Source organism: Anabaena azotica SJ-1 (assembly GCF_047275885.1).
Lineage (GTDB): Bacteria > Cyanobacteriota > Cyanobacteriia > Cyanobacteriales > Nostocaceae > Trichormus_B > Trichormus_B azotica_A.
The window spans coordinates 2,997,228-3,112,570 of sequence record NZ_CP178454.1 but is presented as its reverse complement, the minus strand read 5'-3'; the positions used below and the strand labels follow the sequence as shown (position 1 = coordinate 3,112,570).

Here is a 115,343-nt window from a genome sequence, read left to right as displayed (position 1 = left end):
CCGAGAAGAGAATTAGGGTAAAGCGAGCATTGCCAAACAAACCACCTATAAAAAGAGATAACCAGCGTGAAATCAGCAGGAAAATGTTAAAAAACAATTCAATTTCTTGTCTTTCTAATACCTCAATCAGAGTTTGGACAGGAGAGCCAATAAATACTAAGAAAATCCATAAAGCAAGTATCTGTGCGTAGACACCAGCCTCTGTCCAGTTTTTCCCCAAAAAAACAGTAAATATGTCATCACCAACTAACATGAGCGCAAGAAAAGGAAAAATCCCCAAAATTAAGAGATATTGAAGACTTACCTCAAATACTTCAACCAGATTGCCTTCTGATTTTGCTTTGGCTGCACGCTGAAAAAAAACTTGAGAAAAGGTTGCACCGATTATGCTCATTGGCAAGCCAAGCAATCGATGACTTAGGGCATAATAACCCACAACAGTAGAGGGGAAAAAATTAGACAACATTAATACTGGTAGTTGGACGGAAATAGTATTAAATAAGGCAGACCAAATACCATAAATCGGAAACTTAGAATATCGTCTAAGTCCAGCGAGCATTCTGTTCCAGTTAATACTGGTTCTCAGAAATTTCCCATCATCATGCCAGATTTGTCCTCCTAGTATGAGTGTAGACATAGCCGAACCCACCACACTAGCAACAATTAGAGTTCCTCCAGTCGCATAACCTATATAGCCAGATCCCAATTGTGTCCCTGTTGTAGTAACTGACTGGCATACTCGTGCTACAGATAAACGACCAAAGTACTTGGTTCTAGAGTTCCAATAATTGAGAGCCTGAGCCATTCCACTGAAGAATACCATCGCTGGAACCAACCAAAGGAAACGACTTAATTTAGGGGCTTTCAACAGTTCTAGTATGACTGATTGTCCAAGCCAAACAATTGGAATGGTTAAGACACTAATTAAAACGACAAATACTAAACTCAGCCCCAGTAGATTAGCAGCCTCCTCATCAGTCTCCGGTAACATGATTGCCAATTCATAACGGAAACAAATAATCACACCAATGATACTGGTGACAGACAAAAAGAGAGCAAGTATACCAAATGCCTCAGGTCCGTATAAACGAGTCAGAAATGGTGAAGCAATAATGGTCAGGACTTGTGCAAATAATGTTCCTGAAACTAGTTTTAAAACATCATCAGCAAAGCTAGTTTTCTTGGCACTTCTAGAGGATGAGTTTGCATTATTCATCTGGAAAGTGCCTGTTTAATAATTTTTACTACTTGCTCAACTGTTGATTGATGCAACTCTACCCAAATTGGTAAACTCAATACCTCTTGTGCCAACTTGTCGCTCACTGGGTTTACCGGATATTTACCTTGATAAACTGGCAATTGGTCTTGCGGTATTGGATAATAAATCATCGTGCTAATATCCTGCGAGGCCAGATATTGCTGTACTTGCTCGCGTTTCCCATCAGTCACGCGAATCGTATACTGGTGGAATACATGACCATCAGCCAATTTAGGCGTAATTATCCCTGGCACATCTACCAGTAATTCGTTATAAATTTCTGCTACTTTGCGCCTACCATCATTCCAAGCATCAATATGAGGTAATTTCACCCTTAAAATTGCCGCTTGCAGGGTATCTAGACGAGAGTTATAACCAAGCATTTCGTTGTGATACTTTTTCTTGGCTCCATGCACCCGTAAAGCTTTAGCTAACTCTGCCACTTGGTCATTGTTGGTAGCAATCAAACCGCCATCACCATAAGCTCCCAAGTTTTTGGATGGGAAAAATGAAAAAGCACCAACATCACCTATTGTACCAGTAAATTTACTGTTAATATCAGAGCTTTTTTCATAAAAACGCGCACCAAAAGATTGGGCGCAGTCTTCAATCACCTTTAGTCCATACTCCTGGGCAATATCCATAATTTGCCCCATAGCCGCCGGACAACCATAAAGGTGAACGGGCATAATTGCCTTAGTACGTGGTGTAATTTTGGCTTTAATTTCTTCTGGATTAATGTTAAAGCTTTTTGGATTAATATCAGCAAATACTGGCTTTGCCCCCACATTCCCAATTGATTCTGCGGTAGCGAAAAAAGAAAAGGGAGTAGTAATTACCTCATCTCCTTCACCAATACCCAAGGCTTTCAAACCAATTACTAAGGCATCAGTTCCAGAGTTGACACCAATGGCGTGTTTAACTCCTAGATATTGGGCTACTTCTTGCTCAAATAGCTTCACATCTGGTCCCATGATAAATGCACCTGATTCCAGCACACGATTTATGGCTACTTGAATATCTGCCCTGATGCTTTCATATTGGGGTTTTAAATCTAGTACAGGAATTTTCATAGAGTTCTACATAGCTCCTAAGACTGCTTTGGTACAATAGAGTGTTGTTAGTTTTCTGGCTTGATTACTCAACACATCAAAAATTGAAATTCTTACGCAACTAGCTTTCCGATATTTACAGCAGTTTGGTTTGCTCTTATACCTTCAACATATTTTTGATATGGTTTACAGTTGCTCGCTATATGCTGTTGAAAAAGCTCTATGCGGTAATCCACAAATTCAGTGAGTATATTGATAGAATTTGTCTGATTAGTTACCCACCAAATAGGATGAATTAGTAATTGAATGGAGCGACTTTCTAAAAATTCTTGAGAATCTAGCGGATGACCATATCGGAATTCGCCATGAGAATCTGAAAAATACTTAATGTCTTGGAAATATATGGGCTGGTAAGTATGCCTGATTCCGTCTATGAAGTCATTATTTCCTAGAAAATATTCGATGGGTCTGTGGATACTAATACAATTAACCTTGACGTTGAACAACTGCTCAAAAATATTACGCTCCCACTGAAAACCCTGAAAAAAGTCTTCATAAATAGTCGGATCAAAATGAATACTTATTTGATGACCTCGTTCTTTCAAAGATTGAATAATTTCTACATTCTCAGGAAGTAGTAAATTATACGATTTTGACCTGATCATGAAAAAATAAGTTGCCTTAACACCTAAACTGTCCTCTAAACAAGACATTTCGTGAGCCAGGGAAATGTCAAAGTCGATATCATGCCGCAGTAATAGTTGTTTTTTTGTAGTTATGGATTCAGAAAATTTACTAAAATTGTACCCCTTTTCAATAAACCTCTGTAATAGCTGTTCATATTTTTTTAATTTTTCAAACATTGTTGCTCCTTTATGTATGAAATATTAGTTGAAAAATGCAGCCATCGTTATATTTCCGTTGATTCATTAACATGATTAAGAAATTTAAAAATGTAGATTTTCTTTTTTATAAATCCGCTATTTGTTCAACTATTTATAGCTTAAAAACTACTGATTTTATCTGATAAAATTGGTGTTCTAGTTCAAATGAGTTTTATTACTTCTTGATCAGAGACTTGCTGATACTTCGCACCGATGGAGTCGATCGCATAACCATGTTCATCAAATTCCAGAACATCGCCATAGGCACTCATCCAACCAATGATTTGTGCAGGAACTCCTGCAACCATTGCATAAGCTGGAACATCCTTGATCACAACAGCACCAGCAGCAACAAATGCACATTCATACAACGTCACGCCACACACAATAGTTGCATTTGCCCCAATACTTGCGCCTCGCTTGACCAATGTTTTTTGATAATGGTCGCTGGTATTGCGGGGATACTCACAACGCGGGGTTTTGATGTTGGTAAACACCATACTGGGTCCGCAGAAGACGTAATCTTCCAGAATTACCCCCTCATAAAGAGAAACATTATTCTGAATTTTGCAACTATCCCCAATGACCACATTGTTGGCAACAAAGACATTTTGTCCAAAGGAGCATTTGCGTCCTATCTTCGCTTTCCCACAGACGTGGGAAAAGTGCCAAATCTTTGTATCTTCACCAATTTCAGCCCCTTCATCCACGTAAGCTGATTCGTGAATAAAATAGTTAACCATGTAGTGCCTCCTGAGCCTTCTCTAAAATCTCCACCACCGCTACACCATTCCAGCCATCGGAACGGGGTGTTTCACGAGTTTGCAAACATTGCAGAAAATGTTGACACTCTATTTTTAGGGGTTCTGATGCAGCTATATCGACAACTGAACTGCCCTGGTCTCGATTATTTAGCTGCTCATCAACTCCCTTGTCATACACTGTGACTTGTTGAGCTATTTCGTCATATACCAGCATTTGTCGCTCAGTAATGACTGTTGTACTACGTTGCAACAGAGGCCAATACCAGGAAGTGTGTAGATGAGCAGTTTGACCACCCTGAAATCTGATGTCTGCATGGACATTATCCTCAATTTTTGGCTGTAACATTGCCTGTCCATGAGCTTGTACTCGTTCCACTTGAGGATTGCCCAACAAATCTAGCACTATGGAAACATCGTGGGGTGCAAATGACCACCAGACATTTTCTTCTTGCCTCACTTTACCCAATTTGGCTCTTTGGGTAGCTACATGGAGTACCTTGCCGGCTTTACCACTGGCTAAATAGTCTCGCATCCAAGTAATTGCAGGTTGATAAAGCAATAAATGCCCCACCATTAATATCTGGGAATGCTTATCGGCATACTCTGCAAGCTTTCGAGCTTCTTCTGTTTGCAGAGTCATGGGTTTTTCGATAAATACGTCTTTCCCTGCTTCCAAAGCCGCCATTGCAAATTGATAATGGGTCGGGGCTGGAGTAGCAAAGACAATTGCTGGTATATCACTTGCCAATGCTTGTTGTAAATCTGCATAGATAACAACATCAGGATATCTAGCTTGTGCTTTGCTTCTGAGGTCAGGGTTAATCTCTGCAATTCCTGCTAAAGCTTCTAAGGCATAGAAGTTCTGAATCAGGTTCTGACCCCAATTGCCTGCACCAACTACAATAACTTGTTTCATAGTAGTGTCACCTTTTCTTGGGCGCAATTTAAGTGTCGAGTTACTCCCCGTGTATCCAGGACAGTCTGAGCTTTCTGCACCAAGTGAATGTAATCAATTTGGCTATGGTCGGTGATGATAATAACTAATTCAGGAATAGCCAGGGTATCCTCAGTTAATGGTATCGAGAAAAGTTTCTGACCATTTATTGTAATTTCCGGTACAAAAGGATCGTGATAACCAATATCCACCCCGTCTTGTAATAATTTGTTAATTATGGTGATAGCTGGGGATTCTCGCCAGTCTCCTAAATCCTTCTTGTAAGCAACGCCAATTACTAGTACCTTTGCTTTTGTTGGTGCTATACCCAAGCTATTCAAAATGCGCCAGGTTTTTTCCCGGACAAATTCCGGCATCCGGCGATTAATTTCTCCTGCTAAAGCAATAAAGTGGGTTTCAAAGTTAAATTCCTTGGCTTTCCATTCCAAATAATGTGGGTCTATGGGAATGCAATGTCCGCCCACACCTGGGCCTGGGTAAAAAGGCATGATGCCAAAAGGTTTAGTATTAGCTGCATCTAACACTTCCCAGACATTTAAACTCATGCGATCGCATAACAAGGTTAATTCATTCACCAAAGCAATATTCACGGCTCTAAATGTATTTTCAAAAACCTTTACTAGTTCAGCAGCTTTAGCACTATTGACTGTGACAACTTTCTCTATGGTTTGCTCATAAAATAACCTCGCAACAGCTAGAGAATTTGGGTCAGAAGCACCCACTATTTTATTAGTATTTTTAGTGGTATATCGCTGATTACCAGGGTCTACTCTTTCGGGAGAATGAGCTAGAAAAAAGTCTTCTCCTTGCTTTAAACCAGTTTGCTCTAAGACTGGACGGATGACATCATCTGTAGTGCCTGGATAAGTAGTTGATTCTAAGGTGATCAACTGCCCTTTTCTTAATCCTTTGGCAATTCCCTGAGTAACAGTTTCTACATAACTTAAATCAGGAGTAAGATTTTTGCTTAATGGTGTGGGGACACAAATTACCAATACATCCATTTCTGATACTTGGTCAAAATTAGTAGTAGCTTGTAATTTTCCATCAGTTACTACTTTCTTGAGATCATCATCGTTAATATCACTAATGTAATTATCCGCACGATTGACTTTTTCTGCTCTGACAGGATTTTGTTCTATACCAATTACTTGAAATCCTACCTTGGCTTTTTCTACTGCAAAAGGTAAACCAACATAACCTAAGCCAATCACCCCGACAATGGCAGTACGGTTAATAATCTTTTCTTCAAGAGTAATTAAAGCTGTTGAGATATTAGACATAATTAATCAATCCATCCATTAATAAACTTCATGACACCCGAATATTCGGCAATTTTTTCTCTGTTTTTTTATTAGGTGATTTGTGAGAAGATTGTTGATAAGAGTAGTAGCCATAGTCAATGTCATTAGCTACCCCATTCATCACCATGCCCAAAACTTGCTGCCCTGACTGCTCCACCAGCGACTTGGCGGCGATCGCTGTACGCGAATCAACCATTCCAGGACGTACAACTAGCAACATTCCATCCACCAATTTGCCGAGAATTTGTGTCTCCGCAGCTATGCTTAGTGGTGCAGTATCAATAATAATGAAGTCATACTCTTTAGCATATTCTTTAATTAACAAATCCATCCGCTGGGAATTAATCAGCGCCACAGGATTAGGCGGAATTGTTCCTGATGTTAATAGTTCTAAACCAACCATTACTTGTGCCGTTTTTGTCAATTCACCCTGACCTACCAGCACATTACTCAACCCCATGACATTAGGTAGTTCCCAAATTTCATGTTGCCGAGGCCGACGCATATCTGCATCCACCAACAGCACTCGGCATCCCATCTGGGCTTTTGCTACTGCCAAGTTAGCAGCAACAAAAGATTTACCTTCATTCGGCATGGAACTAGTCACTAAAATTAGCCGTAATTCCTTGTCAGAAAGGGTGAAATTTAAGTTAGTCATCAGCATCTCAAAGGCAGCACTAGCTGATGAATAGGGATTGTCTCTGACGGGCAGTTCTGATCCAATTCCTTCTTTATGACTTAGGCTAGGAATACTACCCAATAAGGGATAACCCAACAACTGTTTAGCTTCTTCAACGGTCTTCAGTGATTTATCCATAGCTTCTAACAGTAGTGCTATACCAATCCCCAATAGCACTCCTAAAAATCCACCTAGAGCCAAATTGAGGCTAATCTTGGGAGAAATAGCTTTGTCAGAAATTAAAGCCTCTGAAACTATCCGCACATTACCAACTTTTTGCTTCTCTGCCACCTCCATTTCTTGTGATTGCCTCAAGGCTTGTTTATAAGTCTCTTGCGCTACTTGCAAGTGTCGTTCTAGCGATCGCTGTTGTTGTTCCAGTTGGGGTAACATTCTTAATCGTTCTTGGCTGCTCAAGAATGCATTTTGCAAGACGCTGATTTGGGTTGCTAATGCCAACTGATTTACTTGTGATTGCACCAATTCTGCTGTCAGTGTTTGCTTCAGTTGTCCAATCTGCAAATTTTTTTCTGGTATAGATTCTTGACTATATACAATGTCTCCTACTCGCTTTTCTAGTTGCTGTTTCAACGCTTTTTCTTTGCTGATCAAATTCTTGACTGTTGGATGTTCATTGGTCAAGCGAGTTTTTGTTACAACCAAATCATCTTGAACTTTTTGATATTCTGTTAGCACCTGTTGCACACCAGGAGACTGACTTATAGTAGAAAGATTTAATGCTTTTTGGGTACTCCAATTTAACTGATTCTGCAAACCTATAGAACGACTTTTTTCAGCCTTAAATTGTGCATTATTTTTAATAATATCACTTAATAAATTCTTGATTGCTTGCACCCCTAAATTTGCTTCTGCTTCTAAGGAAACTATTTGATTCTTCTCTTTAAAGTAGCGTAAATCTGCTTCTGCTTGTGCCACTCTGTTTTCAATTTCAGGCAATTGCTTACTTAAGAATTCCTTGGCAGATGTCGTCTCTGTTCGGTTAATCAGTATATTATTTTCCCAGTAAATTTTCATCAAAGTATTAACAACTGCCGCAGCTTCTGTTGCATTATTACTTTGGTAAGTTAACTCCATCACATCTGTACCACGAATCCCGGTGACTTTTAGTTTTTTGATAAATTCCTCAATTGTTAGAGCGTTACCCTGTTTATCTTTTAATTTAAGTCTGTCAATAGTTGTCTGAACGATGGGATTAGAACGAATTATTTGTACTTCTGTATCTACAGGATTACTTGTGTTACTCAGACCTGTTAATCCTCCCACTTTTTGAGTCAAACCCGCCAAAGAAGAAGCGTCACTTTGCTTTAAAAGTAGTTGACCTTTGGCTTCGTAAATCGGTTTTTTTGTGAAAGTTAATAACCCTGTTAATCCAAAGACAAAGGCAATCACAGTTACTATCACTAACCAATGCTTTTTTAAAACCAGAGAGTAATTTTGAATTTCCAATAAATTTTGGTCTTCTTGTTTAGATTCCATATTAAACCGTTATTGCTACTTGATATTTAATTTTAATTGTTAAAAATAAAAAGTTCAGGTTGCTTGCCATAACAAAGATTCGGCATATTTGTTTTGGCAAAAAACACCTGATCTTTAACTATACTGAACTAGTCAAAATCTTACTCAAATATCACTGTCGCAACTGTAGTTTATGAGCTTGAAGTTTACTGCAAATAACTTCATTTACAGGTTTAAACAGGAAAGAGTATTCCACATTTATGCGAATCTCTAATTTGTTTATAACATCTATTGGCTTAGGCTTAGAGGATGTACCTAAAATACACATACTATAATTCATTTGTCTAGTCCTTATGCAACATGAACTTAAAGTTCACAATTACTTGATGCTAATCTTGCTAAAAACTTGATATAGGTTTAATTATTGGCTTTAATCAGTAAATTAATAGAAACATTATGAAGTAAATTTTATTGGCTCTTATTGAGATATCTAATGGGGCAATTTGGCATAAGTTCTACAACGCTAATTTTTCCAAAATATCGTTGCATAAAGCTAGACACATAAGCCGTGATGTGTGTACTTTAAGTACATCCTCAAGAAAAACTCATTCTATCAATGTATGAGTTGTAAGTGTAAGCTATACCAGATTTATCAGGACAAATCAGATCACCGAAACTTCCAGTAGTTTGTCTTGACAATATACGATATAAATTATTGGAAGAATTTAGAGATCTATCGATCATTTTATGGAATCGAATCATTAATAGCACTTCATTCTAGTACAGTTGGCGTAAATAAAACTACCATTAAAGGTGCTAAAAAATTAGTGCTTTGAAACAGTTTTCTAAAATAGGCGTATTTACCCCTCTTCCATAAATCGCCCAAAGGAATGCTGTTGAATCAATATAAACTGCTATCTATCGTAGCAATTAGAAGTAATCATGCAGTGTGGATACCTCAACTGTGTGGTAGTTGGCTCTTGAACTTCTGCTGCTAATTTAGATATTTTCTACCTTGTTAATGTGTAAGTCCAAGCGAAATTTCAAACCTGTACAAAAATGAGCAAAACACAAGCTAATAAAATATATGACTCTTACCAGTTACATTAGTTCTCCTCATAATACTAAGCTGCCAAACATACCACGTACTCTGCCTATAATGCTTTTTTTAGGTGATATTTTTGGCTTGTATGTTTGTTTATTATTTGCTTTTTGGTTACGGTTAGGCCAACCAATTAACGGATTTGATCCATTGATTTACTGTTTTGTCTTGTTAATGCTAGTGGGACTCTATTTGGCTGATACTTACCATCCAGACAGGCAGATTGCGGGATTAAGGACACCCGCTCGCACCCTGATCGGCATTTTTGCAAGTGGTTTTTTCATTTTTGCGCTCATGGCTTGGGTGGATTATACATTAATTAAACGGGGCGTTTTGTTATCAAGCTTAGGAATCTTTAGCATCTGGGCAGTGATGTTAAGATTATTGGCAGCGAGATGGGTGCGATCGCGTACTGAGCAAAGTCGTTGGTTGATGCTGGGTGCAGGTGAAAGCACAATCAAATTTACACAAAATCTATTACAGCTAAATCTATTGGGGAAGTTAGTTGTACTAACTCCTGAAGCTGATCAAAAGCCTACTCGTTCAGAACTGGATAATCTCAATTATGTAGGAAACTTCAACGATTTATCCAAATGGATTCAAGAATCTTGGTCTGCCGTAATCATAGCCACTAATATTCAGTTTTCTGATACACAGGTACAACAATTGATGCAAATCCGGCTGCGAGGTATTCCCATTTACAGGCTTCCAGATTTTTATGAAACCTTATGGTATAAACTCCCTTCCTATCTACTACAAGATAAGTGGTTCGCGTTTAGTCCTGGGTTTCACTTGATGCCTGGTTACTTCACTATGAAGCTCAAGCGGTTTGTAGATTTGATTTTTGTCATGGTTTTACTCGTAATTTTATCCCCATTAATATTACTCGTGATACTGGCAATTAAATTAGATAGTCCAGGCCCAGTATTCTACAGCCAGTTAAGAACAGGTTTGTATGGCAAGCCTTTTAGAGTTTATAAATTCCGCTCCATGCATCAAGATGCTGAAAAACGCGGGGTACAGTGGGCAGATAAACATGACCCTCGTGTGACTAGAGTAGGACGTTGGCTACGCCTGTTGCGAATCGACGAACTACCGCAGATTTGGAATGTGCTGAGGGGAGAAATGAGCTTGATTGGCCCACGTCCAGAACGTCCAGAGTTTGATGCCAAGCTGAAAGAAGCGATTCCTTACTATGAACTGCGTTATTTGGTGAAACCGGGGATAACAGGCTGGGCTCAGGTACTCTATCCCTACGGTGCATCAATTGAAGATGCCTATGAAAAGCTTGCTTACGACCTCTATTACATCAAGAACTATTCCATTTGGTTAGATTTGGCGATCGCTTTCAAAACTATACGAGTAGTTTTTTTAGGGCAAGGTAGATGAGAAAAAAAGTTTTAGTAACTGGTGGAGCAGGCTATATAGGCTCTCATGTTGTCCGCCAACTTGGTACAGCAGGTTACGACATTATAGTCTATGACAATTGCTCTACAGGTTCACCAAAATCAGTGCTTTACGGCGATTTGATTATCGGCGATTTAGCAGACATAGACCATCTTTATCTAGTGTTTGCCAAGCATCAATTTAGTGCCGTGTTGCACTTTGCCGCTAGTCTGATTGTCCCAGAATCAATCATTCATCCGCTTAACTACTACGCTAACAATACACGCAATACTTTAAATTTACTCCGCTGTTGTCATGTGATGGGTGTTAATCAAATCATCTTTTCCAGTACAGCCGCAGTTTATGGAGAGGTAGGGAAAAATCCAGTTAGTGAGTGTACTCCTACCATGCCTATTAACCCCTATGGGCGCTCAAAGCTGATGAGCGAATGGCTGATTAAGGACTATGCAATTACTTCTTCTCTGCGTTACGTAATTCTACGTTATTTTAATGTAGCAGGAGCCGATTCTAGTGGAAAGCTGGGGCAGATATCACCTCAGACAAATCATTTGATTAGATCTGCCTGTGATGCAGCACTTAAACGTAAGCCACAAATGCAAATTTTTGGTACTGATTTTCCCACACCAGATGGTACGGGAATTCGGGACTATATCCATGTAGAAGACTTGGCTACAGCCCACTTGGAGGCTTTACTCTATCTGGAGATGGGTGGAGAAAGCCAAATTCTCAATTGCGGTTATGGGCAAGGCTACAGTGTGCGCCAAGTCATAGAACGAGTGAAGGCTATTTCTGAGGTGGATTTCCCTGTGATTGAAACTGACCGTCGTGATGGTGATCCAGCCTGCGTCACAGCTTGTGCTGATAAAATTCACAAGGTGCTGGGCTGGCAACCCAAATATAATGATCTGGATCTAATCGTGTCTACTACTTTGGCTTGGGAAAGACAGCGAGAAATGAACGGGACGAAATGAGTATTTATCTCATCACTTACCACTTCGCAGTAAGTGATGAGATGAATTGCTGTCTCAGCTAAACCTTCGCTTCCAAAGACTTGAGTAACTCAGTGTTGACACCAGATTCACGAGTGAGGGAAATTTTGCCTGTACGAGCGATTTCCCTCAGACCAAATTTTTGTAGAACTTGGACGATCGCTACCATTTTACCTGGATCTCCAACAACTTCCAATGTCAGAGAATCTTCAGCCACATCCACAACTCGCGCCCGGAAAATCTGGGATATTTCGATTACTTCTGAACGATTGCTACTAGTAGCATTTACTTTCAAAAGCATCAATTCTCTCTCTACACAAGGAATTTCCGTAATGTCCTGTACTTTGAGGACATTAACTAACTTGTATAATTGCTTAGTGAGTTGTTCAATCACGCGATCGTCTCCAGGTACAACCATCGTAATTCGGGAAACACCTCCCTGTTCAGCAGGGCCAACAGCAAGGCTTTCAATATTAAAGCCACGACGAGCAAATAAACTGGAGATGCGGGAGAGAACCCCCGCTTCATCTTCTACGAGTACAGAAAGAGTATGTTTCATCTTCGCCAACAGAGGCTAGGGGAGCAGGAGGTTAACGCAGACCTGAACTCATGGCTGCGCTAGACTTACTACCACACTGAATTTTTGGTCTAAATCTCTATTTTAATACACTTGTTGCATCATATCAGAATCAGGATTTAAGGATGAACAGGATGAAGATGAAAATTTTGTATTGGGTTTGAATAACAAAAATATAGTCAAATATTGGCTCAAATAAATGTGGCATAGCCAACGTAGCTATGCCCCAGAGAAGTCTATAATGTTTCTATGCTAGTAGAATTTACTGCTTATCGGGTAGCCTTTTGTCCAGCAGTGTTAATTCTGCGGATATCTCAGTGCCTGTCTGAAGACTAAGATTTTAGTTGGCGTTTACTTGTTTCCTCTTGAGGTTTGTGAGTGGTTAATGATCAATGACGAATTCAGAGAACAATTTCTGAATTTTTTTTAGAGATATTTTTTTGTGACTTGACACACCCAGCAAATAAGCTGCAAAAATATCAAGCATATTGGGCGATGAATTAATAGATGTGACTAAATTAGGGCTTGCTATTCGTGTAGTCTCTTATAGAGAAAGCGGGCGTTTGACGATCGCACATCCTTCCCAAACTCTACCAACTGCGATCGCTAAAAAATTTATTGCGAATTTCTTGGTATAATGTGCTACAAAGCGGTTAATAACTGCCAAACTGGGAAATAAAATATTACCTATATTTAATTTTCAACCAAAGAATAATAAAATTAAAAAATAAAGTTATACCATTAGCCATAATAATCGGTAACGCACCAAGAATAATTCCATAGATTAACCATAGCAACAACCCACACATAAAAGTAATCAGCATCACAAAAGAAACATCTCTTGCTGATTTGGTTTTCCAGGTTTGGAACATCTGGGGTAAAAAGGCGATAGTAGTTAACGTTCCTGCTACTAATCCTAATGTGTTAGTAAAGTCCATCTGTAAAAGTTAATGGTAAATCATATTATTATAATATAAAAATATTTTACTGCCGTGAATATGTGATTTTTAATTTAATATAGTCATACCTTTATTTAAGTAGGGGCAATTAATGAATTTCCCCTACAAAAGATATGAACTTAAATTGTCAACATTCAGCTACAGCCATCAACAAATCCTAATTAACCAATTTTTCAAACACTCTGATTCCTGACTCCTGAAATTATTCCCTTAACTTTACACTAATGTAAAATTATTAATGTTCATTGCTCCGGTCAGTCCCGTGATTTCAATAATAGCATCAGTAGCTGCATTGAACCCAGCAATACTATCATTAATAGCCACAAAAGTTCTAGCTCCAAAAGTAAATTGCGCTGCAAAATTAACACCAAAATTAGTGTTATTTAATTGAGAACTTATTCCCGTAGCATCCAAAGAAGCGACAACTCCAGCATTACTAAATCCCTCCCTTGCGGTGGAAACGAGAAGTAAATCATTGCCCGTATTAGCATTAAAATCAGTAATCAAATCAAAGTTATTGAGAAGAGAATCTGCTAAGTTTGTGTAGTTGAATTTATCAATTCCCACACCACCTGTTAAAGAATCTTTTCCTAGTCCTCCAGTCAGGTTATCATTACCGTCTAAACCAGAGAGGGAATTGTTGCCACTATTGCCTATAATGATATTATTACCAGTGTTACCTGTACCATTAACCGCACCTGTTCCCGTTAAGGTCAGGTTTTCGACATCAGCAGACAGAATAGTAGTGGTGCTAGCTTTGAGAGTATCAGAAATTGTAACTTTAGCCGTTGCCTTACTTAATATGGCATTAGTTGGACTAGTAAGGGTAACATTTACGATTTCATCAACTTCATTAATGGAGTCATTGAGAATAGAAAGATTGAGAGTTTTTGACGTTTCTCCAGCATTAAAAGTTAGAGTACCGCTGATAGGAGTATAATCTGAATTTGCTGTAGTTGTTCCAGGAGTCGTACTGTAATTTACAGTCACATTTTGACTGTAGGGGGCATTGAGACTAACAGTTAAAGCTGCTTTAATATCTTTCCCCTCAACTACCAACTTATCAGTAATAGAAATTGCTGGGAGATCATCACTGATAATTATTCCCACACCTTGACTATCACCAATGAAAGAATTGGTAGGATTAGATAGATTCAGTAAAAAGGTTTCATCAGCTTCGGAAGTTGTATCTCCTTTCACTGCCACATTGATAATTTTTTCTATTTCACCTGGGTTGAAAGTGAGAATGCCACTAGTGCTGATATAGTCATTAGTTGAGCTTGCAGTTTTATTTGCAGTGGCATAATTTACTGTTACTACTTGGCTGCTAACATTGGAAAGAGTGACTGTAAAAGCTGCATTGGTACTGCCACTATTGCCTTCTGCCCAGAGAACATCATTAACGAAAATAAAGGGATTGGTTGTATTATTGATGTCTTGATTTCCAAAATTGACTTGGGAAATAGTTTGATTAGCTTTAACTGTGATTGTTTGGGATGAGGCTCCTGATGTGTTAGCCCGCAGTAACCAATTATTCCCAGTCACAGAAAAAGCTGAAAAGCTAGATGGGTTGAAACTATTGGCGTTGCTGACCGCTACCCATGATTTACCAGCTGGGCTATCGGTATCTCTGGGTACCCAGGTATTTGTAGAACCGTTGCCTTGATATAAGGCTGCAACAAAGAAAGTCCCACTGACGGTTGTTGGTGTAATTGGTATATTGCCAAATCCACTGCTACCTGTAAAATTCGTGGCTAATTCGAGGATTTTTTCGTTGCCATCGGGTGTATTATTCCCGTTTAAATCTTTATAAAGGTAAACGGCTTTGGGATTACCATTACTGGATAAAGCAACGGAGATGGAGTTGATGATCTCGTTTGCAGATTTGGCTGTAAAGGCATTAAAAACCATCATGTCCCCTATTGAATAGGACAGCGATCCATTAGCAGCACCATCATCTAATTTATAGGTTTCATAACCTACAGGATTACTGGGATTTGGTAAGGTTTGTTTCCAGCCTGGGGGTAAAACTTCTGCGACTTGATAAGTTCCTGGAGCGAGGTTATTAAAGGTATACTCGCCGTTAATATCTGTGATGACAGAAACTTCTCCAATATCTAATTGTTTGTTGCTATTGTTATCAAGAAATACTTTCCAACCGCTTTGAACAGGTTCCCATTTATCCCAGACACCGTTACTATTTAAATCATTAAATAGTGTACCAACTATTTTTCCTTTACCAGAGGTTGGAACAGGTGCAACATCTATTTTTAGATCAATTTTAACGTTGCTGGCATTGGTGGCGTTGATAGTTGTGGTTTGACTTTTTATTAAGCTACCATTGCGGAAATAACGAACGAGATATTTTCCTGGGTCTAATAGGGTTTGATAGCCTCCTGCATCCATTGTTCCTAGATTTTGGCTGAAGACGCTAGTCCCATTGAGTCGGGTGACATTGATTAAAACATCTCGTAGTCCTTCTCCGGCATCATAGAAGTTATCGCGATCGAAATCTCGATAAGCAACTCCTAATATATAACCTTTATTATTTAAAGCTTGGCGATTACCAAAATCTTGTGTGACTACTAATGGACCGACTGAGGTTGAAGAATTATTTTCTGATGTGATGGATAATCCCACTTCACGGAAATTATTATTCATCATGTTGTTGCGGTGTCCAGCGGGGGTTTGGATACCTGTGGGTGTATTTCCCCAGTCAACAGCAAAGCCAGCATGGGCATGAAAGACCGATGTGGCAAAGGCATAGACGTTTTCGCCATAGGTAGTCCAGCTTGTATATCCGGCACTATTGAGGCGATCGCCTAAACTAGCTTCTCCAGGTAAACCGTGGGATTGTAGATCATTACTGATCATTAAACTATTATGAACAGCTGCTACATCATTAATTGCGCTCGACCAAGCCAGGGGTTGGGCTGCAACTAGGGTAGACCACTGATTTGCTAGTTCTGTTTTGTTGACATTGAAATAGCTGATAGCAGAATTAACATCAGGGTCTGAGGAGTTGATCAGCAGGGAAAGTTCTTGTGCAGGATTGAGCCGAAACCGATTCAACAGTTCCAGTAATTCTTGTTCCCGTGCGGTGGGTTGTGCCATGGTAGTTCTCTTATTTGTATAGTATACTTTTTTATTCAGTATAAAATATTTATATACCTGTTAAGCAATAGTAAATCTACGGTGGTTCTATTAACTGGTTATTTTGAGGTGGGTAAGTAGGGCTTAGGAAGTAAGACTTGTACATGAAAGGAATATCGCGTGACTCAAGAATGCGATCGCTTAATCCAAGCTTTGAAAATTGAGCAAGACAATCACGCCCAAACCCGCAACAGCCTAACCACAGCTTTAGGTGATGCTATTGACAGTTTAACCAAAGCACGCGCAGGAAGTCAGAAACCAGAAACAACACAGGAAACGAGCTAACTTTTATTGGCAGCCCAAAAAATAGTAGTCTCTTTATATTCTTTGAACATTGGATCAGCACTAAGAAGTGTCATCTCCTCCATTTGTGCTTGAGCAATTAGCATTCGATCAAAAGGATCTCGATGATGTAAGGGTAAAGTAGCTGTTCTTAGTGCATGAGAAGCCGTAATTTCCAGATATCTCGCACCTAACCGCACCATGCGGCTAGAAATGTAGCTGTCTAATGGTTCTGGTAATGGTAACTTACCAATTGCAACTTTTATCCCCATTTCCCAGACACTAGCAACAGAAAGCCATAGTTCGTTGTTTTCATCAGCTATTTGTTTAATAGCCTCTTCATTTAAACGCTCTGGTTGGGCAAACCACCATAACCAACATTGAGTATCCAATAAAAGTTTCACTCTTCATTGCCCTCAAATGCTCCCAAAATGTCATCTGGTAAAGGTGCATTAAAGTCTTCTGGCACTACAAACAGTCCTCTATCTTGCCCTAAACTATCCCGTCTATTAGATGAGACACTAAAAGGAACTAGCTTGGCCACAGGAACACCCCGGTTAGAGATGATAATCTCTTCACCAAGTTCTACACGAGATAAGAGACGTGAGAGATTTGTTTTAGCTTGATGGATATTGACAGTTTCCACAGTTTTATAGCTAAGTCTATAAACTAAGTTTAGTTTAATTCTCAGACCAGTGCAAGAACCTCACCCCAACCCCTCTCCGACGCAGAGAGGGGCATCTTAATCCCTCATTAGCAGTAAAAAAAAGGTTTTTAAGCCTCTCCCCTAAAAGGACGGGGCTTTAAACCCAGTTTTTTGGTAAAGGGGGGATCTAGATCAAACTTGATAGTTTTCAAACATCCTCTAACTAATCACACTAATCACAAAATTATTCACATTCAATGTTCCTGTTAATCCTGTAACTTCAATAATGGCATCGGTGGCAGCATTAAACCCTGCTGTTGCATCATTAATTGAGACAAAGGTTTTTTGTCCAAAGCTGAATTGGGCTGCAAAGTTGGATTTAAAAGCTGTAGCTGTTAATTTTGCACCTATATCTGCTGCATTTAGGGTATTTACTGCTCCGACTTTGACAAATCCGGCTCTTGCAGTGGAAACACGGAATAAATCATTACCAGTAGTGGCGTTGAAGTCTTTGATTATATCAAACCCACTTAATAGAGAATCGGTTAATTTGCAGTAATCAAAACGGTCAATTCCTAAACCACCAGTTAGAGTATCTTTGCCGATTCCACCGATGAGGATATCATTACCTTCACCACCATCTAGGTTATCATTACCCGCATAGCCAAAAACTGTGTCGTTACCTGCTAATCCTTTTAAAGTTTCATTTTGATTAGTACCGACTATTAAATCTGCACTTGCAGTACCCTGTGAAACTCCTATGACTAGCTTTGTTAAATCCCAAACTGTACCATTAGCAAATGCGACCTTTTCAACTCGGTAAACAGAGTTAGAGAACCAACTCTGTACAGTGATATTATCTGTAGTGCCATTAAGGGAGATGTAGAGATTGTTTGCATCTCGATTCAGAGTAATATCAGTAGGCAGAATTCCCGCCCCAAAGCGAATAGTGTCAATGTTACCTGTAGTGCTGTCGTAATCACTGATGGTATCTTGTCCAAATCCTTTGTTGAATAGGTAGATATCATTACCATTGTTTGAGTCATAGTAGCTACCACTATAGAGAGCATCGTTACCTGCACCACCCTCTATAGTGTCATTGCCGTTACCAGCATCAATAGTGTCATTTCCTTCCGCACCATAGATGATATCATTGCCACTTGAGGCATTAATGGTGTCATCTCCTGCTAATCCGTAAAAGGTTTCATTTTGCTCTGAACCAGATAAATTATCGGCATTAGCAGTGCCAGTATAAGCTGTACTTGCAAGTTTGGCTGTATCCCAAACTGTACCATTAGCAAATGCGACCTTTTCAACTCGGTAAACAGAGTTAGAGAACCAACTCTGTACAGTAATCTTATCTGTAGTGCCATTGAGAGAGATATAGAGATTGTTTGCATCTCGATTCAGAGTAATATCAGTAGGCAGAATTCCCGCCCCAAAGCGAATAGTGTCAATGTTACCTGTAGTGCTGTCGTAATCACTTATGGTATCTTGTCCAAATCCTTTGTTGAATAGGTAGATATCATTACCATTGTTTGAGTCATAGTAGCTACCACTATAGAGAGCATCGTTACCTGCACCACCCTCTATAGTATCATTGCCGTTACCAGCATCAATAGTGTCATTTCCTTCCGCACCATAGATGATATCATTGCCACTTGAGGCATTAATGGTGTCATCTCCTGCATTACCAATTAGGTAACAGTCTTGTCCATTGATGCTGTTGAGGGTGTCGTTGTTTGCTGTACCGATGATGATATTGTCGTATCCCATCATAGCTAGAGAGAAAGCAAAGCCCTGTCCTGTGATATCGCCTTGTTTTGCTAAGGCAGCTAATACCTCTTGTCCAAACTCCCCAGCAGTGTTTTTCAGGCTGTTGGCAAAATCTAGTATCAACGTAGTACCAGCAGTTGCGTCTTCTGTGTACTTGGTTTCCAGAATTTTGACAGTGGCACTAACATCAATATCAAACTGATTTGTGGTGCTGTTCCAACTCAGATTGATGCTGTCGTATAGGCTTTTGAAATGGGTTTGCGCCAGCAGCTGATTTTCCATAAATTGCGCCAGTTTACCAAACATGGCTTCCAAAATGGGCGCTGACTGAGCATGAGGATTGGGGTCTAAAGTACCCCAGCACCAAGTCCCTAAAAACCCTTGTCCCATAAACGCTTCAAGCACTTCGACCTTGCGAGCATCGATCAGATGTCCATACACTTGTGTCGGGTCGCGTTCATCAGGGTTGTTGCCTTCAACACCAACCCAGGCATACAACAAGGTTGTCATGATGGTATCTCTGGCGGACGGGTCAGTTTCTTGAGTGAAGTTTTGTACCAATGTTTGCAGTCTTCCGCTAGTATCTCGCGCGATCGCTTGGTGTAGGCTGTGGACATTGCCAAAGCCTTGCAATTCAGGTAGAGCAGCAATAGTAGCATTGATAGTAACGAGGTCTTGGTCAATTGTGCGGGCGGTGTCAGTTGTAAACCAGACATCGTTCATGGCGCGGGTGCTGCCATCTGTGCGGGTGTAGCTGCCAGCTTGTAAGTGCTGGTTGCCTTGGGCATCCGTTTGCGTCTGTTCGGTAAACCCAGTGTTCAGGCTTTTGACACCAGCTTGAGTCAGAGTAAGCAGTTCACCCGTATCCACTACACCATTGCTGTTGCTATCTTTCCATACACGCACTTTGGTATAGGCGCTGTCGGAGGCATTTATCTTGCCATCCTTATTAATGTCCAATTCTGACAGGGCAGCAAAACCATGGGCGGCTTTACTACCATTCTTGAGGATGGTGTTATTGCCGAACAGTTCAGTACCATCGTCTATTTTTCCATTGCCGTTTTTGTCCAACACCAGCAGTCCATCATTTTTGCCAACCCAGCCGGTGGTTTCGGCAAATTTGTTGCCATCTAGATCAAAATGGATTCCCGCAGATTTGCTGATTGTCTCAACGCCGTTGCTGCCATCTAAATCTAGAATAATGGGGCTGGTGATAGTTTCGGCTTGGTTGAATAATTCTTGTAGGTATTTGATGAGGTTATATGTGTAAGGTCTTTCCCAACCTGCTTTTTCAAGGCGAATTCCACGCAATTCATTCAGTTGCTTTGTGGTAATTTCATCGGCAAATATCAGTGTATCGACTTTTTTAAACCATTTTTTATTAGCTTTATCAAAAAACCAACCATTAATTTTATCGGTGTCACCAGTGTAATTTCCAAATAGTGAACGTCTGAAAATTTCAAGTTGAATATCCACGGGAGTTTGAGCTTTGTATGCAGTCGAAAACTTTTCCCAAAGCCCTGATTTGGAAGACGCATCATCAAGAGCTTTTGCATTAACAGTCAAGAATTTTTCATATTCACGTGGATTACTTAAAATATATTCTCCAACAGTTTTTCCATCTTTATAATTCGCGTTCCAATAATAAAATGATCCACCCCAACCACCAATGGTTAGTCCGCCGTATTCAAGTGCTGCGCTAATATCCCTCGAAAGCATAGTATCTAATTGAGGAATACCTTTCATATTAACAATATCAGTCAATACATTCGGAGCGATTTGATCAGATATATCTTGAATCTCCTTTGGAGTTTTATAAATGCGATCGTAGAGTAACCCATTATTTGTTACTGAACGAATAAAGAAATTTGCTGAACTGTTTGGATCGTTAGCATTTATTTCTGATGCTTTATTAAACCATAATTTTGTATCATCATTAACGTTAGGGTTGTTATTAATAATTCCAGAGATATAACGATAACCATCTGGAAAGTTTGTTGTTCGATTATTTGTGATACGGTTTAATTCTGTGATTTGAGAATCTGTTAGAGTAATTTGAGTGCCTGACATTTTAAAACTCCTTTCAATTATTAATATTTTTTCAATTACAAACCCAGGTTACTTACACAGACGATCTCCGGAATTACCAAAAATGGGGTATGTAATGTGATCTCTAGAACATGAGTAAAATCGCTCTTGCTTTATAAAAACTTTACAAATCAGGAGCGATCGCACAATGAAAATAGCGAATACAGATTATTGACCATAGAATGTCACTAATTACGACACGCTATATCCATAAGTGACTACACAAATGTGACATAAATATTTGTCACTGTCAATTCAATTTCATGAATTCCAGTAACTGAATATAGTGATTTTTCATAGGAAGCGTGCGATCGCCCCTTCACTCTTATATATGTATCAGTATGGAGGCTTGATTTTATACGAGTTATATCTGCTTCATAAAGATTTTATAAAAACTTTTACATCAGGAGCGACCCTTAGCCGTAGTTTAGTATCGGCTTCGCAAACACTGATAACTACATTACTAATTTCGTGATAGTTAAAATTACTTTTATCAGAATATACCAGAAATAATTCAAGGTGTAGTGATCAATCTCATATAAAACAGTATCTAACGTAAGTTGCTAGTTACAAATATTCAGGTTTATTTTTTGACTATATCCCCCCTAACCCCCTTAGTAGGAGGGAAAATCAATTTAAGTCCCCCTTTTTAAGGGGGATTTAGGGGGATTGCCTACGGCACGCTACGCGAACGAAAAGACTTATAGTTATAACTAGCAACTTGGGTTATCTATGATCACAAGTCAGACAAGAAGTTTATGATGTATGTAGTGGTTGTTGATATGGTGAGGTACATTAATTCAAAAAATCTTGTCCTCATCTTTGCATAACATTCCATAGGAAAAGCGAAGATCAGAAACCAGGTTTTTTACCTCATGATCTGTTGATGATCGATTCGCTATCGCTTGGCTAAAATATAGTTTAGTAAGGAGAAATAGTTATGCTGCAAACAACAATTTTTCAAGATATTGAAGAGAGCCTCAAGAAACTTCCTGAATCTTTACAAGTTGAGGTGTTTCACTACATAGAGTATCTGAGAAATAATTACGCAAAGCAAAGTAATGAAAATATTACTGATTTGCCTGTAAAGGATACTGTAGAAGATTTAGAAGAGAAGCAACCTAAAAAGCGCGATGGTTTTGGCATTTGGAAAAGCAAAATTTCGATATCAGAAGATTTTGATGCACCAATGGAAGAGTTTGAGGAGTATAAGTAAATATGGATGTGCTTTTAGATACTCATACATTTATTTGGTACATAGAAGGAAACGCAAAGTTAACAAACAAAGCTAGAAGCACTATTGAATTGTCAGAAGACAAAGTATATCTAAGTATTGTTAGTCTTTGGGAGATGGCAATTAAGACTGGCAAGAAACAACTTGATCTCCAAAATCCGTTTGAAGATTTATTGGAAGTTCTAAATTTGTTGAAGATTGAAATTTTATCAATGACATTCGCAGATATACAAGTCTATAAAAATCTGCCCTTATATCATAGCGATCCTTTTGATCGGATGCTAATTTCTCAGGCAATCAATAATAATTTAACTATTATTGGCTGTGATCAATTTTTTAACAATTATCCAGTGAAGATGTTATGGAAATAACTATTGCCTTACAGCTTTAATTACTACTAATAAAACTTTACAAATCAGGAGCAATAGGCAATGTGATAGAAAATTTGTCTATAATAAGAACAAAAGAGGTATGATTGTGCAATTTGTTTCAGACATGGAATTATATTTATGGTTCAAACTCCTCAAACACCAGTCAATTATTTTTCTTTTGAAGATTACTATGCCTATGATGATGGCACTGAAAATCGCTATGAATTAGTGGATGGAGAATTAGTTTTAATGCCACCAGAATCAATTTTTAATTCTGATATATCAATGCGATTATTGTTGGAATTAGCTAAAATAGTCCCTCTTCATTTATTAAAATATAAAGAAATTATGATTGAGGTAAGTGGACGTAGGGCTAAGGTAAGAATCCCTGATTTATTAATCTTGGGTGAAGAATGTCGCGCTGCTTTAGAAACTACAAAAAGAGGAACAATTACCCATGAGATGCCACCACCATTAATAGCGATAGAGGTGGTATCGACTGGTACTGAAAATGAAGTCCGAGACTATCGTTTCAAGCGTTCTGAGTATGCAGCTAGGGGAATTGCTGAATATTGGATTGTCGATCCTGTACAGAACAAAATTACGGTTTTATCTTTAGTAGAAGGCTTTTATGAAGAATTTATCTATACAGGTGATGATTTGATTAAAAGTGAAGTATTTCCAGAAATTAAGATTAAGGTAAGTGATATTCTCGGTTAATAGATAGCAATTAAAAGTATTATGATTTAGCGATCGCATGATTTACATACAAACTGCGATCACAGTTTTATCGTCTATGTAAAATTCGTCTATTTTGACTATAATTAAAACAAAAGAGGTACAATTATGCAATTTGTTTCAGATACAGAAGCCCAGCAAGCTTTATCTACAATCATTGATAAAGCGCAACGTGAACCTGTAACTATCCGTCAGCAAAATCGTGATATTGCGGTTATTATGTCTATTGAAGATTATCAACGAATAACTCGTATTAATATTCAAGAATTTCAACAATTTAGACAAAATATCGGACATAAAGCTCAAGAACGTGGTTTAACTGAAGACAAGTTAAATGAGCTTTTAATTAACGATCAATAGTTTTATGCGTCAAATTCTGTCTTACAGTCAAACTTTTATAAATTCATTATGGTGAGATCAAAAATTTACATTGAAACCAGTATTCCTAGCTTTTATTATGAAATTCGGACTGAGCCTGATATGATAGCACGTAAGGAATGGACTCGTTTTTGGTGGAATAAAGTAAAAGAGCAATATGAAGTGGTTACAAGTATTGCAGTATTAGATGAACTTAATCAAGGCAATTTTCCTAATAAACAAGAAGTCATTGAACTTCTGAGTAATATCCCTTTGATAGATATTGAACCAGAAATTGCTGAAATTGTGCAAACCTATATTCAAAATCAGGTGATGCCAAATGATCCTTTAGGTGATGCTCTCCATCTTGCAATAGCATCCTATCATAAATGTGATTTCCTACTAACTTGGAATTGTCGTCACTTAGCTAATGCTAATAAGTTTGGGCATATTAGGCGAGTTAATGTTATGCTAGGCCTGTATGTTCCTGCACTGGTAACACCTTTAGAATTAATGGATGATGAACAATGATTACTATTGATGATTCCGTACTTCAACAAATTAGAGAAATTCGTCATCAAATTTCTCAAAATAATCAGCATGATCCACAGAAATTAATTAATTATTATATAGAATTACAACAACAATATAAACAAAGAAAATATAAATTACCATCCTCAACTAAATAATTGATGGCTTGCCATGATGGAATGCGACTTATCAATTCGCATGGGGTTTGAATTTTGCGATCGCCCTTGATTTCTTAAAACAGAGTCAGCGATCGCTTATTTCAGCAATTAAAATCCTAAAATTTATTCAAATCCCATTGCTTCAGCCACGGCTTTCAAGTCTGCGGAAATGCCCTGTTTAAATTGAGCATGACTGTGTTTAATGGCTGTATCTGGGTCTTTCAAACCATTACCAGTTAAAACACAAACTACAGTTGCACCTGTGGGAACTTGGTCTTTTACCTTTAACAACCCAGCTACAGAAGCCGCGCTGGCAGGTTCACAGAAAATACCTTCCGATGAAGCTAAAAGTCGGTAAGCGTCGAGAATTTCTTCATCTGTGACAGCGTTAAAACTGCCTTGACTGGCAGTTTGGGCAGCGATCGCTTTATCCCAACTTGCCGGATTACCAATTCTAATTGCAGTCGCTAAAGTGTCAGGATGTGCCACTGGTTGACCATTTACCAAAGGTGCAGCCCCAGCAGCTTGAAAACCCATCATTTTCGGTAAGCGATCGCACTTACCATCTTGATGGTATTGACAAAAACCCATCCAATATGCTGTGATATTCCCCGCATTTCCCACCGGAATACATAACCAATCGGGGGCATTACCCAAAGCATCCACCACTTCAAACGCGCCCGTTTTTTGCCCTTCCAAGCGGTAAGGATTGACAGAATTTACCAAAGTGATGGGGTAATGATCTGCCATTTCCCGGACGATTTCTAAAGCCCGGTCAAAATTTCCCTTAATAGCTAGTACCTCAGCCCCATACAGTAAAGCTTGTGCCAACTTACCCAAAGCCACATAACCATCGGGAATCAACACAAAAGCATTCATCCCCCCACGCCGTGCATAAGCAGCGGCAGCAGCGGAAGTATTGCCTGTACTAGCACAAATCACCGCCTTAGCCCCGGCTTCCTTAGCCTTGGTAATGGCCATAGTCATACCCCGGTCTTTGAAACTACCGGTGGGGTTTAGTCCGTCATATTTAACAAATACCTTGACTTGTCTGCCAATGCGTTCTGCGATCGCTGGCACTGGAATTAAAGGTGTGTTACCTTCCAGGAGAGTAACAACTGGAGTGCTTTCGCTGACAGGCAAGTATTCACGATAGGCTTCTATCAGCCCGGGCCAAGGTTGGCGATGAGATTTAGCAACAGACAAGCTCAAAGTCACGGGATTCAAAACTTCTTAACTAGAGATTTGAGATGAGAAAATGGGATTTTGTTTATAGTGTCAATCACTTTACCACGCTCAGGGCGATGTGATCTCAGGAACACAGTCACTCTCATCGTAGTCTCTTATGATTAAACGGCAAACCTATCAGAGTATGTGATTAAAAGTATACAATGTTTTAAGAAAGATTAATATGACATTATTATAATATCTCAAATGGTGTGAGCTAAATTTGCAAATGAGTATAACCATGTCCACTTTGTCTTCCAGTGTTGCCAGTTGCGAATCCCATAGCGAAATGGTCAAGAAGCTAACCAAAGCTTATTATCGGGACGACCAGCAAGAAAAATTTATGGATTTGCAAGCAGAAGTAGATTCTTTACTACAACAGTTACAGAACATCAAAAGTCAAAGACTAGAATCTTCTAGCCACGAAGAATAAATCAAAAAATTCAGATACTATTCAAGGCGCTGATTAGTTTCTGACCAGCGCCTCAATCTATATGTATCAGCATTTTCCACCAGTAAAGCCAGAGATTGATTACTATTGAGTTTAGCGATCGCAGTCAGCGTTTGCCCAGATTTAGCCGCAAAATCACTATAAATCACCTTCCCATTCAGCAACAAAATCACAGTCCGGGGGCGGATCTTATCTTTTCCCACAATAGAACTTGCATTCACTGGCTGAGTTAAAGCAGCTATAGCTGAATCAGAAATAGTTAAAACCACATCAACCATACCGTCATTAGTAACATCAATCATCTGCACAGGCCAATCATCCATTTTTGCTTTCATCACCTCAAAACCAGGAACTTCCCCACCGGACACATCACCAGACTGCTGCAAAGAACGCCACACAGACGGTAAAATCGCTTTTACAGCTTGAGGATTTTGTTGATACAGTTCTTGAATAGACACAGGAGATGGTTGTACCCATTCCAATGCTGCGGAAGTTAAAGCTAAAGGTTTAGGTTGACTAGAATTATTGTCATGTTTAGGAAGAGGTTCACCAGCAGCTAAAAGTCGCAAAACTCCGTCCTGCATTTTTACGGCTTTAATAGTAGCAGTTTTAATTTGCTGATCTCCATTAGGTAGCCAAACAACTATTTGCATAGTAGGATCATCTGCAATTCCCAAAATTTTTCGCCAAAATTGACCAGTTTGAAATTTCGGTAATAGAAAATTACTAAAAGGGTGACTTAACCAATTAGTTCCATCATTAAATGCACTCACATTTACTTGAAACCATACTTGATCAGCCGGGATTTTTAAATCTGATTGAGGATCTATAGATACCCAATCAGCCTTATTAATCTGACTAATTTGTTGCACACCACCAATAATTTGACTTTCATGATCATTAGTCACCTCATTATTGAGTTGTGCTAACAAATCTTGCAGATAAGATAACGTTTCCTCATTAATATTTGGTTGTTCCTGCAACCAAGAATTAGCACGTTGTTCTCCCCTCTGCACCACTAACATTAAATAAGCCCAAGCTAACACAGCACGTCTACTACGGTTAAGCCGTAATGCTACCGTTGTCCGATTCCATAACCTACCTCTATCTGCTTTGAGTAAATTAGAAATTTCTTGACCATTATAGGGCGAAGCTGTTAAAACCTGTAAAGCTTGTTCCCAGCGACCATCAATTAAATATGTCATCACTTGTTGACTGGGATTAGCCCAAGTTTTATCAGCTTGAATTTTGGTAAATTGGGAATGGAGACGAATTAAATCAATTTGCACCTGGACTGATTGTGGAAAAGGCGTTTTTCGCTGTTTTTGCAGAGATGTCAACCAAGCATAAGCAGGAGTCCAAAGTCCATTTCTAGCCAATGTTAAAGATTTTTGATATCCAAAATCATCAAATTCTGACTTGAGATCAATTGGTACTAATATCAGTGAATTACTAATTAATTCACTATATTTTAGTTGATATACTTGAAATGTTGGTTCTAAATTTGCTGTTTGGTCTATAACCAATTCTTTTGCATCACTACCTGTTACTTGTTGCCATTTAGGTAGTTGATTGTTAGAATTTTTCCAAGCTAAAATTTGCTGTAACTTACGAATTTGGGGATTGTAGTAAATTATTTGACCATAGGTAATTTGGCTATCTCCTTGCTTGTGTTCGCCGCGCAAATAAAACCAAAATTCTGGTGATAATGGCGCATCTTCAAAAGCTTTAATCTCAGTTAAAGGTAAATTGATTTTTTCTCCTTGCTTCTCTAACTCTAAATAATTTTTATCCAAGGGAAACTCCACAAAAGATTTTGTCACCCCAGTGATAGGAATTTGTGTTACTAGATGGTAGTATATTTCTGGTTGAAATTGAAACTCTAAATCTTTTGTCCGTTGATAAACCCTTAATTCACTTAATTCTTGACAATCAGACTGACAATTATTGCGTTTTTGAAAAACTGGTAATAAAAAAGAATTTCGTTGCTGATTATCGTCTTTATTAACAGCCTCTAAAGATAAACTTTCCCCAGCAATCCGATTTTGCTTATTTAAAGCGAGTTGAATTTCTGCCAGGGTTTGGGGGATATCTTTTTTATTGACAGGGATTTGCGCCCAAGTAGGTAAATATTCATTCAACCAGCTTACCTGTTCTGGATTAAAGATGAAGAGAATGCTAATCCAGCCAGCGGCGATAATTACACCAGCACTGCTAAACAAAGTTGTCAGCATCAAGGTTGACAACAACCAACTGCGCCATCGAGATTGTTTTTGAATTTTTTTAGCTATCTTTTTTTTTGCATCAGCACCAGGCTGATTTATGCGAGTCGCTTTTTGCTTTAGCTTGCGCGAGTGCTTGGTCATTTTAGGTTTCAGTCCATGCGGAAAGTCTCTAGGGCTGAGTATTGTCAATTTTATACTCCTGCTTTGAGATGCACCACAATATAAAGTTTCAATTTTTACATTTTACAAAAAATGCACAATTTATCCGGTCTGCGTTAAGTAATTTAGCAAAAATTCTTTCGGGGTAAGGTTTAGGGAACGGAATCATCAATCATGATCCATACCAGCGATTAACCAATGCTTACACACAAAAAAGGTTTGGTGGTTAACCAAACCTCGCTATAAATCCAGTGCATAACAACATCCCAAACCAATTTAGCCTGTCTGGTTTTCCGGTAGCATCTTCCTAGAGGATGTATGCAAATATCCTAAAAACTGATAAGAGTTGACACTGCGAGTAAAAATATGTTGGGAAAAATATGTTGGGGTTGCAATGCAAAATTTCTCCATAGCTGAATGTTTACGCAAAAATAAAGGACGGGGGGTTATCCCGTCCGCACTAATAGCTTGAAAGTGGCAATACACCTTGGAATATGAAAAAAAATAGTAGAAATAACATTCAATAGGTTGCCAGGATAGCAAATGAAGTCAACAACAAGAGTAGGGATTTAGCCCTTACTTATTGTTTTATTCATTATTAATTCCCGCAATTTTGATTAACATAACATAATTTTTTTGTCATTCTCTGCCAAAATGGCAAATTTTAAAAAACGTAAAAATCTGAGATTTAGGAGTTATTAATCAGGTGTTGTAATACTTGATATATCAGGCATTTTCACGCAAAAAATAACAAAAAAGACGGATTTTAACCCGTCTTCCGTATAACAATTAAAAACATCTTGGTAATTTCTGCAATATATCAAGTTACTCTGCCATACGAGTGCCAAAATGCCAAATACCAATTAAAAATTTGGCAAGCGGTCGTCTAATTGACAACTGATCAGTAGTCATGCAAAATAAATTGTATATTTGGGAGAGTCAACTCTTAACTCTAAGAGGATGTTTGAAAACTTTTTGGTGTGGTATCCAATACCTCTAGATACCCCTAAATCCCCCTTCAAAAGGGGGACTTTGATAGATTCATTCCCCTCTTATCAAGGGGGTTTAGGGGGGAACTGAGAGTGTTTGATACACTATGAGGGACTTTTCAAACACTTTCTTAACAGGGAACTGTAATTACGAATTATGAGGTTGCTTTTAAGGTAAAAATTCTCTCAATGATATCTTCTACAACTTTATCGGGAGTGGAAGCACCGGAGGTGATGCCTACAACAATTTCTCCTGGTGGAAGCCAGTTTTCTGTTGTTGTTAGTTCTCCTGTTAATTGTCGATGTTCGATGGCATTACCAGATTTAATGCGTTCAACAGCATCAATGTGATAGGAAGGAATATTTTTGTCAAATGCAATCTGTTGTAATTGAGTTGTATTTGATGAATTAAAACCACCAATTACTACCATGAAATCTAGATTATGTTCGACTAATTCCAACATTGCATCTTGACGTTCTTGGGTAGCATCACAGATGGTGTTAAAACTTTGGAAATGCTGATTTAATTCTACTGGTCCATATTTCTGCATCATGGTTCGCTCAAAGAGTTTACCAATTTTCTCGGTGTCATCTTTCAGCATGGTGGTTTGGTTAGCAATACCAACTCTTTCTAAATCTTTGTCTGGATCAAATCCAGCCGAACAAGCTTTTGCAAAGCTAGCTAAAAATTCTTCACGGTTGCCACCATTGAGAATGTAGTTAATTACATATTCTGCTTCTTGTAAGTTCAATACTATTAGATATTTACCTGCAAAGGAACTGGTGGCGACTGTTTCTTCGTGTTTGTATTTGCCGTGAATAATGGAAGTATATTCACCTTTTTTATGTTTTTCAACTGTGTTCCAAACTTTGGAAACCCAAGGACAAGTTGTGTCAACTATTTGACAACCTTTATCATTTAAAATCTGCATTTCTTGGACGCTGGCACCAAAGGCGGGTAGGATGACTACATCTCCTTGATCAACTACGGAGAAGTCTTTTTTATAAGCTTCTACAGGGATAAATTGGACTTGCATTTCTTGCATTCTTTGATTCACAGAGGGATTGTGAATAATTTCGTTGGTAATCCAGATGCGTTCTTTGGGGAAGTGCTGACGGGTTTCATAAGCCATTGCTACTGCGCGTTCTACACCCCAGCAAAATCCAAATGCTTGTGCTAGTCGGATGGTAACATTGCCTCTTTGGAGTGTGTAGTTGCGATCGCGTATTTCTTGAATTAAGTTACTTTGATACTCAGACTGCAATTGAGTAGCAACTTCTGCTTTGTGTCCAAACCCTTTACGGTTGTAGTTTTCTGAATGTTGTAGCTCGCGTTTAAAAGCTTTGGTATCCATTTCTGTCAGGCTGCTAAAATCACTATTTCTTATTTTCTCCTGCTAAGACACAATTCAGTTAACAGTTGTTATTAGTCATTGGGCATTGGGCATTGGGCATTCATTGGGTTATTAATCTTCTTCCCCTATCTCCCCTATCTCCCCTACCTCCCCTACCTCCCCTGCACTCTACTCCCTATAACCTATTACCCCCTATTCCCTGTTCCCTGTTAAGAGTTCCCTGTTCCCTATTACTATAAATCTGCAATGCAGTCCGCCAAATCAGATACCCTTGGGGATTGAGGTGTAAACCATCAGTGGTAAATTCCCGGCGTAGATCACCTTGTTTGTTGGTGAAGAGGGGATGTAAGTTGATATATTGGACATCTTGTTGAGTAGCGATCCTTTGTAGTTCCTCGTTCAATTTGCGAATACGACGGTTAGGGATTGCTAGGAGTTTTTCCCGTCCTTCCCATGTTGCTTCTTCTCCCCCATGAGGCAAAATCGACTGGACTATAATTTTTGTTTGGGGATGATTTCTGCGTAGATAGCGGATAATTCGTCTTTGATTGGTTAAAATTTCCTCATCACCTACACCGCGAATGAGGTCATTAATGCCAATCATGACTAAAATGATCTCTGGCTGGGTGCGGTCAAATAAATCTAATCTTTTTAATAGTCCATCGCTGGTTTCGCCGGATATTCCCTGATTTAGCCAATTTCTGTCTTCTGGTAATAAATCAGGTGGAAACCACAAACTCAAAGAATCTCCAGCCAAGATAGTTAATTTTTCAGGGGATTTTTGGGCGGCTGCTTTGGCTTCTTGTTTGAGGATGTCTAGCCATTGCTGGTAACTGAGTTTATGTCTGGGTCCTAATTCCGGTGCGAAAGAAGGGGTTTGAGGATTGAAATTAACTGGTTCTGGGGGGGTGCTGGTTGCATAAGCAGTGGTTAGTTTCTGCTGTCGCCAAATTAGTAAGATGATGGCTAACATCAGGATACCGTTGGTGACTAGCAAGAAAAATCCCCAGATAGGAAATGGTTTTGCAGAAGTGGACACGACTAAAAAATTAAAAGTTTAAAATTAAAAATTCGCAATGAGTTCTGTGGTCAGGTAGATGCAGAGTAAGTTATGGTGGTTGCCAGGTAGGTTAGGACATCAACTGATAATTAAGTCCAGATACCAAAAGATTTTTAAACCTATTGCCTGTTCCCTGCTATAAATGTACATCAAGTTAACAGAAAATTAGCAATTTTGTAGTGATTGTGAATAATAATATCCCCGACTTCTTAAAGAAATCGGGGATCTAAGACATCAGGTAAACCTATCACCTGTTACCTGTTATTTGTCATTATAAACGTTAATGCGATCGCCAAACTCGGAGTTATACCCTTCTTCTCCGTGTTCGTTGATATCCAAACCTTGATTTTCTGCTTCCTCTTTCACACGCAAACCAATGGTAGCATCAATAACTTTGAGAATTATCCATGTTCCCGCACCGGCGATGATATAAGCGATCGCGATCGCTGCTAGTTCTATGAATAATTCCCCAAAATTACCACGTAATACCCCTTCTTTCCCTCCTGAGTTGACTTCGGTGGTGGCAAAAATGGCGGTTAAAATTGCCCCTAATGTTCCACCAACACCATGAACAGGATAGGTGTCTAAGGCATCATCAACGTTCAATTTGTGCTTGAAACTGACAGCATAGAAGCAAACGACGGCGGTCATGAAACCGATTAAAATCGCTGCTAAGGGTGTGACAAATCCTGCGGCTGGAGTAATACCTACTAAACCAGCTACTGCACCCGTGGCTGCACCCACTGCGGTGGGTTTACCTCTGAGAGTGGCTTCTAAAATTAGCCACATTAAGGCACCAGCAGCAGCGGCTGTATTAGTGGCAACAAAGGCTACTGTGGCAATGCTACCAGCGGATAAGGCACTACCAGCGTTAAATCCAAACCAGCCAAACCAGAGTAAACCAGCACCCAATAAGATGAAAGGGACGTTGTGGGGTGGACTGAGGCGATCAGGGTGGCTTTTCCTTGGTCCAAGGACGATCGCTGCTACGAGTGCAGAAACCCCAGAACTAATATGTACGACTGTGCCACCGGCAAAGTCCAAAGCACCTAAACCGCCGTATAAACCCAAAAATCCACCTTTTGCCCAAACCATGTGCGCTAGGGGTGTGTAGATAAAGGTTGACCACAATAGCACAAATAGACAATAAGCGCGGAAACTCATCCGTTCGGCGATCGCCCCGGAAATTAAAGCTGGGGTGATGATTGCAAACATGGCTTGATAGATCATGAATGCTTGATGAGGTATGGTTCCTGCATAGGAAACTACTTCCGCAGGGTCTGAACCTTCTAAATAACCGGTTGTTTCTAAACCGACTCCATTTAAGCCTAACCACTCCAAGCCACCGATAAAGGGTAAACCAGGGGCGAATGATAGGCTATAACCCCACAAAACCCAGGTTACTCCCACAATGGCCATCAACACAAAACTCATCATTAAGGTGTTGAGGATGTTGCGCGATCGCACAAACCCGCCATAAAAGAAAGCCAATCCCGGTGTCATCAGCAATACGAGTGCTGACGAAATCAGCATAAATGCTGTATCTCCAGTATCAGGATCGGGAGGTGTAGATGTTCCTTGGGCTAAGGCATTACCCATTAGTGGGAATGTTAACAAAAACAGGGTCAAAACCCCAATCATCAAAACTTTCTTCAGCACTTTTTTTCTTCCTATGCACCAGTTAATTCACATTACTTATTTAAATAACGTAAATTTTGATACTATTTATGTTCTTAAAGTTACTCAATGATCACTTTTTGGAAAACTTTAACAAAAAAATAATCCTCATTATAATTGCTTATGGTAAAAATAATAATTTCCTTATGTGTAATTTGCATGATTTCATGCGAAAAATTACATCATGTTTTGTATAAACGTGCTTATTAGTAAAAACGGGTCAGTTATTCAGTTGTTCTTCCCTGTTCCCTATTCCTTAACTAATGACTTTAAATCTTGAAGAACAGCAGTAGCAGATTGATAGCGATCGCTAAAGTTGTAACAAACCATCTGATCTAAAATTGCCGCTAATTCATTACTGACATTAGTTATTTGTCTCCACATAATGTTACAAGTTTCTGGATGCAGCGGGAATTCCTGGGGTGGTGTCCCAGTGATGGCTTGAATACCAATCATACCTAAAGCGTAAATATCACTCGATAAACGGGGATGTCCAGCAAACTGTTCTGGTGGTGAATAGCCTCTTGTACCGATAGCAACGGTAGCTAATTCCGTTTCTTCATCTATCTGTGGTTGAATTAATTTAACTGCACCAAAATCTATTAATACGAGTTTATTATTTTCACTACATCTGATAATATTGCTTGGTTTAATATCCCGATGAATTACACGCTGTTGATGTATAAATACTAAAATTTCTAAAATTTCTTTAAGAATATTAACAACATAAGCTTCAGTTTTAGCACCTTTTTCTGGTGTTAATTCTTCACTCAAAGTATTACCAAGAATATACTCTTGAACTAAATAAAACTCTTGATTTTCTTCAAAAGAAGCAAACAGTTCAGGAATTTGCGGATGTTTACCCAAAATTGCTAAGATTTCAGCTTCAGTATTAAATAACCTGCGCGCAACTTGCAAAAACTTCGGATCTCGACGGGCTGGCATTAACTGTTTCACTACACAGATAGGATTACCTTGTCGTTGAGTATCTTCTGCTAAATAAGTACACCCAAAGCCACCAGCAGCAAGAGATTTAGAGATTTTGAAACGTCCAGCCAAAAGTAAATCATCGGTTTTGAATATTGATGTTTCTTTAAACTTAAAGTCATTAAAATCAGATGGAAGTTCAGTTGTTTGCTCTAATAGTAAACTTAATTGTGCGATCGCATCTTCTTGTTCTTCTACCTTCAACAGAATTGTCTGGTTTTGCTTTTGAGTTTGGTAATTAGTATAACCCATGACAGCGAAACCGCTAAATACTAAACCCAAAGCAGGTGCAAATAGAGGTATCCATATTGCTTGTAGATAAAAACCAGCAGTAATTCCCACCACACCTGCAAAAATCAAACCTTCTACCAACAGCAACATCAAAGGATGTCGCCATTGCCATGCTAAAACAGCACCCACTAATGAACAACTCCAAATCCACAACAACTCAGCCCAGTCTGGCCAATAATACATTAGAGGTTTTCCATCCAGAACCGTCGTCAAAATTTGACTAGCTATTTGGGCATGAATAAAAATACGAGGTATTCTGGCAGGTTGGTCTGATAAACTGCTGTAAGGCGTATAAAAACCAGGATGTACACTAGTTGCAGTTGTCCCAATAATTACCAAGCGATCTTGTACCCAATTGGGATTTACTTGATCTGTAAGCACCTCTGTTAAAGTAACTTGTCTAGCTAGGTGATTGGGGTGACGATAATTTAATAAAATTTGATAACCATCTGCATCTATATCTTGATAACCTCCGGCATTTTTATCTAAGCGGGGAAATAAAATTTTACCTATTTGCAATTCTTGATTTTTAGTAAAATTATAGCTTATCCCTTGTTTTTCCAAATAATTAATAGCTAACAAAGCAGCAAAGGAAAATTGGGTTTTACATTGACTATCTTTATCTGTAGAGTCAGAAAATAATAAACCACGACGAATAGCTTGATCTGTGTAATTGTCCGTCACTACATCATCAAATCCGATATTTTCTAGAGGAAAATCAGATGATGGAGGAACTTCCAACCTACCAATATTACTTAACAAACAAGTGCCAATAATTTGATTTTGCAGATTAGCAGCTAAATTTTGTTGTTGATGACTATAAACATTTAATCCAATCACACGCGGGTGATAAGAAGCTAATTTTTGTACTAACTTATTAATAGTTTGGTCTGACAAAGGCCATTTTTCCCGTGTCAAATCCTCTTGAGTAATTGTTACTAATAAAATGCGTGCATCCACTGGTTCTTGAGGACGCGATAGCAACATCTGGTCATAAATTCTTAACTCCGAAGCTTCTAACCATTTCAATTCCTTTATTCCCCAGACTAAAGCAGTTGCTCCCACACTACTCAGCAACAGGATAGACAGGCAATTATGAAAGCTAAAAGTTAGACGTGACCCTCGATCTTGAAGAAAGAATGCACCGAATTTAGCGAAAAGTCCATTAATCACGGTATGGCAGTAGCCTGGGGTTGTAGATATTGGAGTATTTGGTACACTGTAGCATTTTTTAATTCAGCAATTTATTCTTGCAGAGATTTTTTTCCCTCTTCCACAGGATTTAACATTGATAAAGGCATTGGTGTGGATGATATGGGTGTTGATTGAGTTGAAGCATCTAACTGGGGTGGTTGGGGTAATATTTCTGCTTGTACCTCACTGAAATAACCACCAACAATTTTATCGTAGTTGGACGCAACCGCTAAAAATGCTCCTCCTAAAATATAGATAGGTAATGGGAGAGAAACTTCTTTTACCCAATCAAAAAATTGTGCTAAAGCAAATAATACGAAAACACAAACAAGCCAAATTCTCATTTTTTCTTTCCCTAAATAAAAACCATACTATATATAGTTTAAACAGCTTGCATGATACTAGATGTAAGCCAAAATCACAAACTTTTTTTTCAAAACTCTATCACGTTGTGATGAAAGTAAATAATTCTTTTTTGTAAAACATCAGGCACAATACAATACAAGTAGTTGACTCTTCTCCAACCTCAAGGTACAAAAATTCTTAAATAGCCAAAAAACCCACTCTTAAAGGTGTAGTTATCACACCTCTAGTAACTCCATCGAGATTTAATCCCCCACCCAGGCTAAACAGATAAGTTTGTGATTTACTGAATATAAGTGAATATGATTTTACCTTATGAGTTATTGTCTTAATCCCCATTGTTCCAAGCCGGAAAACCCTAACGATGTCAAGTTTTGCCTAACTTGTGGTACTAAATTACTTCTCAAAGAACGTTACCGTGCGATCAAACCCATCGGACAAGGTGGTTTTGGTAGAACTTTTTTAGCAGTGGATGAGGATAAACCCTCCAAACCTCCCTGTGTAATTAAACAATTCTATCCCCAAGCCCAAGGTACAAATACCGTACAGAAAGCCGTAGAGTTATTTAATCAAGAAGCTATACAGTTGGATGATTTGGGACAACATCCACAAATTCCTACACTTTTATCATATTGTACTCAAGATGATAGACAGTATTTAGTCCAAGAATTTATTAATGGCTTAAATTTAGCTCAGGAATTAGCACAAAATGGCGCATTTAATGACAGCAAAATTCGGCAATTATTAATTGATTTATTGCCAGTGTTGCAATTTTGCCATAGCAAAGAAGTAATTCACCGAGATATTAAACCCGAAAATATTATTCGTCGTGGTAGTGATAACAGGTTAGTAATTGTAGATTTTGGTGCAGCTAAATCGGCTACAGCTACAGCTTTGAATCATACAGGTACAAGTATTGGTAGTCCTGAATATGTGGCACCAGAACAAATGCGAGGTCGGGCGATTTTTGCCAGTGATATTTATAGTTTAGGGGTAACTTGTATTAATCTTTTAACTGCGCGATCGCCCTTTGACAGTTATGATACCCATAACGCTGCTTGGATTTGGCGACAACATCTGAAAAGTTCGGTTAGTAACGAATTGGGTAAGATAATCGACAAAATGGTGGAAAGTATCCCTAACAAGCGTTATCAAACAACTGATGAAGTTCTTAAAGATTTGAATTTTCAATCTAATATTCAATCTCCCGCAGTTATCCCACCCACAATTATTAGTCAACCAGTTAATCAAACATCACAAACTTCTCCACCGACTTTTGTTTCGCAAACTCCTAGTCAAATTGAAAAGGAATTACTAGAAATTAAAACACAGTTTACAGGTGGTAAAGTGCAACCGCAAAATGTTCCCCAACAACCATCTGTTTCTACAAATAATCCTACCAAGCAGGATGCTGTAGATAAAGAATTGCAAGAAATGAGGGATAAGTTTTTGGGTAATGGGTGATTTTAACCTTTGATAAAAATTAATATCTGTGATCTAAAAAGATTGTAGAAACTTTTTTAAACCTCCCTGTATCCTATATTTTTTCACCAGATGTCTATTACCACCATATTAATTAGGTAACTTTTATGCAGATTAAAACCAAAACTTTCCAAGCCACTCCTAAACAATTAAAACAACTGCTTATATCTCACTTTTTTCGACAAAGAAAAAAACTATTAATTATGTGTTTTATAGGTATGGTAGTAACAGCAATTTTAAGCATTTTTAATATAACTTTGCTGGCCTGGACTGTGTATTTTGCGTGTCTCTTCCTAGTCTTGAGTTTGCCTCCTTTTCTAATGAATATGAAAAAAACTCAACCATCAGCAAACTTTTTACCCAGGTATTGGGAAATAGATTCAGAATTTATAACTATTTACTTTGAAGACGGTAGTCTGTCTAAATTTAGGTTTGAACATTTATGTAAAGCTGACAAAGTTGCTGAATACTATCTACTTTATTTAACTCCTGCTGGATATTTTCATTATCTCCCCATAGCTGCTTTTGAGAATGAGCAAGATATCAATCGCTTTGAGTTATTTTTAGAAAGTAAACAGTTAATGAAACTTTGGTAGTTTGAGGTAATAGTCATAGGAAAGAGAAATAAACCATAAAAACAACTTCTATGGTTTACTTTTTGAAAAATTTTTTACTTTGCTAATTAATATTGAGTCAAAATTTAAACAGTTAGTAAACCAGGGATCAAATTAGTTGGAAAATCAACAAGATCAGGAACAAGTGGATTCATTAGTAGATCATCAGTGATAATATTTTGTGGAATATTTTCTGGTAGCTCTAAATTATAACCTGGCAAAATTCCACCACTAATCAAAGCAGCTTGATTATCGCTTATTTGTTGAAAAATTTCAGTATTTTTGTCAATTCCAGAATTAATTATTCTCAGCATTTTTGAATGTGCCTAATGACAGAAACTATATCCAATTAAAGATAGAATATGTTTACTTTTTCTCTACCTTTTGACGTATTTTCAAAATGCTACTTTATGCTGTCTTTGACTACTGCTGTAAAATCATGAAAATTTATACACTGAGTTCATACTTATTCATACAATTTCTTGGGCTTCACGTCCACCAAAAACTGTTTTTTTAATATCTTCAATCTCACAATCTTCAACTGCCCACACTCACCTGTTCGCGCAAGCGTGCCGCAAGGCATAAGGGATTGCGTGGAGTACGTCACAAGAAGCGTAAAGTTATGACCTTGGAGTGCCGATTTTAAGAGTTGCTCTACCTTGGTGATTGGCACTCCCAAAAGCTGCCTAGAAATATTTTTTGTGATTCGTGGCGATCGCTCTTTGGTAAAGTAACTTTGATGATAGATTTGCGATCGCTCTCTGGGATAAGTAGGGCGATAGCCGAAGGTTTAAGCTTTGCTTATCATTCTTTGGTTAAAATTCAGCTAAAATAATGAAACAGCACAAAGCAGGTGTCATGATAATGCAGGCTATTTTTTGGACTGTAGAAGAAGTTGCCCAAAGAGCTAAACAATTTTACGAAAATGGCATTCGTCAACAAGTGGAATGTGATGATAACATTGGCAAAATGATTGTAATTGATGCGGAAACCGGCGAATACGGAATTGATAAAACTGGTGTAGAAACAGCAATAAAGTTAAAGCAGAAAAAACCAAATGCCAGATTATTTACGATGCGGATTGGTTATGATGTTGCTGTCAGCTTTGGGGGAGCGATTGAGCGTACTGTCAAATGATTTACGGGAGATTGATTGACGGGAAAGCCGTAGTGCCAGTAATTTTTCGTTTACCGACACAACCAGATTTTTCTATTGATTTTATTATTGATACTGGATTCAACGACCATCTTACCTTACCACCACAAGCAGTCAGTGCGATGAATCTGCCGTTATATTCCACTACCCTTGCCAGATTAGCCGATGGTAGAGAGGCGTTGTTATCTATACATTTAGCAACAATTGTTTGGGACAATCGAGAAAAAGTAGTCCCTATTTTAGCATCTGGTTTTAAACCTTTATTGGGAACAGCTTTGATGGCAGGATATCATCTGGAGATTGATTTTGAAGACAATGGTTTAGTTTTGTTAGAACAAATCCCACCCTCAATTTCATAGATTGAAGATGAGGAGCGATGGCGCAGAGCGCCCAGCGTAGCTGATCGCTTGATAGACTAAGCAGTGCGATCACACATTGGTTAAAATAGACTTGATGCGACGTGAGTTCGGGATAAGCTGAAACCCTTAATATTTCGTAGACTGAAAAGCCTATTCTCTCGTTGAGTAACTTCAAAGATACTATTAACCCGAACTGAGGTGAACTCAGGTATTTGTTTATAAATTCGGCGAAGTTTTACAATACGATTAAGGGCGGGAAAACCCCGCCCCTACAGCCAACCTTGCCCAAATTAACAGCAAGGACTGAATTTTAAAGCTTAACCAGAAGTATCTTACTTCTTAGCTTCAGCGATGGGAACCCACTCAGTGTGGAAAGTTCCTTCTTTATCGGTACGCTTGTAGGTGTGAGCGCCGAAATAGTCGCGTTGTGCTTGAGTCAAGTTTTGAGGTAAGCGATCGCGACGGTAACTATCGAAGTAATCTAAAGAAGCACTGAAAGCTGGAACAGGAATACCCAACTTAGCAGCAGTAATAATTACTTCCCGCCAAGCAGCTTGTCTATCCAGAATTGTTTGCTTAAATTCAGGAGCTAACAACAAGTTAGGTAATGCTGGATTTTGATCAAATGCCTTCTTAATCTTATTCAAGAAACCAGCGCGAATAATACAGCCACCCTTCCAAATCCGAGCCATTTCACCCAGATTTAGACCCCAATTATAGGTTGTAGAAGCTGTAGATAACAACGCCATACCTTGAGCATAAGAACAGATTTTGGAACAATAGAGCGCATCACGCACCATGTTTACAAAAGCCTTGATATCTCCGGTATACTTACCACTTGGGCCAGTAATTTGCTTAGATGCAGCAATCCGTTCATCTCTAATCGAAGAGAGAATCCGAGAATTAACAGCAGCTGTAATTGTAGGAATAGCAACGCCTAATTCCAAAGCAGTTTGTACAGTCCAACGACCAGTTCCTTTTTGTCCCGCAGCGTCAACAATCAAATCAACCAAAGGTTTCTTGGTTTCTGGGTCAACGTAGGGGAAAATATTCGCTGTAATCTCAATCAAAAATGAATTGAGTTCATCGGTTTTATTCCACTCAGCAAACACTTCATGTAGCTGTGCAGCACTTAAACCAGCCACATTTTTCAGCAAATCGTAAGCTTCTGCAATTAACTGCATATCGCCATACTCAATACCGTTGTGAACCATTTTTACATAGTGGCCAGAACCACCAGGACCAATATAGGTTACACAAGGGCCATCATCAACTTGAGCAGCGATTTTGTTGAAAATGGGGGATAGATACTCATAGGAACTTTTTGTACCACCAGGCATAAGAGAAGGGCCATTGAGTGCGCCTTCTTCACCACCACTCACACCCATACCGATATAACGTAAACCAGTTGGTTCTAATTCCTGAGTACGTCTTTCGGTATCTTCAAACCAAGAGTTACCACCGTCAATAATGATATCGCCTTCTTGCAACAAGGGCTTAAGCTGGGCAATTACCGCATCAACAGGCTTACCAGCTTGTACCATCACTAGGATTTTGCGGGGGCGTTCTAGTGCAGCAACGAATTCTTCGAGGGTAAAGGCTGCAACAACATTCCGTCCTCCAGCGCGTTGCGCCATGAAGGCATCGGTTTTTTCACGAGAACGGTTGTAAACTGCAATTGGGAAGCCATTACGCTCAACGTTTAGGGCTATGTTTTCGCCCATTACGGCTAATCCAATCACACCAAAGCTTTGTAGGGTCATATTTCAAATCTTCTTTTGGGTTTGGCTAACTCTTGCAGATCCTTTCACCTTTAAGGGTAAACCGAGATTTTGGCTTCACTCCTAAAGAAGACATTAAGAGTTGATATTAAGGACAAAAAACCCAAGTCATACAGATAATTAGTTTTAATTTGTATCTAAGTCAACAATTTAGTGACAAAATTTGCAAAATAGAAATACTGGCACATAAGAAACATTAAGGAGTATGAAAAAATGCTTGCCTATCTCCTAGCCTTAGTGGTCGCACTGGGAAGTTTAGCTATTTATCTATCAGCTTTCTTTTTTCCAGAAATCCATCGCAAGAATGACTTTATTTGGAGTGGAGTTGGTTTATTTTATGCCTTAGTATTATGGATTTTTGCACCCCGGATTACAGGAGGTTTGTTACTGGGTCATGTAGCTAGTGTGGCGCTTTTGGTTTGGTTTGGTTGGCAAACTCTATCATTACGTCGTCAACTGACTCCAGAGGTTCAACAAACGCCTATTCCCAGTCCAGAGTTAATTAAGGTCAGTGTACAAGAGCAGGTATCAAAGTTTTCTGTGCAGGAAAAATTTTCACAATTACCAGCATTAATTGGTAATGTTTTCAGTAGTGTGAAGGGGAAGGTACAGCAAACTGTGAGTAAAACCCCTTCTGTACCCACAAATAAACCTGCTGTAGTGATTATTGATAAAACTACTCCGATTCCAGCCGCAGTACCAGCGGAGGAAACCTCAACTGAAGCGGAAAGTGTTACCAGTGCAGAACCAACAGCAGAATTTGTAAGTGAAACTGAAGTCACCCAACCCGCAAACTTGGCAGAAAATGAAGTCATCACAGAAGCGGTAACTGTTCCCTCTCCTGAACAACCAACGGAAAGTGTTACCAGTGCAGAACCACCAGCAGAATCTGTGAGTGAAACTGAAGTCACCCAACCTGCAAACTTGGCAGAAAATGAAGTCATCACAGAAGCGGTAACTGTTCCCTCTCCTGAACAACCAACGGAAAGTGTTACCAGTACAGAACCAACAGCAGAATCTGTAAGTGAAACGGAAGTTACCCAACCTGCAAACTTGGCAGAAAATGAAGTCATCACAGAAGCGGTAACTGTTCCCTCTCCTGAACAACCAACGGAGTCTGTCTCCACAACTGAAAGCGAAGAATCTCAATCTGCAACTCTGTCAACAACAGCCGTGAGTGAGGAAGTTGTCTCAGATGCTTCTTCTGTTTCCCCTGGGGAAGCAACACCGGAAAAAACTCCGCCAACTGAAGGAAATGGTGATTAGGATTTAGTGCTGGGAATTGGTAAAATGTTCCGATTCCCAGACTGTTTGTTAATTTATCAGTGGAGTTAAGGGGAATCGAACCCCTGACCTCTTGAATGCCATTCAAGCGCTCTACCAACTGAGCTATAACCCCTTGAACTCTATAGAATCGGTTTTTTATTGATTTCTATAAGGTTTTTTTAGCTTTATTATTATCCAGGTTTCCGCCAATTAAGTCAAGAGATTTAGGTTAAAAAATATTAACTCTAAATTTTAAGCTTAGACGCTATGCAAAAAGCAACAGCTTAAGCGTTATTTGCTAAGATGTGATTCATTTGTATATTCTCTGGGTAGGAAAAAATGTTATTGGGAAATGGTGTAGCTGTAATTGTCTGGACTAAAAGACGCGGTAATTTAATTAGAATTATTTCGGCACGAAGGACAAATCATTATGAACGAAAAAGATTTGAAGAACATCTCACGTACTAATTGGCAAGCTTTAGATTCAATGTCAGATGAGGATATTGATTATTCTGATATTCCTCCATTAACTGATGAGTTTTTTGCTAAAGCAACTCTGCGAATTCCCGCATCACAAGCGAAAAATGTTATTCAGTTAGATCCTGATGTAATAGCTTGGTTTAAAGCTGATAATCTTGATTATCAAACAGCTATTAATGATATTTTACGTCGTCATATTGAAAGTAGTGGTAATCAAAAATCAGCTTAATCTCGTTCAATGGTGATTTTATCTGATAGCAAAGCGTGGCGCAAGCTATATCAGCAGGATGTCCAAGATTTAAGGATTTACAGAATGAGAAATATGATAAAATAAATGATTAATCAACTAATTAGCATTTGTCAAAGTTGATGCTGTGTGATGAATTATGGTCTATCAAAAAATGACTACTAGAGAAAAACTCATTCAAGAAATTAATCAATCTCCAGATTCTGTAATCGAGGAATTATTAGACTTTTTGTTATTTATCAAATCTCGTAGAAATCGAGTTGAGGATGAGGTAATATCTGAATCTGCTGCTGAAAGCTTTCGTCAAGGTTGGTATGATGTTGTTAATGGTAATACTTTGCCTGTTTCTGAACTTTGGGAAGGAATAGATGCAGAATGATTCACCTTTAGTTCAGGTTGAGGTAACAGCTAAATTTAAACGCAATTTGAGTATTTTAGCAAAAAAGTACCGCAGTATTCGTAAAGATATCCAGCCAATTATTGAACAGCTTCAATCAGGAAATTTACCAGGAGATCAGGTTTCAGGGATTGGTTATACAATTTTTAAGATACGGGTAAAAAACAGTGATATTCAAAAGGGAAAAAGTGGTGGATATCGGTTGATATATTATTTAAAAACTTCTACAAGGATTATTTTAGTTACTATCTATTCTAAATCTGATCAGGAAGATATTGCAGCCGAAGAGATTCAACAAATATTGGCTGAGTGTGAGCAGAATAAGATTGATGAATGAGCAAATTTTATATGATTGTCTGAATCAGGATTTCCAGGATTTTAGGATTTTCAGGATAAGGAAATGATTGATTAAGTTTGGCACAAATACACAAAGTAACAAAACAGCAATACTAGACATACGATAATAAATTATTTTATACTTAAGCAGTTAGTTATTACAACCTAACTATTTTTTATATAGCCTTGTGATGTAGGCTAGGAAAACTGATACATGAATGTTATAAGAACCTGGATTAAGAAAACACTTGATAAGTGGATTCAGCAAGGACAAGAAAATAAGCAAATCCTATTGTTCATTGGAAATTTCATTTTGGGTATGCTGATTGGATATGGATTTGGGTTACTGAGGATTCATGAGAGTATTTCTCATTATTGGGGGTTTGCTGCACTTAAAAACTGGTTGATGCAGACCTTCTCATTCTTTATGAGTTTCTCACCCAGTCTTGGCTTTGCGTCTGATGTGATTGCTTATCAAGCGGCGATTATTGCCATTGCAATACCTCTTAGTCTAGAAATCATTTCTCGAATCTCTGAACGCTACCAGTCAGGGGTGATTACTAAAGAGTTTAATCGACAGTGGCAAATCAAAGTGCTGCCATTTTTGGTAATTGCTAATGCGCTGTTAGGGGTTACATTGAAGTTTTTTGTAGACTCGAAAGTAGATACAGGCTGGCAGAAAATCCTTGCTTGGCTTATCTTCCTGCTTTTTATCGCAACCAATTTTTTACTCTTCTCTTTCTTTAAAAAACTCGGTCAATATGCAACTAAGACTAAGTTTTTATTGGATAGGCTATTCGATGATCTAACTCAAGTTTTACGTAGTGTAACTAGCAACGGACAAATGAGTGATAAGAGATTGCAAAAATCTCAAGAGGAATTCATTAGCGCCCTAGAAGGGATTGGTGATATTTTAGTATTTGAGACTAAAAATCGTAAAAATAACCAGTACCTTATTGAAGGTTTAAAACGAATTCAGGATATAGCAGAACAGTTTTTTGCTCTGCAAAATAGCCAACCTGAAAAATTTTTGAAATTGCTGTATTCTCATGAAATACTTCAGTTGTATAAGCCAAATAAGCTGGAAGTATCATGGAGGCTAGAATTTTCCCCAGAAAAATATTTAGTTGCGCTTATGGCCATAGTAAACCAATTCCTCCGCATACATGAAGCCGCACTGGAGTTTAAAAACCGTGAAATTGCTCGTTTATCACTGAACAACTTAATTTGGCTTTTGAGGGATTTATCTCAAGATATAAATCATAACCACTCTATAAAAACATTACTGCGTGTTCTAGCTGACCTACGCTACACTAACCAGCAAATTCAGGACGAATTTTCTCGTATACTATCTATTACTTGGTACACCAGTGTTGTATTTAAAGACTCATTCAACGTTAAATATCTAAGCGAATTTGATAGTTATTTTGTCTCTGGTATTAGTAAAATTATTTCTAGTCGTCAAACTCAACTATTTGATCAATTAGTTTATACACTGCATGATTCTGGAGATATCAAACTCAAACATAGCTACCAATCTATAGTTACAGGACTTCAAAGCTTGTTAAGACAGTTAGAATACCAGGTCTACAAAGAAGCAAATCAAACTGAGCAGCTTGGTAAAAAACTTAATAACCTAAATTTTTTAGCAAGTCAATTGCAGACACAAGAGCAAGTAAATCAGTGTTTAGAGTTATTTAAAGAAGTAAAAGATATCATTTTGCACTACTTTAAATCTGCTAATCAGGAAGAAATTCAGAAGCACTTAGAAGAAATTCATAATAACCTAGTATTTCGCTTCAAATTCAATAACTTAATTTATTTAATGTTTGACATTGGTGCTTACTGTATTTTCAAGAATCGCTATGACTATATTTATAAATTGTGGACATTTAGGCAACCAAATGATGCAGATGCAACTTGGTTAGGACATGACATAGTACCAGGTTCTTTACTTGGTCTGTTCAATTTCTATTTTCAAAAACCTTTTGGTTCTCCAATATCATGGGATAATCATCACGGAAGTAGTTGGTATTTTGACCAATATTTCTTAATTTTGTTATTGCGTGAATTTTTAAACTCACAAATTACAACTAATCAAGATAGACAAAATCTTGTTAGCACCTTTCAAATACCAGATGATATTAATTCTCGTGTTTTAAGTAATATTCGATACGAGGTAAATCGCCTTATTCCTATTGCGAGAGAACTTATTAACCTGTCAGACTCACTTCAAATTCTAGGTTTCAATACAAATCAACTGAATGATGCTATTGAGGATGGACTGATTATTTTTCTTGAAAGTTTAAAACCTAAAGCTGATAAACAGTTAGAGAAACAATTACGTAGCCAAAAGATTAGTAAGACAAAAGTAGAACAGTTTAAGTCGTAATTCTTTAAAGGCTATAATGAACAAACGTCAGTGAGATATCTATTTAAGCATTTTAGCTTATATGAGGACAGTACCCATGACATAGGAGATGTAAATCTAACACTCGGTTTAAATGAAATTGCTCCCAAACCAATATTTTTTGAGGAATGGTATGTAGATTACGGCAATAGAGGATTCTTTTATGGTCAAGACTTAGCAAACCTGGAAAATGCAGAATTAATAGTTAAAATTTTGAAGGCTTGTCACCTCAGTGAGAATATTACTTTAGACAATATTATTAATATTGCTAGTAATGGTAATGATATAAATAATCTCATCATCATTGGAGTTAATGCTAGATTTCATGACTTTTTATATGATTATCATCGCTTCAAGGCAGCAGGAATTGATGGAGAGCTAGAGCTAAATATTCCTGAATTTCGGGGTTCATATATTCATGGAGCTTCTAAAATTCCAGTTTTTAATTACTCTTGTAATCGCATACCAACAGAAGAAGGTATTCCAAATCAAGCTACTCTTGTTATTGACAAAAATCACTTAGGCAAACTGATTCAATATACACCAGCTACAGCAGATGAACCCTATCAGATAGAACAGCATTTTGCTTTTCGTATAAGCGCATTTGCTGAAGATGAAATGCTGATGAATGAATTACTGCAACAGCCTCCTGATTTTGTTGTAGCCAAAGGTGATGAAGCCGATCAAAGAGCTTACTTAGAAACTCAGGTTTTAATAAAGATTTATGAAAAACTAAATCTGGAAATCGATCAAACATTTGTAGGATATCTTATTCCAGAAGCAGATTTTGAATTTGATTAGAACAAAGTCATCAATAACAGTAAATCCGATAATTAATCAAAAAACAAACTTGCATCAACATGAAAAAATTTTCCTAACATTTCAGCTTGTTCTCGCTTCACTCCCACCTCACCATTAATCACCTGAGAAACTAACTCACTCGCACCAAAAATAGGAACTAAATCATCTGTTGCTAAATCCCGCGCTTCCAATAAATGTAAAATTCTCGAACGAGGTGTAGAAACATTTAGCTGATAATGCTGATTTTCAAAATCTTCAATTAGCCTTACCAATAATTCTAATAACGCATCTTCTTCTGGTGTCAAATCAGAGCGAGAAATTAACTCTTCCACAACTGCCAAAAGCCGATCATTTTCTTCCTCAGTTTTAATAACTCGTGGTTGAGACTGAGAAAGTAATTTGCTGTAGACTTCTGAATCAAAAGTAACGGTCATTTTTCCAGTAGTCTTTGTCATATTCTGCATGAGTTAAGACATATTTAATATAGATGACCTGGCTCTCATAGTTAATACTAGCAATTAAACGGTATTTATTGCCTTTAATATTAAAAACTGTCAAATTACCAACAGATTCAGCCTTGGGATAAACAGACTGTACCTCTACTAAATTACCCCAATTAGCTTTACTAACAGTAAAATATCTATCAGGAATAATTTTTTCCATAAAACTTTTTCCCCCAAGGGGTTTAATTTCACATTTAGGCAAAATTTGTCTCAGAAGTCTTATATCATAACTACCAGAGTTTCCTTCACAATAAAGAACACTTACAGACACAAGACTCCTCCTGATAGCCGATATATGTCATTTTCACTAATGACATTACTTACCGCTTCGGAATGGGTTGTGATAATGAATTGACAAGTTGGTGCAATTCTCATTAATTGACCTGTAAGAAATTGAGATGATGAGGGATGTAAATTTAAGTCTATTTCATCAATTAAGACTACTGAATATGCAATTTGCTGTCTAACAAACTCGTATAGTATAGGAAAAATTGATTGCTCACCAGCAGACATCTCAGCAACGTCATAAGTTCGATTTCCATCATTGAGTAAGAAGTATGTAGTTTCTTCTGTGGGAGAATCTATGCTAGGCAGTTCTTCTAAATTTTCTGCAAAATAACGATCAGGGAATACCTTTTTATATAATTTTTCTAGCTGTTGGAGGTAATCATTTTCAGGATTAATACCTGCTTCTTGTCGGCGTTTCCAACGAATTAGATATTGCCGTAAACGACCAACACCTAATTCAAAAGAAGTTTCACTTCGGGAGCATCCACTTTTGGAAGAAACACCCAATCAAACAGCAAGTAAGCCATTGAGATAAGCGCAACGAACAGAGAGGATGTGATTGACACTTTCAACATTCCACTGTGCGCCAGAAATTTTTATCCTTAAACCAATTTGTTTAATTGCAGATTCAACTGCACCGGAACCAATAGAACATAATTGTTCAGCTTGATAATAGCTGTAGTTGACAATGCGAGAAAAGTGTTTTTCCAGATAAGCAATGAAATTTTTAGCTTGTTTACCTCGGCAATGATTAAATAAAGTCTTAGCTGCTTCTACTTGACCTTGCCATAATAAAGTTTCAGCAGCCTTAAGTCGCTTTAAAGACCCACCAACTTTATAAAGATTTTCTTTGAGGTGATACCAATCCAAAATTTCACAGCGAGAAAACTGGTCTTGACCAAATTCCCTCACCAGATTCCACACACCATCGTGACCATCTCCTAAGCAAACGAGAGGGTTCACCAACTGTTGGCTATTGACATAATCAATTAATGATTGGTTGTCATCAAAAAATGCACCATAGTAAATCCCTTGCAGACGCACAGTTTTATAGTCTCGCCAGTGACAACCGGCTAGTGGTTTACCTCGCAGTCGAACTTTTCCTCCATCTACACTTACTTCCGAAACGGCTTGTTTTGCAAGTGGTAGTTGAAAATCTTGTGACAGCACTAATTTTTGTTGCGTTGAGTGACCAACTTTTATTCCTGTTAATGCCTCTACCTCGATTTCTGCATTTTGATATGAAACATTCGCTGATAGTCTCAAACAACATTTTTGAAGTAATGGACTTAATCTAATTCTTGGCTTTACACCCAGTTTCTGTAACTGTTTAGTTTTTAATTTCAGTTCTCCAACTAGGCTTTTAATTTTCCTAGTTTTACCTACTTTTGTACCTGTTTTTTGTTCAACAAAAAAAGGGCTATTTCTGGACTTACACTTTCTAGTATTTGGCTACGAACTTTTTTTTCTATACTTTCTAGGTCTGTTAACTGACTCTTATCTGCTTGTTCATACAGTAATGTTGCCAGTTCTCTTACACAGGCTTTGATTCTTTCTTCTATATCTTGGCTCATAGTCTTTGATACGCTTTTTTATCTCTTCTTACATTCTCCCATATTTTGTATATCTTCCAAAAGTGGATGCTCCCTTTCACTTCTCAGTTCTTTATTACCTTCTCCTGTTTCTTGACTGGGAGTTCCTAAATTCCGAAACTGATCAAACCAAAAAATTCCCGGTAATCTAGAAAAGTAATTTCTAACTGATTGATCACCACGATTAATAAAACTTTGTGTGTAATAGCGTCCTCGAAACTGGGCGCGTTCCTCTGGAGTGTTACCAGCCTTCCAATGTTCTCCATTTAAAATAACTTTAACTACACGACTATTTCCCGGTGTAATAAATGAATCGGGACGAAAATCAGGTGGTAGAGAATAATACCATCTTTTTGCAATTTCACGAGTTACTTCTAGTTCTTCTTCTTCAAAAGATACTTCTAATTCAATTCTTGGTGTTCCCCATCGCCAATAACGTCCAGGTAAAAAGCCAATCCAATCAAAATCAGAAACTTTTTGAATGCGTCCAGTTGCTAATGCTAATGGTAAAGCGATCGCTTGTAATAATGTTGTTTTGCCAGAACCATTATCACTTAGAATCAGAAAGCGATCGCTCACTTCATCAAGGATTTTGTTTTTAAAAGAAATCCTCAAATCTTGAAATTTTTTGAAGTTTTGAATATACAGTGATTCTACCTTCATTTGCTAGTCGCTTTTTTTGGTTGAATTACCCTGATCATATCTTCATAATCATGATTTTAGCTTGCGCCCATACAATAATAAATCTGACACATCCCCCCAACTACCCAACAAGCGGTAAAATTAACATCCAACCCCAAATTGCACCCCTTGATATGTATTGCGACTACCTGGTACAAATCCTCACCGCCCGCGTATATGATGTAGCCCAGGAAACACCACTGGAATATGCTCCCAACCTCTCGAACCGCATCAACAACAAACTGCTGCTGAAGCGGGAAGATATGCAGTCTGTCTTCTCCTTCAAGCTGCGGGGTGCATATAACAAAATGGTCAACTTGCCTCCAGATTTACTGAAACAAGGTGTGATTGCGGCTTCTGCGGGAAATCATGCCCAAGGTGTGGCCTTGGCTGCCCGTCGCTTGGGTACAAAAGCAATTATTGTCATGCCGGTGATTACGCCCCAGGTAAAAATCAATGCGGTCAAAGCACGGGGAGGAGAAGTTGTCCTACATGGCAATAACTATGATGATGCTTATGCCCACGCCCGGCAATTGGAAGCGGAAAAAGGGTTAACTTTTATACATCCTTTTGATGATCCTGATGTGATTGCGGGACAGGGAACTATTGGCATGGAAATACTGCGACAATATCAACAACCTATCCATGCAATTTTTGTGGCTATTGGTGGGGGGGGTTTAATTTCCGGGATTGCAGCTTATGTGAAACGGTTGCGTCCCGAAATCAAAATTATCGGTGTGGAACCTGTAGATGCTGATGCTATGTCTCAATCTCTCAAAGCCGGTCATCGGGTGCGGTTGTCTCAGGTGGGGTTATTTGCTGATGGGGTAGCGGTGCGGGAAGTGGGGGAAGAAACCTTCCGGCTGTGTCAGCAATATGTGGATGAAATTATTTTGGTGGATACGGATGCTACCTGTGCAGCGATAAAAGATGTGTTTGAGGATACACGATCTATTTTAGAACCTGCTGGAGCATTGGCGATCGCAGCTGCTAAAGCCTACGCAGAACGAGAACAAATCCAAGGACAAACCCTCATCGCCGTGGCTTGCGGTGCTAACATGAACTTTGACCGCTTGCGGTTTGTGGCAGAAAGAGCAGAATTTGGGGAACGTCGAGAAGCGATTTTTGCGGTGAATATTCCCGAAAAACCAGGAAGTCTGCGTCAGTTTTGTGAATGTATTGGTAACAGGAATTTGACTGAATTTAATTATCGCATTGCTGATAATAAAGAAGCTCATATTTTTGTCGGAATGCAAATAGAAAATCGCGCCGACGCAGCTAAAATAGTTGATAAATTTGAAGCCAGTGGTTTAAAAACAATTGATTTAACCGATGATGAATTAACAAAATTGCACCTGCGGCACATGGTCGGTGGACATTCTACCCTGGCTCAAAATGAATTATTATATCGGTTTGAATTTCTTGAACGTCCTGGTGCATTAATGAAATTTGTCGGTTCTATGTCTCCCGACTGGAATATCAGCTTATTTCACTATCGCAACAACGGCGCAGATTATGGGCGAATTGTGGTGGGAATGCAAGTACCACCCCATGAAATGAAAGAATGGCAAATATTTCTTGATTCCTTGGGTTATCACTATTGGGATGAAAGCCAAAATCCCGCCTATAAATTGTTTTTAGGTTAAGAAGTCCTGAAAACTTTTTCCTATGGATCTAATTACTTGTAGCTCACCCTAAAAGCCTAGAAATTGCCCTGATCAATTCCTCTGGTTCAATCGGTTTGGCGATATGCTGTTGAAAGCCTGCTTCTAGTGCTTGTTGCTGATTGAAATCTCCGGCATAAGCAGTCAGGGCGATCGCCGGAATTTGTCCACCCTGCTCTGGTGGCAAGGCTCTGATCTGTCGCATCAGCATATAGCCATCCATTTCTGGCATCCCAATATCACTTATTAGTACATCAGGTTGGGAACGCATTAAAGCTGTAAGTGCTTCAAGAGCGGAAGCGGCTGTAATCACCCTTGCCCCAGCTTGTTCCAATACAAACTCAATAAAGTCTCTTGTATCGGTATCATCATCTACTACTAAAACTTGGACACTATTTAAATCAAGAGATTGTGTTAATGATTGAGGATCTGGATTGACCATTGGTTGAGAAGGCATAACCGGAAGTCTAAGTGTGAATGTGGCTCCCAAACCTTCGCCCTGGCTCTGGGCTTGAATCGTTCCACCATGCAATTCAATCAAGTGACGGGCGATCGCTAATCCTAATCCCAGTCCACCAAACTTGCGGGTAGTTGTGCTATCTGCCTGACGGAAGTAATCAAACATATAGGGGAGAAAATCAGGAGAAATGCCTTTTCCGGTGTCACTGATAGTAATTTGAGCTTGATTGTCAACCTGTTCTAATAGCACCTTAACCCGACCACCTGCGGGTGTAAATTTAACGGCATTGGAAAGCAAGTTCCAAACTACTTGCTGCAAGCGGGTTGAGTCACCCAAAACCTTTTCCACTTTAGAATCAAGGTTTGCCTCTATCTGAATAGATTTAGCTTCTGCCGCCAGTCGCACGGTTTCCAGCGCCGCTTGAATCATTGATGCTAAATTAATCGGGCTGATTGTCAGATGGAGCTTGCCTTGCAAAATCCGGGAAATATCGAGCAAATCTTCAATCAATTCAGCTTGCAGCTTGGCATTACGCTCAATAGTTGCCAGAGCTAACTTTGTCTTTGACTCATCTAGTTTACTGTTTTGCAGCAGTTTTGACCAACCAAGGATGGGATTGAGTGGCGATCGCAATTCATGGGACAACACCGCTAAAAATTCATCTTTAATCCGGTTGGCCGCTTGGGCTTCTTCCCGTGATGCTTCTGCTGCTGACCGTGCTTGCTGTTCTGCTTGATATAACTGGGCATTTTCCACGGCGACAGATGCCATTTGCGCTAACTGCATCAGAATTGCTTCATCAGCTTCGGTAAAATCACCCTCATATTTGTCGGAAAGTTGAATCAACCCGATATTTTGTTCGTCCTGTCCTACCAGGGGAGCAGCCATCCAGCCGCGCATGGGAGGATGGTTTTTTGCCTCTTTGCCAAAGCCTCGCCAAAAAGGATGTGCCTCTAATTCGGTTTGGGTCATCCTAATTGGGCGATTCAGGCGACACACCAAGGCATAGATACCAGACCCATCTGGCTTTTGATCGTAATTTTGCCACTGAGCATACTTGTCAGACAAATAGATAGCGGTAATTGCCTGTGACCAATTCTGGTCAATCGTCATGCTGGTGACAGATTGGTGAACACCAATAATAGATGCTGCCTGATCCGTGATTACCTGCAAAACTTGTTCAACGGAAAGGGCAGAATTATGGATTGCTACTGCTGCGGTGGTCAATCCCTGCAATTGGTTGATGTAGTGGTGTTCACGGGCAAGTAGACGTTCGCGTTCCAGTTCCGCTTGTTTGCGATCCGTAATGTTGCGGCTAACAGTTGCTAGACCAATCGGCTGATTTTTCGCGTTTGTGATGTGAAAAACGTTGTAAATCATCCACAATGGTTCACCAGTCTTAAAATGACGGAAACGAATTTCCACTTCAGCCTTTCCCTCACGAAAAACACGGGGGAAAAATTCATTGACGATAAAATCCTGATCTTCAGGAAAGAAAAATTCCCTGACTGGAGTTTCGCTATATTGCTGTGTGTCATCTAGCCCAACTAACTGCCTGGCTGCTTTATTGACATAAAACGGTACAAAATTCATATCGCACATCCCGATAAATTCCGTGCTGTTATCGGCAAAGGAAACAAATTTTTGGACTTCCAGTTCCGCTTGTTTGCGATCGCTAATATCTGTGACGAAAACCGTCAGTCCATCGGGCGAAGGATAAACTCGGTGTTCATACCAACGATTCCAGGTGGTGTAAAGATACTCAAACTGGAGGGGCGTTTGTTCACTGAATGCCCGCTGAAATTGAATGTAAATATCAGTGCTAATGGTATCTGCAAACAAGTCCCATAAGCTGTGATTGAGAATCTGCTCACGCTCCATTTTCATGATCTGGCAAGAGCGATCATTGGCATAGGTGAAACACCAGTGGCGATCGAGGACATAAAACCCGTCATTAATACTCGATAAAATAGTTTCGATTTTTTGCTTGGCCGTTTCTGCTTCCAGTCGTAGCAACTGCTCTTTTTGCATGGCATCTCGCCGCAGTTGCGCCAGTTTTAAAGTTGCCTCGACTCGTGCTAACAATTCACGGGCAGAAAAGGGCTTGATTAGATAATCATCGGCTCCAGCTTCTAATCCTTCGACTTTTGCTTCATCTCCGGCTCTAGCAGACAGCAAAATGATAGGAATTTCGCGGGTATGCTGGTTACTCCGCAAAGCACTGAGCAGACCAAAGCCATCCAAACGGGGCATCATCACATCCGTCAGTACCAAATCCGGTAGATGATGAGCGATCGCCTCTAATGCCGCTATGCCGTCAGTAGCAGTTTCTACCACATATTGACTACTCAGCAATCGCTTCACATACTCCCGCATATCAGCGTTGTCATCAACTAGGAGAATGCGAGGAGAGGAAGGTGACAGGTGACAGGTGACAGGTGACAGTGGACAGGTGATAGGTGATGGGTAAAATTCTTCCCTGCCCCCTGCGCCCTGCTCCCCTGCCTCTTCCGGTAGCCAGCGCAAAACTTCTTCCACGTAAGGGGCTGCACCTAATGCGGTGGAAGCTAAGGTTCGTGTTGCCTGAATGCGATTGTGGGGTAAATGGGCTTTGCCGGTGGGAATGGTGATAGTAAAGGTTGTACCTTTGCCTTCCACACTTTCAACCTGCACCTGACCACCATGCAGCCGCACTAACTCCTGCACTAATGCTAGTCCAATGCCTGAGCCTTCTTGAGTTCTGCCCCGCGCTCCTTCGACTCGGTGAAACCGCTCAAACAATAGGGGCAATTCTGCTTGAGGAATGCCAATTCCTGTATCACTGACTTTCAATTCCACCTGGTTTTTTACTTGTCGCAAGGTGAGAGCGATCGCTCCATCAAAAGTAAACTTAAAGGCATTGGAGAGCAGGTTGAAAATAATCTTTTCCCACATTTCCCGATCTATGTAGACGGGTTCTGATAGTCGCTCACAGGTGACAATCAACTGTAAGCCTGCCTGTTCGATTGCCGAACGAAAGACACTGGCTAATTCGGCGGTAAAAGTGGCTAAGTCAGTGGGTTCATATACAGCTTGTACCCTTCCCGCTTCTATGCGCGAAAAATCTAGTAGTGTATTTACCAGTTTTAATAAACGTAATCCATTGCGATGTATCAAAACGACCTGCTGCCGCTGCCCTTCTGACAGGTCATCTGCTGCTAATAGCTCCTCTAACGGACTCAACATGAGAGTTAAGGGAGTCCGAAATTCGTGGGAGACATTGCTAAAGAAAGTGGTTTTGGCGTAATCGAGTTCAGCTAAAGCTTCTGCACGGTTGCGTTCTTCCTCATACGCCTGAGCATTGGCAATACTGGCAGCAATTTGCGCTGACACCAAATTCAGGAATCCTTGGTAGTTATCGTCAAACAGCCGGAATGGGTTTAAACCCGCCACCAATACACCCGCTTTACCCGTCGGTCCCGATGGTGGGATTGGCAATACCACAGCTTGATGGGGTGAGCGATTCCATGCTCCGGTTGGCAGGTCACGAAATAGTGATTCTAAATCAGAAATCAAATACGGTTTATGGCTTGTCAAAACTTCTGCAAAGTGCCAGAGCGAATCATCATCAAGCGCAACAATTTCAGGAACAGCTAAATGCCCTCGCTCAATTCCGCAAGTTCCAGCTAAAACCACGCATTGTCGAGCAGGATCAAGCAAATAAATCATCGCAAACGGCAGGTCGTAGGGATTGGTTGCCAAACAGTTGGCGCTGAAAGTGCAGGCTTCATCAAATGTACGAGCTTCTACCGTTTTGGCTGCCAATTCCTTTAATAATGCTAACTGGCGTTCTCCAATGATCCGGGGTGTATCGTCCGTATTGGCACAAATAATCCCCCCGGTGCTGCCGTCATCATTGGGAACAGGGCTATAGGAAAAAGTGTAGTAGGTTTCCTCTGGGTAGCCATTGCGCTCCATAATTAGCAGCAAGGCTTCATCGTAAGTACCTTGATTTTGGAATAGTGCTGTTTCTGCACGAGGACTTATTTGATCCCAAATTTCTTGCCAGACGACAGCAGCTTTTTGACCAAGTGCCTCTGGATGTTTGCCTCCGAGAATGGCTCTGTAAGCATCGTTGTACAGGTTGATCAGGTCGTTACCCCACCAAACAAACATGGCTTGGCGAGAGGTTAACATAATTCGCACGGCTGTTTTCAAGCTTTGTGACCAAGTTTCGACCGCACCGAGCGATGTTTGCGACCAATCGTGCGATCGCATGAGTGCCGCCATTTCACCATTGCCGATAAAGAGATTTTCAGAGATATTAAAGTTTATCTCATGGGTCACAGTTACAGCCCTCGAATCACGGTGCTGGTTAAGCTTCCCCGGTCTGTTGCTTGCCCCCGAAGGCTAGACGCGGGGATTTCCGAAGAGTCCATAAAAAGACTTTCTTAGGCTGACTTAAACAACCTCTACTGATTCGGGCTAAATCAAACTTAGCCATCATCGCTACTTTACGGATAATATTTGCAGCCCCATTACAGTCCGCATTTATCTTGATTCCGGTTAAAGTTTTAAACAAACCACGATTTATTCTAACACCACTACTTTTCTACCCTGGTTTAAAAACACGGGGCGTGACCTTGCTCCCGTATTATTTACGTATCCATTGATACGGAACTAGTATATGGAACTTAGCTGGTCTCTTATTTGAGCGCAGCGATCGCCGCATTCATCATTTATTTTCCCTTTTGCCTACTCTTGAGCCACCACAACATCTGTTGCTTTAAAGAGAAACGCTATAACCCAGCCCAGCCATAAATTTTGTTCTTTACACCCCTTGACTCCTGGAAAATTACCTGTTATATTTTCTAGGACAATTAATCAGTCTGCCTAATCCCAATCCCTAAGCTATGTATTAGGACAACTGGGAACGGAGGAACCAAATTTGGGGCTAATCTTTCTAGATTTCGGAATTTGAAATCCACAATCTATAGAAGAAGAACATCTCTCAGTTCTAGCCCGTCAGCTAACTTCGTCGGCATTGGGAGGAGACTGAACGAGCAACATTATTACAAGTAATGTCCTGTTCTCGTCAGTATCCTTGGCTGGTAACTTTGCGCTTCGTTTTACCTGCCCTCGACCTTTGAGGAGAGGATAATCATACCTTCAATTCTAGCGTCTGTGGCAGGATTAGTTGCCTTGAGGTGAAACTCAACTATGTTCCAGACTATACAAAATCGGATTGCGCTTATTTCCGTTGATGGTGATCCATCTGCAAAAACTGGTCAAGAAGAAGCTGGGGGTCAGAATGTTTATGTGCATCAAGTAGGTATGGCTTTAGCGGAACAAGGCTGGCAAGTGGATATGTTCACTCGTCGCAGTAGTCCGAGACAAGCAACAATCGTACCCCATCATCCCAACTGTCGCACCATTCGGTTAAATGCTGGGCCAGCAGAGTTTATTGGACGAGATCATTTGTTTGACTATCTACCGGAATTTGTGGCTGAATTTCAGAAATTCCAACAGCAGCAAGGATTATATTATCCCATAGTGCATACCAACTACTGGTTATCTGCTTGGGTGGGTATGGAACTGAAAAAACGTCAACCACTGATTCAAGTGCATACTTACCACTCTCTAGGGGCAGTTAAATACAGAAGTGTGGGTCATATTCCCGTGATTGCTATCCAAAGGTTAGCAGTGGAAAAAGCCTGTTTGGAAACAGCAGACCGTGTGGTTGCTACCAGTCCCCAGGAACAAAAGCATCTGCGAATACTAGTTTCTCACAGGGGACGAACAGAAATGATTCCCTGTGGTACTGATCTTCAGAAATTTGGTGGACTTCCCAGGTTAGAAGCCAGGGAAAAGCTAGGAATTGCCCCTGATGCCAAAATGGTTTTTTATGTTGGGCGTTTTGATAGGCGCAAAGGAATTGAAACTCTGGTCAAAGCCATTTCCCAGTCTAAGTTTAGAGGTGAGGGAAAGCTGAAACTAGTAATTGGTGGTGGTAGTCGTCCTGGTTACATTGATGGCATGGAGTGCGATCGCATTACCAACATTGTTGCAGAACTAGGACTCGAAGATATAACCATCTTTCCTGGTAGCCTAGATCATAGCATCCTCCCTTACTATTACGCTGCCGCTGATGTCTGCGTTGTTCCTAGTCACTACGAACCTTTTGGGTTAGTGGCTATTGAAGCAATGGCTAGTCAGACTCCCGTTGTTGCTAGTGATGTCGGTGGATTGCAATTTACAGTTGTACCAGAAGTTACAGGTTTACTCGCTCCCCCCAAAAACGACTTAGCTTTTGCAGATGCTATTGACCGCATACTTGCTAATCCATCTTGGCGTGACGAATTAGGTGTAGCTGGACGCGAACGGGTAGAAATTGCTTTTAGCTGGAATAGTGTGGCTTCTCGACTATCTCAACTTTATCTGCGGCTGATGATGCAAGCAGCAGAACAATATCAAAACCAACCTCAGATTTTTGCAGCTTAACAAGGGGTGAACTAGAGTCAAAGTCCCCCTTTTTAAGGGGGATTTAGGAGGATCTGAAAATTCCTTCTTATGGTACAGGACTTACGCAAATGGCATATTAGTAGGGTGCGTCAGACTTCATAAATCCTGCAAATAAACAGATATTTGATACCTGACGCACCATAAAATAGATGTTTGGTGTGACACTTGCGTAAGTCCTATGGTATATACATAGATTAAAAAATATCTTCACCTTAGTTAGATATAAAGATTTTTTTATTTAGCTAAAATTAGCTAATGATAATAACAGCGAAAACTTACAGCAGGTTTCACCTAATTATACCAAAGTAGAGACGTTACATACAACTTCTCTACACTTCTCTACAAGGATTTTAAAGATTGTTTTGTGGTTCATTTGCCTGAAAATCGCTGTAATTACACTTAAACCCATCCTGTAGTTAAGTAAAACAAAAAATGAAGATAAAAAGAAGCACACTATTCAAATAATATAGCCCATCTATGATTTGGATTAAAAAAGCATGAAAATTCCTCCAGAAATAACCTATCGTAATCTAGATAAATCAGAAGCAATTGATAATTTAGTTCATGAAAAAATTGCCAAATTAGAGCATATTTGTAATTACATCAATAGCTGTCACATTGCCATTGAAAAAATACATGACCGACCGCGGACGGGTTCTCCATATCGAGTCAGAATTGATCTCACAATTCCCCCTGGTCATGAACTAGCAGCAGAAAAAAATCCCGGTGAAGGTATCCAATATCAACCGCTAGAAGCAGTAATTAGAGAAACCTTTGATGCCATGCGTCAGCAGTTAACTAAAATTACTCAACGGCAACGTCCAAGTGAACAAGCTAACAGACATACTGAAGCGCAAGAAAATACAGCTTTTGTGACTAAGTTATTTCGAGAAAATGGCTATGGTTTTCTGAAAACTTTAGATGGTCAAGAAATATATTTTCACCACAATAGCGTTTTACATAATGACTTTGACCGTTTAGAAATTGGCACCGGTGTAAATTTTTCTTGGGAACAAGGTGAAGAAGGACCCCAAGCCAGCACCGTAAAAATAGTTGATAAACCTGGTGTGCGTGTTGGTAAATCCTCAGAAACGCTTGTAGAACCGCCATTAGACTGGCAGGAATAGGTGTATGAACACACAAACTGATGAATTGAAAAAAACTGCATCTCAATTACTGGCAGCTATGCTATCTAATCCCCACATTTACCCCCAACTTAGTGATGCAGGAGGTTATGGAAATATGGAACAGCAATTAATTATTGCCTCTGTAGAAATGGCAGAAAGCTTAATTCAGTATGTCGAAAAATCTCATCCACAAAATGAACGGGGTAACTAGTGCCAACTAAAAATCAATAAAAATAAAAGTTTGTAGTTAGTGATTCAGTGCCAACTACAAACTATGAAGAATTAACAATTTTTCACTAATCATCCCTTCTGCCTTCATTATTTTCTACCACGTCCTGTGAGATTATCTTGAATAGAACGAGCTAGACGTAAATGTTCTTCCAAAAGAGGCAAATTTTTTGTTGCCCAATTTTTCAAATCTTCATCATCACCTTGTTGAGATTGACGACGATATAAAGCAATATCTTTGTTATGATCTGCTACCATCTGCTGGATGTATGCTTTATCAAAATCAGCACCAGACAACTTTTCTAAATTGGTTTTTATTCTTTTATTTTCTTTACCAATATCTGAAGGAAAATTAGCACCTTTTTGATTAGCCAAGTCTTGAAGTTCTTGATTGAATTGCGTATGATCTGCAACCATACGTCTGCCAAATTCTTTTACTTCATTACTTTCAGCTTTTTGCTCTGCTAGTCGTCCTAATTCAATCTCCGCTAAATTACCCTGAGCAACTTTAGTGATAAACTGCTGGTCACTCTGATTTACATTATTTTGAGTCAATTGCATGGGTATTAAATTTGGATGAGATAAAGCAATTTTGTGTCCATAAGTAATGGTAAATAAGCTGGATGTTAACAAAACTGCCATGACAATTGGTTGTTTGTTCATGATTCGATTTCCCCATAATTGCCTTATACAAATCCTCAAAAATCTAACAACAGATCCACAGGATTTATTTGGAATTTTGTTCGCGTAGCGTCTCCGTTAGGCAAAGCCGTGCCGAAGGTAGGAGATATTTTGAATTTAAATTAACGGTGTACAAGTTCTAACAAATTAATTGTTTGTGATCTAGAACTAGATGGACTATCCCAATAATCTGCTTTATTTATATTCACTTTTAGCAAAGCTAAATTAGCTTCATCTATTCCTTGAGGAAACCAAGTTTGTAATTTGGGTTGCCATTTTTCTTGTAATTTATTCCTGTCTCTTACTATTTCTGCTGTACCTAAAATAGAAACATATCTCTGTTTATCAGGTGAAGAAAAATTCACATTCACCTGTTGACGATGTTCAATTTCAAATACTTTATGAGAATCAGCAGAGGTAAAGAACCAGAGTATGCCATCAGCATCTATTTCACTAAAGATAGACATAGGACGACTATGTAAACTACCATCATCATCGACTGTAGTTAACATTACATATTCAATGTCTTTAATCAGTGTGCGTAACTGATTAATTTGTTGATTACTGTCGTTTGAATTTGTCATTGATTTGTTTTTAGTAAGTAACGGTTGAGGAGTAAAACCAGGTTTACTGGTTATCAACTATTTTTTTAGTATGAATATTTTTAGATTCCGATTACATGAATCTAAAGGTATAATTCCTCAACAAATAAGCTATATGGTATATAACCCCAGAGATATTTTTGTAATCAAAATATTCATTTTGGATAATAGTGAATAAATAATTCTGTAACTTGAGGCTGAGGTCAAGAGATTGTTGTTTAATTATACTTATATAGGGATTAGAACTTGTGATAATAATGGAGATTAAAAAATGGCATCTACATTAGACACAATTGTTGAAGGTTTGACAGCAATAATTTTTTCACCACTAATTCTACCTATTGCGTCAGCAGTGAAACAACCTGTAGTTCAAAATACTATTAAAGATAGTATTCTTTTTTCTGAAAAATTTAAGGATGCAGTTGCACAAATAGGGGAAGTATTTGAAAAAGCAACAGCTGATGCTAGAAAAGAAAAACCAGATAGTTTTAGCTCTAGTATTTACCCGAATCATGTCACAAATGGTAAATCAGAAGTGGCTCAAGATTTGATTAATATCATATCTGATATAAATGCTGATGTGGAGAGAATGACAAATGGTGTTGCTGATTTGCGGGTGATATTACCTCTAGGAATTGCCTTACTTTCCCTTAGACAACTGTTTAGAAAAGGACTAGAACTGGAAGATGCCCCTTGGTATATATTGGCTTGGTATGCTTTCGATATTTTTACAAGACTGAATTATGAAGATGAAGAGCAATTAACGAACTTATCAATTAATACTGTTTCCATGGAATTTCAGGAGCAAAAAAGTAGTGATTCAAGCAATACACGCGAGTATCAAAGGGAGAACTAGATTTAAAATTAAAGAACTTTATCGCTCACCATCTCTGAAAAATTATTTAGAGCGATCGCTTATAAATTTTGCGGAAATAAAATATGTTTCTGCTAATATATTAACTAGCAATATTTTGGTTATTTTTGATCAGAATATAAGCTATAAAAAAATAGAATTTTTAATTCATAAGGTCTTATTTGATTATAAAGATAAGTCCGATTCCGATTTTGATCATAGTAATAAATTAGTAAAAACTGCCAAAGCTACAAAACATCAACCACTTGCTGTCAAGCATCAGCAAGAAACCAAAGACTGGCATTTGATGGCAGTAGACAAGGTTTTAAAAGCATTAAATACTGCAAATATCTCAGGATTATCCAATGAAACAGCTAATAATAACCTCAAAAAATATGGAAAAAATCTGTTATCAACAACAGTGAAACGTTCTGAACTAGCTATGTTACTTGAGCAATTTAAATCATTGCCAGTGGCTTTACTAATTATTGCCTCTGGAATTTCTATTGCTACTGGGGGCATGATTGATGCTGTAGTAATTTTGGGTGTAGTGGGATTAAATGCTGCTATTGGTTATGCTACAGAAAGTCAGTCAGAACGCATTATTAATTCCCTAAAAAATCGGGCTGAAAAATCAACTTTGGTAATTAGAGATAGTAATCAAACAGCAATTCCCACAGAAAATGTAGTTTTAGGAGATATTTTAGTTCTTAAACCTGGTAGCTATATTGCCGCAGATGCCCGCATTATTGCAGCAGATAATTTGAATGTTGATGAATCTGCTTTAACTGGAGAAAGTCTGCCTATAACTAAAATAACTACATCTTTAAATGGTGAAGATGTGCCTTTAGCAGATCGTTTAAACATGATTTATAAAGGCACATTAGTTATCAATGGAAAAGGATTAGCAGTGGCAGTTGCTACAGGCAATTTTACCGAAATGGGCAAAATTCAGCAACTAGTTGGTGAAGCAACCACAATCCAAACTCCCCTTGCTAAACAATTAGATCAAGTAGGTAGTCAAATTGTTTTCATCGGTATGGGATTATGTGGTTTAGTCTTTGCTATGGGAATCTTACGAGGATATGGTTTATTGCCAATGTTGCAATCCTCTATATCTTTAGCAGTCGCAGCAGTTCCCGAAGGTTTACCAACAATTGCCACTACTACCCTAGCTTTGGGCATTCGCGATATGCGAAAAAATCACGTTCTTGTCCGTAGTTTAAATGCAGTAGAAGCGTTAGGGTCGGTGCAGACAATCTGTTTAGATAAAACCGGGACACTCACAGAAAATAAAATGTCGGTAGTGGAAATTGTCACCGACAGTAAACATATTCAAGTAACTAATGGAGATTTTCTTGCTGGGGAAGAAACTATTAATCCCTATATCTACAATGAATTATTAAAATTAATTCATGTTTCAGTTCTTTGTAATGAAAGTCAAATTAGTCAAAAAAATGGTGATGAATATGTAGTTACTGGTTCAGCAACAGAAAATGCTTTGATTGACACCGCAATTAATGCAGGAGTAGATGTCATTGCCTTGAGAGAAAAATACCCTTTATTGCAAACTAATTTGCGTTCGGAAAATCGCAATTTGATGAGTACAATTCACGCTACACATAATACTAATCAAATGGTTGCTGTTAAAGGAAATCCTGCCGAAGTTTTACAACTCTGCCACAGATGGATGAAAAACGGGCAAATAGTAACTTTAACAGTAGAAGAACGGCAGAAAATGGAAATGGAAAATGATCGCATGGCAGGAAAAGCTTTGCGAGTTTTAGCAATAGCTTATGGTTATATTGAGGAAATTAATAACAACAATAATCATGAATCAGACTTAATTTGGTTGGGTTTGGTAGGAATGGCAGATCCTCTGAGAACAGGTACAAAAAAATTAATTGCAGACTTCCATCAAGCAGGAATAGATACGGTGATGATTACCGGAGATCAAAGTCCTACAGCTTATGCGATCGCAAAAGAGTTAGAATTAAATCGACATCCCCAATTAGAAATTCTCGACTCCAACAACCTCAATAATCTCACTCCTGAAGCATTAGCAGCACTCAGCGACAAAGTAGACGTTTTTGCCCGTATCAGTCCCAGTAATAAATTACAAATAGTTCAAGCATTGCAGACATCCGGTAAAGTCGTCTCCATGACCGGTGACGGCATTAACGACGCACCAGCATTAAAAGCTGCCCAAGTCGGTGTAGCAATGGGTAAAGAAGGAACAGATGTTGCCCGTGAAGTTGCAGATATTGTCTTAGAAGATGACAGATTAGAAACAATGATGATTGCTGTCAGTCGCGGCAGAACAATTTACAACAATATCAGAAAATCTGTGCATTTTCTCCTAGCTACAAATCTCAGCGAAATCATGGTCATGACAACCGCTACCGCAGTCGGTATTGGTGAACCTTTAAATGCAATTCAACTTTTATGGTTGAACTTGGTAACTGACATCTTCCCTGGACTTTCTTTAGCTATGGAAGCACCAGAACCAGACGTATTAAATCAACCACCACGCAATCCTAACGAACCAATTATTAAAAATACCGACTTTGGCAGAATTGTGTTTGAGTCTGGTGCTATATCAATTAGTACCTTAGCGGCTTATGGTTACGGTATTTTCAAATATGGTATTAGTCCTCAAGCCAGCACTTTAGCTTTTATGACTTTAACATCAGGGCAACTACTACATACTATTAGTAGTCGTTCTGAAAAACACAGTATTTTTAGTAAAGAAAAATTACCACCTAATCCTTATTTAAAAACAGCTATTTTTGGTTCTTTTGGGATTCAATTGTTAGCTTTAACCGTGCCACAGTTGCGGAGTTTGTTGAAAATTGCCCCATTGAATATAGTAGATGCTGCTGTAATTACTGGTGGTGCAGTGTTACCGCTATTGGTGAATGAAGGAACTAAAAATATTAAAATTACAGGAAAAAATCCAACTTGAGTACGGTGGGTGAGGTGAATCATTATGAAAAAAGATTTTATGTTTACATCAGAATCTGTCACAGAAGGACATCCTGATAAACTTTGTGATCAGATTAGTGATGCCATTGTAGACCGATTTTTACAACAAGATCCCTATGGAAGAATCATTACAGAATGTGCAGTTTCTACAGGTATTGTTTTTATTGCTGCCAGATTTGAACCCAATGCCAATGTTGATTTTACCAACATAGCAAGGCAGGTAATTGAACAAGTCGGTTATCAACAAACAGAATTTAATGGTAAAAATTGTAGTATTTTAACTAGTTTAACAGAATTACCTCCAGAAGACCATCATTTATTTGATGAAAAGATTTTATCGGATGGAGAAATAGAGAAAATTACTGTTACTAATCAGGCTACAGTTTTTGGTTTTGCTTGCAATCAAACTTATACTCTCATGCCTTTACCGATTTGGTTGGCACATAAATTAGCAAGACAAATTAGTGAAGTGAGAAAGCAGAAAATTCTGCCCTATCTGACACCAGATGGTAAAACTCAGGTGGGTGTGGAATATAAAAATCGTCAACCTTATAGAATTCACAGCATCGCAGTTATCGCTAGTCAAAATCAACGTGCAGAACCGGATTTACAGCAATTACAAGATGATATTCGAGAAACTGTAATTCATCCTGTATTTGCAAATGAAAAAATTAAACCTGATGCCAAAACTAGAATATTTATTAATCCTCATGGCAGATTTATTACTGGTGGACCGACTACCCATGCAGGTTTAACAGGTAGAAAAAACGCTATTGATACCTATGGTGAATATTCTAAACATAGCGGTTCAGCTTTAAGTGGCAAAGACCCGATTAGAATAGATAGAATTGGTGCTTATGCTGCCAGATATGCCGCTAAAAATGTCGTTGCTGCCAAATTAGCTGATGAGTGCGAAGTGCAATTAAGTTATTCTATCGGACTTTCTCGACCTGTGAGTGTGCAGGTAGAAACTTTTGGAACTGGGAAGATTTCTGATGAGGAAATTACCACAATTTTAGAGAAGCATTTTGATTTTCGGTTAGCAGGAATTATCAAGAAATTTGATTTAAGGTTTTTACCTTCATTAAATAAAGGTGGTTTTTATCGTCAGCTTGCTGCTTATGGTCATGTGGGTAGGAGTGATATAGAATTACCTTGGGAAAAGGTGGATAAGGTGAGGGTGTTTTAGATTTATTAGATTTGCAAAACTACTTGATTGCATCAAGGGCTTGTTTAATTTCATTTTGAAGATTATCTGACAAAAAATATTCAATATCACCTCCATATCTTTTTAAGAATTGGCAGCCAGCCTGATTAATTGCGTACCAACAAATATATAAGGGAGTGTACCATTCTTTTATTTCTATACGTTCTCCGAATACTGTATCTTCATCCAAAGTGCGTTTGTACAACCAGGTAGCTGAATGTGTACCATGAGTGAATTTGGAAAGAATACGATAAGTGGGATATATCTTATCTAACTTAATAGAACTAAGTAAACAACGGAATTTTGGAAATTCTTTAATTTCTTTATAATGAGGTGGAATATTACCCTTTATATTGTCTATATATTCTTGCATAAGCATTAAGTCATTCTCTGGTATTGATATATCTTCGTTGTAGTCCTGGAGGTTTTTTATATAATCTTTATAACCTGTTATTTCTGCCTTTAGCAAGGCAATTAAACGAATTTCTCGTTCCCAGGGATCTTCTGGATTAAGTAGCCACAGTGTATTAGCGCAAGTCTCAATTACTGTTCTTGCAAGAGATAGTGCTGGTGGTAGCAAAAGAATATCTTTGCTACCAAAATATAGTATTCCTTCTATATGTCTAATTAAGAGTTTCAAGTAGTTGTCAATAGATATATCTGACTCTAATTGTTCCGATCTATAGAGTTGAGAGTAAGAAACTCTGAATCTATTTACAATTTCTTGAATGAGTTCAACAATTTTCTGAATATCTGGTGAAGTAGAAGACATATAAATTTAATTTTTTGAACTATATTGACTAAATTTATACCAAAACAATACTTGCTGTTGGTATATAATTAATAACAAGAATATTGAAAAATTAATAGACATTTAGCTATTATCTGAAATCCACTAGTCTACAAATCTTCCAAATCGAGTTGATATCAATCATGCGATCGCATCTGCTAAAATAAATATAGCCAAAATGTCGAAATTAGTCAAAATTGCTATACAGATCTACACTCTCACAGATGCTCGCAATCAACACGGAGAAGTTTTTGACAAAGTCACTACTGAGCCAGTTCTACTCACCAAGCAATCACTGCCTAGTTATGTAATTATTTCAGCCCAAAGCTACGAGAAATTAATCCATAGGCTCAAGGAATTAGAAGATATGCTTTTGGGTCAATCTGCTGAAGTTGCACTTACTCAGTCTAAAATGGTTAGTATAGAAGTCTTTAACATTTGCACTGGAGGGTTTAGCTCATGGTAAAATGTGACGTAGAAAAAATAGAACTGCAACTTGACCAAAAAACCCTTGAAAAAGCACTTGCTTTGGCAAAGTCCCACAATTTAGACTTGTCACAGTTGATTGCTTACGCAATTGATAAACTAGCAGTAGCAGAACCAGCAAAAGACCGTTTACTGGGATTATTTGCTGATGATCCTGAGTCAGTAGACGCTATGCTAGAAGAAGTAATGAAAGATCGAGCAGCACACCCATTAAATCAACGCTTTGGATAAGGTACTAATTGACACTGATATTTTTTCTGAGATTCTCAAGAGTGTGAATCAGCGTGTAGCAACCAACGCTTCTGCTTATCATGATCATTTTGGCTTTTATACCATTTGCACAATAACCGTTTTGGAAATTGTCAAAGGTTGGCATAAGCTAAAACGAGAAGATAAAATCCAACAATTTTTTGTAGAAATTATTGAAGCTGAAGTGTTAACAATACAACTGGGTGAGGCTGAGTTAGCAGGGCGCATTTATGCTGATTTAGAACGCACAGGACAACCCATAGGACTGGCTGATGCTATGATCGCAGCGATCGCCATCCAGCAAAACTTGATATTAGTTAGCGGTAATTTATCTCACTATCAGCGTATTCAAGCACTGGGTTACAATTTGAAGCTAGATAATTGGAGAATATAAACACAGTTTCCCCTAATTATCATACAGTTTTAACCAAGGTATACCTCGTTTAGAAACGCTGCTTAAAAAACGATGTCTTAAATCATCTAATAAATAAAATGCCAAGCAACTAACAACAGCAATAACTGTCGATAATACTGCTAATTCTACAGGCACATTTATTAAAATTAACAGCAATGCCAAAACTGCAAAGACTACGATACTGTTCGTACAAATTCTTTGGGCTTTTTCTATGAACAGTAAAGAATTTCGACAACTAGGACAATGCTTTGTATGTCTGTGCCATCTATCAAATAATTGCTGATCATCTAATTCTTGAAAACTGGTTTTTATATCTTCTTCCCAAGCTGGACTACCTCCAGCAAATTCATCTAACCATTTCCTAAAAGTAACGATACCTACATCTGATTTAGCTGGCATAAAATAAGCTTTATTCCAAGGTTTTTGTAATGATGATTCAATCGTTTCTTGAGAGTGCATCATCGCTAAATCTTGATCAGCAAGCTTGTAACCAGATATATGTTTTAATCCTGTTTGTAAATATTGAGGAAGTAGATTAAAAAACAAATTCTTAGAACCAGAATTACCACCAACTAGAAACTTCACGATGTACCGACAATAACCTGGTTTAGTTGGTACAAAGTATAATTGAAATAAGTTACTTTTGCCGTTGGCATATTTATATATAGTCGTATTTGCAGAAGGTGGCGTAAATTTCCGCGTAGCTTCCATCTCTTTATTTGATACATTATAACCGCTATGTTGGAGAGTAAAACCACCTTGACTTGTGATTTCTCCTACATTTTCAAACTGTTGAATAGGTACGGTTTTTTCTGGTGAAAAAGAGCCAATTCCTTCATGTAAAAATTGAGCATGGGAAGGGTCAAGGCTACTTTCAACTGATACTATATAACCCACAGGTGCTTCAAACATATACCAGTCTATGGCATCAATATCAAGTTCTGTTTCTGGGATGGTGGCTGGTTGTTTTGATGTACAGTCTGTAAATGCTGTTACACTATGATCAGGCCATACCCAGAGTAAATTTTGTGCTACTTTTGTGGGATAGGTGGTAATTTGCGATCGCTCACTTTTACAAGCTGTTTCTTCGGCTTCACTACCAGCTAACATGGGAATTTTTGTGCATTTCCCTTCGCTGTTAAAACACCAACCATGATGTCTACACATCAGATTCCCATCTGCATTAATTTTTCCCAGAGATAGACGCGCTAATTTATGAGGACAAGCATCATCCATCACTACCCAGTTTTGATGATTATCTCTCCAAATTACGAGCTTTTTACCCAGCAGGTTGACAGAAGTCGGTTGCTGTGAATCTAAATAACTGATAGGAATAAGAGGATACCATTGCTGAATCCAAGAAAATTGATTTTCCATAATTCTTAAAATCTAACTTGTTGATAATCTTCTGTTAAATTATAACTGGCTTCAACAATCTTAACAATTACACTATCTAACAACTTTTATGTCTTTAACCGAAGAGATTCTTTCCCAACTTCCAGGCGATGTTTTAGGCGGTTTACGTCGCACAGATAACATTTTAACATCTCTGCGAACCGATCACCCAGTCATCCCCAATGTGGTGACAGAAAACCCAGAACCTTTAGACGCTGTGGACTGGGATGTAATTATCTGTGGTGGAACATTAGGAATTTTGATCGGTTGCGCTTTAGCGGTGCGGGGTGTGCGTGTAGCGTTGCTGGAAAGGGGAATTTTGCGCGGGAGAGAACAGGAATGGAATATTTCTCGCAAAGAATTAGCAGTTTTTAGAGAATTAGATTTGTTGACAGAAACAGAATTAGCCAAAACGATAGTTACTGAATATAATCCTGCACGAGTCAGCTTTCAAGGTGGTACAGAAGTTTGGGTAGACGATGTTCTCAACATTGGTGTAGACCCTATTTATCTGTTACAAACTCTAAAAACCCGCTTTCTCGCTGCTGGAGGGAAGTTGTTTGAAAACACGCCTTTTAGTAATGTCGTAGTTCATTGTAATGGAGTCAAGGTCAATAATCAATTTACCGGGAAATTGTTACTGGATGCAATGGGAAATCTTTCTCCCATCAGTCAACAAGCACGTCAAGGAAAAAAACCAGATGCACTTTGTTTAGTTGTGGGAAGTTGTGCTGAAGGTTTTCCGGAAAATAACTCAGGGGATTTGTTGTTATCTTTCACGGCTTTGCAAAATCAATGCCAATACTTTTGGGAAGCTTTTCCAGCTAAGGATGGGAGAACAACTTATTTATTTACCTATATGGATGCACATCCACAACGTTTGAGTTTAGAAAATTTATTTGAGGAATATTTACGCCTTTTACCACAATATCAAGGTGTGGAAATTAATCAATTAAATTTTAAACGGGCGTTGTTTGGTTTCTTTCCCAGTTATCGCCAAAGTCCTCTCCAAACTCCTTGGAATCGGATTTTACCAGTGGGAGATAGTAGCGGTAATCAATCACCTTTAAGTTTTGGTGGTTTTGGGGCTATGGTTCGTCATTTGCAAAGGTTAACTTTCGGCATTGAGGAAGCATTAACAACTGAACAATTATCTGCTCAATCTTTAGCACTGCTACAACCTTATCAACCGAGTTTGAGTGTGACTTGGTTATTTCAAAAGGCAATGAGTGTGGGTGTAAATCAACAAATTCTACCCGAACAAATTAACCAACTCCTTTCGGCTGTATTTGAGGAAATGCAGAAATTAGGAACACCTGTTTTAAAACCATTTTTACAAGATGTTGTTCAGTTTGGGGCGTTAACAAAAACTTTGTTAAAAACGGGTTTATCTCATCCTCTATTAGTTGCTAAAATTATCCCCCAAGTCGGTTTAATCAGTTTGCTAGATTGGATGTGGCATTACACAAATTTAGGTGTATATACTGGATTGTTTTCTCTTCATCCTATGTTAAAAACATTAATTAATAATTTACCAATTCAACAACAATATTATTGGCATCGTTTGGTAGATGCTTGGAAGTTTGGTTCTGGTGGTGATTACTCTGAATAATATCTGAGGATAAAATGATTGAGCGTAAATCTGGTGGTGTAAAATACTTTGCGGTGCTAATTGAATTACTGCGAGAACGTCAAATTTTCCTAGAAGAGATTCGCCAAGGTGTGAGATTACAAAGTAAAATCATTTCCCTTTTGGTTTGTAGTTCTCTATTTATCGCTATGTACGGCGGAATTATAGGTGCATATCATAGCTGGATGCAAGCTTTATCTTCTGCTGTCAAATTACCAGCATTGTATTTAATTACTCTGTTGATTTGTCTACCGACTTTGTTTTTTGCTAATATTATTTTTGGGTCAAAACGCACTTTTGGACAGTATTTTGCTTTGGTGCTAACAGCGGTTTCAGTGACTAGCGTGCTTTTATTTAGCTTTGCACCAGTTACTTTGTTTTTTTTAATGACTACCAATAATTACCAATTTTTAATTTTACTCAATGTCATTGTTTTTGCATTGACTGGATTTATTGGTGTTTCTTCTTTATATAATGCGACTCATGTGGTTTTAGAACAGGAAGATCAAGGTAGTAAAACTCGCAATAAAATTATCCAAGCTTGGTTATTCCTTTATGCTTTTGTAGGTAGTCAGTTAGGATGGACACTTAGACCTTTTTTTGGTACGCCAGATTCGGTTTTTCAATTGTTTAGAGAAAGAGAAGGTAATTTTTATTTAAGTTTATTACAATCTCTCGGTTATTTATTAGGAATTCGTTAATTACTCAGGGGAAATTAAAATGCTAGAAAAACAAGCTTATGTGAAAAAACACTTTGGTGTTTTGCTCAATTTATTACGCGATCGCCAGAATTTTTTAGAAGAAATTAGCCAAGAGGTAAGACTTCAAAGTAAAATCAGTTCTCTCTTTATTACCAGTTCGATATTCTTTGCAATTTATGGCTTAATTATTGGCTTTTCTAACAGTTTCGGACAAGCATTATCTAGCGCCATTAAATTACCAGCTTTTTATTTATTAACCTTGATGATCTGCTTTCCCACCTTATTCTTTTTTAACGTTTTATTTGGTTCACGCAGCACCTTTCAACAACATTTCGCTGTTTTAATGACAGCAGTGTCTGTAATTAGTGTTTTGTTATTTAGTTTAGCACCAGTGACGCTGTTTTTTATGATTACAGCCCCTGATTCATACCAATTTTTTAAACTCTTGAATGTCTTAATTTTTGGTATTACGGGTATTTTTGGTGTGAGGTTTCTTTATGAAGGTATGCAGTTACTTTCCCAACAAGATGAAGTGGGTAAAAAAACCCGGACTACAATTTTAAAATCCTGGCTATTTCTTTACGCTTTTGTGGGTATGCAGTTAGGATGGTTTCTCCGTCCCTTCTTTGGTGCGCCCGGTTATAAATTTGAGTTATTTCGGGCAGTGAAAGGTAATTTTTATCTGGATATTGTCCAAGCTATATCAGAAATATTAGGGATGAGATGATTCGTTAAAAAGAGAATATAGTTAAAGAAATTGTCAGAATCAGGATTTCCAGGATTAAAGGATGAACAGGATAAACACTGAGATTTTATCACCAATCACCAATCACCTCTTCCTTTTTCCATCCAAAAACTTCAACTGTTGATATAAACAACGAATTAGCGGTAAATTTACACCTGCTGCTTCTGCTTTTCTTAATGGGTTGCCAAAAATTGCTTCTACTTCCAAAGGACGACATTCATCAAAGTCAATTTTCATGCTCGTCCGATACGGTATCATTTTTACTGTATAATCCAGCATGGTTTGAATGAAGCTTTCAGGAATTAAACGCCCTGTACTTTTTGCCCCTAATGCTACTTCAAACATCAAATTTTCAACTAACTGACGGGTGTGTATATCTGCCATTAATTCATCTGTCCTCGCATTGAGAATAACAGACAGTCCATTGTAGGGAATATTCCACACTAATTTTTTCCAACGACCTAACAATAAATCTTCCAATTGTTCTATGGAAATACCAGCATTTTCAAAATCTGCGGCTATTTCTCGCATTTTGTCTGTAATTCCCGTGGGATGATAGTTAGCAGCATATTCACCCAAGGTAATTTGTCCATAGTCTAAATGGCGGATATGTCCTGGCCCGACTTTGTTGGAACACAGAAAACATAACCCCCCTATTACCTTGACATTACCGACAATTTGGGCTATTTCTGCTTCTATACCTAGTCCATTTTGCAATACTAACACTACGCCATCATCTTTGATGACAGGTGGTAACATCTGCGGTAGTAAGTTGTTTTGAGTTGTTTTGAGTGCGACTACGACCACATCGCAACGGGGCATTTTTCCGACCTCGTTGTATGCTTGGACTTGGGGGAGGATAAAATCACCATCTTTAGATTCAACGATTAAACCATTTTGTTTGACATCTGGGTAATCACTTTTGAGTAAAAAGTGGACGTTATGACCAGCTTTTTGCAGTTTTGCGCCATAAAAACCGCCTAATGCACCAGTCCCCAGAATTCCATAAGTGCGATCGCCCATTTCAGCTATAAATAAATCTTAGAAAAATCATAAAGGGATATTGTACCAAGATTTTAATTTAGAAAACTTAAACATGATTTACTATTCTTTATGACCTTTGACTGATTTGAGGTGACATCAATGGCTGATATTGTTGATATTGCGGTTAGTAATGATGCGTTTAAAACTTTGGTAGCTGCCGTCCAAGCTGCTGGTTTAGTGGAAACCTTAAAAAGTCCAGGGCCATTCACTGTCTTTGCACCCACCGATGACGCTTTTGCCAAATTACCCCCAGGAACTATCACCACTCTATTACAAAATATTCCCCAGTTAGCACGCATTTTAACTTATCATGTCGTGCCGGGAAAACTGACTAAGGCTGATTTAGCAAAACTGGGAACGGTGATTTCTGTGGAAGGTTCACCCATTAAAATTAATTGTGATGATGGTTTTGAAGTCAAAAATGCCACGGTTTTAGCAGCAGATATTGATGCTGATAATGGTGTAATTCACGTTATTGATACCGTGATTTTGATGGGGTAATTTAGTAATGGTGGCTATTGTCCACCATCTATTAAATAAATTTAAATAAATTTAAGGTAGCTTAATTCTTTAAAGAATGTAAAATATCTTACGTGATTACTCACATTATGCTAAGGTTAAACTAGTTAGATAAATAAATGTTAACCTTATAATAATAAGCTAAATCTTATTACCATAAATTAATGATTGATTTCAACACTTTAGCTGAAATATCACGCGCCAATTGTTCAGGAATTTGTGCCTTTCTCATACCAGCCAATATTCTTGCCACATCTTTGACCATTATTCTCACAGCAATAAACCGCCCCACTGTTCAAGTATGTCAAGCGGCTGGATTTGCTAGTATGTTTGCTTTCGTGATGATGCTGCACGTTTATACTTGGTTCATCATCGGTGTAGTGATGCTGCCAACTTTTATTTTGCTGGGTTTAGCAATCACTTGTTTATTGACCAATTTAGCGGCTATGATCTGGCGGTTAAATTCTTTAGAATTTGTTTATCCCTGGAAATTTAATAGATAAACGAATTACTGCTAGTCTCGCTGATTTTTCCAGAATTAATCCAGATTAAATTTATATGAACAAATGGGAGAGTAGTTGTAATTACTCTCCCATAAAATTTAATTAGCTATTAACTATGTTCATCATTTCATCATTTCATGATTAATTTACAGGAAGTGATGATACTTCGTTATTTACCACCAGCCACCACCATAAGATTTGTGAGAGTAGTCTTTGTGAGAATGCTGTTTATGGTAATGACCATGACAAGAATGACCTCCTCCCACAACAGTTTGTATGTCTTGAGTACCTAATTCATTTAAAAAACTGGTGGAGTCATTAAATAATTCATACCCGCTAGGAAGTAGGTTAGAAAGTGTGATCTTAGCCATGAGAATTCCTCCTTTATATCTATCTGAAAATTTCTGAAACTAAGAAACAAAATTTGACTGGATTTCAATTAATCCTATTTCTCATATTTTCAAAAAAAATCTTATAAATCAAGGATTTCATGTCAATTACATGGACATAATCAATATATTTTTGTCTAGCGACATCTGATTAATTTGGATATTAGTGGCTTAGATACCCAACTTTTTAAATAGATTAAATATCTCGTTATTCATGAATAATATAGGATTGCTATATCTGGTAGGGTATGTACAATTGCAGTCGCAATAACTTTAATTATGTCTGACAATATTAATAAATTAATAGCAAAGCAGTGGAGATAATTAAAGCAGGTAAAATTTTTGCTACTAGTATATTGCTAGAATAAAATATAACCTATTTATTAATAGATAAAAATGAATTACACAGTTGCTACTGACGTACTTAAACAAGATATTATTTTAGCTCGGTTGATAGAGCAAATAGGAGAATGTAGGCTAAATCAGGTGCAACAAACAGGAGATTTATTAGATTGTCTGTGTCGTGCCATTATTTATCAACAACTCTCAGGTAAAGCCGCAGCAGCCATTCACCACAGATTTTTAGAACTATATACTGATTCATTTACATTCAGTCATATCCTCAATACCCCAGATGATGTTTTGCGTTCCGTGGGCATTTCCCGTCCTAAGATTTCCTATTTAAAAGATTTAGCACAACGGTTTGAGGAATTACCTAGCTTAGATGACCTGCAAACAATAGATGATGAATCTATTATTAAGTGTTTAACTACAGTTAAGGGTATTGGACGTTGGACGGTACAAATGTTGCTAATATTCAGGTTACATCGCTGGGATGTTTTACCTGTGGATGACTTGGGTATTCGTGCAGCTATTCGTAATGTTTATAGTTTAACTGACCTTCCTAATAAACAAACCGTAGAACAATTAGGTCAACCCTGGAAACCTTACCGTACCATTGCTTGCTGGTATCTGTGGCAGAGTCTGGAAAATGCTTGAGGAAAGTTTTGAATGAGGAATTTGAAGAACTATAGCAAATCAAAACAGTAGTTACCCAGATGCAAAAGTTTTGAGGCACTAAGTACCTAGTACCGCAGGGCGAAGGTCAAAAGTATTATGGAGTAAGCTTTTTAGCGATTGAGAATGGTATTATTTACGCCAATCTGTACTAGACAGAATTAATTACACATATTGTCTTCCTGTTGCCTGTTAAGAGTTCCCTCCTCTCAAATTATCGGTTTAGCATAATAATTCCTAATTGTTAATTAATGTTTCGCTAACAGTATCTGGTACTTCGCCTAATTTTTCTTGTAGTTGATTAACTAAATAAAATAAGCGATTAATTTCTTTATCTTTATTTTCTAGTCTTGATTGATATTGTCCTTCCAGAATTTTGTGAGCAAATTTATATCCTTGCATAAAGTCACCATGTATTTTCTCCTTGTTAGCATCAGGATCAACGCTAATTCTGACTAAAAGAACTCCATCCCCCTTTTTTTCAATGCTCTGGACATCTAATTGAGAGTCTTGGTTCTCAACTTCAATTTTCTTAAATGAGTAAGCAAATGCATCCCAGTTAATGCTAGTACGGAAAATTAAGTCAATTGTTTCTAAAGATTTTTGATACAGCTTGGTGAACTCACCAGATGCAAAACTCCCACTAGTGGGACGACGTTCTTGTTGTCCTTGTTTAAGATAAGCGTAATCACATATTAGACCAGTGAGATTTGTAGCACTGTTAATCTGCCATTCTTCTATACAAGCTCCGGTTAAGTTGGCAGAAGTGAAATTTGTATTTAAGGCTTGAATTCTACTGAGGTTAGCTTCTTTGAGGTTAGCTTCTCTGAAGTTAGCTTCTCTGAGGTTAGCGCCACTGAGGTTAATCCCAATGAGGTTAGCCTCTCGGAGTTCAGCCTCTGTGAGGTTAGTCCCAATGAGGTCAGCCTCTTTGAGGTTAGCCCCAATAAGTTTAGCCCCAATAAGTTTAGCCCCAATAAGTTTAGTCCTACTGAGGATAGCGCCACTGAGGATAGCGCCACTAAGGTTAACCCAACTGAGGTTAGCGTCACTGAGGTTAACCCCCATGAGGTTAGCGCCACTGAGGTTAACCCCACTGAGGTTAACCCCACTGAGGTTAGCGCCACTGAGGTTAACCCCACTGAGGTTAACCCCCATGAGATTAGTCCTACTGAGGATAGCCCCAATGAGGTTAGCTCTACTCAGGTTAGCGCCACTGAGGTTAGCGCCACTGAGGTTAACCCCACTGAGGTTAGCCTTGCTGAGGATAGCGCCACTGAGGTCAGCCCCACTGAGGTTAACCCCAATGAGTTCAGCCCTACTGAGGTCAGCTTCTCTGAGGTCAGCTTCTCTGAGGTCTAACTCTATTTGTAAATTTTTAATTCTCCAATTATTCCAAACTTTTGCCCCTTGCAGAAGTATTGTGAGATGTTCTTCACTTGTCATCTTGAGCTATTCCCTATCCTTACATCTTGCGTTTAAAAAATAATTTATTTTTATTACACAGTATAATTCCAAAACTCCTAATTTTTCGATAAAACCCAATAATAATTAGGTAGCATTATCGCGCATCTTTTTAGATTACCTGGAATTATACGTAAGAAGGCAAGATATGAGCGCCCAAAGGACGCGATTACACTTCTTCAGAGAGGATCATATCTACAGTGGTTCTCAAGTCTTTAATAATTAAGTCAGGTTGGTAGAGTTCTAATTGAGTGCGATCGCGAATCCCACTTTCTACAGCTATCATCTTAATACCATGTTTTTTAGCAGCAGCAATATCAGCCTCTGTATCTCCCACCATCCAAGTATTCTCAGCAGGTGGTAATTCCGCTAAAGCCCTAGCCATCAACAGAGGTTTATCTTCAATATCACGGGTTTTGACATAATCGTTGCTGAGACAATAACGGCGATTTTCAGGAAAAAACTCACCTAAATTATATTTATTAACCGCATAGTCCAGTTCTCTCACCCTACGCATGGTCATGACTACCAAATCAATCCCCGCTTGTTGAACTTTGGACAGCGCATCTAAAGCCCCAGGTACGGGGATATCATACTGAAAATAAGGCTGTGTATGTACTGTTCGCTTGCGAATTTTAGTAAATTCCTGTGCTTGTTCTGCATCTAAACCAGATTTTAAAGCAATCTCCTTTTCAGGTCTGTGCGATCGCTTAAGTTCCCAAAATTCCGCTTTAGAAAGTTCCGTCACCACTTGGTCAGGATATCGCGTTTCCCGCAAACACAATTGATAAACTTGATAGTACCGTTCCGAAACATCCATAATCGGTCCATCAAAATCAGTAATTAATCTCAGCATCACTTGATCAAGTTAAATTTTGTGTCCATTATCTCAGAGATGAGGGGATGAGGAGATGAGGGGGATGAGGGGGATGAGGAAGATGGGGAAGATGAGGAAGATGAGGAAGATGGAGGGATGCGGAAAATAAGCATTTAGCTTCTGTCACCTACTCCCCTGCTCCCCTGCTCCCCTGCTCCCCTACTCCTCTACTCCCTGTCACCTGTCACCTGTCACCTATCACCTCTTCCCTAACAAACCCCCGTTTAACTTGTTCGCTTTCAATCGCTTCAAACAAAGCCCGAAAATTACCTTCACCGAAACCGGATGCTTGGGAACGACGTTCAATAAACTCAAAGAAAAAAGTCGGTTCGTTGAAAATTGGCTGAGTGAAAATTTGCAACAGTAAAGCCCCTGAAGGAGAATCTTTTTGACAATCAACCAATATTTCTTGTTGTGCGATCGCTTGCAATTCTTCCGAAGATAAAGGAAACTCTAACCGCTGTTGTAAATTTGAGTAATAGCTGTCAGGAACAGAGAGGAACGATAGACCCGCAGCCCGAAACCGTGCGATCGCACTAATTAAATGAGGTGTCCGTAAAGCAATATGTTGAATTCCCGAACCCCTATTCACCTCCAAAAACTCCTGAATTTGGGAATTAGGAGAAGCCGGTTCATTAATTGGTAACTGTACCTTACCATTAGCAGAAATCATCACCCGACTATACAAAGCCGAGCGTTCAGTTTGAATTTTAAAACTTTGTTGGGGTTGAAAATCAAGATTTTTTTGATACCAACTAACCGCAGCCTCTAATTCACCAACTCCCACATTTAAAACCACATGATCTATAGCCGTAAAAATGTGGGGTGATAGGTGATTAGAAACAGGACAAAGTTCTTTAATATTGACTTTTAATTCTTGGTTTTTGACTTGATTTGTTTCTCCATCCTCACCTTTTCTCGAATTTCTTTCAATCAATGTATGAGTCAAATCACCCCAAGCAGCAATCTTTGCGTATTTGCAAGCTACAGCATGATGGATGGGTTGGAGAATTTTAGCACCATTGGCAATTACTCTTGTCATCACCGCTTGCAAATCTGCCACAGCAAAAGCTATATCTACCACACCAGGAGGATGATGACGTAAAAACTCAGCCACTGGACTTATGGGTAACAAAGGAGAAGACAGCAAAAAATAGACATTCCCATTTTTCACTGCTTCTGTATGAGTATGAAACGATATTCCCTGATTTATAGGATTAGGAAAAATCGCACTCACTGCTGTTTGAAAACCCAGATAATTGACAAACCAATCTCGCCACTTTTGGGCATTTTCTACATAGAAGTGAACGTGATCAATTTGGATCATAATTGTCTGATAGCATAGCGTGGCGTAGCCATATCAGGATTTACAGAATTTAAGGATTTACAGAATTTATCTTCTCAATCAATCTTTGAGTGTCTGCATCATAGCGATAACTAGAAAAACAAATGACTATCCGGTTGAATATTAATTTCCATTGGTACAGCTTGAGGTTCAGCAGATAAAGCATAGAAAATAGCATTAGCCGCAGTTTCACAACTCAGCATTTTGCTTCGGTCTACCTTTAAGCTTACATTGTCCCAAAAAGGAGAATCCACCCCACCAAAATAGAACAGCGTGAACTTCACACCAAAGCGTTTTAACTCCTCAGCCATACACTTACTAAAACCAACAACACCAAACTTAGACGCAGAATAAGCCGCAGCCATACCCATAGAATGCTTACCCAAAATCCCTACCACATTACAGATATGACCAGACTTACGTTTTTGCATCTCTTGGGCTGCTGCCTGAGTAGTATAAAAACAGCCTTTTAAATTCAAATCTAGAATTTTCTCTAATTCCCCCGGTTCTATACTATTGTAGGGCTTCAGGATACCAATACCAGCCGCATTCACCAACACATCAATTTGACCAAACCGCCTCAAAGTTGCTTGAATCAATGCCTTTACCTGGTCTGGTTGAGTAATATCCGTAGGTACTGTCAACACTTCCCCCGATAACTCCTCAGCCAAAGTTGCTAAATTTACTGCATTTCTAGCAGCTAGTACCAGTTTTGCCCCTGTGGGTGCAAGCTGACGGGTTAAGGCTGTCCCTATACCACCAGTAGCACCGACGATGATAATAACTTTATCCTGCATCACTATCTTTACATTTCTTTACACATTATTATTTAGTATATACAACATCCCCCGATTTATGGGACTAGTAGGGGCGAAGCATTCGGGTGATAACCTATCGCTGAAACAATTGATATTCTGTCCGAATGCTTCGCCCTTCGGTATTCTAGTATTGGGTGATAACCTATCGCTAAAACCATTGATATTCTGTCCGAATGCTTCGCCCTTCGGTATTCTAGTATTGGGTGATAACCTATCGCTGAAACAATTGATATTCTGTCCGAATGCTTCGCCCTTCGGTATTCTAGTAGCTGTAATTCAGTATTCAGGTCTAGCGTATAGCGACTTCCCATTTGTTACCAGTTTGTTTCAGTTGAAAAGAACTGCTAGACTGTAAAAACTTCATATAATTACCACCAATCTTTAACGCTTTGAGTTGGTCAGTTATGGATTTACCATATTGCTGATGGAACTTAGTTCCTAAAATACTAATATCAATATACCCATTCCCTAATTCATTAGTTGCTATTGTGAGAATGTTTTTAATCGCTTCCTCCAAAGCCGCTGGAGAATTAATATCAGATAATAAATTAGATTTAGTATTAGTTAAATTTAATGCGCTTATTTCCCATTTGTTATCTTTTTGTTTAAGTTGAAAAAAACTACAAGACTGTAAAAATTTAATATAACTACCATTGATTTTTAACTCCTTTATTTGTTCACTAATGGGTTTACCATATCTTTGCTTAAATTGAATAGCCAAAATACTAATATCAAAATCAACCTGAGTAGATTCTTTCATCAAATCTTCTAGAATCATTTTCAGAGCCAGTTCTAAATCTAACTTAGAATTAATTCTAGTTAAAGAACTTGATGGAATATTTTTGATGGATTCGGACTTATCAGTTTGATTTCTGCCAGAATTTAAATTATCATCGAACACCGTTACATACAATTCTGAATTATCATCAATTTGATGAATTACTAAATCTGCTGGATATTTAGCAAATATATCCTTAGCATTTTTATTAGGTGAATATTTAGCAACAATATGACTAAGATGTAACTGATGTTTAACTTTATATATCTTAGCAAGATGAGACAGTTTAACCCAAACACTAGTCGTCAGTTTCTGCTCCTCTTTGATTAAACCCTTGACTTGCAAAATAAATTGTTCAATAGAGGGAATTTCTACCAAAGGTTTAATACTATAAATAGTAGTTTCACCAGTAGAATTATTAAAAAGATTAATATTTTCGCTATGTTGACTAACTTGATATACAATTAATCCATGTTGTTGTAAATTATTGCATAAATTAGTCATTACCTTATCCGACGAGCAAACCAAAACTTCCTTAGCATGGGGGTAGAGTTCATGAATAGAAGAACCAAAAGCGATCATTTTGCCATCGGCATTATCCCTACCAGCGGGAACATGAATCAAATCATAACCACGTTCATGCAATTCTATATCTAACTTACCCCGATTACTCCAATTAGCAAAAGCAATTTTTACTTGCAGAGGACAATTACAAACATTTGCTAAAAACTTTTCAGTCTGGGTATTAATTTGTAGATTTTCAGCATCCAAAAGCAAAACCGCAATGCCTACCGGCAATAAAGACGTAATAGAATTAGGAATTAATGAACCATTAAATTCAGAAATTAGAGGATTTTGTTGGCGAATATTGGCGATTAAATCTGATAAAATTGGTAAATCTAAAGCAGCGGGAATTAGTAAAGCTTTCAGAGATAATTGGAGTTTTTTGAGCAATTCATCCCAGTTATGAGCTTGGCTAAGTAATTCTGTAAACTTAGCAATCAAAGCAGATTGATTAGAATTATTTTGCCATTGAACTTTTCTATACTTTTCTAGCAATAATTCTGGCTGCTGTCGATGAATAGTAATAATTACTTGGCAAACCTGAGAGGCTATTTTATTTAACAGCGTATTATCATAGGTAGTTAGCGATCGCTCATGATTTAGCATAGCTCACACAGTATGGTAGGTGACAGGTGATAGGTGACAGGTAACAGGTGAAAGAATTACACATCTATTTGTGTCTAAGTTGTATCAATCCCTACGACTCCCATAAGAAGTACAGCTGATATTCTAACCAGTTAGGCAATTGCTATACAATCATAAAACTCACTCACCCATCTGTGTTTATCTGCGTACATTTGCGGTTAATTATACCTGAAACATGATTCCAAAAAAAATTTGTCATGAATCAAGGAACAACAACAGCCATCGAAGGCATCTATGAAGTCTGTATTGGAGTTACAGAGCCAATTTTAGCAATTCAATATTGGCAACAGTTTGGCTATCGTATAGGACAAACAGGAGAATTAAACACCGAAACAGCTTACCAATTATATGGGGTCAACTCCTCCTTAAAAGCCATCCGTCTTTACCACCAAGAAGCAGACCATGGTTTAATTCGACTAATGACTTGGCAACAACCCACAAATAGCGGTTTAGGCATCAGTTCCATGAAAATTCAAGGAAATCGCTGGGCTACCACCTTAACCACTGATGTATTAAACATTTTAAATCATGCCGAAAATGCCAAAGCCATGGGTATGGCAATCAAACACACCCACCCTTATTGGGAAATAATTTATAACAAAGAACAAAAAAGCCAACCATTTCTAAATCCTGCCATTGGTGTGCGAGAAATCATGCTACTGCAACCCTTAACACGACAAGTATTATTTCAACGCTTTGGTTATACCATGCCCCATTACGGCAAAATCAATCATCATGCACCATTAAACACCAGTCAGTTTACCCACTTAGGCTTAGTAGTTCAAGACGACAGCAAACAAACCCTACAATTTTATGAACAAGTTTTAGGTCTATTGCGCGTCCGGGATAACGTAGAAACCAGTTATGAATCTTCAGACGCAGGTAGAGAGTTTTTTGATCTTCAACCAGGAGAAAAATTTATAGTCACCGCTTTTGATGATCCTCGCTCCTCTGCAACCAACTTCATGGAAGCACGTAGCGGCAGACTTTATATAGTACGCTTTCCAGAGAACATCCAACTGCAATCACACTTTACATCAGCCCAACCAGGAAGTTTAGGAATGTGCCTTTACACCTACCGAGTCCAGGACATAGAAACCTATTTTGACAGAATTAAGGCTAGTAATGCACAACAAGTTACTAAAATTGTCAATAATGAATTTGGAGAAAAGAGTTTTTCCTTCATTGCCCCAGATGGCTATTTTTGGACATTGGTAGCAAAAAACTAATGTGTCAGGAGTTCAGGAGTCAGGAGTCAGGAGTATGGCTAACGCCACGCTTCGCTATCAGGAGTTCAGGAGTCAGAATGTTTGATAAATAGGTAGATGATCAAATAGCAAGTTTAGGCGTAAGCATTAAAAAGCAGATTTCTGACCGCTTGACGCTGAATGCTTACACTAATTTAATAATAAAATAAATCAGGAAACAGCAAATGGTAGCCCATATCCAAGAAATTGATGCCCAACAATGGGTAAAAACTCGATCTTCCCTAGACCCTAACGAATCTACTTTTTTAGTTTGGACAGGTAGAATTTATAGCTTTATCCCTGGCGAAAAGCGACAACTATTATTTAAAATTCTGGGAATGAGTGTGAGTCGTTGTATTCTCACCGCTGAAGGTCGTTGGGATTTTACTTCCAGAGAACTAACTTATTACCTCAACCCAGAAACAGACGAAATCGTCAGAAAATGGGAAAATCCATGGACAGGTGAAACAGTTCCAGTTATGCACGTTGCCAATAGTCCCGTGCAAGGCAAATTTAAAGGCAAACTTCCCGTAGAAGTGGAAGGAGAAAATACAACCTTTGTTTTTGATCTATTTCCCAATTATCCCAATCCTTTAGCAGACGATCCCCAATTTGCGGAATATTGCCCATCTGCCAATTATCAAGCCGCAGAATTATTTAAAATTACCGTTTCCAGTGCCGATTTAGTAAATTCAGAATTAGCATCTGTAACTCAACTCAAACTAAGTTGGGATAGAATTGGTCAATGGTTGCCTTGGATGAAAATGGGGCAACGACCCGGTTATCTGATTTACAGCGCCACAGGTAGCAAAGTGGGTGGTTTTACAGAATTACCTCCACTGCTACAAGCAGAAATTAATAACCGTTTGCCTTTGTATAAGCAAGCACCAAAAGCCTTTGTAGATGGGGAAGACATGACTTCTTGGTTGTATTTCCAAAAGCATTTTCCCGCTTACTTAGCTGGAGAAACTTTTCCTTTACCAACAGCGGAAGAGTAGGTGACAGGTGACAGGTGACAGAAATTTCTGTTCTTCTGTTTTTTGCGCGGGTGGGTGGGTGTAAAAAATCCGGTGGTACAAAAAATGTCTGAATCTCTTGCTAGACAATACTTTGAGCGTACTTTTGTGGTTGACACACCCGCGCACCTTACACAGACTGGGTTTCAGCGTTTTTTGTCCTTGACACGATTCCTGAAATGGACTATCATAAGACCATCCGCGCGATCGAACCTTGAAAACTACATATATATAGGCTTTCAGCCTCCCGCTATTGCAATTTCTCCTAATCCCTATTAGGGATTGAAACATGGAGTCCATCAAATCCCAGCTTAAGCAACTCGGCAAAATTGCAATTTCTCCTAATCCCTATTAGGGATTGAAACATTTACATTGGTCGGATGTGGTACATAATGTATGGGTAATTGCAATTTCTCCTAATCCCTATTAGGGATTGAAACTACATGGCAACGGTAGATCAGATTGAGGATCAAATTGCAATTTCTCCTAATCCCTATTAGGGATTGAAACCTGCCAACCTTACCAATTTCATCTCCCTGCTTATTGCAATTTCTCCTAATCCCTATTAGGGATTGAAACAACAAACTTGATCGCTTCATTCCAAAATCAATAATTGCAATTTCTCCTAATCCCTATTAGGGATTGAAACTTAAATTATTTTTTCTCCCCCATATCCCCGCCCCACGTAAATTGCAATTTCTCCTAATCCCTATTAGGGATTGAAACAAACCCATTATGACTACATATTGCGCCTAACCCAGAATTGCAATTTCTCCTAATCCCTATTAGGGATTGAAACCCCAACTTCTTTGTGAGAGCATCATTAGCAATGTTCATATTGCAATTTCTCCTAATCCCTATTAGGGATTGAAACACGCATTTTAATGTTTACGGAAAGAGATTCAGTACACCATCATTGCAATTTCTCCTAATCCCTATTAGGGATTGAAACATAGTTTGGGGTGCTACAAAAGGAGGAGGGAAAAATTGCAATTTCTCCTAATCCCTATTAGGGATTGAAACGTAATATCTCAATTTTGCTAGTCATGACTTCCTCTAATTGCAATTTCTCCTAATCCCTATTAGGGATTGAAACAAAAGTTCTCACTGGAATATAACCTTTAGCAGTCTATTGCAATTTCTCCTAATCCCTATTAGGGATTGAAACAGGTAAACTAACAATCCAAGAAGAAGAAGTTACCTCATGGACATTGCAATTTCTCCTAATCCCTATTAGGGATTGAAACCTTTGATATCTGTGTACTTGCGAAAATACCGGGGACAAATTGCAATTTCTCCTAATCCCTATTAGGGATTGAAACAATAGAACCGCTTATAGTGATTGTGAACTGTTTCTGATTGCAATTTCTCCTAATCCCTATTAGGGATTGAAACGCGTTGGTAGTAAATGAGTGACTGTGTACCCCTGCGTATTGCAATTTCTCCTAATCCCTATTAGGGATTGAAACAAGTTCATTGTACTTATTACCATCTTGATCTTCTTATTGCAATTTCTCCTAATCCCTATTAGGGATTGAAACATCTAATGACCCTAGCGCGATTAAGGCGCGGGTAGCATTGCAATTTCTCCTAATCCCTATTAGGGATTGAAACATTTAGTGTGTTTTCGATTTGATGACTAAGGTGATATTGCAATTTCTCCTAATCCCTATTAGGGATTGAAACTTGCTAATTCCTTGGGCGAATCCAAGCCGCGCAAAATTGCAATTTCAACTAATCCCTATTAGGGATTGAAACCAGTTTGGGATATTTCAGAATCTAAAACAACCATTGCAATTTCAACTAATCCCTATTAGGGATTGAAACCCATTTATTCATTCGCCAGTAGCACAGAATTCAATTCTGACTCCTGACTCCTGAATTCTTTCTTGTTAAAACTTCCGCATATTATGACTAACAGGGTCAAAACCTCTAGAAAAGCGTGTGCTGTCATCATAAAAAGCGCCAGTTAAATTCGCGCCATACAACTTAGTGTAATGCAGCCGAGCGCCCCGGAGATTAGCCTCACACAGATTAACACCACACAAATTAGCCCTTGTCAAATTAGCCTTAGCCAAATTAGCCTTACTCAAATCTGCTCCCCAGAGTTTAGACTTAGCAAGATTAGCTTCAGCTAAATCTGCTCCCCAAAGATTGATTCCTGGTAAATAGGCTTCAATCAACTTAACTCCACTTAATTGAGCAGATGGAAAATACCTCTCACCTGCGGCATAGCGCCGTTTAATCTCTTCAGCATCTATTTTCACTGGCTTTGCCAAAAAAACAGTGATTTCTATTTATTATTTAACCACAAAAACAGCCAATCCGCTATCTATACCGTATTTTCCTAAGATTAGGAGTGCTATTAAAAACTCAAAAATTTATAACAATAAAAAAGCCTTTTCTTATTTATACACGAAAAAGCGCCTGAGTCCTTTTTCTTACTCAAGCGCCTCCCCGTATAACTCTATACCAACCCACTGTGTAATGCAACATTTGGAATCCTCTGCACTGCTATTAGGGGAAGCACTGCTAGGATAACTTGTAACAAACATTAGGTGAAGTGGTATCACTCCTTGCATTAGATAAGGATATCTCTTTTAACACTAAATAGCTAGTGTGGAGAGTGACACTTTATTAACTGACACGAGTTAAAATTGAGTCAAGGGCATGAGTAACTAAGAAGACAAAACTAAACAGTAAATATTTTTTTGCTCTAGTATAAAATATTTAAGATAATTCATAAATCAGTTAAAACTTGCCAAACACAACATGAAGTCATGAAATGTCAATTGTAGTCTGGGCTACATACTTTTTCTGGTCAATCATCTCTAAAAAAACAGCAGATAACCCTGTGTATAGTATCAGGGGAATAGGTATGAAAACTACAAATTATGATCTCTACATCAGTAAAGTACATCTTTTGTCACAATGAACCCGGAGGATTTTTGTGTTGGGGTGGTTGTATCTGTTTGCTAAATCTGGAAATGCAGTTAAAGTGATTCTGGCTACAAACTACAACTAAAAAAAAGCTACAACCTGGTTTTTAGCGTCAATCAACCAAATTCACCACCGCCAGGAGTTTCAATCACAAAAATATCTCTAGTTTCCATCTCGATAGTGGCCGTACTACCTAAAATCTCTTGATTTCCATTTTTATGATGGCTGGAAATACCTAAATTCGTTGCTTAAATCTAGAATGAAATAGCCATGGGGTTAAGTGGAGCGCAACCCAACGCAAGCAGGGTAGATATTGGGTTTCACTTTGTTCAACCTAACCCGCTTTACTATCCTAAAAAAAGGATGGAATTGTCATGATTAAGTCCATCGTTTTTTTAATTTTGAGTGAATAGCAAGAGTGTTCAACTTATCATAAACCCAAACATAGTTATGATTTTTCAATTCTTGTTGCAGATCAATACGTGTTTGAGGATCTAAATGAGCGTGTTCAAAATAAATACATTCGGGGACAGTAGGAAGCAGTAATGACATTTTCACAATTTCTGCGTCAAAACCTTCTGTGTCTATCATTAAAAAATCAATGTTGCCAAGATTAAAATGCGAAATCAAAGTTGATAATGTCACAGTGGGAACAGTAATTTCCTCAATTTCTTCTTCTCTCACTTTATGTTTGATGAGATGGCTTTTATTGAATGATGACCACTGAGTTGCCCATTTAAAATCTCTCCACCTGTCACAATCTTTGACTGTAAAAATAGTTGCATTTCCATCTTGTTGAGCCACAGCAGCTTGATAAGTAATCACATTAGGAATATTTGCGTATGCTTGCTGAAGCTTGAGAAATGATTGCTCCATAGGTTCAATTAAGACAGATTTGATCTGACTTTGCTTAATGAGATGGTGAACAGGATCACCAGTAATACCATCACAAGCACCCACTTGTACAAATGTTCCGTTTGGTTTTATTTGTATGTAGTATGCGAGTGCTAGAGAGACAGTCTCGAATGTGGGTGGGGGTATCTCTAGTGGTCTTCTACTCAATTCATAGGGGGTTAACTTCAGAATTCGGTCTATTTGTTTTTTTACTATTTTTTTTATTATATTCATAGAGATTTAAGTTTCCTTAATCACGTTTATATCTAGATATTTTACTCCATCTGATCAGTATGAGTAAGTAAGTCGGGGGGAAAATTTACAACCCTGTAACAAAATGTAAATTCAATCAATACCTTATCAATAGGTCATTTCACGGTTTTTACAAAACTCAATATACATTGGTTTTATCGTGCCGACTTACTTACCTTAATTTGAAAGATGTAATCAATATCTTGAACACCCACAAAATCTACGTCTTCTTCCTTTGTACCTTTGCTCCTATTCTTCGAGAAGTCGTTAAGTGCTACACACTGCCACGTAACCGCATATATGTTTCCGTTCAACTTAATTCTTAGTTTTTTAGAAGATTATTAAAATAAAGCTAAAGACTTAATTGCATATATTCACTAATAAAAGCGTTTTTTTATTTAGCATGAGACTTACTCCTCCACATCAAACCATACAGGGGATTGATCATCAACCTGCCCGTTATAGTTAATAGTAATTTCCTGACCTTTCCTAATATCTTGATGAGCAATAATTTCAATTACACTTTTAGCAAAATTCTTAATATAAAGGGCATTGGGATGATAAGAATGATTGAAAAGAGAAGCAAAGCCTAAAGCTATTGCCCCACTTTCTCCATGCCAACCAAAATAATAATTTAATAAAACTGTTTTGACAATTAATTTAACTTGTTGTTTAGGGATGACAATTACAGGGGCTGTTTCAATTAACTCGCCTTTAGCAAAATCTTGATGAGCAAATATACCTCTACCTTTAATTTCCGTATCACGCAATACTAACATAATGCAATTCTGTCTGATGGGTGAAATATCTGTTCTTGAACTAATCACGCCAAACGCAGAGAGAATAAAGATTTTCGTGCATGATTTATGACTACTATATTTAGTATAGCAATCCTCAATTATTCCTGTAAGAAATTTTAGTCATCTCTAAAAAATCGGGGATCCAAGAGGAAGTTTTATGTTATTATAAATATCCCATGCTAACTATCATTGGTTGTGGAAATCTCAATCGTAATGACGATGCTGTAGGCGTAATCATTGCCCAACGTTTACAGCAATATCTCGCCGAAAATCAACATCCCAATGTCCGCGTTTTTGATTGTGGTACGGCGGGTATGGAAGTGATGTTTCAAGCGAGAGGAAGTAAAAGATTAATTATTCTTGATGCCAGTTGCACAGATTCTGAACCAGGTGCTATATTTAAAGTCCCAGGTAAAGAATTAGAAGCACTACCAGAACCTAGTTATAACCTGCATGATTTTCGTTGGGATCATGCTTTAGCTGCGGGGAGAAAAATCTTTAAAGATGATTTTCCTCAAGATGTGACAGTTTATTTAATTGAGGCTGGAAATCTTGGCTTTGGACTAGATTTAAGTCTTGTTGTCCAACATTCGGCTGATTTAGTTTTTGCAGAACTAATCACACTTATTAGCCAGAATGTTATGGCTTAATTCATAATCCAAAATCCAAAATCCAAAATCCAAAATCCAACTATGCCCAGTCGCGGTAAACTGAGAGTTCATCTACCCTCATTTCAAATGGTACAGCATTAGCTTCTGGGGGACAAACACGGATTTTGGCACTGCTGACAATGCTGTAGAGTAAACTGGCCATGGGCGTAATTTTTTGCAAAATTCGCCAGTTTGTCACTTGGTCTGGACATTCGATTACCAATGTCATAGCACTAGCATGGGTTGTCACATACCAACGACAATGAGACAATAGATTTTGAATTGTGCGATCGCATCCTTCATAAAAGTATCGACTAATAGAATACTCTAGTTGTTGTCGCAAGATAATATCTGCCGATGTTGCTTGCATAGGGTGCTTATCATCAGCATTGAACTCTGATTCTCTTCTGACCATTTCTCTTGATTTTCCTATTTTACTTACCAATTGTCATTACATAAAGCACATCCTTATTGGTTCCTAGAAACTCTTGGGCTTCATCATCATAAAAAGCACCAATGCCGCTACAATCTATTCCCCAATAATGGCTAAATAGATACACTCTCTGCCCGATCAAACCAGCTATTTGCATAGCAGTTTGATAACTCAAATAATCGGACACAAAAAACAAAGTTACAGCGCCATCTCTAGCCAGCGCCTGATTAATACACAAATAGCCTGATTTTTCTGTAAAGTCACCCGCCTTAATGAGTTTTCTACCGTTATATAAACCGGGTAACATTCCTTCGACACGATGCACCACCGAATAAATTTCTATTTCCTCAATATTTTTAGTTGGGATAGGTTGCTGAACATCCTGCAAAATTTGCCAATAGATTTCCTGGGAAATAGACTTTTTTAGGAAACGTCGAATAGAACGCCTATTCCAAACGTTCTCAGAAAACCGTTCTCGGTCAAAATTAAATTGAGGATGTTCTAGCTGTTGCTGGTGACTGGGTTGCAGGGATGTTGCTTGATAGGCATCTTCTAGGAATTGATTAGCTTGAAAATAGTCAGTACCACAGACGAAAGGAATTGGTAATCTTAAGCGTCTGACTGGCTTTTCTTGCGCCTCTCCCGATATCATACAACTACTAATAAACTCCTTATTCTCAAATCCTAAATCAGCATTGAGAGAGAGTTTATCAAAGTCAAAGATTAATTGGATGTTTTTTTCATGAAGATATGCTGAAGCTGCAATAGCGCCTAAATGGTGTCCGCTATCCAATAAGCAATATCTAATGCTCCTGTCTTGATATTTCCAGCTAGACCTATAATAAACACAACTAACTAAAAAAATGAAGCCGTTGATACGTTTATTGGGTATAACATAATTTTCCAATCCATCATCAATTAATTCATAGATCAATGTCAGACAATCATTCTCAACTTCTAAATGGTAGATGCCATCTAGAAATCCTTCCACACCACGAATCTGAACATAAACTTCCGTTGGATATAACGCCCCGGCGGATGGATTTACCCGTAATTGATAGGTTTCACCTTTGTAAAATTTCTCAAAAGTGATGGCGCTTGTTAACCTGATAAAAGCATGAGTGGGATTATTGCAATTTAATTTCACACGCCGATAAAATTTTGGATAAACTTTAAAGGCACGGGGTTGAGTTGACCCATCCACATAATTTGGATTCATCTGTACCGATAGGTAAGAATGCTTGGTAGCCTGATGATAGGCTTGCCCAGAAAGCTTACTTTGTGGCATTTTTAAGCAACCTTAAAACTTCTATATTGCTGGCGAAGTCAATTGCTTTATAATCGTCCAAATTTTGTATATTCATGTTAGGATGATGTTGTAATAGCAATCTCACTACTTCTGTCTTTCCAGCCGATGCACCATACATCAGGACAGTTGCGCCATTATCATTTTGGTTGTTAATATCAATCTTGGCATCTAGCAATAAATTGATTAAATCGTAGTGATTGCCAAAACAAGCAAACCACAAAGCATTATTGTGATCATTGTTGGTGGCGTTGATATCCACACCCGCATCTATAAGTTCTTTGACTACTGCCAAAATGCCCTCTCTGCTGGCTTTCATTAAAGCTGTATCGCCATTTCCACCGCGCTGATTTAAATCTTCATCGCTGTAACCATTTACCATTAGCCATTGGCTGGTTGCTGCACTCAAATTTACCTTGTTTGCGTGACTCATAATTATTGCTGGGGAAAACAACTAAAGTAAGAATTCTAGATTCTGAATCCTTAACAACTAAAAACATAATGGTGAGCAAAGCCCACCATATTGCAAAATACTATTTGAATTCTGAAAAATCAGTAGTAGCTCATGAACAATTGTCCTACCAATTCTCTATAGTGTAGCCACAAATTAGATCCCCCCAACCCCCCTTAAAAAGGGGGGCTAAGAGAAATTTTATCTATCACCCTGGAAGAGAAAAAGTATAGCAAGCGCCAAGGTGGTTAGGATATCAACTGATAGCACAGCGTGGCGTAAGCCATTGACAAAACTAAGATACAAACAGACCTTCCACTCTGTCACCTGTCACCTGTCACCTGTCACCTACGAAGACTGTTATCCAACAGCTACTGGTTGTGGATTTTCAGAAAACATCTTTCTAGCAGATTTACCTGGTTTTGGTACACCATAAAAAGTAGCTTCTGCTTCAAGTTCATCTACTATATCCCAAGCTTCAATTGCGCGTTTAGAATCTGTACCATAGTTAGCCGCAATTGAGCGAGCTTCAGAGATAGCTTTTTGTATCTCTTTGCGTAAGAATTTTAATTTTGGTTTATCGACAAAGTTACCTTTGGTAAGAATATCAGTGACAGAAATAATGCCTAATAATTCACCTTGGATAACAGGCGCACGCCACACACCAGTATTAGCAAATAACCGCGCCACATATTCAACATCTAAATCAGGATTGACAACAACGCAGGGTTTAGTCATTACCTCGTAAACATGAACCCGTTCAGGATCTCTGCCAAAAGCAGCAACTTTGCCTACAATATCCATTTCTGTCACCATACCGTAAGCATCGCCACTATGACGGGGTTCAACAACTAACGCCCGCAGTTCTTTGAGCCTCATTAGTTTGACTGCTTCTGCTACGGTTGCTGAACCGCGAATAGTAGCAACATCTTGAGTCATAATTTGTTTGGCTCTCATAATTCCTGCTCCTTAAATTCGGTTGAGTGAATCAGTGAATTACTTCTAAACTGCTGTGGTTTTGCCTCAATTTTATTCCTGTAGCCTGCACCTTAATCAATAAAATATTGAATTCGAGGTGGTATTTTGACTGGCTAGAAAGCAATTACTTCTATGTAATATTTCCTATCCGAAGGATTAAACATCTTAGCGATTTTAATGATTTCGGTGTTTAGGAAAATAAGATTTACGCAGTTTCTCTATATTTTTATCTCACTTTCTTGATGTTCCTTTTGTTTTAAGTTAACCAGGAATCAAGCAAGAAAGTTTGTGCTAACTCTGTAATCGCTTTTTGTTGAGGTTTAGGTTCACTACCAACAATTTAGCTTACTTATATATTATCACTCTGATAACTTTGAATTATGAATGATTTATAAAGATCGACCCATTTTTGACCATAAATCTGATTAAGAAATTGTTAATTGGACTACAGAAGCAGAAAATTATATTTCATGTTTTAGATATTGAATATTACGATTTATGATTTCAGTTAATAGCGATACAATTAGGGAATTCCCATTAAATAAAGATGAAATTTAGTTGACGAAAATAATATCTCTGACTTCTTGAAGAAGCTAGAAATGCAGTCAGCGATATATATCATAAGCTATGCGATCACTTTGTCTGATCCAGATATTGCTCTCAATTTCCTAGAGATAAATTTCCGCTATATCCTATCAGTTTTTTATATCTGGTTTTAGATTATAACGGTTTTCCATGATAGAAATAATACTAAAATCCTTGCTAGTTGGTACAAATACACTATACAATAAATTTTCGATAACTCTGATATTGAGAATATATATATGGATAGCTATCAGATAAAGCTAGAGCTTACTAAATCTAATCATGATGCCTGTTTTAGCTTTGACTTGAACCCTCGTTTTGGAGATATTATTAATAGTAATTTATCTTCTAAACAGGTAAAATCACCGTTTGCAAAGGATATTAGTGCTGGCAAAAATACTTATGTTTATGATGCTCATACATACCATACCAAAGTTCCACCACAAGGAATTAAACCACTAATTGAGTATTATACAAATCCTGGTGATGTTGTTTTAGATCCATTTTGCGGGTCAGGGATGACAGGAGTAGCAGCAACAGAGCTAGGACGTAAAGCTCTACTATCGGATTTGTCTCCCGCAGCAGCATTTATAGCTTATAACTTAAACACACCGATAGATGCTGGTTTATATCTTAATGCAATTAATGAAATTTTAGATCGAGCAGCTTCTCTCGATAAAAAACTTTATACAACCCACTGTCGAGATTGTGGTTCACCAGCCAAAGTTTTATATACTGTTTGGAGCTACGGCTTAATATGTCAAAATTGTCAGCAAGAGTTTATATATTGGGATGTTGGACGTGATGAAAAAGCATCAGTAAAAGAAAGCAAAATAAAAAAAGAAGTGAACTGTCCTCACTGTAACTTCTTGTTAAAGAAACGTAACCTCAAACGCACTCAACGTTATCCTGTAGCGGTCGGTTATAAATGTTGTGGTAGCAGACTAAAAGAAAGTTGTGTACCTTTAAATAATTTTGATGTGGAATTAATCAACTCAATAGAAAAATCGCCAATACCTAAAAATTTATGGTATCCACAAAATAAAATTCCTGAAGGAGTAAATACACGGCAACCAATTCTGGCGGGAATTAAAACTGTTGACCAATGTTATACTCATCGCGCTTTATATGCAATGTCATTTCTATGGCAAGAAGCATCCAAATGGCCTGATATAGAAGTCAGAGATAAACTGTTGTTCACACTTACCTCGCTATACCAAAGGATAACAGTATTTAGTGAATTTCGTTTTTGGGGTGGCAGTGGTAATACGGCTAATTTTCATGTACCAACTATAATGAATGAGCAAAATGTGTTTCAAGTATTTAAAAGAAAAGCTCAAACAATTAGTTGGTACTTTCGTGAGTCTGCTCATATTCCTCATACTGTTCAAGTCAGTACACAATCTGCGTGCAATTTAAAGCAAATACCAGATAAATCAGTTGATTATGTTTTCACTGATCCGCCTTTTGGAGCTAATATCAATTACTCGGAAATGAATTTGCTGTGGGAAAGTTGGCTTCAGCAATGGACTGATAATACAGAAGAAGCAATAATAAATTCCATTCAAGGCAAAGGTTATCAAGAATACAAGAATTTACTTTTTAAAGCATTTTCTGAAATTAAGCGAGTCTTGAAAGATGGTAGTTGGTTAACAGTTGCTTTTCATAATTCTTCTGAAAAAGCGTGGATTGTTATTCAGGAAGCTTTAGCGGATGCTGGTTTGCAAATTAAAGGAACTCAAATTTTTGACAAGAGACATGGTACTCTTAAGATGTTTGTTTCTGGAAATGCTGTTGGCTATGATTTAATTATTCATTGCCAAAAATCGCAGCGATTAAAAGTTATTTTTCAACCTCTAGTAGAAGTGCGGCATCAGGCGAGGGAGTTTATAAAGGAATATTTAGCTAACGGGAATATGTTGATGAAAGACTTTCTGCACGTTGCACGTAAGTCTGAATTTGATTACCGGCGCTTATATTCTGCTTGGCTGGCTAAAACTGTAAAAGAAAGTTTAGTTTCTCTAGATTTTGAAACTTTTAAAGAAATAGTTGATCAACTACAAGAGGAGAAAAAATAGATGCGCCGACCTTTAACAATGCCAGCTTTTACTACAGAAGAATATGAGCAAGCACATAAATTTCTAGCCATTAAAGTAGCTTACATGATGGGTCGCAAATTTGAAGAAGGAGATTGGTCTGATGTTTACTGTCGAGCGAAGGGAATTCCCAAAGCTGGTTGGTCAAATTTAAATATTGATGTCATGTATGGTTTGTTAGGGGTAGAACATAAAATGCTTTGCTATCGTTCAAAACCCGACTTAAGAGATGCTTGTGGTACAACATTAATGCATCCCGCAGCTACAAGATCAATCCGCATACCTGCCAATGATACAGACCCTAATGAAGTAATGCGTGATGTTCTGGGACAATATGCCAAACTTATTAACCGACGAAAAGAGAGAGTGCGTCAACAAGCAAATTCTATAGAAGAGCCTGATATGCGAGTTGGATGGTTACTTTGGCAAGAAAGTTTACAACAGTTCTTATATTTTGAAGAGGAAATGCTCATTCCTAATCCAGATGATTACTATGCTGTATGGAAACCATCTGGTGGAGGTTCAAGAAAAGAGAGCAAAAATTTGTGGATTTATGAAACAGAAACAGGTAAAAAGAGATATTCTGTGACAACTTCAGCAGGCGCTAAAATTCAACCATATTTTGATATTCCATCTCCAGCAGATCCCAATGTTTATATATTCACTGTAATTGGAGAAGTTGTAGATAGTGGTTTGATTAAAGTGTGGTTAACAGAAGCAACTAAGAGAGAATTAGAGAGACTAATTGGTTTACTTGATACGACATCTGTTAGTGAAACTATCTTGGATGTAGTTGCTGAACTGTCGGAAATACCATCTGCTGAATTTGATAATTTTGAAACTGGTTACTCTTTACTAATAACTAGAGAAGCTTATGCTGCATTACAAGAAAAATTACCGGGAGTTAATGATGATCACTGCTTTAGGTTGTTGGGGCAATATTTGCAACATCAAAATGACTGATCAGCGAACAAAAAATTTAGGAATTATTGTATCATTTATTCCATCTCTATGTATTAGCTCTAGGAATCCGGTTTGACTCTTGAAATCATTTGTGTAGGCAGGCAAGAGGAAAAAGGATTTTATAGGATTTCGGTGTACCGAGTTTTGTATGGCTACGCCACGCAAGCTATCAATAATCTAATAGGAATTTTATATATAGATAAATTATATTTTTATGAAAATACAATAAATTCGTAGATTTACCCCACAACCACACGCACATAAATAGCCCGCGCTGTTTCCCTATTTATCGTCATTGGCAGATTACTAACTTTAATCACAAAAGTGGGAAATTGCTGTTCTACAATAACTTGAGTTCCTGTCTTTATACCCATTGATATAAGTTTCTTTCTAATGATTTCATCTTGAGTTTTACAAACAGTGACAATACCTTGCTCACCAGGTTTCAGCAGTTCTAAAGAGCAACCCATGACAGTAAAAGGAGTAAACATTGCAGAATAGAGATAATAAAAGGTAAAAATTGTAATGATGAAAGATGATAAACATCCTTCATCATTGTTAAATGATAAATTCGAGTAATGCTAAAACATTACTAAGTTTGTATTAAGCAAGGTAAGGTTCTTGATGGGTTTTGATTGTGCAGTTAGAACGGGGGTATGTAACGCACAATAAAGCGAAACCTTTAGCCATTTGTTCATCATCCAAGAAGTTTTGATCGTCTTGGTTGACTTCACCTTCTACAACTTTACCTACACAGCTAGAGCAAGAACCAGCGTGACAAGAGAAGGGTAATTCAATACCAGCTTCTTCTGCACCATCGAGAATTGTAGTTTCTTCGTCGATTTCAATTGTGGTGTCGAGGTCTTGTTTTTTGTTGATCAATCTTACTTGATAGGCAGCCATTGTCCGGTTCTCCTCAAACGTGAATAGAATTACTTTGGTAAATTGGTTAAGTCTCCCCTTTTTAGGGCGGGGAAATGCTCCCTTCCGTACACAAAAAATGTGGAGTATGTCTACGGGAAACTTGTAAAGTTGTAATTAGCAGAATAGAACTTAGGAAAGTTTCTATATATATTTTTTCCTAAGTTCTAATTTTTTTTAGCTGCAAGGTACACCTTTCGGTGAACAATCGCCTGCTTTAAAAGACTTTCCACAACCACAGGTGTCAGTTGCATTGGGATTGCTGAACTTGAAACCGCTGTCCATTACTCCTTCAACAAAATCAATTACTACACCTTCTAATAACGGCGCACTTTTAGCATCCACGTAAACCAACACATTTCCTTGTTGGCTGACAACATCATCTGGTTGTGGCTTACTGGTAATTTCAATTCCATACTCATAGCCATTGCAACCACCATCTTTAACGGAGATGCGGACACCTTTTGTAGCGTTATTAGTGTCTTCAGTTGCGGAACCTCTTAAAAATGCTCGCAGACGAAATTCTGCCTTTTCTGTTAAAATAACAGTCATTTTGTTTCCTGTTCTGTAGCGATTATTCTGATTTGAGATGTGGATTTTTTAGATTTGGTACTTTACACCGTTACAGATTGGGATTGGGAGTATCTCCAAGGTGCTGTGTTACCGCAGACTGGACAGTTGCGATCGCGATGAGAACGACGTTTAGCAAACTCCATTCTGTTAAAATCTATTGTCAGCAGTTCCGACAATAGCGGTTGACTAAATCCGGTAATCAGCTTGATTGCTTCCAACGCTGTCAAACAAGCCAAAGTCCCAGAAACAGCCCCTAGAACTGAAAAACCACGCCGATCCCAATCAGGCTTTTCTGGAAATAGACAGGACAAACAAGGAGTCACACCAGGAATAATCGTGGTTAGATAAGCCTCCATCCCGTCCATAGCAGCCTCTACCATTGGCTTACGCGATCGCACACAAGCTTCATTTAACAAATTGCGTTCAGTGAAATTGTGGGCGCAGTCCAGAGCCATATCCGCTGATTGCACCAATGAATCTACATTTTCCGGGGTGATATAATCATGAATCGCTTCAATCTGCACATCAGGATTAATCGCTTCCAGAGTTTCTTTGGCTTTGAATACTCTTGGTTTTCCTACCCAATCGTCAGTCATCAAAACTTGACGATTCATATCATCCTGACGCAAATCACCACCCCGGACTAGGATTAGCCGCCCAACGCCTGCTACTGCTAAGTAAAGCGCCGCCGTACCGCCTAATCCTCCCACACCAGTCACCAGAACCGTCGCTGACTTCAGGCGCTTTTGAGCCACTTCGCCAAAATTCGGGAGCATCATTTGGCGACTATAGCGTTCTAATTCGGTAGGCGTTAGGTTGATCAATTTATACCTCCTAATCAGAAGTTATTTCTGTCAGCGTGACTACATTCTTTGGCTTATCGTTAAACACCTTAAACAGCTTTTGTTCATGGGGTGTTGATTCCTGAAAAACTTGGTAAGCTTTTTGCAAAGCCAAGCAATATTGAGCTAATTTTTCTTCTGCACTCAAGTCAGGAAATTTATCATCAATTTCATTCATGTATTGAGAAAACTTTTTCAATATATGAAGACGATTGACATTTACAAATTTTTGGTCATAAGGCAGTTGAAAAAAGATAAAATACTCTTCTGCATCTACAAGTTTCTTGAATTCTTCAATAGTTCCACTCATTGAGCATCCTCCATTTTTTTTAGCTGTTGCTTGAGTTCATCTAACTCTCGGTAGATTTCGTAAGTCTCAGCCGCAACATCCATAAGTGTTTTGTAATCTGTTGGTAATCCCTCAGCTAAATCATGCAAGTCCATTTTCATTTGACCTGCTTTACTGTTTAGCTTTCTAATCTTTGCTGTGAGTTCCTCAATCGTCATTGGTAATTGTTAATTGATGATTGATGATTGATGATTGGTGTGGTGATTGGTGATTGGTGATTGGTGATTGGTAATTGGTAATTGGTGATTGGTGATTGGTGATTGGTAATTGGTAATTGGTGATTGGTAATTGGTGATTGGTCATTAGAAAAATTACTTCCCCATCTCCCCCATCTCCCTCATCTCCCCCATCTCCCTCATCTCCCTCATCTCCCCCATCTCCCCCATCTCCCTCATCTTCCCCATCCTCCTCATCTCCCCTATCTTCCCCAGTTCCCAATTCCCAATCCTCAACAATTAAATATTTCCTACTTCTGGGAAACGCTTGGCTAAATCAATGCCTTTCTGCACAAAGTTTTCTCCCTCTTCATTTAATTTTTCTAGGGAGTCAAAACCATAGCGGTGAGCATCGCGTAAAGTTTTTACAGCTAACAATAAACGACCAGAAAAAACTAACGCCCAACCAAAACCTTCATGACCTAAGTCAACTACCACATTAGATATTAGTCCAGTTTCTTTTTCAATGCTGGCTGCGACAGCACGGAAAAAAGCGTTGATTCGAGAAATAGTTGCTGGGTCTACTTCACCTTCAACAGAAATTTCCCGCTTTTTTTGTTTAGTTACAACAAAAGGTTTGAGAATCAATTCATCAGACCAACTGCGGTAAAAACCATAGCTGTCTTGCGCCCGGATTTGTTGGACTAAACTCTTGAGAAAAGGTGAAGTTATGGGTGTACTTGTAGTAGTTCCGTTGATGCTGTTGTTTTCACTCATACTGTTGCTTCGTTTTCAACTTCGTCTGCAAAATTTGATGTTTTTGGTTGTAAAGCCTTACGCAACCAAGGTGGAGGATTACCTTTCAATGTTTTGACTAATTTAGTCAAGATTTCTTCAATCTTTTCTTCTTCTGATTTCGCCTTGACTGGTGTTACACCATGCTTAATTAATCGAGCCGCTGCACTACCACCAATGGCGACTACATAAACAATTGTACAATCTTTTAATGCATCAAGTTTGGGGGTAATTTTATCTTCATTACCATCTTCTTTGAGGTCGCCTTCAAATTTCAAAGTTTCTAGAAACTCATATCCATGATCAGAAATTTCATAGACATCAATTTCTTTAGCCCAACCAAAGTGAGCATTAACATGAATTCGGTCTGTGGTGGTAAAGGCAATTTTCACTTTCATTAGTCCTAAAATAAGGTGACAGGGAACAGGTGACAGGTGACAGGGAAGGGTTAAGAAGATGACAGGAGAAAAGAAGGGAAGAGCTAAGACATTGACAGGTGACAGGGAACAGGAAAGGGTTAAGAAGATGACAGGAGAAAAGAAGGGAAGAGCGAAGGAAGAAGTCAAAAATCAAAAGTCAACTTTTATCTACTTCTTGACTGTCACCTGTCACCTGTTCCCTGTCACCTAATCCCTATTAATTACTGATGACCAATGATTCATCATTAATGACTCTTCATGTTCTATAAATAGGTTTCCCATACCAAATAAAAGTTCCATAGTGCCGCGATAGCCTACTTTAGTAAATAGACCATTTCCTAAGCGGTCATAGATGGGAATTCCTAAACGATAGTGGGGAATTTTGAGGCGTTTTGATATGGTATTCACATTAGAATTACCAATCAATAAATCAGAACCCACTGCTAAATCTTCCAAATCTTCCAAATCACCAATGGTAACATTTTTTACAGGAAGATGTTCTAACAAAGGCGATCGCGTCGTTGTCACAGCAGCATGAATAGAAGCCCCCATTGACTGTAAAAAATGCACCGTACTCCACATCAAATCCGGCTCTAAAGCCAAAGATACCCGTTTAGCACCGAAGTAAAAATGAGTATCCAACATCGCATCTTGCAGCTGACGACGTTGACGACAATATTTTTCCGGTACGGGATTACCACTCAAAACCGATAAAGCCTGTAAAAACTCATCCACAGGTTCTAAACCAGTCAAATCCCGAAAAACTTCGTAATCTGTATTAAAACGTTCTTGCAGAATCTTCGCTGCACCCCGCATACTTTCACCCAAAGCTAAAGTGAAAGCTGAACTACCCAAAGAACGCAGTTGTTTAAGAGTCGTACCGCTAACCGTCACCGCGCTATAGTCATCTTCCAAATGACCATCCAACGAAGCACCCAAATCAGGGACAAAAATCGGTTCTAGTCCAAAAGATGTCACCATCTCTCGAACTTCCTGCACATCCCCAGGAGTAAAAGCCGAACCTGCTAAAATCGTAATTTGTTCAGGTTTAATTCCTCCAGCTTTAGGAACTTCCTTCACAATACTTTCTACAGCTACCGCAAAACCATCTTGCAACGCACCTTTAAAATCAGGAGTCGGAGCAAAAACAATTGCTAAATAATCAAGTTCTGGATGACGTTCCCGAATATCTTTCAGAAAACGTTCAATATCATCTCCTCTAGTTTCTGTTAATCCAGTCGTACACAAACCGATAATTTCTGGTTTCGCTTTTTCTACTAAAGTGAGAATAGCTTGTTCAACATTTTCTTCACCACCCAAAATAGTAGTAACTTCCGTCATTGCTGTAGTAGCAAGAGGAATTGCTTCCCGAAAATGTCGAACCAAAACCACCTTAGCAAAAGCAGTACAACCTTGAGAACCATGAAACAAAGGCATAGTTCCCTTCAAACCCAAAAAAGCCAAAGATGCACCTAAAGCTTGACTTTGTTTGAGAGGATTAACAGTAACAGACTTATTGGGAACAGTAACAATTGCCATAAATTAATCTCAATAATCTCAAATAAAACGTAATAATTCAGGAGTCAGGAGGCAGAAGGCAGGAGTTCAGGAGGAATCAATTATTATCCCCATCTCCCCATCTCCCCCTTTCCTCTGCTCCCCTGCTTTCTTCTCTGTCACCTGTCACCTAAACTTCCCAAGGTGCTGGTTTACGAATTTGTTCCCAAATAGGACTATACAAAGCCTCATACAATTCTCTGGCCATTTCTACCATTCCCATATAACCAGCATAGGGATGATGACGCTCTTGGTTAATATCTAAAAATGGAATTCTTGCCTTTAAAGCTGTGTACTGATTTCGACCACCAGCTATTAACATATCGGCTTTAGTTTCTCTCACCAATTTCAGCAATTCTTGGGCATTACCTTTTTCCAACATAATGCCATCATTGCCAAGTAATTTCTTGATTTTGGCTTTATCTTCTTCTGTACTTTTGCGTGTACTAGTAGCAACAACTTCAATTCCTAAATCCTTAGCAGCGGAAATAATTGACCAACTTTTCACACCACCAGTATACAGAACCACCCGTTTACCCTTTAGGCGTTCTCGATAGGGAGCAAGAGCAATATCTAAAGCCGCTGTTTCATCAGCAATTAACTTTTCAGTCCGTGCTTGTAAATCAGGATCACCTAATTTAGCAGCAACAGTTCTCAGACAACGATTAATATCATCAATACCATAAAAAGACTCTTCAATGTAAGGAATGCCGTAACGTTCCTCCATTTTTCGCGCCATGTTTAATAATGCCCGTGAGCAAATCATCACATTTAACTTAGCGCGGTGAGCATAAGTAATTTCTTGATAGCGAGCATCACCAGTGATTTTTGATAAGACGCGAATGCCTAACTTTTCAAATAAAGGTAAAACGCCCCACATTTCACCAGCAATATTGTACTCACCAATCAAATTAATATCATAAGGTGTAGTATATTCAGGTTCAGCAGTACCAACTACATATTCTAGTAAAGCTTCACCACCAAAACGATTACCTAGATTTTTACTACCAATAAATCCCGGAGCAATTACTGGAATTACAGGAGTACCAATTTTCTCAGCCGCAACTTTACAAACTGCATCAATATCATCACCAATTAAAGCAGTTACGCAAGTAGCATAAACAAAAACAGCGGCTGGTTTGTAGCGTTCATTAACTTCCAAAATTGCCTTATAAAGCTTTTTCTCACCACCGAAAATTACATCATTTTCACCAACATCAGTGGTAAAACCAGTTTTATAGAGCATTGGTCCAGAAGAAAGACTTCCACGACTTCCCCAAGAGTTACCAGCACAAGCAATAGGTCCATGAACCAAATGAGCAGCATCAGTAATAGGTACTAATGCAATCATTGCACCATCAAAAGCGCATCCTCCTTGAGCAGCACCTGGTTGAGCTTGTTGTGTACAAGATTTATTTTTCTTTTCTCCTTGTTTTTGTTGATTATGTTCGCATCCTGATTCACTAAGTAACTCGTTAATTTTGCCTTGGGTAATTTTCATCTCTCTTCTCGCGCTCAATGGAAGTTGTTAATTGAAATGTGAGCAAACCTAAATAGACTTCCTGCAAAACTCCTCTTTACACAAGATTCACACAGATAAAGATTTAGAAAAGATGTCTATTTATCTGTAACTGAATTTTCATAACATCAATCCTTGATAATTGTCATTTTGACTGCTTGAATACTAATTATTAATGACCAATTACCAATGACTAATAAGCAAACAGTAATGAGTAATGACTAGAAACGAACTTTTAGCAAATATACTTGGTGATGTCTTCACCACATTCATCAGCCAGGTAAGATAAAGCACGAAATCGCAAAGCAACCACTTCGTTATATAAAGGATTGATTTTGCATAGTGCCGGAATATGGAAAGTTCGTCCAAATAAATTAATATCGCGCTCAAAAGGACAACAGCAAGGGATTAGCTGACAAAGGAAATGAGCGAAGCGATCGTTTTTAACTTCAATGCCATCCATCCATCGCCGTAAAGGCTTAAGAAGATCAAAAGAACCAGAATCTTTATAATTAGGTGGATGGTGATTAGGGTGTGGATGAGAGTGAGGAATAGATGCCATGAGAGATGCCGGAGATAACTATAAATCAGAAGTGAGAATTTGGGAATTGGGAATTAACACCCAATCCCCATTAATTGTTTATTTGGTTGTTAGTAGTCAGTGATGATTATTTCTGACTGACCACTAACCACTGACATTCTTAACGAACCAAGTCGTAAGAAATATCGGTCTTACCAGGAACATTGGTGGTGCGATCGATTTCTTCAAAGACTGTGTTAACAATCCAGTTCAACAAGTTGATTACACCTTTGTAACCAACGGTAGCGTAACGGTGGTAGTGGTGACGATCCATGATAGGATAGCCAATTCTTACCAAAGGTACACCGCAATCACGCCACAGGTACTTACCGTAGGAGTTACCAATTAACAGGTCTACGGGTTCGGTGAACAACAAGGAACGTAAGTGCCATAAGTCCTTACCACCCCAGATTTTAGCGGACTTACCGAACACGCTAGAATCTAACAATGCTTGCAGTTCTTTTTCAAATACTTCGTTGGTGTTGTGAACCAAGATGTGTACAGGTTCAGCACCCATTTCCAGCATGAAACCAACTACGCTGTAAACTAAGTCAGGATCACCATAGATAGCGAAACGCTTACCATGCAACCAAGCATGGGAGTCAGTCATAGCGTCAACTGCACGACCACGTTCGATTTCTATCTCTTCAGGAATAGCCTTACCAGTCAATTCGCTGAGTTTCATCAAGAACTCATCAGTTCCCTTGATACCCCAAGGACGAGCAACACAAACGTCTTGACCCCATTCCTTAGCGATGTATTCACGGGTCTTGCTGGTGGAGTAAGCTTGGAGAGCAACAGTAGCCTTAGCGTTGATGGAATCTGCTGCATCTTCTAACTTAGTACCACCTGGGTACATATTGAATTCACCATCGTTAGGTGAGTCAACATAATCGCTGTTATCAGATAACAGGGTGTAGTCAATACCCATCAAAGAAGCAATCCGCTTAATTTCGCGGTTGTTTTCTACGTAGGTGTCAAAACCAGGAATGAAGTTGATTTTACCGTTGCTCTTAGCTTTCTTCTTACCTGCGGTCAAGGTAGAAAGAATTCCCTTCATCATGTTGTCGTAACCAGTGATGTGGGAACCAACGAAGCTAGGTGTGTGAGCAAAAGGTACTGGTAAATCTTGAGGAACTGAACCAGCTTCTTTCGCATTACCGATGAAAGACTGTAAGTCATCACCGATAACTTCTGCCATACAGGTGGTGCAGACAGCAATCATTTTTGGCTTATAAAGCTTGTAGGAGTTAGCCAAGCCATCGATCATGTTTTGCAGACCACCGAACACAGCAGCGTCTTCTGTCATGGAAGAAGAAACACCGGAGAATGGTTCTTTATAGTGACGGGTTAAGTGGGTACGGAAGTAAGCCACGCAACCTTGAGAACCTTGAACGAAGGGAAGAGTACCTTCAAAACCTACAGCCGCAAACATAGCGCCTAGAGGTTGGCAACCTTTAGCAGGGTTAACGGTCAAAGCTTCACGAGCGAAGTTCTTTTCACGATATTCCCAGCTTTTTGTCCATTCTGCTACCCGTTTTACTTCTGCGGGGTCGTGAGCATTTTCAAACTGTTTTTTATTTTCAAACAGTTGTTGGTATTCTGGCTGATGGAATAGCTCAACGTGATCCTTAATATTTTCTGGATTCTGTGGCATTTCTAGTTCTCCAAGCTTGCTGTGTGTTGTGTTCGCGTTCGGTGGGGTGTCTCTGCCCGTTTTTGGTGGAGAGTGGGGAATGTGGCTCAAAATTCAGAATGCAAAATCCAAAACTTAGAATTTTTAATTTTGAATTTTGAATTCCCAACTCCCCCCTGGGGGCTAAACCCCAGGCTTTCCCTGTACGGGCAGGGTTTGCCCCTACTATTTCTGTTCTCTAAACGGAAGCCTTAGCTTTAGCCTTAGCTTGAGCTTTTTTGTTCCAGGGAGCGCCGATTAATCCCCAGGTTGGGCTGTTCAGAGCTAAATCCATGTCACGAGCAAAGATTGCGAATCCGTCGTAACCGTGATAAGGACCGGAGTATTTATTTTGCTGGTTTAATAGCTTTTAGTTCCGCTATGTTTGCGGTGAGCAATGTCAGCGATAAACTATGTTTGCAGTTAACTCATTTATTTTCAGTCTAAATATAGTCTAATACCAACCTCTCATTCCCTGGCTCAGACAGGGAATGCCTCAGTTAAAGGCTCTGCCTCCGCTTATGACGGTCAAGGTAGAACTTCGTTATCTGCATTCCCAGCCAGAGTTTGGGAACGAGAAAATTCATATTCTTAATTAGCCACACCAAGGATTATGAAAGAACAGCTATTATGGGAACTGGAACAAATAAATCTGCGTTTGAAGTCTGCAAAAACCAGAGTAACAATTCGAGAATCAAATGGATGTCTGCAATTACGGGCAACTTTACCCATTAAACCGGGAGATGAGGATATCAGGGGAACTGGGAAAAAACAATACAATCTCAGTTTGAATATTCCGGCAAATTTACCAGGTTTAAAAACGGCTGAGGAGGAGGCTTATGAGTTAGGTAAGTTAATTGCTAGGAAAAGTTTTGTTTGGAATGAAAAGTATTTGGGAAATGAGGCAATTAAAAAGGATTTACCAACTATTGGTGAGCTATTAGAAAATTTTGAGGAAGAATATTTTAAAACCCATAAACGCACTACTAAAAGTGAACATAGTTTTTTCTATTATTATTCCCGCATTAAGCGTTATACAAATACTGATGACTTGGCAATTGGGGAAGTTTTGATTAATGCGATTGAGAAAATAGATAAGGAATGGGCTAAATATAATGCTGTGAGAGCTATTTCTGTTTTTTGTCAGCTTTTCAAAATTGAGATTAATTTAACTAATTATTCTAAAATCCCCGAAAGTAATTCTCGGAATATTCCTACAGATAAGGAAATATTTACAGGATTTTATAAATTTGATGAATATCTAAAAAATCGAGGTAAGCAAGTTAATCAAGATGTCAAAGATAGTTGGCAATTATGGCGTTGGACTTATGGAATGTTGGCTGTTTTTGGTTTACGTCCCAGGGAGCTTTTTGTTAATCCTCATATTGATTGGTGGTTGAGTGATGAAAATATAGATTTAACATGGAAGGTTGATAAAGATTGTAAAACGGGTGAAAGAGAAGCTTTGCCTTTATATAAAGAATGGATTGATGAATTTGATTTAATGAATCCTAAGTATTTAGAAATGTTGGCTATAGCCATTAGTAAAAAGAACCAAAATAATCATGCAGAAATCACGGCTTTAATTCAAAGGGTGAGTTGGTGGTTTAGAAAAATCGGTTTAGATTTTAAACCCTATGATTTACGTCATGGTTGGGCAATTCGAGCGCATATTTTAGGGATTCCTATTAAAGCTGCGGCGGATAATTTGGGTCATAGTGTGCAGATTCATACGAAAACATATCAACGTTGGTTTTCTTTGGATATGCGGAAGTTGGCGATAAATCAGGCTTTGAGTAAGCGGAATGAGGTAGAGTTGATTAAGGATGAAAATACAGGGTTAAAAATGGAGAATGAACGATTGAAAATTGAGGTGGAAAAATTGAGGATGGAAATGGTTTATAAACGGAGTTAAGTTTAATAGCAATAAATAATGTAGAGTGCATCTAAGCAAATAACCAGAATGATTAATTAAAAAACTTCACGCACCGTAACACTATTTAAATGCTTCAATTTGATCAGAATAAACATTAATTAGCTTGTGATCAGTGACTAACATTTCAATCTCTGTCCAAACTTTAGCTAGAAATGAGTGAAATTCACGTTTTCGCATATTTCCAAAACGTAGATGCACTATTTTAGGTGGAGAAGAATCAACCATCAACCGATCCGAAAAATCTGCATCTTTAGTAACAATCACCAATTCTTTTTCCTTTGCATATTCCCAGATTTGGCTATCACTCGGACTATTCCCTAAAATAGAAACATGAATGATGGGTAAAGATGGAGTAAATTGGATTTTAGTGGGGAGATTTTCATCAAATAAAAACCCATTCATGCAATTTTTCTCACTTCGTAATGATTCCCCATCAATTTTGCCGCGAATTGGATACAAGCATAAATATCTTCTCTTTCTAAAGATGGGTATTCTTCCAAAATTTCTTCGATAGAATCTCCAGCACCTAAAAATTCCATTATTGTTTGTACAGAAATTCGAGTGTTAGTAATAATCGGTCTGCCGTTGCAAATATCTGGATCAATAGTTATTCGCTTTTCCATAACGGTTTTTTCCTTATATAGACTTCAGTGTTAAGTATCTAAGAATAATATTATTTTACATAATTTTTAGCCAGTTGTCATTTTTTTAAAAGAAGTTAGAATTTGTGATTAAGTTTAGTTAGCGAATAATAGAAGCTTAATTGTATTAATAAGGATAAGAATACAGGATTGGGAATAGAAAATTAACGGTTGAAGATTGAGGTTGATAAGTTGAGAATGGAAATGGTTTACAAAAGGAGTTAAGTTTGGTTAATCAAGAATATCATTTTTGTGAGGTGTGGTATAATTAGGTTGTCAACAATAATCAAAATTTTTATGCGAGCTACTGATATATTGTTTTCTGATATAATATAATTATTTCTTGAATAGCCATCAAACCCTGGATGCAGTCTCCTGATGTTATGACAATAGTTACGAGGAAATAGTCATGATAAATTCATTAAAAAAACAACCATCTGAAGATTTAAATTTAACTGAATTGATTGTAAACTTATTAAATGAATTACCTCTTGAAAAGCAACAAGAAATCTTGTCTTTTACGCAATTTATATCTGAAAAACATCATACAGAACTTGGAAATCAAGTTTCTTTTTATGATGTAGCTAAAGACTTTATTGGTGCTGTGGATAGTGGATTAGGTGATCTCTCCACTAATAAACAATATTTGCATGAGTCCTTACATGAAAAATAAAATTATTATTGATACGAGTCCATTAGTTGCTCTATTAGATAAAAGTGATAGTTATCATCAATGGGTGACAGAAAAAGTAAAAACATTACCTCCACCTTTTCTGACTTGTGATGCAGTGATTACTGAGTCTTGTTTTTTATTAGAAAGAGCTTATAACGGTCAGAATATTCTGTTTTCTCTTTTAGAAAGTGGTCATTTACAACTAGATTTTGATTTAAAAAACGAATTAAGTCAAATTAAAGGATTAATGAATCGTTATCAGTCTGTACCTATGTCTTTAGCGGATGCTTGTTTAGTAAGAATGTGTGAATTATATGATTCTAATGAAATATTCACTTTGGATAGTGATTTTCTAATCTATAGAAAACATAAGAATCAACCTATTTCTGTGATTATTCCTGATTCTTTATTTTCTTAAAACAATTGGAGGTAATGTTATGGAAAGTATGAAGATTAAAACGCACATTGGTAATGATAAAATTCTAAAAATTCAGCTTCCTGATGAATTTGCGAATGAAGAATTAGAAATAGTAATTGTATTTCAACGTATGGCAGAAAAATCATTACAGTCTGCAACCAAAACACCGGAAGAATTAGGATATTCTCCCAGGGTTAGCGCATCTCAAACCCTATTGACAAGGGGATTTATTAGATATGTGGGAGGATGTTCAAGTGACACAACTCAAGGTAGGTTAATATATAACCCATTTAGCCATTGTATCTAAGTAATGTCAACAGGATTTAAGAAGAAGTGTAAAACCAGAAAATCTGTTACACCCGGTGTAGACAGTAAAGAGATTACCAGCAACTTTCTACAACACTTTACAGGAATAAAAGACCCTAGAGCGGAAAGGACTCGATTGCATCTACTCACCGATATTATCACTATTTCCTTGTTGGCAGTTATAGCAGGGGCTGAAGGTTGGGAAGATATTGAAGAATATGGATTAAGTAAAAAAGAGTGGTTAGAGACATTTTTAGAACTACCAGAAGGAATACCCAGTCCAGATACATTTAGAAGAGTATTTGAGAGAATAAACCCCAAAGAATTTGAGCAATGTTTTCGGAATTGGGTGCAATCATTAGTAGAGAAATTGGGTGTAGAAGTAGTTGCGATAGATGGTAAAACTCATCGAGGTTCATATGACCGAGAATCGAAACTAAAAGCCTTACATACAGTCAGCGCCTGGGCTTGTGAAAATAGGTTGATTCTAGGGCAAACAAAGGTCAGTTGTAAATCGAATGAAATCACAGCAATCCCAGCACTGTTAGAGACTCTGGACTTATCTGGCTGCATTATTACTATTGATGCGATGGGTACACAGAAATCAATTGCCGAACAAATCATAGCTGGAAATGCTGATTATATTTTCAGCTTGAAAGATAATAATCCCACCCTACATCAACAAGTAAAAAATTGGTTTGAAACAGCACAATCACTAGACTTTAAAGGTGTTGATGTCAGTATTAGTCAACGAGTAGAAAAAGGACATCACCGCATCGAAAATCGCACCTGTTATACTGTTCCAGTATCACAACTACCAGCACTTCATGAACAAAATCAGTGGGCAGGATTAACAACAATAGTCATGGTAGTTCGTAAGATTCAGCATTGGAATAAAACTACCCATGATAGCCTGCGTGGCGTAGCCATAGTTCAATTTTACATTACTAGTCTTGATAGTGATGCTAACAAAATTAGTAGTGCAATTCGACAGCATTGGGGGATTGAAAACTCTGTTCATTGGACATTGGATGTCACTTTCCATGAAGATGAATCTCGAATCCGTTCTATGCACAGTCCACAAAACTTTGCTTTATTACGTCGCATTGCCCTCAATGCCTTAGACCGAGAACCTACTTTTCGTCGCAGTATTCGACAAAAATCAAGGCGAGCTGCAATGAATGATCAATACATGGTTTCTGTGTTAGCCGCATCCATCGCAAACTATTCTCCTCTACTGTAATTCCTCTGTCAATAGGATTTGAGACGCGCTAACCCTGTGAACATAACTGATTTGTTGACACATACAAGCTTGAAGATAGCGGAATTTATCTAACATCTTTTCACCCCATTCTTTCGGAACAGAGACAAGTTGTAAAATCAGATAAGCGATGAGACTAGCATAGATTTGAATGGCAATACCATTAACATTTTTGGTAATTAATCTATCCAGTTTTAAGTATTACTACAATATTAGTTAGAATTTGGTGCGTCAGATTTATAAGTTAATCATCTTATTTCTAGGTTATTTGTCAGGGGAAACGCATCTAATTTATTTTGACAAAATGTAACTTATGTGAATACAAAAAAAGCGTAACACTAGTAAGTTGGTATCAAGTCAATAAACACATATGAAAAAATTTGATGGTAAATTTCGTTTATAGAAGAATCAATAAAATGGGGTGAAGTGGTATTCTCTTTTTAATTCAAAGAGAAAAAACCCGAAAATGAAGCTATCACCAAAAATCACAATAGTAGATCAGATCACTTTAAAGATTTAGAAGATAAAAGAGTTGAACGGACAAAAAAGCATAAATTAATTGATATAGTCACCATTGCGATTTGTGCAGTAATATGTGGAGCAGATAGTTGGGTATTGATGGAGACTTATGGAAAAAAGAAAGAAAAAATGGCTAAAACAATTTTTAGAACTACCAAATGGAATTCCCTCCCATGATACATTTGCCAGAGTATTTGCGAGAATAGACCCACAACAATTACAGAATAGTTTTTGAGTTGGATAAAATCAATAAATAAAATTACCCAGGGAGAAGTAATAGCAATAGACGGTAAAACGTTAAGGCATTCATATGATAAAGGAAAGGATAAAGGTGCTATTCACATGGTGAGTGCATGGGCAACCACTAATCGTCTAGTATTAGGACAATGTAAGGTAGATGAAAAATCAAATGAAATAACAGCAATACCAGAATTAATCAAAGTATTAGATATAGCCGGATGTATAGTAACAATTGATGCAATGGGGTGTCAAAAAGAGATAGTAAAATCAATTGTAGATAAATCAGGTGAATATGTTATTGCACTAAAAAAGAATCAAGGTAATTTATATAAAAACGTAGAAGAAATTTTCAAAGAGGCTATAACCAAAGGGTTTGAGGGATTCAAATGTAGTGATTTTCATACAAAGCAAGACGAACATGGAAGAGAAGAAATACGTCATTATCTGATGTTATCAGACATTCAAGAAAGAATAGATACAGGCAAAAATGGATAAACCTTCAAAGTGTAGGAATGGTAGAATATATACGAAAAGTCAATGGAAAAACAAAAGTTGAAACCCGTTATTATATTAGTAGTTTGACAGATAATGCGAAATTATTAGGAGAATCAGTGAGAAGCCATTGGGGTATAGAAAACTCATTACATTGGGTCTTGGATGTAGCGTTGAGAGAAGATGATTGTAGAATAAGAAAGGATAATGCACCACAAAATTTTGCCGTTCTACGTCATATAGCAGTAAATGCAGTAAGAAAAGAAAAAAGCCAAAAACTAGGAATTAAAAATAAGCAGATTTGTGCAGGATGGGATAATGAATATTTAGAAGATTTTAGAATGTATCTGATAAAAATCAGAATATTTAGATAAACATAAATAATTTATTCTCACCAGATTCTCAAAAGAATCTAGATTTGTGATGTCAAAAATCTAGATATTCAGACAATTAATATATAGAAATGAACAAAATTAACTCATTATTGAAAATAACTAATACTCTAAATTTATTAAAATCTTAGGATATTAATAAAGGACTTAATCAGCATTTCAATTCCATTATTATGTTTTTCTCTGTCTAGATACACTAATATGACATTTTGTCAATATAATTTAGATGCGTTTCCCCTGGGTTATTTGTCTGACGCACCCTACAATATTACTTACCCAAGTAGTAAGGTGCGTCAGGTTTTCAGCTAATCATTTTATTACTAGGTTATTTGTCTGACGCATCTTAAAATATTACTTTAAGTAGTAAGGTGCGTCAGGTTTTAAGTTAATCATCTTATTACTAGGTTATTTGTCTGACGCACCCTACTAGATTGATATTAAGACTGCGGATTCATGCGAATCAAATCCGTCAAAATACTATCCAAACTACCATTAACTTGAATTCGATCAATCTTCTCCGCAATTCGTTCTAAAACCTCCAATTCCTTCAACCTTAACGCCACCGGATTATCTTCCATCACCTTAGCAGTGTTCAACATACTCCGAGTAGCAGCAGTTTCTTCTCTGCGTCTCACCACATTAGCTTGAGCAGCTTTTTCAGCTTCCACAACCTTACT

109 protein-coding genes, 1 tRNA gene, 3 pseudogenes, 1 CRISPR repeat array and 1 riboswitch (2 of these 115 cut by a window edge) are annotated in these 115,343 nt (G+C 38.2%); of the genes and pseudogenes, 49 read left to right on the top strand and 64 right to left on the bottom strand.

Annotated features, from left to right (window positions below):
* The 7 genes from ACLLO5_RS13775 to ACLLO5_RS13745 all read right to left on the bottom strand — a co-directional run.
* A protein-coding gene (locus tag ACLLO5_RS13775; RefSeq protein ID WP_413171085.1) for a lipopolysaccharide biosynthesis protein crosses the window boundary here: on the bottom strand, positions 1–1,216 show its 5' portion. It extends 269 nt beyond the left edge of the window; only the first 1,216 of its 1,485 coding nucleotides appear in the window; it begins with the start codon at positions 1,214–1,216; its stop codon lies beyond the left edge, outside the window.
* Positions 1,213–2,331, bottom strand: a complete 1,119-nt coding sequence (locus tag ACLLO5_RS13770) for a DegT/DnrJ/EryC1/StrS family aminotransferase (RefSeq protein WP_413171084.1) — start codon at positions 2,329–2,331, stop codon at positions 1,213–1,215. The genes ACLLO5_RS13775 and ACLLO5_RS13770 overlap by 4 nt, the downstream gene beginning before the upstream one ends.
* A 92-nt stretch (positions 2,332–2,423) precedes the next feature.
* On the bottom strand, positions 2,424–3,173 hold the full coding sequence (locus ACLLO5_RS13765) for a hypothetical protein (protein WP_413171083.1): 750 nt from the start codon (positions 3,171–3,173) through the stop codon (positions 2,424–2,426).
* Between the two features lie 182 nt (positions 3,174–3,355).
* Entirely contained in the window at positions 3,356–3,937 is a 582-nt protein-coding gene (locus ACLLO5_RS13760) for an acyltransferase (protein ID WP_413171082.1), read from the bottom strand.
* Positions 3,930–4,874 (bottom strand): Gfo/Idh/MocA family protein, encoded by a 945-nt coding sequence (locus ACLLO5_RS13755; RefSeq protein WP_413171081.1) that lies wholly within the window; start codon positions 4,872–4,874, stop codon positions 3,930–3,932. Before ACLLO5_RS13755 ends, ACLLO5_RS13760 begins: the two co-directional genes overlap by 8 nt.
* Positions 4,871–6,196, bottom strand: coding sequence for a nucleotide sugar dehydrogenase (locus tag ACLLO5_RS13750; protein WP_413171080.1), 1,326 nt, complete (start codon positions 6,194–6,196; stop codon positions 4,871–4,873). The genes ACLLO5_RS13755 and ACLLO5_RS13750 overlap by 4 nt, the downstream gene beginning before the upstream one ends.
* A gap of 28 nt (positions 6,197–6,224) precedes the next feature.
* On the bottom strand, positions 6,225–8,393 hold the full coding sequence (locus ACLLO5_RS13745; protein ID WP_413171079.1) for a GumC family protein: 2,169 nt from the start codon (positions 8,391–8,393) through the stop codon (positions 6,225–6,227).
* A 1,066-nt stretch (positions 8,394–9,459) separates the two neighbouring features.
* Here ACLLO5_RS13745 and ACLLO5_RS13740 point away from each other — a divergent pair.
* Together ACLLO5_RS13740 and galE are read left to right on the top strand one after the other, a co-directional pair.
* A complete protein-coding gene (locus ACLLO5_RS13740; protein ID WP_413171078.1) occupies positions 9,460–10,863 on the top strand; it encodes a sugar transferase in 1,404 nt (467 codons plus the stop codon).
* The gene (gene galE / locus ACLLO5_RS13735) at positions 10,860–11,852 is read left to right on the top strand and encodes a UDP-glucose 4-epimerase GalE (RefSeq protein ID WP_413171077.1); all 993 of its coding nucleotides are present in this window, start codon (positions 10,860–10,862) and stop codon (positions 11,850–11,852) included. The genes ACLLO5_RS13740 and galE overlap by 4 nt, the downstream gene beginning before the upstream one ends.
* A gap of 58 nt (positions 11,853–11,910) precedes the next feature.
* Here the strand turns inward: galE and ilvN are convergent, their stop codons facing one another.
* Positions 11,911–12,429 (bottom strand): acetolactate synthase small subunit, encoded by a 519-nt coding sequence (gene ilvN / locus ACLLO5_RS13730; RefSeq protein ID WP_190564412.1) that lies wholly within the window; start codon positions 12,427–12,429, stop codon positions 11,911–11,913.
* 527 nt (positions 12,430–12,956) lie between these two features.
* Between ilvN and ACLLO5_RS13725 the strand changes: the two genes are divergently transcribed.
* Positions 12,957–13,085 (top strand): hypothetical protein, encoded by a 129-nt coding sequence (locus tag ACLLO5_RS13725; protein WP_413171076.1) that lies wholly within the window; start codon positions 12,957–12,959, stop codon positions 13,083–13,085.
* A gap of 45 nt (positions 13,086–13,130) precedes the next feature.
* On the opposite strand, the gene ACLLO5_RS13720 is transcribed toward ACLLO5_RS13725, so the two are convergent.
* Together ACLLO5_RS13720 and ACLLO5_RS13715 are read right to left on the bottom strand one after the other, a co-directional pair.
* The gene (locus ACLLO5_RS13720; RefSeq protein WP_413171075.1) at positions 13,131–13,385 is read right to left on the bottom strand and encodes a SemiSWEET transporter; all 255 of its coding nucleotides are present in this window, start codon (positions 13,383–13,385) and stop codon (positions 13,131–13,133) included.
* Positions 13,386–13,622: 237 nt separating this feature from the next.
* Positions 13,623–16,520 carry a Calx-beta domain-containing protein gene (locus tag ACLLO5_RS13715; protein WP_413171074.1) on the bottom strand — a complete coding sequence of 966 codons (2,898 nt, stop codon included), beginning with the start codon at positions 16,518–16,520 and terminating at the stop codon, positions 13,623–13,625.
* 159 nt (positions 16,521–16,679) lie between these two features.
* Between ACLLO5_RS13715 and ACLLO5_RS13710 the strand changes: the two are divergent.
* Positions 16,680–16,844: pseudogene (locus ACLLO5_RS13710) on the top strand (hypothetical protein); the annotation flags it as partial.
* Here the strand turns inward: ACLLO5_RS13710 and ACLLO5_RS13705 are convergent.
* The 3 genes from ACLLO5_RS13705 to ACLLO5_RS13695 form a co-directional block, all read right to left on the bottom strand.
* Positions 16,841–17,245, bottom strand: a complete 405-nt coding sequence (locus ACLLO5_RS13705; protein WP_413171073.1) for a type II toxin-antitoxin system VapC family toxin — start codon at positions 17,243–17,245, stop codon at positions 16,841–16,843. The pseudogene ACLLO5_RS13710 and the gene ACLLO5_RS13705 overlap by 4 nt on opposite strands.
* Positions 17,242–17,487, bottom strand: coding sequence for a type II toxin-antitoxin system Phd/YefM family antitoxin (locus ACLLO5_RS13700; protein ID WP_413171072.1), 246 nt, complete (start codon positions 17,485–17,487; stop codon positions 17,242–17,244). Before ACLLO5_RS13700 ends, ACLLO5_RS13705 begins: the two co-directional genes overlap by 4 nt.
* 219 nt (positions 17,488–17,706) lie before the next feature.
* Positions 17,707–21,333, bottom strand: a complete 3,627-nt coding sequence (locus tag ACLLO5_RS13695) for a calcium-binding protein (protein WP_413171071.1) — start codon at positions 21,331–21,333, stop codon at positions 17,707–17,709.
* Between the two features lie 958 nt (positions 21,334–22,291).
* Here ACLLO5_RS13695 and ACLLO5_RS13690 point away from each other — a divergent pair.
* The 5 genes from ACLLO5_RS13690 (at position 22,292) to ACLLO5_RS13670 (ending at position 24,582) form a co-directional block, all read left to right on the top strand.
* On the top strand, positions 22,292–22,567 hold the full coding sequence (locus ACLLO5_RS13690) for a DUF2281 domain-containing protein (RefSeq protein ID WP_413171070.1): 276 nt from the start codon (positions 22,292–22,294) through the stop codon (positions 22,565–22,567).
* A 2-nt stretch (positions 22,568–22,569) separates the two neighbouring features.
* Positions 22,570–22,956, top strand: a complete 387-nt coding sequence (locus ACLLO5_RS13685; protein WP_413171069.1) for a type II toxin-antitoxin system VapC family toxin — start codon at positions 22,570–22,572, stop codon at positions 22,954–22,956.
* A gap of 138 nt (positions 22,957–23,094) precedes the next feature.
* Positions 23,095–23,676, top strand: coding sequence for a Uma2 family endonuclease (locus ACLLO5_RS13680; RefSeq protein ID WP_413171068.1), 582 nt, complete (start codon positions 23,095–23,097; stop codon positions 23,674–23,676).
* Between the two features lie 126 nt (positions 23,677–23,802).
* Positions 23,803–24,054 carry a type II toxin-antitoxin system Phd/YefM family antitoxin gene (locus tag ACLLO5_RS13675; RefSeq protein WP_413171067.1) on the top strand — a complete coding sequence of 84 codons (252 nt, stop codon included), beginning with the start codon at positions 23,803–23,805 and terminating at the stop codon, positions 24,052–24,054.
* 48 nt (positions 24,055–24,102) lie between these two features.
* Positions 24,103–24,582, top strand: coding sequence for a type II toxin-antitoxin system VapC family toxin (locus tag ACLLO5_RS13670; protein ID WP_413171066.1), 480 nt, complete (start codon positions 24,103–24,105; stop codon positions 24,580–24,582).
* Between the two features lie 281 nt (positions 24,583–24,863).
* Here the strand turns inward: ACLLO5_RS13670 and thrC are convergent, their stop codons facing one another.
* Positions 24,864–25,958 carry a threonine synthase gene (thrC, locus tag ACLLO5_RS13665; RefSeq protein ID WP_413171065.1) on the bottom strand — a complete coding sequence of 365 codons (1,095 nt, stop codon included), beginning with the start codon at positions 25,956–25,958 and terminating at the stop codon, positions 24,864–24,866.
* A 250-nt stretch (positions 25,959–26,208) separates the two neighbouring features.
* Here thrC and ACLLO5_RS13660 point away from each other — a divergent pair, with 250 nt between their 5' ends.
* Positions 26,209–26,400, top strand: a complete 192-nt coding sequence (locus tag ACLLO5_RS13660; RefSeq protein WP_413176086.1) for a hypothetical protein — start codon at positions 26,209–26,211, stop codon at positions 26,398–26,400.
* Between the two features lie 17 nt (positions 26,401–26,417).
* Here ACLLO5_RS13660 and ACLLO5_RS13655 read toward each other — a convergent pair whose 3' ends face one another.
* The 6 genes from ACLLO5_RS13655 to ACLLO5_RS13630 form a co-directional block, all read right to left on the bottom strand.
* Positions 26,418–28,784, bottom strand: a complete 2,367-nt coding sequence (locus ACLLO5_RS13655) for a hypothetical protein (protein WP_413171064.1) — start codon at positions 28,782–28,784, stop codon at positions 26,418–26,420.
* Positions 28,785–29,946: 1,162 nt separating this feature from the next.
* Entirely contained in the window at positions 29,947–31,146 is a 1,200-nt protein-coding gene (locus ACLLO5_RS13650; protein WP_413171063.1) for a 4-hydroxy-3-methylbut-2-enyl diphosphate reductase, read from the bottom strand.
* A 175-nt stretch (positions 31,147–31,321) separates the two neighbouring features.
* Positions 31,322–32,185 carry an SGNH/GDSL hydrolase family protein gene (locus ACLLO5_RS13645; RefSeq protein WP_413171062.1) on the bottom strand — a complete coding sequence of 288 codons (864 nt, stop codon included), beginning with the start codon at positions 32,183–32,185 and terminating at the stop codon, positions 31,322–31,324.
* Positions 32,186–32,467: 282 nt separating this feature from the next.
* On the bottom strand, positions 32,468–33,865 hold the full coding sequence (locus tag ACLLO5_RS13640) for an ammonium transporter (protein ID WP_413171061.1): 1,398 nt from the start codon (positions 33,863–33,865) through the stop codon (positions 32,468–32,470).
* Positions 33,866–34,132: 267 nt separating this feature from the next.
* The gene (locus ACLLO5_RS13635; RefSeq protein ID WP_413171060.1) at positions 34,133–36,334 is read right to left on the bottom strand and encodes a CHASE2 domain-containing protein; all 2,202 of its coding nucleotides are present in this window, start codon (positions 36,332–36,334) and stop codon (positions 34,133–34,135) included.
* Between the two features lie 71 nt (positions 36,335–36,405).
* Positions 36,406–36,699 carry a hypothetical protein gene (locus ACLLO5_RS13630; protein WP_413171059.1) on the bottom strand — a complete coding sequence of 98 codons (294 nt, stop codon included), beginning with the start codon at positions 36,697–36,699 and terminating at the stop codon, positions 36,406–36,408.
* 334 nt (positions 36,700–37,033) lie between these two features.
* Between ACLLO5_RS13630 and ACLLO5_RS13625 the strand changes: the two genes are divergently transcribed.
* Together ACLLO5_RS13625 and ACLLO5_RS13620 are read left to right on the top strand one after the other, a co-directional pair.
* On the top strand, positions 37,034–38,182 hold the full coding sequence (locus ACLLO5_RS13625; protein WP_413171058.1) for a protein kinase domain-containing protein: 1,149 nt from the start codon (positions 37,034–37,036) through the stop codon (positions 38,180–38,182).
* A 338-nt stretch (positions 38,183–38,520) separates the two neighbouring features.
* On the top strand, positions 38,521–38,796 hold the full coding sequence (locus tag ACLLO5_RS13620; RefSeq protein ID WP_413171057.1) for a hypothetical protein: 276 nt from the start codon (positions 38,521–38,523) through the stop codon (positions 38,794–38,796).
* A gap of 104 nt (positions 38,797–38,900) precedes the next feature.
* Here the strand turns inward: ACLLO5_RS13620 and ACLLO5_RS13615 are convergent, their stop codons facing one another.
* Entirely contained in the window at positions 38,901–39,128 is a 228-nt protein-coding gene (locus tag ACLLO5_RS13615) for a hypothetical protein (protein WP_413171056.1), read from the bottom strand.
* A gap of 335 nt (positions 39,129–39,463) precedes the next feature.
* Between ACLLO5_RS13615 and ACLLO5_RS13610 the strand changes: the two genes are divergently transcribed.
* The 3 genes from ACLLO5_RS13610 to ACLLO5_RS13600 are packed head-to-tail and all read left to right on the top strand — an operon-like array spanning position 39,464 to position 40,328.
* On the top strand, positions 39,464–39,649 hold the full coding sequence (locus tag ACLLO5_RS13610; RefSeq protein ID WP_413171055.1) for a hypothetical protein: 186 nt from the start codon (positions 39,464–39,466) through the stop codon (positions 39,647–39,649).
* Positions 39,650–39,678: 29 nt separating this feature from the next.
* A complete protein-coding gene (locus tag ACLLO5_RS13605; RefSeq protein ID WP_413171054.1) occupies positions 39,679–39,951 on the top strand; it encodes a hypothetical protein in 273 nt (90 codons plus the stop codon).
* Positions 39,948–40,328, top strand: a complete 381-nt coding sequence (locus tag ACLLO5_RS13600; protein WP_413171053.1) for a clan AA aspartic protease — start codon at positions 39,948–39,950, stop codon at positions 40,326–40,328. Before ACLLO5_RS13605 ends, ACLLO5_RS13600 begins: the two co-directional genes overlap by 4 nt.
* A gap of 332 nt (positions 40,329–40,660) precedes the next feature.
* Here the strand turns inward: ACLLO5_RS13600 and gndA are convergent, their stop codons facing one another.
* The gene (gene gndA, locus ACLLO5_RS13595; RefSeq protein WP_413171052.1) at positions 40,661–42,091 is read right to left on the bottom strand and encodes an NADP-dependent phosphogluconate dehydrogenase; all 1,431 of its coding nucleotides are present in this window, start codon (positions 42,089–42,091) and stop codon (positions 40,661–40,663) included.
* Positions 42,092–42,322: 231 nt separating this feature from the next.
* Here gndA and ACLLO5_RS13590 point away from each other — a divergent pair, with 231 nt between their 5' ends.
* On the top strand, positions 42,323–43,375 hold the full coding sequence (locus tag ACLLO5_RS13590) for a Ycf66 family protein (RefSeq protein WP_413171051.1): 1,053 nt from the start codon (positions 42,323–42,325) through the stop codon (positions 43,373–43,375).
* Positions 43,376–43,435: 60 nt separating this feature from the next.
* Here the strand turns inward: ACLLO5_RS13590 and ACLLO5_RS13585 are convergent.
* Positions 43,436–43,508 (bottom strand) — tRNA-Ala (locus ACLLO5_RS13585).
* A 297-nt stretch (positions 43,509–43,805) separates the two neighbouring features.
* Here ACLLO5_RS13585 and ACLLO5_RS13580 point away from each other — a divergent pair.
* The 5 genes from ACLLO5_RS13580 (at position 43,806) to ACLLO5_RS13560 (ending at position 48,046) form a co-directional block, all read left to right on the top strand.
* Positions 43,806–44,084: a BrnA antitoxin family protein gene (locus ACLLO5_RS13580; protein WP_413171050.1), complete on the top strand. Its 279-nt coding sequence runs from the start codon at positions 43,806–43,808 to the stop codon at positions 44,082–44,084.
* A 157-nt stretch (positions 44,085–44,241) separates the two neighbouring features.
* The gene (locus ACLLO5_RS13575) at positions 44,242–44,481 is read left to right on the top strand and encodes a hypothetical protein (RefSeq protein ID WP_413171049.1); all 240 of its coding nucleotides are present in this window, start codon (positions 44,242–44,244) and stop codon (positions 44,479–44,481) included.
* A complete protein-coding gene (locus tag ACLLO5_RS13570; RefSeq protein WP_413171048.1) occupies positions 44,471–44,836 on the top strand; it encodes a type II toxin-antitoxin system RelE/ParE family toxin in 366 nt (121 codons plus the stop codon). Before ACLLO5_RS13575 ends, ACLLO5_RS13570 begins: the two co-directional genes overlap by 11 nt.
* Positions 44,837–45,049: 213 nt before the next feature.
* Positions 45,050–47,227, top strand: a complete 2,178-nt coding sequence (locus ACLLO5_RS13565) for a hypothetical protein (protein WP_413171047.1) — start codon at positions 45,050–45,052, stop codon at positions 47,225–47,227.
* A gap of 30 nt (positions 47,228–47,257) precedes the next feature.
* A complete protein-coding gene (locus ACLLO5_RS13560; protein WP_413171046.1) occupies positions 47,258–48,046 on the top strand; it encodes a hypothetical protein in 789 nt (262 codons plus the stop codon).
* 32 nt (positions 48,047–48,078) lie between these two features.
* Here ACLLO5_RS13560 and ACLLO5_RS13555 read toward each other — a convergent pair whose 3' ends face one another.
* The 5 genes from ACLLO5_RS13555 to ACLLO5_RS13535 all read right to left on the bottom strand — a co-directional run bounded on the left by ACLLO5_RS13555 (position 48,079) and on the right by ACLLO5_RS13535 (position 51,092).
* Positions 48,079–48,501: a helix-turn-helix domain-containing protein gene (locus tag ACLLO5_RS13555; protein WP_413171045.1), complete on the bottom strand. Its 423-nt coding sequence runs from the start codon at positions 48,499–48,501 to the stop codon at positions 48,079–48,081.
* Entirely contained in the window at positions 48,464–48,709 is a 246-nt protein-coding gene (locus tag ACLLO5_RS13550; RefSeq protein WP_413171044.1) for a type II toxin-antitoxin system HigB family toxin, read from the bottom strand. The genes ACLLO5_RS13555 and ACLLO5_RS13550 overlap by 38 nt, the downstream gene beginning before the upstream one ends.
* A gap of 101 nt (positions 48,710–48,810) precedes the next feature.
* The gene (locus ACLLO5_RS13545) at positions 48,811–49,344 is read right to left on the bottom strand and encodes an AAA family ATPase (protein ID WP_413171043.1); all 534 of its coding nucleotides are present in this window, start codon (positions 49,342–49,344) and stop codon (positions 48,811–48,813) included.
* A protein-coding gene (locus ACLLO5_RS13540; RefSeq protein ID WP_413171042.1) for an ISKra4 family transposase occupies positions 49,345–50,411 on the bottom strand; the annotation gives its coding sequence in 2 pieces (ribosomal slippage) (positions 49,345–50,255 and positions 50,255–50,411; 1,068 coding nt in all).
* Between the two features lie 18 nt (positions 50,412–50,429).
* Positions 50,430–51,092: an AAA family ATPase gene (locus tag ACLLO5_RS13535; RefSeq protein ID WP_413171041.1), complete on the bottom strand. Its 663-nt coding sequence runs from the start codon at positions 51,090–51,092 to the stop codon at positions 50,430–50,432.
* 152 nt (positions 51,093–51,244) lie between these two features.
* Here ACLLO5_RS13535 and ilvA point away from each other — a divergent pair, with 152 nt between their 5' ends.
* Positions 51,245–52,756: a threonine ammonia-lyase, biosynthetic gene (gene ilvA / locus ACLLO5_RS13530; protein ID WP_413176084.1), complete on the top strand. Its 1,512-nt coding sequence runs from the start codon at positions 51,245–51,247 to the stop codon at positions 52,754–52,756.
* 43 nt (positions 52,757–52,799) lie between these two features.
* On the opposite strand, the gene ACLLO5_RS13525 is transcribed toward ilvA, so the two are convergent.
* Entirely contained in the window at positions 52,800–57,503 is a 4,704-nt protein-coding gene (locus ACLLO5_RS13525) for an ATP-binding protein (protein WP_413176083.1), read from the bottom strand.
* 590 nt (positions 57,504–58,093) lie between these two features.
* Positions 58,094–58,272: riboswitch (cyclic di-AMP (ydaO/yuaA leader) on the top strand.
* 161 nt (positions 58,273–58,433) lie between these two features.
* On the opposite strand from ACLLO5_RS13525, the gene ACLLO5_RS13520 reads away from it, so the two are divergent.
* From ACLLO5_RS13520 to ACLLO5_RS13510, 3 genes are all read left to right on the top strand, one after another.
* On the top strand, positions 58,434–59,714 hold the full coding sequence (locus ACLLO5_RS13520; RefSeq protein ID WP_413175983.1) for a glycosyltransferase: 1,281 nt from the start codon (positions 58,434–58,436) through the stop codon (positions 59,712–59,714).
* Positions 59,715–60,232: 518 nt separating this feature from the next.
* Complete coding sequence (locus ACLLO5_RS13515) at positions 60,233–60,862, top strand: HPF/RaiA family ribosome-associated protein (RefSeq protein ID WP_413175982.1); 630 nt, start codon at positions 60,233–60,235, stop codon at positions 60,860–60,862.
* Positions 60,863–60,866: 4 nt separating this feature from the next.
* A complete protein-coding gene (locus ACLLO5_RS13510; RefSeq protein WP_413175981.1) occupies positions 60,867–61,073 on the top strand; it encodes a hypothetical protein in 207 nt (68 codons plus the stop codon).
* Positions 61,074–61,180: 107 nt separating this feature from the next.
* Here ACLLO5_RS13510 and ACLLO5_RS13505 read toward each other — a convergent pair whose 3' ends face one another.
* Together ACLLO5_RS13505 and ACLLO5_RS13500 are read right to left on the bottom strand one after the other, a co-directional pair.
* Positions 61,181–61,753: a DUF4142 domain-containing protein gene (locus tag ACLLO5_RS13505; RefSeq protein ID WP_413175979.1), complete on the bottom strand. Its 573-nt coding sequence runs from the start codon at positions 61,751–61,753 to the stop codon at positions 61,181–61,183.
* Between the two features lie 140 nt (positions 61,754–61,893).
* On the bottom strand, positions 61,894–62,355 hold the full coding sequence (locus tag ACLLO5_RS13500; protein WP_413175978.1) for a pyridoxamine 5'-phosphate oxidase family protein: 462 nt from the start codon (positions 62,353–62,355) through the stop codon (positions 61,894–61,896).
* A gap of 289 nt (positions 62,356–62,644) precedes the next feature.
* Between ACLLO5_RS13500 and ACLLO5_RS13495 the strand changes: the two genes are divergently transcribed.
* From ACLLO5_RS13495 to metK, 3 genes are read left to right on the top strand one after another with little or no spacing between them, the layout of a single operon-like run.
* On the top strand, positions 62,645–63,229 hold the full coding sequence (locus ACLLO5_RS13495; RefSeq protein ID WP_413175977.1) for a DUF5132 domain-containing protein: 585 nt from the start codon (positions 62,645–62,647) through the stop codon (positions 63,227–63,229).
* Positions 63,189–66,191: an HAD-IC family P-type ATPase gene (locus ACLLO5_RS13490; protein WP_413175976.1), complete on the top strand. Its 3,003-nt coding sequence runs from the start codon at positions 63,189–63,191 to the stop codon at positions 66,189–66,191. Before ACLLO5_RS13495 ends, ACLLO5_RS13490 begins: the two co-directional genes overlap by 41 nt.
* Positions 66,192–66,215: 24 nt before the next feature.
* Positions 66,216–67,400: a methionine adenosyltransferase gene (gene metK / locus ACLLO5_RS13485; RefSeq protein ID WP_413175975.1), complete on the top strand. Its 1,185-nt coding sequence runs from the start codon at positions 66,216–66,218 to the stop codon at positions 67,398–67,400.
* 19 nt (positions 67,401–67,419) lie between these two features.
* Here the strand turns inward: metK and ACLLO5_RS13480 are convergent, their stop codons facing one another.
* A complete protein-coding gene (locus tag ACLLO5_RS13480; RefSeq protein ID WP_413175974.1) occupies positions 67,420–68,190 on the bottom strand; it encodes a DUF5677 domain-containing protein in 771 nt (256 codons plus the stop codon).
* Positions 68,191–68,386: 196 nt separating this feature from the next.
* Between ACLLO5_RS13480 and ACLLO5_RS13475 the strand changes: the two genes are divergently transcribed.
* The 3 genes from ACLLO5_RS13475 to ACLLO5_RS13465 are packed head-to-tail and all read left to right on the top strand — an operon-like array spanning position 68,387 to position 69,337.
* Positions 68,387–68,674, top strand: a complete 288-nt coding sequence (locus tag ACLLO5_RS13475) for a type II toxin-antitoxin system Phd/YefM family antitoxin (protein ID WP_413175973.1) — start codon at positions 68,387–68,389, stop codon at positions 68,672–68,674.
* The gene (locus ACLLO5_RS13470) at positions 68,668–68,925 is read left to right on the top strand and encodes a hypothetical protein (RefSeq protein ID WP_413175972.1); all 258 of its coding nucleotides are present in this window, start codon (positions 68,668–68,670) and stop codon (positions 68,923–68,925) included. The genes ACLLO5_RS13475 and ACLLO5_RS13470 overlap by 7 nt, the downstream gene beginning before the upstream one ends.
* A complete protein-coding gene (locus ACLLO5_RS13465) occupies positions 68,918–69,337 on the top strand; it encodes a PIN domain-containing protein (RefSeq protein WP_413175971.1) in 420 nt (139 codons plus the stop codon). Before ACLLO5_RS13470 ends, ACLLO5_RS13465 begins: the two co-directional genes overlap by 8 nt.
* A 12-nt stretch (positions 69,338–69,349) precedes the next feature.
* Here ACLLO5_RS13465 and ACLLO5_RS13460 read toward each other — a convergent pair whose 3' ends face one another.
* A complete protein-coding gene (locus tag ACLLO5_RS13460) occupies positions 69,350–70,735 on the bottom strand; it encodes a Rieske 2Fe-2S domain-containing protein (protein WP_413175969.1) in 1,386 nt (461 codons plus the stop codon).
* An 88-nt stretch (positions 70,736–70,823) separates the two neighbouring features.
* On the opposite strand from ACLLO5_RS13460, the gene ACLLO5_RS13455 reads away from it, so the two are divergent.
* From ACLLO5_RS13455 to ACLLO5_RS13445, 3 genes are read left to right on the top strand one after another with little or no spacing between them, the layout of a single operon-like run.
* Positions 70,824–72,365 carry an FAD-binding oxidoreductase gene (locus ACLLO5_RS13455; RefSeq protein ID WP_413175968.1) on the top strand — a complete coding sequence of 514 codons (1,542 nt, stop codon included), beginning with the start codon at positions 70,824–70,826 and terminating at the stop codon, positions 72,363–72,365.
* A 14-nt stretch (positions 72,366–72,379) separates the two neighbouring features.
* Positions 72,380–73,084, top strand: a complete 705-nt coding sequence (locus tag ACLLO5_RS13450; RefSeq protein WP_413175967.1) for an actin-binding WH2 domain-containing protein — start codon at positions 72,380–72,382, stop codon at positions 73,082–73,084.
* Between the two features lie 19 nt (positions 73,085–73,103).
* Entirely contained in the window at positions 73,104–73,811 is a 708-nt protein-coding gene (locus ACLLO5_RS13445) for an actin-binding WH2 domain-containing protein (RefSeq protein WP_413175966.1), read from the top strand.
* A 102-nt stretch (positions 73,812–73,913) separates the two neighbouring features.
* On the opposite strand, the gene ACLLO5_RS13440 is transcribed toward ACLLO5_RS13445, so the two are convergent.
* Positions 73,914–74,852 carry a putative 2-dehydropantoate 2-reductase gene (locus ACLLO5_RS13440; RefSeq protein WP_413175965.1) on the bottom strand — a complete coding sequence of 313 codons (939 nt, stop codon included), beginning with the start codon at positions 74,850–74,852 and terminating at the stop codon, positions 73,914–73,916.
* Between the two features lie 120 nt (positions 74,853–74,972).
* Between ACLLO5_RS13440 and ACLLO5_RS13435 the strand changes: the two genes are divergently transcribed.
* Positions 74,973–75,374 carry a fasciclin domain-containing protein gene (locus ACLLO5_RS13435; RefSeq protein ID WP_413175964.1) on the top strand — a complete coding sequence of 134 codons (402 nt, stop codon included), beginning with the start codon at positions 74,973–74,975 and terminating at the stop codon, positions 75,372–75,374.
* A 182-nt stretch (positions 75,375–75,556) separates the two neighbouring features.
* On the top strand, positions 75,557–75,895 hold the full coding sequence (locus ACLLO5_RS13430; RefSeq protein ID WP_413175962.1) for a hypothetical protein: 339 nt from the start codon (positions 75,557–75,559) through the stop codon (positions 75,893–75,895).
* Positions 75,896–76,068: 173 nt separating this feature from the next.
* Here the strand turns inward: ACLLO5_RS13430 and ACLLO5_RS13425 are convergent, their stop codons facing one another.
* The gene (locus tag ACLLO5_RS13425; protein WP_413175961.1) at positions 76,069–76,266 is read right to left on the bottom strand and encodes a hypothetical protein; all 198 of its coding nucleotides are present in this window, start codon (positions 76,264–76,266) and stop codon (positions 76,069–76,071) included.
* Positions 76,267–76,680: 414 nt separating this feature from the next.
* Here ACLLO5_RS13425 and ACLLO5_RS13420 point away from each other — a divergent pair, with 414 nt between their 5' ends.
* Positions 76,681–77,283, top strand: coding sequence for a DNA-3-methyladenine glycosylase family protein (locus ACLLO5_RS13420; RefSeq protein WP_413175960.1), 603 nt, complete (start codon positions 76,681–76,683; stop codon positions 77,281–77,283).
* Between the two features lie 255 nt (positions 77,284–77,538).
* On the opposite strand, the gene ACLLO5_RS13415 is transcribed toward ACLLO5_RS13420, so the two are convergent.
* The 5 genes from ACLLO5_RS13415 to ACLLO5_RS13395 form a co-directional block, all read right to left on the bottom strand.
* Positions 77,539–78,747, bottom strand: a complete 1,209-nt coding sequence (locus ACLLO5_RS13415) for a pentapeptide repeat-containing protein (protein WP_413175959.1) — start codon at positions 78,745–78,747, stop codon at positions 77,539–77,541.
* 187 nt (positions 78,748–78,934) lie between these two features.
* Positions 78,935–79,621, bottom strand: a complete 687-nt coding sequence (locus ACLLO5_RS13410; protein WP_413175957.1) for an HAD family hydrolase — start codon at positions 79,619–79,621, stop codon at positions 78,935–78,937.
* 205 nt (positions 79,622–79,826) lie between these two features.
* Positions 79,827–80,969, bottom strand: a complete 1,143-nt coding sequence (hppD, locus tag ACLLO5_RS13405) for a 4-hydroxyphenylpyruvate dioxygenase (RefSeq protein ID WP_413175956.1) — start codon at positions 80,967–80,969, stop codon at positions 79,827–79,829.
* Between the two features lie 110 nt (positions 80,970–81,079).
* Positions 81,080–81,784 carry an SDR family oxidoreductase gene (locus ACLLO5_RS13400; RefSeq protein WP_413175955.1) on the bottom strand — a complete coding sequence of 235 codons (705 nt, stop codon included), beginning with the start codon at positions 81,782–81,784 and terminating at the stop codon, positions 81,080–81,082.
* Positions 81,785–82,094: 310 nt separating this feature from the next.
* Complete coding sequence (locus tag ACLLO5_RS13395; RefSeq protein WP_413175954.1) at positions 82,095–83,753, bottom strand: NYN domain-containing protein; 1,659 nt, start codon at positions 83,751–83,753, stop codon at positions 82,095–82,097.
* A 236-nt stretch (positions 83,754–83,989) separates the two neighbouring features.
* Between ACLLO5_RS13395 and ACLLO5_RS13390 the strand changes: the two genes are divergently transcribed.
* Together ACLLO5_RS13390 and ACLLO5_RS13385 are read left to right on the top strand one after the other, a co-directional pair.
* Positions 83,990–85,021, top strand: coding sequence for a VOC family protein (locus ACLLO5_RS13390; RefSeq protein ID WP_413175953.1), 1,032 nt, complete (start codon positions 83,990–83,992; stop codon positions 85,019–85,021).
* A 203-nt stretch (positions 85,022–85,224) separates the two neighbouring features.
* Positions 85,225–86,037, top strand: coding sequence for a DUF1838 domain-containing protein (locus ACLLO5_RS13385; RefSeq protein WP_413175952.1), 813 nt, complete (start codon positions 85,225–85,227; stop codon positions 86,035–86,037).
* Positions 86,038–86,307: 270 nt separating this feature from the next.
* Positions 86,308–87,882: direct repeats of the CRISPR family, unit length 37 nt; unit sequence ATTGCAATTTCTCCTAATCCCTATTAGGGATTGAAAC.
* 65 nt (positions 87,883–87,947) lie between these two features.
* Here the strand turns inward: ACLLO5_RS13385 and ACLLO5_RS13380 are convergent.
* From ACLLO5_RS13380 to ACLLO5_RS13370, 3 genes are all read right to left on the bottom strand, one after another.
* Positions 87,948–88,316, bottom strand: coding sequence for a pentapeptide repeat-containing protein (locus ACLLO5_RS13380; RefSeq protein ID WP_413176082.1), 369 nt, complete (start codon positions 88,314–88,316; stop codon positions 87,948–87,950).
* Between the two features lie 1,057 nt (positions 88,317–89,373).
* On the bottom strand, positions 89,374–90,123 hold the full coding sequence (locus ACLLO5_RS13375; RefSeq protein WP_413175951.1) for an FkbM family methyltransferase: 750 nt from the start codon (positions 90,121–90,123) through the stop codon (positions 89,374–89,376).
* A 428-nt stretch (positions 90,124–90,551) separates the two neighbouring features.
* On the bottom strand, positions 90,552–90,920 hold the full coding sequence (locus ACLLO5_RS13370) for an SET domain-containing protein (RefSeq protein ID WP_413175950.1): 369 nt from the start codon (positions 90,918–90,920) through the stop codon (positions 90,552–90,554).
* A 197-nt stretch (positions 90,921–91,117) separates the two neighbouring features.
* Here ACLLO5_RS13370 and ACLLO5_RS13365 point away from each other — a divergent pair, with 197 nt between their 5' ends.
* Positions 91,118–91,591: a hydrogenase maturation protease gene (locus ACLLO5_RS13365; protein ID WP_413175949.1), complete on the top strand. Its 474-nt coding sequence runs from the start codon at positions 91,118–91,120 to the stop codon at positions 91,589–91,591.
* Between the two features lie 40 nt (positions 91,592–91,631).
* On the opposite strand, the gene ACLLO5_RS13360 is transcribed toward ACLLO5_RS13365, so the two are convergent.
* The 4 genes from ACLLO5_RS13360 to ACLLO5_RS13345 form a co-directional block, all read right to left on the bottom strand.
* A complete protein-coding gene (locus ACLLO5_RS13360; RefSeq protein ID WP_413175948.1) occupies positions 91,632–92,006 on the bottom strand; it encodes a hypothetical protein in 375 nt (124 codons plus the stop codon).
* Between the two features lie 19 nt (positions 92,007–92,025).
* Complete coding sequence (locus tag ACLLO5_RS13355; RefSeq protein ID WP_413175947.1) at positions 92,026–93,312, bottom strand: SagB/ThcOx family dehydrogenase; 1,287 nt, start codon at positions 93,310–93,312, stop codon at positions 92,026–92,028.
* Positions 93,299–93,763: an ankyrin repeat domain-containing protein gene (locus tag ACLLO5_RS13350; RefSeq protein ID WP_413175946.1), complete on the bottom strand. Its 465-nt coding sequence runs from the start codon at positions 93,761–93,763 to the stop codon at positions 93,299–93,301. Before ACLLO5_RS13350 ends, ACLLO5_RS13355 begins: the two co-directional genes overlap by 14 nt.
* Positions 93,764–94,141: 378 nt before the next feature.
* Positions 94,142–94,738 (bottom strand): CBS domain-containing protein, encoded by a 597-nt coding sequence (locus ACLLO5_RS13345; RefSeq protein WP_413175945.1) that lies wholly within the window; start codon positions 94,736–94,738, stop codon positions 94,142–94,144.
* Positions 94,739–95,583: 845 nt separating this feature from the next.
* Between ACLLO5_RS13345 and ACLLO5_RS13340 the strand changes: the two genes are divergently transcribed.
* Positions 95,584–97,422 carry a DNA methyltransferase gene (locus tag ACLLO5_RS13340; protein WP_413175944.1) on the top strand — a complete coding sequence of 613 codons (1,839 nt, stop codon included), beginning with the start codon at positions 95,584–95,586 and terminating at the stop codon, positions 97,420–97,422.
* Complete coding sequence (locus tag ACLLO5_RS13335) at positions 97,423–98,403, top strand: hypothetical protein (protein ID WP_413175943.1); 981 nt, start codon at positions 97,423–97,425, stop codon at positions 98,401–98,403.
* Positions 98,404–98,642: 239 nt separating this feature from the next.
* Here the strand turns inward: ACLLO5_RS13335 and ACLLO5_RS13330 are convergent, their stop codons facing one another.
* From ACLLO5_RS13330 to nifX, 9 genes are all read right to left on the bottom strand, one after another.
* Positions 98,643–98,894 (bottom strand): FeoA family protein, encoded by a 252-nt coding sequence (locus ACLLO5_RS13330; RefSeq protein ID WP_413175942.1) that lies wholly within the window; start codon positions 98,892–98,894, stop codon positions 98,643–98,645.
* Positions 98,895–99,006: 112 nt separating this feature from the next.
* The gene (locus tag ACLLO5_RS13325) at positions 99,007–99,306 is read right to left on the bottom strand and encodes a 2Fe-2S iron-sulfur cluster-binding protein (protein ID WP_413175941.1); all 300 of its coding nucleotides are present in this window, start codon (positions 99,304–99,306) and stop codon (positions 99,007–99,009) included.
* A gap of 195 nt (positions 99,307–99,501) precedes the next feature.
* Complete coding sequence (locus tag ACLLO5_RS13320; RefSeq protein WP_413175939.1) at positions 99,502–99,876, bottom strand: HesB/IscA family protein; 375 nt, start codon at positions 99,874–99,876, stop codon at positions 99,502–99,504.
* A gap of 62 nt (positions 99,877–99,938) precedes the next feature.
* A complete protein-coding gene (locus ACLLO5_RS13315) occupies positions 99,939–100,721 on the bottom strand; it encodes a HesA/MoeB/ThiF family protein (RefSeq protein WP_413175938.1) in 783 nt (260 codons plus the stop codon).
* A 10-nt stretch (positions 100,722–100,731) separates the two neighbouring features.
* Entirely contained in the window at positions 100,732–101,049 is a 318-nt protein-coding gene (gene nifW, locus ACLLO5_RS13310) for a nitrogenase-stabilizing/protective protein NifW (RefSeq protein ID WP_413175937.1), read from the bottom strand.
* The gene (locus ACLLO5_RS13305; RefSeq protein ID WP_413175936.1) at positions 101,046–101,246 is read right to left on the bottom strand and encodes a CCE_0567 family metalloprotein; all 201 of its coding nucleotides are present in this window, start codon (positions 101,244–101,246) and stop codon (positions 101,046–101,048) included. The genes nifW and ACLLO5_RS13305 overlap by 4 nt, the downstream gene beginning before the upstream one ends.
* Positions 101,236–101,526, bottom strand: coding sequence for a hypothetical protein (locus ACLLO5_RS13300; protein WP_413175935.1), 291 nt, complete (start codon positions 101,524–101,526; stop codon positions 101,236–101,238). The genes ACLLO5_RS13305 and ACLLO5_RS13300 overlap by 11 nt, the downstream gene beginning before the upstream one ends.
* Positions 101,527–101,543: 17 nt before the next feature.
* Positions 101,544–102,020, bottom strand: coding sequence for a NifX-associated nitrogen fixation protein (locus ACLLO5_RS13295; protein WP_413175934.1), 477 nt, complete (start codon positions 102,018–102,020; stop codon positions 101,544–101,546).
* Positions 102,017–102,436, bottom strand: coding sequence for a nitrogen fixation protein NifX (gene nifX, locus ACLLO5_RS13290; protein WP_413175933.1), 420 nt, complete (start codon positions 102,434–102,436; stop codon positions 102,017–102,019). Before nifX ends, ACLLO5_RS13295 begins: the two co-directional genes overlap by 4 nt.
* Before the next feature lie 58 nt (positions 102,437–102,494).
* Between nifX and ACLLO5_RS13285 the strand changes: the two genes are divergently transcribed.
* Positions 102,495–102,668, top strand: a complete 174-nt coding sequence (locus ACLLO5_RS13285) for a hypothetical protein (protein ID WP_413175932.1) — start codon at positions 102,495–102,497, stop codon at positions 102,666–102,668.
* On the opposite strand, the gene nifN is transcribed toward ACLLO5_RS13285, so the two are convergent.
* From nifN to nifK, 4 genes are all read right to left on the bottom strand, one after another.
* A complete protein-coding gene (gene nifN / locus ACLLO5_RS13280) occupies positions 102,665–103,996 on the bottom strand; it encodes a nitrogenase iron-molybdenum cofactor biosynthesis protein NifN (protein WP_413175931.1) in 1,332 nt (443 codons plus the stop codon). The two genes, ACLLO5_RS13285 and nifN, sit on opposite strands and share 4 nt — an antisense overlap.
* A gap of 148 nt (positions 103,997–104,144) precedes the next feature.
* Positions 104,145–105,515, bottom strand: a complete 1,371-nt coding sequence (gene nifE / locus ACLLO5_RS13275; protein WP_413175930.1) for a nitrogenase iron-molybdenum cofactor biosynthesis protein NifE — start codon at positions 105,513–105,515, stop codon at positions 104,145–104,147.
* 253 nt (positions 105,516–105,768) lie between these two features.
* On the bottom strand, positions 105,769–106,095 hold the full coding sequence (locus ACLLO5_RS13270) for a Mo-dependent nitrogenase C-terminal domain-containing protein (RefSeq protein ID WP_413175929.1): 327 nt from the start codon (positions 106,093–106,095) through the stop codon (positions 105,769–105,771).
* Between the two features lie 139 nt (positions 106,096–106,234).
* Entirely contained in the window at positions 106,235–107,770 is a 1,536-nt protein-coding gene (gene nifK, locus ACLLO5_RS13265) for a nitrogenase molybdenum-iron protein subunit beta (protein WP_413175927.1), read from the bottom strand.
* Positions 107,771–108,401: 631 nt separating this feature from the next.
* On the opposite strand from nifK, the gene ACLLO5_RS13260 reads away from it, so the two are divergent.
* Positions 108,402–109,703: a site-specific integrase gene (locus ACLLO5_RS13260; protein ID WP_413175926.1), complete on the top strand. Its 1,302-nt coding sequence runs from the start codon at positions 108,402–108,404 to the stop codon at positions 109,701–109,703.
* 81 nt (positions 109,704–109,784) lie between these two features.
* Here ACLLO5_RS13260 and ACLLO5_RS13255 read toward each other — a convergent pair whose 3' ends face one another.
* Together ACLLO5_RS13255 and ACLLO5_RS13250 are read right to left on the bottom strand one after the other, a co-directional pair.
* Complete coding sequence (locus tag ACLLO5_RS13255; protein WP_413175925.1) at positions 109,785–110,126, bottom strand: DUF5615 family PIN-like protein; 342 nt, start codon at positions 110,124–110,126, stop codon at positions 109,785–109,787.
* Entirely contained in the window at positions 110,123–110,347 is a 225-nt protein-coding gene (locus ACLLO5_RS13250; protein WP_413175924.1) for a DUF433 domain-containing protein, read from the bottom strand. The genes ACLLO5_RS13255 and ACLLO5_RS13250 overlap by 4 nt, the downstream gene beginning before the upstream one ends.
* A 427-nt stretch (positions 110,348–110,774) precedes the next feature.
* Here ACLLO5_RS13250 and ACLLO5_RS13245 point away from each other — a divergent pair, with 427 nt between their 5' ends.
* Genes ACLLO5_RS13245 through ACLLO5_RS13230 form a run of 4 tightly spaced genes read left to right on the top strand, consistent with a single transcriptional unit; the run spans position 110,775 to position 113,005 of the window.
* On the top strand, positions 110,775–111,038 hold the full coding sequence (locus ACLLO5_RS13245; protein ID WP_413175923.1) for a hypothetical protein: 264 nt from the start codon (positions 110,775–110,777) through the stop codon (positions 111,036–111,038).
* Positions 111,016–111,456 carry a type II toxin-antitoxin system VapC family toxin gene (locus tag ACLLO5_RS13240; RefSeq protein WP_413175922.1) on the top strand — a complete coding sequence of 147 codons (441 nt, stop codon included), beginning with the start codon at positions 111,016–111,018 and terminating at the stop codon, positions 111,454–111,456. The genes ACLLO5_RS13245 and ACLLO5_RS13240 overlap by 23 nt, the downstream gene beginning before the upstream one ends.
* Positions 111,457–111,475: 19 nt before the next feature.
* On the top strand, positions 111,476–111,763 hold the full coding sequence (locus ACLLO5_RS13235; RefSeq protein WP_413175921.1) for a hypothetical protein: 288 nt from the start codon (positions 111,476–111,478) through the stop codon (positions 111,761–111,763).
* Positions 111,764–111,766: 3 nt separating this feature from the next.
* The gene (locus tag ACLLO5_RS13230; protein WP_413175920.1) at positions 111,767–113,005 is read left to right on the top strand and encodes an ISAs1 family transposase; all 1,239 of its coding nucleotides are present in this window, start codon (positions 111,767–111,769) and stop codon (positions 113,003–113,005) included.
* On the opposite strand, the pseudogene ACLLO5_RS13225 reads toward ACLLO5_RS13230, so the two are convergent.
* Positions 112,997–113,224: pseudogene (locus ACLLO5_RS13225) on the bottom strand (hypothetical protein); the annotation flags it as partial. The gene ACLLO5_RS13230 and the pseudogene ACLLO5_RS13225 overlap by 9 nt on opposite strands.
* 265 nt (positions 113,225–113,489) lie before the next feature.
* Between ACLLO5_RS13225 and ACLLO5_RS13220 the strand changes: the two are divergent.
* Positions 113,490–114,625: pseudogene (locus ACLLO5_RS13220) on the top strand (ISAs1 family transposase).
* Between the two features lie 478 nt (positions 114,626–115,103).
* Here ACLLO5_RS13220 and ACLLO5_RS13215 read toward each other — a convergent pair.
* On the bottom strand, positions 115,104–115,343 hold the end of the coding sequence (locus ACLLO5_RS13215) for an SPFH domain-containing protein (protein WP_413175919.1). It continues 1,302 nt past the right edge of the window; the window shows 240 of its 1,542 coding nt (coding positions 1,303–1,542); its start codon lies beyond the right edge, outside the window; its stop codon occupies positions 115,104–115,106.

Bases quoted from the DNA above. Each gene is read 5' to 3' on its own strand.
- ACLLO5_RS13770 (WP_413171084.1), bottom strand. From the start codon at position 2,331: ATGAAAATTCCTGTACTAGATTTAAAACCCCAATATGAAAGCATCAGG.
- ACLLO5_RS13765 (WP_413171083.1), bottom strand. From the start codon at position 3,173: ATGTTTGAAAAATTAAAAAAATATGAACAGCTATTACAGAGGTTTATT.
- ACLLO5_RS13760 (WP_413171082.1), bottom strand. From the start codon at position 3,937: ATGGTTAACTATTTTATTCACGAATCAGCTTACGTGGATGAAGGGGCT.
- ACLLO5_RS13755 (WP_413171081.1), bottom strand. From the start codon at position 4,874: ATGAAACAAGTTATTGTAGTTGGTGCAGGCAATTGGGGTCAGAACCTG.
- ACLLO5_RS13750 (WP_413171080.1), bottom strand. From the start codon at position 6,196: ATGTCTAATATCTCAACAGCTTTAATTACTCTTGAAGAAAAGATTATT.
- ACLLO5_RS13745 (WP_413171079.1), bottom strand. From the start codon at position 8,393: ATGGAATCTAAACAAGAAGACCAAAATTTATTGGAAATTCAAAATTAC.
- ACLLO5_RS13740 (WP_413171078.1), top strand. From the start codon at position 9,460: ATGACTCTTACCAGTTACATTAGTTCTCCTCATAATACTAAGCTGCCA.
- galE (WP_413171077.1), top strand. From the start codon at position 10,860: ATGAGAAAAAAAGTTTTAGTAACTGGTGGAGCAGGCTATATAGGCTCT.
- ilvN (WP_190564412.1), bottom strand. From the start codon at position 12,429: ATGAAACATACTCTTTCTGTACTCGTAGAAGATGAAGCGGGGGTTCTC.
- ACLLO5_RS13720 (WP_413171075.1), bottom strand. From the start codon at position 13,385: ATGGACTTTACTAACACATTAGGATTAGTAGCAGGAACGTTAACTACT.
- ACLLO5_RS13715 (WP_413171074.1), bottom strand. From the start codon at position 16,520: ATGGCACAACCCACCGCACGGGAACAAGAATTACTGGAACTGTTGAAT.
- ACLLO5_RS13695 (WP_413171071.1), bottom strand. From the start codon at position 21,333: ATGTCAGGCACTCAAATTACTCTAACAGATTCTCAAATCACAGAATTA.
- ACLLO5_RS13690 (WP_413171070.1), top strand. From the start codon at position 22,292: ATGCTGCAAACAACAATTTTTCAAGATATTGAAGAGAGCCTCAAGAAA.
- ACLLO5_RS13685 (WP_413171069.1), top strand. From the start codon at position 22,570: ATGGATGTGCTTTTAGATACTCATACATTTATTTGGTACATAGAAGGA.
- ACLLO5_RS13680 (WP_413171068.1), top strand. From the start codon at position 23,095: ATGGTTCAAACTCCTCAAACACCAGTCAATTATTTTTCTTTTGAAGAT.
- ACLLO5_RS13675 (WP_413171067.1), top strand. From the start codon at position 23,803: ATGCAATTTGTTTCAGATACAGAAGCCCAGCAAGCTTTATCTACAATC.
- ACLLO5_RS13670 (WP_413171066.1), top strand. From the start codon at position 24,103: ATGGTGAGATCAAAAATTTACATTGAAACCAGTATTCCTAGCTTTTAT.
- ACLLO5_RS13660 (WP_413176086.1), top strand. From the start codon at position 26,209: ATGTCCACTTTGTCTTCCAGTGTTGCCAGTTGCGAATCCCATAGCGAA.
- ACLLO5_RS13655 (WP_413171064.1), bottom strand. From the start codon at position 28,784: ATGACCAAGCACTCGCGCAAGCTAAAGCAAAAAGCGACTCGCATAAAT.
- ACLLO5_RS13650 (WP_413171063.1), bottom strand. From the start codon at position 31,146: ATGGATACCAAAGCTTTTAAACGCGAGCTACAACATTCAGAAAACTAC.
- ACLLO5_RS13630 (WP_413171059.1), bottom strand. From the start codon at position 36,699: ATGAGAATTTGGCTTGTTTGTGTTTTCGTATTATTTGCTTTAGCACAA.
- ACLLO5_RS13625 (WP_413171058.1), top strand. From the start codon at position 37,034: ATGAGTTATTGTCTTAATCCCCATTGTTCCAAGCCGGAAAACCCTAAC.
- ACLLO5_RS13620 (WP_413171057.1), top strand. From the start codon at position 38,521: ATGAATATGAAAAAAACTCAACCATCAGCAAACTTTTTACCCAGGTAT.
- ACLLO5_RS13615 (WP_413171056.1), bottom strand. From the start codon at position 39,128: ATGCTGAGAATAATTAATTCTGGAATTGACAAAAATACTGAAATTTTT.
- ACLLO5_RS13605 (WP_413171054.1), top strand. From the start codon at position 39,679: ATGCAGGCTATTTTTTGGACTGTAGAAGAAGTTGCCCAAAGAGCTAAA.
- ACLLO5_RS13600 (WP_413171053.1), top strand. From the start codon at position 39,948: ATGATTTACGGGAGATTGATTGACGGGAAAGCCGTAGTGCCAGTAATT.
- gndA (WP_413171052.1), bottom strand. From the start codon at position 42,091: ATGACCCTACAAAGCTTTGGTGTGATTGGATTAGCCGTAATGGGCGAA.
- ACLLO5_RS13590 (WP_413171051.1), top strand. From the start codon at position 42,323: ATGCTTGCCTATCTCCTAGCCTTAGTGGTCGCACTGGGAAGTTTAGCT.
- ACLLO5_RS13580 (WP_413171050.1), top strand. From the start codon at position 43,806: ATGAACGAAAAAGATTTGAAGAACATCTCACGTACTAATTGGCAAGCT.
- ACLLO5_RS13575 (WP_413171049.1), top strand. From the start codon at position 44,242: ATGGTCTATCAAAAAATGACTACTAGAGAAAAACTCATTCAAGAAATT.
- ACLLO5_RS13570 (WP_413171048.1), top strand. From the start codon at position 44,471: ATGCAGAATGATTCACCTTTAGTTCAGGTTGAGGTAACAGCTAAATTT.
- ACLLO5_RS13565 (WP_413171047.1), top strand. From the start codon at position 45,050: ATGAATGTTATAAGAACCTGGATTAAGAAAACACTTGATAAGTGGATT.
- ACLLO5_RS13555 (WP_413171045.1), bottom strand. From the start codon at position 48,501: ATGACAAAGACTACTGGAAAAATGACCGTTACTTTTGATTCAGAAGTC.
- ACLLO5_RS13550 (WP_413171044.1), bottom strand. From the start codon at position 48,709: ATGGAAAAAATTATTCCTGATAGATATTTTACTGTTAGTAAAGCTAAT.
- ACLLO5_RS13535 (WP_413171041.1), bottom strand. From the start codon at position 51,092: ATGAAGGTAGAATCACTGTATATTCAAAACTTCAAAAAATTTCAAGAT.
- ilvA (WP_413176084.1), top strand. From the start codon at position 51,245: ATGTATTGCGACTACCTGGTACAAATCCTCACCGCCCGCGTATATGAT.
- ACLLO5_RS13525 (WP_413176083.1), bottom strand. From the start codon at position 57,503: ATGGCGGCACTCATGCGATCGCACGATTGGTCGCAAACATCGCTCGGT.
- ACLLO5_RS13520 (WP_413175983.1), top strand. From the start codon at position 58,434: ATGTTCCAGACTATACAAAATCGGATTGCGCTTATTTCCGTTGATGGT.
- ACLLO5_RS13515 (WP_413175982.1), top strand. From the start codon at position 60,233: ATGAAAATTCCTCCAGAAATAACCTATCGTAATCTAGATAAATCAGAA.
- ACLLO5_RS13510 (WP_413175981.1), top strand. From the start codon at position 60,867: ATGAACACACAAACTGATGAATTGAAAAAAACTGCATCTCAATTACTG.
- ACLLO5_RS13505 (WP_413175979.1), bottom strand. From the start codon at position 61,753: ATGAACAAACAACCAATTGTCATGGCAGTTTTGTTAACATCCAGCTTA.
- ACLLO5_RS13500 (WP_413175978.1), bottom strand. From the start codon at position 62,355: ATGACAAATTCAAACGACAGTAATCAACAAATTAATCAGTTACGCACA.
- ACLLO5_RS13495 (WP_413175977.1), top strand. From the start codon at position 62,645: ATGGCATCTACATTAGACACAATTGTTGAAGGTTTGACAGCAATAATT.
- metK (WP_413175975.1), top strand. From the start codon at position 66,216: ATGAAAAAAGATTTTATGTTTACATCAGAATCTGTCACAGAAGGACAT.
- ACLLO5_RS13480 (WP_413175974.1), bottom strand. From the start codon at position 68,190: ATGTCTTCTACTTCACCAGATATTCAGAAAATTGTTGAACTCATTCAA.
- ACLLO5_RS13475 (WP_413175973.1), top strand. From the start codon at position 68,387: ATGTCGAAATTAGTCAAAATTGCTATACAGATCTACACTCTCACAGAT.
- ACLLO5_RS13470 (WP_413175972.1), top strand. From the start codon at position 68,668: ATGGTAAAATGTGACGTAGAAAAAATAGAACTGCAACTTGACCAAAAA.
- ACLLO5_RS13460 (WP_413175969.1), bottom strand. From the start codon at position 70,735: ATGGAAAATCAATTTTCTTGGATTCAGCAATGGTATCCTCTTATTCCT.
- ACLLO5_RS13455 (WP_413175968.1), top strand. From the start codon at position 70,824: ATGTCTTTAACCGAAGAGATTCTTTCCCAACTTCCAGGCGATGTTTTA.
- ACLLO5_RS13450 (WP_413175967.1), top strand. From the start codon at position 72,380: ATGATTGAGCGTAAATCTGGTGGTGTAAAATACTTTGCGGTGCTAATT.
- ACLLO5_RS13445 (WP_413175966.1), top strand. From the start codon at position 73,104: ATGCTAGAAAAACAAGCTTATGTGAAAAAACACTTTGGTGTTTTGCTC.
- ACLLO5_RS13440 (WP_413175965.1), bottom strand. From the start codon at position 74,852: ATGGGCGATCGCACTTATGGAATTCTGGGGACTGGTGCATTAGGCGGT.
- ACLLO5_RS13435 (WP_413175964.1), top strand. From the start codon at position 74,973: ATGGCTGATATTGTTGATATTGCGGTTAGTAATGATGCGTTTAAAACT.
- ACLLO5_RS13430 (WP_413175962.1), top strand. From the start codon at position 75,557: ATGATTGATTTCAACACTTTAGCTGAAATATCACGCGCCAATTGTTCA.
- ACLLO5_RS13425 (WP_413175961.1), bottom strand. From the start codon at position 76,266: ATGGCTAAGATCACACTTTCTAACCTACTTCCTAGCGGGTATGAATTA.
- ACLLO5_RS13420 (WP_413175960.1), top strand. From the start codon at position 76,681: ATGAATTACACAGTTGCTACTGACGTACTTAAACAAGATATTATTTTA.
- ACLLO5_RS13415 (WP_413175959.1), bottom strand. From the start codon at position 78,747: ATGACAAGTGAAGAACATCTCACAATACTTCTGCAAGGGGCAAAAGTT.
- ACLLO5_RS13410 (WP_413175957.1), bottom strand. From the start codon at position 79,621: ATGCTGAGATTAATTACTGATTTTGATGGACCGATTATGGATGTTTCG.
- hppD (WP_413175956.1), bottom strand. From the start codon at position 80,969: ATGATCCAAATTGATCACGTTCACTTCTATGTAGAAAATGCCCAAAAG.
- ACLLO5_RS13400 (WP_413175955.1), bottom strand. From the start codon at position 81,784: ATGCAGGATAAAGTTATTATCATCGTCGGTGCTACTGGTGGTATAGGG.
- ACLLO5_RS13395 (WP_413175954.1), bottom strand. From the start codon at position 83,753: ATGCTAAATCATGAGCGATCGCTAACTACCTATGATAATACGCTGTTA.
- ACLLO5_RS13390 (WP_413175953.1), top strand. From the start codon at position 83,990: ATGAATCAAGGAACAACAACAGCCATCGAAGGCATCTATGAAGTCTGT.
- ACLLO5_RS13385 (WP_413175952.1), top strand. From the start codon at position 85,225: ATGGTAGCCCATATCCAAGAAATTGATGCCCAACAATGGGTAAAAACT.
- ACLLO5_RS13375 (WP_413175951.1), bottom strand. From the start codon at position 90,123: ATGAATATAATAAAAAAAATAGTAAAAAAACAAATAGACCGAATTCTG.
- ACLLO5_RS13370 (WP_413175950.1), bottom strand. From the start codon at position 90,920: ATGTTAGTATTGCGTGATACGGAAATTAAAGGTAGAGGTATATTTGCT.
- ACLLO5_RS13365 (WP_413175949.1), top strand. From the start codon at position 91,118: ATGCTAACTATCATTGGTTGTGGAAATCTCAATCGTAATGACGATGCT.
- ACLLO5_RS13360 (WP_413175948.1), bottom strand. From the start codon at position 92,006: ATGGTCAGAAGAGAATCAGAGTTCAATGCTGATGATAAGCACCCTATG.
- ACLLO5_RS13355 (WP_413175947.1), bottom strand. From the start codon at position 93,312: ATGCCACAAAGTAAGCTTTCTGGGCAAGCCTATCATCAGGCTACCAAG.
- ACLLO5_RS13350 (WP_413175946.1), bottom strand. From the start codon at position 93,763: ATGAGTCACGCAAACAAGGTAAATTTGAGTGCAGCAACCAGCCAATGG.
- ACLLO5_RS13345 (WP_413175945.1), bottom strand. From the start codon at position 94,738: ATGAGAGCCAAACAAATTATGACTCAAGATGTTGCTACTATTCGCGGT.
- ACLLO5_RS13340 (WP_413175944.1), top strand. From the start codon at position 95,584: ATGGATAGCTATCAGATAAAGCTAGAGCTTACTAAATCTAATCATGAT.
- ACLLO5_RS13335 (WP_413175943.1), top strand. From the start codon at position 97,423: ATGCGCCGACCTTTAACAATGCCAGCTTTTACTACAGAAGAATATGAG.
- ACLLO5_RS13330 (WP_413175942.1), bottom strand. From the start codon at position 98,894: ATGTTTACTCCTTTTACTGTCATGGGTTGCTCTTTAGAACTGCTGAAA.
- ACLLO5_RS13325 (WP_413175941.1), bottom strand. From the start codon at position 99,306: ATGGCTGCCTATCAAGTAAGATTGATCAACAAAAAACAAGACCTCGAC.
- ACLLO5_RS13320 (WP_413175939.1), bottom strand. From the start codon at position 99,876: ATGACTGTTATTTTAACAGAAAAGGCAGAATTTCGTCTGCGAGCATTT.
- nifW (WP_413175937.1), bottom strand. From the start codon at position 101,049: ATGAGTGGAACTATTGAAGAATTCAAGAAACTTGTAGATGCAGAAGAG.
- ACLLO5_RS13305 (WP_413175936.1), bottom strand. From the start codon at position 101,246: ATGACGATTGAGGAACTCACAGCAAAGATTAGAAAGCTAAACAGTAAA.
- ACLLO5_RS13295 (WP_413175934.1), bottom strand. From the start codon at position 102,020: ATGAGTGAAAACAACAGCATCAACGGAACTACTACAAGTACACCCATA.
- nifX (WP_413175933.1), bottom strand. From the start codon at position 102,436: ATGAAAGTGAAAATTGCCTTTACCACCACAGACCGAATTCATGTTAAT.
- ACLLO5_RS13285 (WP_413175932.1), top strand. From the start codon at position 102,495: ATGACAGGAGAAAAGAAGGGAAGAGCTAAGACATTGACAGGTGACAGG.
- nifN (WP_413175931.1), bottom strand. From the start codon at position 103,996: ATGGCAATTGTTACTGTTCCCAATAAGTCTGTTACTGTTAATCCTCTC.
- nifE (WP_413175930.1), bottom strand. From the start codon at position 105,515: ATGAAAATTACCCAAGGCAAAATTAACGAGTTACTTAGTGAATCAGGA.
- ACLLO5_RS13270 (WP_413175929.1), bottom strand. From the start codon at position 106,095: ATGGCATCTATTCCTCACTCTCATCCACACCCTAATCACCATCCACCT.
- nifK (WP_413175927.1), bottom strand. From the start codon at position 107,770: ATGCCACAGAATCCAGAAAATATTAAGGATCACGTTGAGCTATTCCAT.
- ACLLO5_RS13260 (WP_413175926.1), top strand. From the start codon at position 108,402: ATGAAAGAACAGCTATTATGGGAACTGGAACAAATAAATCTGCGTTTG.
- ACLLO5_RS13255 (WP_413175925.1), bottom strand. From the start codon at position 110,126: ATGAATGGGTTTTTATTTGATGAAAATCTCCCCACTAAAATCCAATTT.
- ACLLO5_RS13250 (WP_413175924.1), bottom strand. From the start codon at position 110,347: ATGGAAAAGCGAATAACTATTGATCCAGATATTTGCAACGGCAGACCG.
- ACLLO5_RS13245 (WP_413175923.1), top strand. From the start codon at position 110,775: ATGATAAATTCATTAAAAAAACAACCATCTGAAGATTTAAATTTAACT.
- ACLLO5_RS13240 (WP_413175922.1), top strand. From the start codon at position 111,016: ATGAGTCCTTACATGAAAAATAAAATTATTATTGATACGAGTCCATTA.
- ACLLO5_RS13235 (WP_413175921.1), top strand. From the start codon at position 111,476: ATGGAAAGTATGAAGATTAAAACGCACATTGGTAATGATAAAATTCTA.
- ACLLO5_RS13230 (WP_413175920.1), top strand. From the start codon at position 111,767: ATGTCAACAGGATTTAAGAAGAAGTGTAAAACCAGAAAATCTGTTACA.